Annotated in this window: 105 protein-coding genes, 1 tRNA gene, 5 pseudogenes and 1 riboswitch (1 of these 112 running past the window's edge); of the genes and pseudogenes, 61 read left to right on the top strand and 50 right to left on the bottom strand. The window is 66.8% G+C overall.

Translation table 11 applies throughout. The features are described 5' to 3' along the window. Together ACP694_RS02660 and ACP694_RS02655 are read right to left on the bottom strand one after the other, a co-directional pair. On the bottom strand, positions 1–712 hold the 5' portion of the coding sequence (locus ACP694_RS02660; protein WP_426010186.1) for a hypothetical protein. Its footprint begins 386 nt before the window's first position; only the first 712 of its 1,098 coding nucleotides appear in the window; the start codon lies at positions 710–712; its stop codon lies off the left edge, out of view. After that, on the bottom strand, positions 682–1,047 hold the full coding sequence (locus ACP694_RS02655) for a hypothetical protein (protein ID WP_426010184.1): 366 nt from the start codon (positions 1,045–1,047) through the stop codon (positions 682–684). The genes ACP694_RS02660 and ACP694_RS02655 overlap by 31 nt, the downstream gene beginning before the upstream one ends. A gap of 470 nt (positions 1,048–1,517) precedes the next feature. Between ACP694_RS02655 and ACP694_RS02650 the strand changes: the two genes are divergently transcribed. The 4 genes from ACP694_RS02650 (at position 1,518) to ACP694_RS02635 (ending at position 4,554) form a co-directional block, all read left to right on the top strand. Next, a complete protein-coding gene (locus ACP694_RS02650; RefSeq protein WP_426010182.1) occupies positions 1,518–2,435 on the top strand; it encodes a WecB/TagA/CpsF family glycosyltransferase in 918 nt (305 codons plus the stop codon). Continuing rightward, a complete protein-coding gene (locus ACP694_RS02645) occupies positions 2,432–2,629 on the top strand; it encodes a hypothetical protein (protein WP_426010180.1) in 198 nt (65 codons plus the stop codon). Before ACP694_RS02650 ends, ACP694_RS02645 begins: the two co-directional genes overlap by 4 nt. 108 nt (positions 2,630–2,737) lie before the next feature. Further along, positions 2,738–3,628, top strand: a complete 891-nt coding sequence (locus ACP694_RS02640) for an SDR family NAD(P)-dependent oxidoreductase (RefSeq protein WP_426010178.1) — start codon at positions 2,738–2,740, stop codon at positions 3,626–3,628. Further along, positions 3,625–4,554 carry a DMT family transporter gene (locus tag ACP694_RS02635; protein WP_426010177.1) on the top strand — a complete coding sequence of 310 codons (930 nt, stop codon included), beginning with the start codon at positions 3,625–3,627 and terminating at the stop codon, positions 4,552–4,554. The genes ACP694_RS02640 and ACP694_RS02635 overlap by 4 nt, the downstream gene beginning before the upstream one ends. Here ACP694_RS02635 and ACP694_RS02630 read toward each other — a convergent pair. Further along, positions 4,542–5,513: an NAD-dependent epimerase/dehydratase family protein gene (locus ACP694_RS02630; RefSeq protein WP_426010175.1), complete on the bottom strand. Its 972-nt coding sequence runs from the start codon at positions 5,511–5,513 to the stop codon at positions 4,542–4,544. The genes ACP694_RS02635 and ACP694_RS02630 overlap by 13 nt on opposite strands. A gap of 3 nt (positions 5,514–5,516) precedes the next feature. Continuing rightward, on the bottom strand, positions 5,517–6,824 hold the full coding sequence (locus ACP694_RS02625; RefSeq protein ID WP_426010174.1) for a UDP-glucose dehydrogenase family protein: 1,308 nt from the start codon (positions 6,822–6,824) through the stop codon (positions 5,517–5,519). A 181-nt stretch (positions 6,825–7,005) separates the two neighbouring features. Between ACP694_RS02625 and galE the strand changes: the two genes are divergently transcribed. The 3 genes from galE to ACP694_RS02610 all read left to right on the top strand — a co-directional run bounded on the left by galE (position 7,006) and on the right by ACP694_RS02610 (position 10,869). Then, positions 7,006–8,004 carry a UDP-glucose 4-epimerase GalE gene (gene galE, locus ACP694_RS02620; RefSeq protein ID WP_426010172.1) on the top strand — a complete coding sequence of 333 codons (999 nt, stop codon included), beginning with the start codon at positions 7,006–7,008 and terminating at the stop codon, positions 8,002–8,004. An 8-nt stretch (positions 8,005–8,012) separates the two neighbouring features. Continuing rightward, positions 8,013–8,147: a hypothetical protein gene (locus ACP694_RS02615; protein ID WP_426010171.1), complete on the top strand. Its 135-nt coding sequence runs from the start codon at positions 8,013–8,015 to the stop codon at positions 8,145–8,147. A gap of 265 nt (positions 8,148–8,412) precedes the next feature. After that, positions 8,413–10,869 carry an EAL domain-containing protein gene (locus ACP694_RS02610; protein WP_426011277.1) on the top strand — a complete coding sequence of 819 codons (2,457 nt, stop codon included), beginning with the start codon at positions 8,413–8,415 and terminating at the stop codon, positions 10,867–10,869. 18 nt (positions 10,870–10,887) lie between these two features. Here the strand turns inward: ACP694_RS02610 and ACP694_RS02605 are convergent, their stop codons facing one another. Beyond that, positions 10,888–12,417, bottom strand: a complete 1,530-nt coding sequence (locus ACP694_RS02605; protein WP_426010170.1) for a helicase HerA-like C-terminal domain-containing protein — start codon at positions 12,415–12,417, stop codon at positions 10,888–10,890. 116 nt (positions 12,418–12,533) lie between these two features. Here ACP694_RS02605 and ACP694_RS02600 point away from each other — a divergent pair, with 116 nt between their 5' ends. The 4 genes from ACP694_RS02600 to ACP694_RS02585 all read left to right on the top strand — a co-directional run bounded on the left by ACP694_RS02600 (position 12,534) and on the right by ACP694_RS02585 (position 21,500). Beyond that, the gene (locus tag ACP694_RS02600; protein WP_426010169.1) at positions 12,534–13,661 is read left to right on the top strand and encodes an AI-2E family transporter; all 1,128 of its coding nucleotides are present in this window, start codon (positions 12,534–12,536) and stop codon (positions 13,659–13,661) included. Between the two features lie 271 nt (positions 13,662–13,932). Beyond that, entirely contained in the window at positions 13,933–18,774 is a 4,842-nt protein-coding gene (locus tag ACP694_RS02595) for an NAD-glutamate dehydrogenase (RefSeq protein WP_426010167.1), read from the top strand. An 83-nt stretch (positions 18,775–18,857) separates the two neighbouring features. Then, on the top strand, positions 18,858–20,186 hold the full coding sequence (locus ACP694_RS02590) for an MFS transporter (RefSeq protein ID WP_426010165.1): 1,329 nt from the start codon (positions 18,858–18,860) through the stop codon (positions 20,184–20,186). Between the two features lie 66 nt (positions 20,187–20,252). Then, a complete protein-coding gene (locus tag ACP694_RS02585) occupies positions 20,253–21,500 on the top strand; it encodes a DUF418 domain-containing protein (RefSeq protein ID WP_426010163.1) in 1,248 nt (415 codons plus the stop codon). Between the two features lie 88 nt (positions 21,501–21,588). Here the strand turns inward: ACP694_RS02585 and ACP694_RS02580 are convergent, their stop codons facing one another. From ACP694_RS02580 to ACP694_RS02555, 6 genes are all read right to left on the bottom strand, one after another. After that, positions 21,589–22,338: a dienelactone hydrolase family protein gene (locus ACP694_RS02580; protein WP_426010161.1), complete on the bottom strand. Its 750-nt coding sequence runs from the start codon at positions 22,336–22,338 to the stop codon at positions 21,589–21,591. A 117-nt stretch (positions 22,339–22,455) separates the two neighbouring features. Then, positions 22,456–24,045, bottom strand: a complete 1,590-nt coding sequence (gene purH / locus ACP694_RS02575) for a bifunctional phosphoribosylaminoimidazolecarboxamide formyltransferase/IMP cyclohydrolase (protein WP_426010159.1) — start codon at positions 24,043–24,045, stop codon at positions 22,456–22,458. A gap of 28 nt (positions 24,046–24,073) precedes the next feature. After that, positions 24,074–24,154, bottom strand: a riboswitch (ZMP/ZTP riboswitch). A gap of 139 nt (positions 24,155–24,293) precedes the next feature. After that, the gene (locus ACP694_RS02570; protein WP_426010157.1) at positions 24,294–26,711 is read right to left on the bottom strand and encodes a TonB-dependent receptor plug domain-containing protein; all 2,418 of its coding nucleotides are present in this window, start codon (positions 26,709–26,711) and stop codon (positions 24,294–24,296) included. A gap of 266 nt (positions 26,712–26,977) precedes the next feature. Further along, complete coding sequence (locus ACP694_RS02565) at positions 26,978–28,750, bottom strand: heparinase II/III family protein (protein ID WP_426010155.1); 1,773 nt, start codon at positions 28,748–28,750, stop codon at positions 26,978–26,980. Between the two features lie 9 nt (positions 28,751–28,759). Continuing rightward, on the bottom strand, positions 28,760–29,419 hold the full coding sequence (gene rpe / locus ACP694_RS02560) for a ribulose-phosphate 3-epimerase (RefSeq protein ID WP_426010153.1): 660 nt from the start codon (positions 29,417–29,419) through the stop codon (positions 28,760–28,762). A 74-nt stretch (positions 29,420–29,493) separates the two neighbouring features. Then, on the bottom strand, positions 29,494–30,774 hold the full coding sequence (locus ACP694_RS02555) for an RsmB/NOP family class I SAM-dependent RNA methyltransferase (RefSeq protein ID WP_426010152.1): 1,281 nt from the start codon (positions 30,772–30,774) through the stop codon (positions 29,494–29,496). A gap of 68 nt (positions 30,775–30,842) precedes the next feature. On the opposite strand from ACP694_RS02555, the gene ACP694_RS02550 reads away from it, so the two are divergent. Then, the gene (locus tag ACP694_RS02550) at positions 30,843–31,043 is read left to right on the top strand and encodes a DUF1674 domain-containing protein (RefSeq protein ID WP_426010151.1); all 201 of its coding nucleotides are present in this window, start codon (positions 30,843–30,845) and stop codon (positions 31,041–31,043) included. Here the strand turns inward: ACP694_RS02550 and pyrF are convergent. Then, on the bottom strand, positions 31,040–31,729 hold the full coding sequence (gene pyrF / locus ACP694_RS02545; protein WP_426010150.1) for an orotidine-5'-phosphate decarboxylase: 690 nt from the start codon (positions 31,727–31,729) through the stop codon (positions 31,040–31,042). The genes ACP694_RS02550 and pyrF overlap by 4 nt on opposite strands. A gap of 87 nt (positions 31,730–31,816) precedes the next feature. Here pyrF and ACP694_RS02540 point away from each other — a divergent pair, with 87 nt between their 5' ends. After that, positions 31,817–32,512 carry a MarC family protein gene (locus tag ACP694_RS02540; RefSeq protein WP_426010149.1) on the top strand — a complete coding sequence of 232 codons (696 nt, stop codon included), beginning with the start codon at positions 31,817–31,819 and terminating at the stop codon, positions 32,510–32,512. A 240-nt stretch (positions 32,513–32,752) separates the two neighbouring features. Here ACP694_RS02540 and ACP694_RS02535 read toward each other — a convergent pair whose 3' ends face one another. After that, positions 32,753–34,717: a transglycosylase domain-containing protein gene (locus tag ACP694_RS02535; RefSeq protein WP_426010147.1), complete on the bottom strand. Its 1,965-nt coding sequence runs from the start codon at positions 34,715–34,717 to the stop codon at positions 32,753–32,755. 342 nt (positions 34,718–35,059) lie between these two features. On the opposite strand from ACP694_RS02535, the gene recQ reads away from it, so the two are divergent. Together recQ and ACP694_RS02525 are read left to right on the top strand one after the other, a co-directional pair. After that, positions 35,060–36,886: a DNA helicase RecQ gene (gene recQ / locus ACP694_RS02530; protein ID WP_426011276.1), complete on the top strand. Its 1,827-nt coding sequence runs from the start codon at positions 35,060–35,062 to the stop codon at positions 36,884–36,886. 78 nt (positions 36,887–36,964) lie between these two features. Beyond that, positions 36,965–37,249, top strand: a complete 285-nt coding sequence (locus tag ACP694_RS02525) for a hypothetical protein (protein ID WP_426010145.1) — start codon at positions 36,965–36,967, stop codon at positions 37,247–37,249. Positions 37,250–37,264: 15 nt separating this feature from the next. On the opposite strand, the gene mmcB is transcribed toward ACP694_RS02525, so the two are convergent. The 9 genes from mmcB to ACP694_RS02480 form a co-directional block, all read right to left on the bottom strand. Then, positions 37,265–37,723, bottom strand: coding sequence for a DNA repair putative endonuclease MmcB (gene mmcB, locus ACP694_RS02520; RefSeq protein WP_426010144.1), 459 nt, complete (start codon positions 37,721–37,723; stop codon positions 37,265–37,267). Positions 37,724–37,763: 40 nt separating this feature from the next. Next, positions 37,764–38,030, bottom strand: coding sequence for a Txe/YoeB family addiction module toxin (locus ACP694_RS02515; protein WP_426010142.1), 267 nt, complete (start codon positions 38,028–38,030; stop codon positions 37,764–37,766). Further along, the gene (locus ACP694_RS02510; RefSeq protein WP_426010141.1) at positions 38,027–38,281 is read right to left on the bottom strand and encodes a type II toxin-antitoxin system Phd/YefM family antitoxin; all 255 of its coding nucleotides are present in this window, start codon (positions 38,279–38,281) and stop codon (positions 38,027–38,029) included. Before ACP694_RS02510 ends, ACP694_RS02515 begins: the two co-directional genes overlap by 4 nt. Before the next feature lie 51 nt (positions 38,282–38,332). Beyond that, a complete protein-coding gene (locus tag ACP694_RS02505) occupies positions 38,333–38,878 on the bottom strand; it encodes a lipocalin family protein (RefSeq protein WP_426010139.1) in 546 nt (181 codons plus the stop codon). Between the two features lie 8 nt (positions 38,879–38,886). Continuing rightward, positions 38,887–39,426: a lipocalin family protein gene (locus ACP694_RS02500; protein ID WP_426010137.1), complete on the bottom strand. Its 540-nt coding sequence runs from the start codon at positions 39,424–39,426 to the stop codon at positions 38,887–38,889. Between the two features lie 87 nt (positions 39,427–39,513). Next, the gene (locus tag ACP694_RS02495; RefSeq protein WP_426010135.1) at positions 39,514–40,641 is read right to left on the bottom strand and encodes a ferritin-like domain-containing protein; all 1,128 of its coding nucleotides are present in this window, start codon (positions 40,639–40,641) and stop codon (positions 39,514–39,516) included. Positions 40,642–41,511: 870 nt separating this feature from the next. Then, entirely contained in the window at positions 41,512–42,231 is a 720-nt protein-coding gene (locus ACP694_RS02490) for a M48 family metallopeptidase (protein ID WP_426010133.1), read from the bottom strand. Between the two features lie 204 nt (positions 42,232–42,435). Then, the gene (locus ACP694_RS02485) at positions 42,436–43,692 is read right to left on the bottom strand and encodes a polyhydroxyalkanoate depolymerase (protein WP_426010131.1); all 1,257 of its coding nucleotides are present in this window, start codon (positions 43,690–43,692) and stop codon (positions 42,436–42,438) included. An 87-nt stretch (positions 43,693–43,779) separates the two neighbouring features. After that, a complete protein-coding gene (locus tag ACP694_RS02480; RefSeq protein WP_426010129.1) occupies positions 43,780–44,373 on the bottom strand; it encodes an SCO family protein in 594 nt (197 codons plus the stop codon). A 56-nt stretch (positions 44,374–44,429) separates the two neighbouring features. Here ACP694_RS02480 and ACP694_RS02475 point away from each other — a divergent pair, with 56 nt between their 5' ends. After that, positions 44,430–45,830: an ActS/PrrB/RegB family redox-sensitive histidine kinase gene (locus tag ACP694_RS02475; RefSeq protein WP_426010127.1), complete on the top strand. Its 1,401-nt coding sequence runs from the start codon at positions 44,430–44,432 to the stop codon at positions 45,828–45,830. A gap of 90 nt (positions 45,831–45,920) precedes the next feature. Then, positions 45,921–46,478, top strand: a complete 558-nt coding sequence (locus ACP694_RS02470) for an ActR/PrrA/RegA family redox response regulator transcription factor (protein WP_426010125.1) — start codon at positions 45,921–45,923, stop codon at positions 46,476–46,478. Between the two features lie 45 nt (positions 46,479–46,523). Here the strand turns inward: ACP694_RS02470 and ACP694_RS02465 are convergent, their stop codons facing one another. The 3 genes from ACP694_RS02465 to ACP694_RS02455 form a co-directional block, all read right to left on the bottom strand. Further along, a complete protein-coding gene (locus tag ACP694_RS02465; RefSeq protein WP_426010123.1) occupies positions 46,524–47,309 on the bottom strand; it encodes an SDR family oxidoreductase in 786 nt (261 codons plus the stop codon). 210 nt (positions 47,310–47,519) lie between these two features. Next, positions 47,520–47,807: a 4a-hydroxytetrahydrobiopterin dehydratase gene (locus tag ACP694_RS02460; protein WP_426010122.1), complete on the bottom strand. Its 288-nt coding sequence runs from the start codon at positions 47,805–47,807 to the stop codon at positions 47,520–47,522. Between the two features lie 28 nt (positions 47,808–47,835). Next, positions 47,836–48,477, bottom strand: coding sequence for an HAD-IA family hydrolase (locus ACP694_RS02455; protein WP_426011275.1), 642 nt, complete (start codon positions 48,475–48,477; stop codon positions 47,836–47,838). 128 nt (positions 48,478–48,605) lie between these two features. Here ACP694_RS02455 and ACP694_RS02450 point away from each other — a divergent pair, with 128 nt between their 5' ends. After that, complete coding sequence (locus ACP694_RS02450; RefSeq protein ID WP_426010120.1) at positions 48,606–48,998, top strand: hypothetical protein; 393 nt, start codon at positions 48,606–48,608, stop codon at positions 48,996–48,998. A gap of 348 nt (positions 48,999–49,346) precedes the next feature. Beyond that, positions 49,347–51,332 carry an AsmA family protein gene (locus ACP694_RS02445; RefSeq protein WP_426010118.1) on the top strand — a complete coding sequence of 662 codons (1,986 nt, stop codon included), beginning with the start codon at positions 49,347–49,349 and terminating at the stop codon, positions 51,330–51,332. Positions 51,333–51,387: 55 nt separating this feature from the next. On the opposite strand, the gene rsmD is transcribed toward ACP694_RS02445, so the two are convergent. Both rsmD and ACP694_RS02435 read right to left on the bottom strand, forming a co-directional pair. Further along, on the bottom strand, positions 51,388–51,951 hold the full coding sequence (gene rsmD, locus ACP694_RS02440) for a 16S rRNA (guanine(966)-N(2))-methyltransferase RsmD (protein WP_426010116.1): 564 nt from the start codon (positions 51,949–51,951) through the stop codon (positions 51,388–51,390). A gap of 2 nt (positions 51,952–51,953) precedes the next feature. Beyond that, positions 51,954–52,586 (bottom strand): TMEM175 family protein, encoded by a 633-nt coding sequence (locus ACP694_RS02435; protein ID WP_426010114.1) that lies wholly within the window; start codon positions 52,584–52,586, stop codon positions 51,954–51,956. A 119-nt stretch (positions 52,587–52,705) separates the two neighbouring features. Here ACP694_RS02435 and ACP694_RS02430 point away from each other — a divergent pair, with 119 nt between their 5' ends. Continuing rightward, positions 52,706–53,653 carry a CPBP family intramembrane glutamic endopeptidase gene (locus tag ACP694_RS02430; protein WP_426010112.1) on the top strand — a complete coding sequence of 316 codons (948 nt, stop codon included), beginning with the start codon at positions 52,706–52,708 and terminating at the stop codon, positions 53,651–53,653. 1 nt (position 53,654) lies between these two features. On the opposite strand, the gene ACP694_RS02425 is transcribed toward ACP694_RS02430, so the two are convergent. After that, positions 53,655–54,305, bottom strand: a complete 651-nt coding sequence (locus ACP694_RS02425; RefSeq protein WP_426010110.1) for a lysophospholipid acyltransferase family protein — start codon at positions 54,303–54,305, stop codon at positions 53,655–53,657. Between the two features lie 2 nt (positions 54,306–54,307). Further along, complete coding sequence (locus ACP694_RS02420) at positions 54,308–55,210, bottom strand: phosphatidate cytidylyltransferase (RefSeq protein WP_426010109.1); 903 nt, start codon at positions 55,208–55,210, stop codon at positions 54,308–54,310. A 138-nt stretch (positions 55,211–55,348) separates the two neighbouring features. Between ACP694_RS02420 and ACP694_RS02415 the strand changes: the two genes are divergently transcribed. Further along, on the top strand, positions 55,349–56,008 hold the full coding sequence (locus ACP694_RS02415; RefSeq protein ID WP_426010107.1) for a CDP-alcohol phosphatidyltransferase family protein: 660 nt from the start codon (positions 55,349–55,351) through the stop codon (positions 56,006–56,008). Positions 56,009–56,047: 39 nt separating this feature from the next. Here the strand turns inward: ACP694_RS02415 and ACP694_RS02410 are convergent, their stop codons facing one another. Next, positions 56,048–57,508, bottom strand: a complete 1,461-nt coding sequence (locus ACP694_RS02410; protein ID WP_426010105.1) for a pseudouridine synthase — start codon at positions 57,506–57,508, stop codon at positions 56,048–56,050. 133 nt (positions 57,509–57,641) lie between these two features. Between ACP694_RS02410 and ACP694_RS02405 the strand changes: the two genes are divergently transcribed. From ACP694_RS02405 to ACP694_RS02395, 3 genes are read left to right on the top strand one after another with little or no spacing between them, the layout of a single operon-like run. Further along, the gene (locus tag ACP694_RS02405) at positions 57,642–58,169 is read left to right on the top strand and encodes a DUF7662 domain-containing protein (RefSeq protein WP_426010103.1); all 528 of its coding nucleotides are present in this window, start codon (positions 57,642–57,644) and stop codon (positions 58,167–58,169) included. Then, positions 58,159–58,584: a type II toxin-antitoxin system VapC family toxin gene (locus ACP694_RS02400; RefSeq protein ID WP_426010101.1), complete on the top strand. Its 426-nt coding sequence runs from the start codon at positions 58,159–58,161 to the stop codon at positions 58,582–58,584. Before ACP694_RS02405 ends, ACP694_RS02400 begins: the two co-directional genes overlap by 11 nt. Continuing rightward, complete coding sequence (locus ACP694_RS02395) at positions 58,581–59,057, top strand: nucleoside deaminase (protein WP_426011274.1); 477 nt, start codon at positions 58,581–58,583, stop codon at positions 59,055–59,057. The genes ACP694_RS02400 and ACP694_RS02395 overlap by 4 nt, the downstream gene beginning before the upstream one ends. 11 nt (positions 59,058–59,068) lie before the next feature. Here ACP694_RS02395 and ACP694_RS02390 read toward each other — a convergent pair whose 3' ends face one another. Next, positions 59,069–59,476 carry a hypothetical protein gene (locus ACP694_RS02390; protein WP_426010100.1) on the bottom strand — a complete coding sequence of 136 codons (408 nt, stop codon included), beginning with the start codon at positions 59,474–59,476 and terminating at the stop codon, positions 59,069–59,071. Positions 59,477–59,593: 117 nt separating this feature from the next. On the opposite strand from ACP694_RS02390, the gene pseB reads away from it, so the two are divergent. The 3 genes from pseB (at position 59,594) to ACP694_RS02375 (ending at position 62,285) form a co-directional block, all read left to right on the top strand. Further along, entirely contained in the window at positions 59,594–60,628 is a 1,035-nt protein-coding gene (pseB, locus tag ACP694_RS02385; protein WP_426010098.1) for a UDP-N-acetylglucosamine 4,6-dehydratase (inverting), read from the top strand. A 19-nt stretch (positions 60,629–60,647) separates the two neighbouring features. Further along, on the top strand, positions 60,648–61,808 hold the full coding sequence (gene pseC / locus ACP694_RS02380) for a UDP-4-amino-4,6-dideoxy-N-acetyl-beta-L-altrosamine transaminase (RefSeq protein ID WP_426011273.1): 1,161 nt from the start codon (positions 60,648–60,650) through the stop codon (positions 61,806–61,808). 135 nt (positions 61,809–61,943) lie between these two features. Beyond that, positions 61,944–62,285 carry an endonuclease domain-containing protein gene (locus ACP694_RS02375; RefSeq protein ID WP_426010096.1) on the top strand — a complete coding sequence of 114 codons (342 nt, stop codon included), beginning with the start codon at positions 61,944–61,946 and terminating at the stop codon, positions 62,283–62,285. A gap of 434 nt (positions 62,286–62,719) precedes the next feature. Here the strand turns inward: ACP694_RS02375 and ACP694_RS02370 are convergent, their stop codons facing one another. Further along, complete coding sequence (locus ACP694_RS02370) at positions 62,720–64,429, bottom strand: hypothetical protein (RefSeq protein WP_426010094.1); 1,710 nt, start codon at positions 64,427–64,429, stop codon at positions 62,720–62,722. Between the two features lie 228 nt (positions 64,430–64,657). Here ACP694_RS02370 and ACP694_RS02365 point away from each other — a divergent pair, with 228 nt between their 5' ends. From ACP694_RS02365 to ACP694_RS02345, 5 genes are all read left to right on the top strand, one after another. Next, complete coding sequence (locus ACP694_RS02365) at positions 64,658–65,365, top strand: response regulator transcription factor (RefSeq protein WP_426010092.1); 708 nt, start codon at positions 64,658–64,660, stop codon at positions 65,363–65,365. A gap of 7 nt (positions 65,366–65,372) precedes the next feature. After that, positions 65,373–67,052: an ATP-binding protein gene (locus tag ACP694_RS02360; RefSeq protein WP_426010091.1), complete on the top strand. Its 1,680-nt coding sequence runs from the start codon at positions 65,373–65,375 to the stop codon at positions 67,050–67,052. Then, complete coding sequence (locus ACP694_RS02355) at positions 67,049–67,483, top strand: HPr kinase/phosphorylase (protein ID WP_426010090.1); 435 nt, start codon at positions 67,049–67,051, stop codon at positions 67,481–67,483. Before ACP694_RS02360 ends, ACP694_RS02355 begins: the two co-directional genes overlap by 4 nt. Before the next feature lie 75 nt (positions 67,484–67,558). Then, a complete protein-coding gene (locus ACP694_RS02350) occupies positions 67,559–67,963 on the top strand; it encodes a PTS sugar transporter subunit IIA (RefSeq protein WP_426010089.1) in 405 nt (134 codons plus the stop codon). Further along, positions 67,960–68,238: an HPr family phosphocarrier protein gene (locus tag ACP694_RS02345; protein WP_426010087.1), complete on the top strand. Its 279-nt coding sequence runs from the start codon at positions 67,960–67,962 to the stop codon at positions 68,236–68,238. Before ACP694_RS02350 ends, ACP694_RS02345 begins: the two co-directional genes overlap by 4 nt. 173 nt (positions 68,239–68,411) lie before the next feature. Here ACP694_RS02345 and bioB read toward each other — a convergent pair whose 3' ends face one another. Then, positions 68,412–69,431: a biotin synthase BioB gene (gene bioB / locus ACP694_RS02340; protein WP_426010086.1), complete on the bottom strand. Its 1,020-nt coding sequence runs from the start codon at positions 69,429–69,431 to the stop codon at positions 68,412–68,414. Positions 69,432–69,542: 111 nt separating this feature from the next. On the opposite strand from bioB, the gene ACP694_RS02335 reads away from it, so the two are divergent. The 5 genes from ACP694_RS02335 (at position 69,543) to ACP694_RS02315 (ending at position 75,699) form a co-directional block, all read left to right on the top strand. After that, a complete protein-coding gene (locus tag ACP694_RS02335) occupies positions 69,543–71,078 on the top strand; it encodes a CHAD domain-containing protein (RefSeq protein WP_426010084.1) in 1,536 nt (511 codons plus the stop codon). 108 nt (positions 71,079–71,186) lie between these two features. After that, a complete protein-coding gene (gene ahcY, locus ACP694_RS02330; RefSeq protein WP_426010082.1) occupies positions 71,187–72,578 on the top strand; it encodes an adenosylhomocysteinase in 1,392 nt (463 codons plus the stop codon). A gap of 168 nt (positions 72,579–72,746) precedes the next feature. Next, positions 72,747–73,607, top strand: a complete 861-nt coding sequence (locus ACP694_RS02325) for a bifunctional hydroxymethylpyrimidine kinase/phosphomethylpyrimidine kinase (RefSeq protein ID WP_426010081.1) — start codon at positions 72,747–72,749, stop codon at positions 73,605–73,607. A 131-nt stretch (positions 73,608–73,738) separates the two neighbouring features. Beyond that, complete coding sequence (locus ACP694_RS02320) at positions 73,739–74,866, top strand: serine hydrolase domain-containing protein (RefSeq protein ID WP_426010079.1); 1,128 nt, start codon at positions 73,739–73,741, stop codon at positions 74,864–74,866. A gap of 23 nt (positions 74,867–74,889) precedes the next feature. Next, a complete protein-coding gene (locus ACP694_RS02315; RefSeq protein WP_426010078.1) occupies positions 74,890–75,699 on the top strand; it encodes a transporter in 810 nt (269 codons plus the stop codon). A 142-nt stretch (positions 75,700–75,841) separates the two neighbouring features. Here ACP694_RS02315 and rarD read toward each other — a convergent pair whose 3' ends face one another. The 3 genes from rarD to ACP694_RS02300 form a co-directional block, all read right to left on the bottom strand. After that, positions 75,842–76,744 carry an EamA family transporter RarD gene (gene rarD, locus ACP694_RS02310; protein WP_426010077.1) on the bottom strand — a complete coding sequence of 301 codons (903 nt, stop codon included), beginning with the start codon at positions 76,742–76,744 and terminating at the stop codon, positions 75,842–75,844. Positions 76,745–76,839: 95 nt separating this feature from the next. Then, a complete protein-coding gene (locus tag ACP694_RS02305) occupies positions 76,840–77,868 on the bottom strand; it encodes an aspartate-semialdehyde dehydrogenase (protein WP_426010076.1) in 1,029 nt (342 codons plus the stop codon). Between the two features lie 170 nt (positions 77,869–78,038). Continuing rightward, positions 78,039–78,932, bottom strand: coding sequence for a LysR family transcriptional regulator (locus tag ACP694_RS02300; protein WP_426010075.1), 894 nt, complete (start codon positions 78,930–78,932; stop codon positions 78,039–78,041). Between the two features lie 96 nt (positions 78,933–79,028). Between ACP694_RS02300 and ACP694_RS02295 the strand changes: the two genes are divergently transcribed. Further along, positions 79,029–80,024 carry an aldo/keto reductase gene (locus ACP694_RS02295; protein WP_426010074.1) on the top strand — a complete coding sequence of 332 codons (996 nt, stop codon included), beginning with the start codon at positions 79,029–79,031 and terminating at the stop codon, positions 80,022–80,024. A 253-nt stretch (positions 80,025–80,277) separates the two neighbouring features. Beyond that, positions 80,278–81,471, top strand: a complete 1,194-nt coding sequence (locus ACP694_RS02290) for a class I SAM-dependent methyltransferase (protein ID WP_426010073.1) — start codon at positions 80,278–80,280, stop codon at positions 81,469–81,471. A 9-nt stretch (positions 81,472–81,480) separates the two neighbouring features. On the opposite strand, the gene ACP694_RS02285 is transcribed toward ACP694_RS02290, so the two are convergent. Beyond that, positions 81,481–81,942 carry an SAM-dependent methyltransferase gene (locus ACP694_RS02285; protein ID WP_426010071.1) on the bottom strand — a complete coding sequence of 154 codons (462 nt, stop codon included), beginning with the start codon at positions 81,940–81,942 and terminating at the stop codon, positions 81,481–81,483. 35 nt (positions 81,943–81,977) lie between these two features. Next, positions 81,978–83,798 carry a glutamine--fructose-6-phosphate transaminase (isomerizing) gene (gene glmS / locus ACP694_RS02280; RefSeq protein WP_426010070.1) on the bottom strand — a complete coding sequence of 607 codons (1,821 nt, stop codon included), beginning with the start codon at positions 83,796–83,798 and terminating at the stop codon, positions 81,978–81,980. Positions 83,799–83,957: 159 nt separating this feature from the next. On the opposite strand from glmS, the gene glmM reads away from it, so the two are divergent. Further along, on the top strand, positions 83,958–85,307 hold the full coding sequence (gene glmM / locus ACP694_RS02275) for a phosphoglucosamine mutase (RefSeq protein ID WP_426010068.1): 1,350 nt from the start codon (positions 83,958–83,960) through the stop codon (positions 85,305–85,307). Positions 85,308–85,441: 134 nt separating this feature from the next. Here the strand turns inward: glmM and ACP694_RS02270 are convergent, their stop codons facing one another. The 3 genes from ACP694_RS02270 to ACP694_RS02260 form a co-directional block, all read right to left on the bottom strand. Continuing rightward, positions 85,442–85,741 (bottom strand): winged helix-turn-helix domain-containing protein, encoded by a 300-nt coding sequence (locus tag ACP694_RS02270; protein ID WP_426010066.1) that lies wholly within the window; start codon positions 85,739–85,741, stop codon positions 85,442–85,444. A 2-nt stretch (positions 85,742–85,743) separates the two neighbouring features. Then, positions 85,744–86,298 carry a hypothetical protein gene (locus tag ACP694_RS02265; protein WP_426010064.1) on the bottom strand — a complete coding sequence of 185 codons (555 nt, stop codon included), beginning with the start codon at positions 86,296–86,298 and terminating at the stop codon, positions 85,744–85,746. A 248-nt stretch (positions 86,299–86,546) separates the two neighbouring features. After that, a complete protein-coding gene (locus ACP694_RS02260; protein WP_426010063.1) occupies positions 86,547–87,290 on the bottom strand; it encodes a DUF6065 family protein in 744 nt (247 codons plus the stop codon). 102 nt (positions 87,291–87,392) lie between these two features. On the opposite strand from ACP694_RS02260, the gene ACP694_RS02255 reads away from it, so the two are divergent. The 5 genes from ACP694_RS02255 (at position 87,393) to ACP694_RS02235 (ending at position 90,406) form a co-directional block, all read left to right on the top strand. After that, positions 87,393–87,959: an AAA family ATPase gene (locus ACP694_RS02255; RefSeq protein ID WP_426010061.1), complete on the top strand. Its 567-nt coding sequence runs from the start codon at positions 87,393–87,395 to the stop codon at positions 87,957–87,959. Beyond that, on the top strand, positions 87,956–88,462 hold the full coding sequence (locus ACP694_RS02250) for a prolyl-tRNA synthetase associated domain-containing protein (RefSeq protein ID WP_426010060.1): 507 nt from the start codon (positions 87,956–87,958) through the stop codon (positions 88,460–88,462). The genes ACP694_RS02255 and ACP694_RS02250 overlap by 4 nt, the downstream gene beginning before the upstream one ends. Positions 88,463–88,579: 117 nt before the next feature. Further along, positions 88,580–89,494 (top strand): tetratricopeptide repeat protein, encoded by a 915-nt coding sequence (locus tag ACP694_RS02245; RefSeq protein ID WP_426010058.1) that lies wholly within the window; start codon positions 88,580–88,582, stop codon positions 89,492–89,494. A gap of 9 nt (positions 89,495–89,503) precedes the next feature. Then, positions 89,504–90,169 carry an LON peptidase substrate-binding domain-containing protein gene (locus tag ACP694_RS02240; protein WP_426010057.1) on the top strand — a complete coding sequence of 222 codons (666 nt, stop codon included), beginning with the start codon at positions 89,504–89,506 and terminating at the stop codon, positions 90,167–90,169. A 36-nt stretch (positions 90,170–90,205) separates the two neighbouring features. Continuing rightward, entirely contained in the window at positions 90,206–90,406 is a 201-nt protein-coding gene (locus tag ACP694_RS02235; RefSeq protein ID WP_426010056.1) for a Trm112 family protein, read from the top strand. A gap of 152 nt (positions 90,407–90,558) precedes the next feature. On the opposite strand, the gene ACP694_RS02230 is transcribed toward ACP694_RS02235, so the two are convergent. Beyond that, a complete protein-coding gene (locus ACP694_RS02230; RefSeq protein ID WP_426010054.1) occupies positions 90,559–91,809 on the bottom strand; it encodes a UbiH/UbiF/VisC/COQ6 family ubiquinone biosynthesis hydroxylase in 1,251 nt (416 codons plus the stop codon). Between the two features lie 107 nt (positions 91,810–91,916). On the opposite strand from ACP694_RS02230, the gene ACP694_RS02225 reads away from it, so the two are divergent. Then, a complete protein-coding gene (locus tag ACP694_RS02225; protein ID WP_426010053.1) occupies positions 91,917–93,002 on the top strand; it encodes an AI-2E family transporter in 1,086 nt (361 codons plus the stop codon). A 375-nt stretch (positions 93,003–93,377) separates the two neighbouring features. Here the strand turns inward: ACP694_RS02225 and ACP694_RS02220 are convergent, their stop codons facing one another. After that, complete coding sequence (locus tag ACP694_RS02220; protein ID WP_426010051.1) at positions 93,378–93,836, bottom strand: acyl-CoA thioesterase; 459 nt, start codon at positions 93,834–93,836, stop codon at positions 93,378–93,380. After that, positions 93,814–94,083, bottom strand: coding sequence for a zinc-finger domain-containing protein (locus ACP694_RS02215; RefSeq protein WP_426011272.1), 270 nt, complete (start codon positions 94,081–94,083; stop codon positions 93,814–93,816). Before ACP694_RS02215 ends, ACP694_RS02220 begins: the two co-directional genes overlap by 23 nt. Before the next feature lie 198 nt (positions 94,084–94,281). Here ACP694_RS02215 and ACP694_RS02210 point away from each other — a divergent pair, with 198 nt between their 5' ends. Continuing rightward, positions 94,282–95,244, top strand: coding sequence for an ABC transporter ATP-binding protein (locus ACP694_RS02210; RefSeq protein ID WP_426010050.1), 963 nt, complete (start codon positions 94,282–94,284; stop codon positions 95,242–95,244). A 140-nt stretch (positions 95,245–95,384) separates the two neighbouring features. Here ACP694_RS02210 and ACP694_RS02205 read toward each other — a convergent pair whose 3' ends face one another. Beyond that, positions 95,385–96,296 carry a 5'-methylthioadenosine/S-adenosylhomocysteine nucleosidase gene (locus ACP694_RS02205; protein WP_426010048.1) on the bottom strand — a complete coding sequence of 304 codons (912 nt, stop codon included), beginning with the start codon at positions 96,294–96,296 and terminating at the stop codon, positions 95,385–95,387. Positions 96,297–96,525: 229 nt separating this feature from the next. On the opposite strand from ACP694_RS02205, the gene ACP694_RS02200 reads away from it, so the two are divergent. The 4 genes from ACP694_RS02200 to ACP694_RS02185 all read left to right on the top strand — a co-directional run bounded on the left by ACP694_RS02200 (position 96,526) and on the right by ACP694_RS02185 (position 99,478). Beyond that, entirely contained in the window at positions 96,526–97,581 is a 1,056-nt protein-coding gene (locus tag ACP694_RS02200; RefSeq protein ID WP_426010047.1) for a purine nucleoside permease, read from the top strand. Continuing rightward, positions 97,582–98,898, top strand: coding sequence for an NCS2 family permease (locus ACP694_RS02195; protein WP_426010045.1), 1,317 nt, complete (start codon positions 97,582–97,584; stop codon positions 98,896–98,898). Positions 98,899–98,958: 60 nt separating this feature from the next. Next, positions 98,959–99,035 (top strand) — tRNA-Arg (locus ACP694_RS02190). Positions 99,036–99,109: 74 nt separating this feature from the next. Further along, positions 99,110–99,478, top strand: a complete 369-nt coding sequence (locus ACP694_RS02185; protein WP_426010043.1) for a DUF6538 domain-containing protein — start codon at positions 99,110–99,112, stop codon at positions 99,476–99,478. Positions 99,479–99,786: 308 nt separating this feature from the next. On the opposite strand, the gene ACP694_RS02180 is transcribed toward ACP694_RS02185, so the two are convergent. Together ACP694_RS02180 and ACP694_RS02175 are read right to left on the bottom strand one after the other, a co-directional pair. Then, positions 99,787–100,080, bottom strand: a complete 294-nt coding sequence (locus ACP694_RS02180) for a DUF1971 domain-containing protein (protein WP_426010042.1) — start codon at positions 100,078–100,080, stop codon at positions 99,787–99,789. A 1-nt stretch (position 100,081) separates the two neighbouring features. Continuing rightward, positions 100,082–100,804 (bottom strand): alternative oxidase, encoded by a 723-nt coding sequence (locus ACP694_RS02175; protein ID WP_426010040.1) that lies wholly within the window; start codon positions 100,802–100,804, stop codon positions 100,082–100,084. Between the two features lie 182 nt (positions 100,805–100,986). On the opposite strand from ACP694_RS02175, the gene ACP694_RS02170 reads away from it, so the two are divergent. From ACP694_RS02170 to ACP694_RS02150, 5 genes and pseudogenes are all read left to right on the top strand, one after another. Next, the gene (locus tag ACP694_RS02170; RefSeq protein WP_426010038.1) at positions 100,987–101,373 is read left to right on the top strand and encodes a hypothetical protein; all 387 of its coding nucleotides are present in this window, start codon (positions 100,987–100,989) and stop codon (positions 101,371–101,373) included. Then, entirely contained in the window at positions 101,366–101,578 is a 213-nt protein-coding gene (locus ACP694_RS02165; protein ID WP_426010036.1) for a DUF2945 domain-containing protein, read from the top strand. Before ACP694_RS02170 ends, ACP694_RS02165 begins: the two co-directional genes overlap by 8 nt. Further along, a complete protein-coding gene (locus ACP694_RS02160; RefSeq protein ID WP_426010035.1) occupies positions 101,575–103,227 on the top strand; it encodes a molybdopterin-dependent oxidoreductase in 1,653 nt (550 codons plus the stop codon). The genes ACP694_RS02165 and ACP694_RS02160 overlap by 4 nt, the downstream gene beginning before the upstream one ends. A 69-nt stretch (positions 103,228–103,296) precedes the next feature. Continuing rightward, complete coding sequence (locus ACP694_RS02155) at positions 103,297–103,875, top strand: DUF488 family protein (protein ID WP_426010034.1); 579 nt, start codon at positions 103,297–103,299, stop codon at positions 103,873–103,875. Between the two features lie 133 nt (positions 103,876–104,008). After that, positions 104,009–104,122 (top strand): annotated as a pseudogene (locus tag ACP694_RS02150) (IS5/IS1182 family transposase); the annotation flags it as partial. Here ACP694_RS02150 and ACP694_RS02145 read toward each other — a convergent pair. Next, positions 104,118–105,083: pseudogene (locus tag ACP694_RS02145) on the bottom strand (IS481 family transposase). The pseudogenes ACP694_RS02150 and ACP694_RS02145 overlap by 5 nt on opposite strands. A gap of 104 nt (positions 105,084–105,187) precedes the next feature. Between ACP694_RS02145 and ACP694_RS02140 the strand changes: the two are divergent. The 5 genes and pseudogenes from ACP694_RS02140 to ACP694_RS02120 all read left to right on the top strand — a co-directional run bounded on the left by ACP694_RS02140 (position 105,188) and on the right by ACP694_RS02120 (position 108,479). After that, positions 105,188–105,454: an NAD-dependent epimerase/dehydratase family protein gene (locus ACP694_RS02140; RefSeq protein ID WP_426010032.1), complete on the top strand. Its 267-nt coding sequence runs from the start codon at positions 105,188–105,190 to the stop codon at positions 105,452–105,454. Positions 105,455–105,627: 173 nt separating this feature from the next. Beyond that, positions 105,628–106,209 carry a helix-turn-helix domain-containing protein gene (locus ACP694_RS02135; RefSeq protein WP_426010031.1) on the top strand — a complete coding sequence of 194 codons (582 nt, stop codon included), beginning with the start codon at positions 105,628–105,630 and terminating at the stop codon, positions 106,207–106,209. Between the two features lie 3 nt (positions 106,210–106,212). Continuing rightward, the gene (locus tag ACP694_RS02130) at positions 106,213–107,445 is read left to right on the top strand and encodes a type II toxin-antitoxin system HipA family toxin (protein WP_426010030.1); all 1,233 of its coding nucleotides are present in this window, start codon (positions 106,213–106,215) and stop codon (positions 107,443–107,445) included. Between the two features lie 299 nt (positions 107,446–107,744). Next, positions 107,745–107,996 (top strand): annotated as a pseudogene (locus ACP694_RS02125) (IS21 family transposase); the annotation flags it as partial. Continuing rightward, positions 107,983–108,479 (top strand): annotated as a pseudogene (locus ACP694_RS02120) (ATP-binding protein). The pseudogenes ACP694_RS02125 and ACP694_RS02120, both read left to right, overlap by 14 nt. Before the next feature lie 255 nt (positions 108,480–108,734). Here the strand turns inward: ACP694_RS02120 and ACP694_RS02115 are convergent. Together ACP694_RS02115 and ACP694_RS02110 are read right to left on the bottom strand one after the other, a co-directional pair. Continuing rightward, positions 108,735–109,670 carry an NAD(P)/FAD-dependent oxidoreductase gene (locus tag ACP694_RS02115; protein WP_426010028.1) on the bottom strand — a complete coding sequence of 312 codons (936 nt, stop codon included), beginning with the start codon at positions 109,668–109,670 and terminating at the stop codon, positions 108,735–108,737. A gap of 95 nt (positions 109,671–109,765) precedes the next feature. Continuing rightward, positions 109,766–110,406 (bottom strand): annotated as a pseudogene (locus tag ACP694_RS02110) (IS6 family transposase). Positions 110,407–110,799 lie beyond the last annotated feature (393 nt).

Genomic DNA, 110,799 nt, shown 5'->3' with positions numbered 1-110,799 from the left:
TCGCGCCGAACGCCGTGGCCGGGCAGAAGCTGAACAGCCGTCCAGCAGCCCCGTCGGCGATGTCATCGGCGGACGTCGAGCCCCCACGTATCCCGTATTGGCGCGTCGGCAGGCGGCAGGGCCGTGAGGAGAGCGGAAGAGGCTTGCTCAGGGCGTTGGCCGGCTTCGTGCCCATCAAATCAACGTCGAAATCCAGGCTCGCGAGCTCGGGACGCAAGCGAGCCAGCGCTTCGGGCGTGGGCTCATAGAATACGTCATAGACCGCCAGCGACGCATCGAGCCGGGCCAGCCGCCATTGGCGGGCTCGCGCCAGGTCCAGCGGGGTTTGATAGATGCTGACCACCCGTTTGGTATGGGCGCCTGAACGTGCCGTGTTGGTCGATAGGGAGGCGCGAGGGTAGACGAAATAGCGCCCCGTCTCGACCAAATACTTGATGTAATACTTCTTCCAGGAGGTGGGCTTCCAGGCCTGGAGTTGCCTGGGCAAGCCGCCCGCGGCGGAAAACGGGCGATCCTTGTCCTCGACGCACCACCGGCGGAAGGCGTTCCATTGGTCCGCTGTCCACGCCTGTCCCCAGGACGAGGCGACCTGCAGGAAATAGACGTCGGCGCCGTCGGCCACCGGCCGGAAATCCAGGTTATTGAATTCGTTGAGCCGATAGTTGTAGAGCGAAATCCCGCCTATCCGCGGATCCTTGGCATAGAACGCCATGGCCTGAAGCACATAGTCGTAGCCGCCAAGCGCCGCGAGAAGGTCGTCCTCGAACAGGATGGCCCGCCGTATTCGACGGCCAGGTCGCCGCACCGCAGGATGTGCTCGCGAAGCCCCAGACGAGCGGCGTGTCGAATCACCCGCTTGGGCCCGTGGGCCCAGGTGAAGGCATCGGTGACAGCGGCGGTGTCGTCCTGGTCGCAGTGATCCAGGCTAATGACCAGCGGTGTTTCCGGCGGGTAGGCGCCGGCCCCCAGCGACGCGAGCAGGCGCGCCAGAGCGTCGGGCCGGCTATGGCCGATCGCGACGACGACTGGACGAAAGGCCGTGCTCATGCCTGAACTCACGCACGAACCATGCTCCAGAAGACCCTAACGCTGACTAAGCTTGGGTCCGATAGGAAAACAAAACGGTAATTTGAGGTCTGCGAAATAAACCAGCGCCGCTATCGTACGTTACAATCCGAAGTCGAGAGATTTAAAGCTCGAAATGTCGCGCACAGCCTGTGGGCGACGCCTTTGCGCGTCCGTTGAGCGCCTATGCCGCGTTTCAACGCTTCTAGAGCGCGGTAAATGGTTTCGGTTATCTTAGACATCGAAATCAAATTCATAAGTACCGGACGATTATCAACAATACAGTCATGCATAAAAGGCATTGTGGTAAATGATATTTATACCAGATAGTAAAGCCAACGCTATTGCCCGGATCGTCATAATTACGGTTAAAATACGGTAAGTATCCTTGTTATCGAACTGATCAGGCTGATCACCTAAAACGAACCTTTGAGTAGTCGGAGGTCGCGTTGATGTTTCTGCCCGCGCGCGACGCCTTCCAGCCGGAGGTGCGTCGAAACTTCCGCCAGAGCCGTCGGCCCGAAGAGCGGGTGCAGGTGCTGGGCGGGTCGATGGACCTTGTCCGGCCCGAGGAGGTGTTTCACTTCGTGGCGGGCAAGATCGCAGCGCGCGAACACGCTGTGGTCGCCAACCACAACCTGCACAGCCTCTATCTGATCCGCGACAACGAGAAGATCGCCGAATTCTACCAAACTTCCGACCTGATCGAGGTCGACTCGGTGCCGCTGATCTTCTGGGCGCGAATCGTCGGCCGGGCCAGCCGGCGTTTCCATCGCTGCACCTACCTGGATTGGCGCGACGCCTTCTGGGGGCGGGCAGTCGCCGAGAACTGGAAAGTGTTCTTTGTGGGCGGCGCGCCCGGCGTGGGCGACAAGGCCACCGCCCGTATCCGGGCCGACTGGCCAGGGGCTCAGATCAAAAGTCATCACGGCTATTTCGATGTGACGCCAGGCTCGGTCGAGAATGAGTCCGTGATCGATGCGATCAACGCCTACCAACCCGACATCCTCCTGGTCGGCATGGGAATGCCGCGCCAGGAGCTTTGGGTGCTGGAGAATCAGGCGAAGCTGGCTCCGTGCGTCACCTTCACGATCGGCGGCGCCTTCGACTATGAGGCCGGCGTCCAGCGTCCTTCGCCCCGTTGGCTGGGTCAGGTGGGCATGGAGTGGCTGTTCCGGCTGATGGTCGATCCACAGCGCTTGTTCACCCGATACTGCGTGGAGCCGTGGCACCTGTTCGGGCCGGCGCTTCAGGACTTACGGAAAGCGCTTGTAAAACAAGCCTCTTCCCCCCAGGCTACGGATGCCGCTTGCGTGGAATACGCGCGGGCGTCGGATCTGGCGCGCTCTGATGGTCTGGGGGGACGATGAGCCTGAACATCTATTCGCCGTCGGCGGCCGAAGCGGCCGAGCGACCCCGCATCGCGCAACGCGTCGCGGCGATCTTCGGTCTGGCTGGCCTGGTGCTGGCCTGGGTCGTTGTCTTGCTGCCCTGCGCGGTGTGGCTACTGGGTAGCTTGGTGGTCAACCGGCTCCAGGGCTCTCCCGTTCGCCAACAAGCCTGAACGGCGTTCACTTAGCCCTGGCCATCGGCGCGCCATCGCGCCAGGATAGCCACGCCATGGCGTAGCGGTCCGACCCCAGAGACCGCCCGCCTCGCGAGGGAGCGGCGCATGACGGGACGTCTGGACGGCAAGGTCGCGGTGATCACCGGCGGATGCTCGGGCATTGGACTGGGAACGGTCGAGTTGTTCGTGGCTCAAGGCGCCTGCGTCGTGGCCGCCGACCTGCAGGTCGAAAAGGGCGCGATGCTTGAGCGGCGCTTTCCGGACAAGGTCCGTTTCTCACGCTGTGATGTCACCGACGAAGCCCAGATCGCCGCGACCGTGGCGGTGGCGAACGACGCCTTCGGCGGCCTGGACATCCTGTTCAACAATGCCGGTCACGGCGGCGCGCCCAATGGCGTGGCCGATATGACGGCCGAGGGCTGGGACGCGGTCTTCGCCCTGCTGGTCCGGGGTCCTGTCATGGGCATGAAGCACGCCTTGCCGCTCATGCTGGCGCGCGGCGGCGGCAGCGTGATCAACACGGCCTCGATCGCCGGCCTGCAGGCGGGGTTCGGCCCGCTGGCCTATTCCACCGCCAAGGCTGCGGTGATCCACATGAGCCGCTGCGCGGCCGCGGAGCTGTCGCCGCAGAAGATCCGCGTCAACGCCATCTGCCCTGGCCTGATCGCCACCTCGATCTTCGGCGCCTCGATGGGATTGCCACGCGAGGTCGCCGACCAGATGGCCGCCCAGATCGCCCAGGTCGGTCCGAAGATCCAGCCAATCCCCAAGGCAGGTTTGCCCGAGGACATCGCCCGCGCCGCGCTCTATCTGGCCAGCGACGATTCCGAGTTCGTCACCGGCACGCACATCGTGGTCGATGGCGGCATCACCATCGGCGGCCGCAGCAGTTGGGATCATAGCGCGCCTTCGCCGCTGCTGTCGGCCATGGGCATCACCCCCGAACAGGCCGAACAGATGCGGGCCGCCTTGGTCGCCTCGCAAGGCGGTTCATGAGCCTGGTCTCCGCAGGACGGGGCTGGAGCGCGCGTCTGACCCCCAACCTGCGCGGGGCGTTGTGGATGCTAGGCTCTGCCGTGCTGTTCACCGGCATGACCACGCTGATCAAATATCTTGGCCCCGGCTATCCGGCCGCCTTGCAGACCTTCTACCGCCAGCTTGCTGGGGTCATCATCCTGCTGCCGCTGGTGGCCAGAGACTGGCGCGGCGCCTTGCGGACCACCCGGCCGGGAATCCTGATCTTCCGCTCCAGCGCCGGCGTGCTGGCGATGATCCTGGCCTTCTACGCCTATCAGGAACTGCCGTTGGCCGACGCCAACGCCCTGTCCTTCACCCGAACCCTATGGCTGGTGCCGCTGGCGGCGCTGGTCCTGCGCGAGCCGACGGGCCCGGTGCGGATTGGCGCGGCCCTGGTCGGTTTCGTTGGGGTCTTGATCATGCTGCGGCCCAGCAGCGACGGCAGTCATTGGCTGGGCTGGCCGCAGATGGCCGCCTTGATCTCGGCCGCGCTGTTCGCCCTGACCATCACGGGCATGAAGGTGATGACCCGCGATCACTCGCCCTTCACCCTGCTGGTCTACGCGGCGGGTCTAGGCTTGGTGTTCTCGATACCGCCGGCCCTGTTCGTCTGGCGCTGGCCGACCTGGCCCGACCTTGGACTGCTGGCCCTGATGGGGGTGATCGGCACCCTGACCCAGGGCTGCTACATCAAGGGCATGGAGGCGGGCGAGGCGGCGGTGATGGCGCCGATCGACTATACCCGCCTGGTGTTCGCCGTGGCCGCCGGCTTCTTCCTGTTCCACGAAAGGCCCAGCCCCGCCGTGCTGAACGGGGCCGCGATCGTGGTCGCCTCGACGCTCTACATCAGCGTGCGCGAACACCGTCTTTCGAAGCGGGCGGTGATTGAGGATCAGCCCGGGTAGAAACCTCGGTACCAAGCGGCGAAGCGGTTCAGACCCTCCATCAGCTTGACCTTGGGCTTGTAGCCGGTAAGCGCGCTGAGCTTGGAGATGTCGGCAAAGGTGGCGGTGACGTCGCCCGGCTGCATGGGCCGCATGACCTTGACCGCCTCTTGGCCCAGCGCTTTTTCCAGAGTGGTGATCATCTCCATCAGGCCGACGGGATCGTTGTCGCCAATATTGTAGATCTCGTGGCCGCCCTGGGCCGGGGGATGGTCAAGCACGCCGACAATCCCATCGACGATATCGTCGATATAGGTGAAGTCGCGGGCCATCTTGCCATCGCCATAGACCTCGATCGGTTGGCCGGCGAGGATCTTCTGGGTGAAGCTGAAATAGGCCATGTCCGGCCGACCCCACGGTCCGTAAACGGTGAAGAACCGCAGGCCCGACATCGGAAAGCCGTAGAGCTTGGCGTAGCTGATGCTCATCAGCTCGTCGGCGCGCTTGGTGGCCGCGTAAAGCGATACCGGAGCATCGACCGGGTCGGTCTCCTTGAAGCCCGCGCCGTCGATGGGTCGATCGCCATAAACCGAGCTCGATGAGGCATAGACCAGGTGAGCGACGCCGTTGTGGCGGGCCGCCTCCAGGACCGACAGGTGGCCGGCGAGGTTGGAGCGTTCGTAGGCGAAGGGTTGGTCAATCGAATAGCGGACGCCCGCCTGAGCCGCCAGATGGACGATCCGCTGGGCGCCGCTCTGACGGACCAGGGTATCGAACGCTGGTGCGTCGGCGATGTCCATCCGCGCCATGGTGAAGCCAGGGTGGGCTTCCAGACGTGCGGCGCGCGTCGCCTTGAGAGCACGGTCGTAATAATCGTTGAAGTCATCGATCCCGATGACCGTCTCGCCGCGATCAAGCAACCGTTCGGCAAGATGCATGCCGATGAATCCCGCCGCCCCCGTGACGATCACCGCATCCATGGGTCAGCCACGTCCGATGCTGGCGTAGGTGAAGCCGTGGCGAACCATCTCCGCAGGCTTGTAGATGTTGCGTAGATCAACCACGACCGGGGTGTGCATCAGCAGCTTGAGACGGTCCAGGTCCAGGGCGCGAAACTGATCCCATTCGGTGATGATCAGCAGCACGTCGGCGCCGTCGGCCGCGTCGTAGGCGCTGGTCTTGAAAGTCACTCCCGGCAGCAGGCGCTCGGCCTCGTCGCGCCCTTCGGGGTCATAGGCTTGGACGGCGGCGCCCATGGCCTGCAGAGAGGGCAGGATATCCAGGCTGGGTGCGTCGCGCATGTCATCAGTATTCGGTTTGAAGGTGAGCCCCAGCACGCCGACAGTCTTGCCGGTTAGGTTCTCGATGCCCATGGCCTTGGCGACCTTGATGGCCATGGCCTTCTTGCGCGCTTCATTGACCGCCACCGTTGTCTCGATCAAACGTACGGGCGCGCCATAATCCTTCGCGGTGCGTACGAGGGCGACGGTGTCCTTTGGAAAACATGAGCCGCCGTAGCCTGGACCTGCATTGAGGAATTTGCCGCCGATCCTCTTGTCCAGACCAATGCCCTTGGCCACCTGTTGCACGTCGGCCCCAACCTTTTCGCATAGGTCAGCCATCTCGTTGATAAAGGTGATCTTCATCGCGAGGAAGGCGTTGGCCGCGTACTTGATTAGCTCGCTGGTTCGTCGAGTGGTGAAGACGATCGGTGTCTCGTTCAGCGACAGGGGGCGGTATAGTTCACGCATTACCGCTTGGGCGCGTTCATCGTCGGATCCGACCACGACCCGATCAGGGCGCTTGAAGTCCTCGATCGCCGCGCCTTCGCGCAAAAATTCAGGGTTGGAGACCACGGCGAACTGGACGTTGGGATTGGTCTTGCGGATGATCGCTTCGACCTCGTCGCCGGTGCCGACCGGTACGGTCGATTTTGTGACGACCACGGTGAAATGATCGATCAGGCCGGCGATCTCCTCGGCGGCGGCGTGAACATAGGACAGGTCGGCACGGCCATCGCCGCGACGGGTCGGGGTGCCCACGGCGATAAACACCGCGTCCGCCTCGCGGATCGCTCGGGCGCCGTCCAGGGTGAAGAACAACCGGCCCTCGCGCACGTTGCGGGCGACCAGGTCTTCCAAGCCAGGCTCGAAGATCGGGATCTCGCCGCGTTCCAGCCGCTCGATCTTGCCTGGGTCCTTGTCGATGCAGGTCACGACATGCCCGAAGTCGGCGAAACACGCCCCGGACACTAAGCCGACATAGCCAGTGCCTATCATCGCTACGCGCATCGTTGCTTTTCCTCGCCGCCTCGCGGCGGAGCCCTACACCAAGTTTAAGACAGTGCTCCAGACATTTAGGATCAAATCTGCCGCGTTAGTTGACGTGGGCAATGACGGGGTCCTTTTTCGGTGCGCGATTCAACCGAGTAATATACTGCCGGCACAGGTGCCGGTCTGAGTGGGGGTCTGAGTGACTCAGAAAGTTCTCGTCGCGGGCGGAGCGGGCTATATCGGCTCCCACACCTGCCTGAGGTTGGCCGAGGCGGGCTTTACGCCGGTGACCTACGACAATCTTTCCAACGGCTGGGCCGAGTTCGTGCAGTGGGGTCCGCTGGAAATCGGCGATATCCGCGACGCGGCCCGGCTGGACGAGGTGTTCGCCAAGCACCAACCGGTGGCGGTCATCCATTTCGCGGCCCTGATCGAGGTCGGCGAATCGGTGAAATATCCGGGTCGCTTCTATGAGAACAATGTGGGCGGGGCGATCACCCTGATCGAGGCCTCGCGTCGGGCGGCGGTCGAGGCCTTCGTCTTCTCATCGACCTGCGCCACCTATGGCGCGCCGGTGAAGGTGCCGATGGACGAGACCCATCCCCAGGCGCCGCTCAATCCCTATGGCCGCACCAAGCTGATGGTCGAACAGATCATGGCCGACCTCGATCAGCAGGTGGGGTTCAAACATACGGCGCTGCGCTATTTCAACGCCGCGGGCGCCGATCCCGAGGGCCGAGTGGGTGAGCGGCACGAGCCGGAGACCCATGCGATTCCGCTGGCCATCGCTGCGGCGCGCGGCGGCAACCGTGGTTTCAATCTGTTCGGCGTCGACTACGACACCCGCGATGGGACCTGCGTGCGCGACTACATCCACGTGCTGGACTTGGCCGACGCCCACGTGCTGGCGGTGCAGCGGCTGCTGCGCGGTGAGCCCAGCGAGGTCTTCAACCTGGGCACAGGCACCGGCACCACCGTCAAGGAATTGATCACGGCGATCGAGACCGTGTCGGGCCGGGCGTTCCCGGTCGAGATCGCCGAGCGCCGCCCCGGCGACGCGCCGATCCTGGTGGCCGACAACGCCAAGGCCAAGGCCATGCTGGGCTGGACGCCGCGCTACGCGCTCGAGGACATCATCCGGCATGCCTGGGCGTGGCACGCCGCAGGCGCGCTGCGGCTCGAACGCGAACCGGTTTAGGCATCGCCATGAGAGACAGCGCCATCTCGATCACCCGCCGAGCGCTCGCCGCGCTTTTCGCTCCGCCGGTCGCGGCCATCGGCGCTGGCGCCGCCGTGGCGGCGGATCGCGGCGCCCCACCCCCCGCCTGGATGCGCGACTGAGAGCGGGCCGCCTCGCAGCATGTGCTGTCCGGCCTGGGCGTCTCTCGGGTGGAAGGCCTGGAGAAATACGCCGAGCTTGGCGGGATCGTCCTGGGCGCGGGCGACGACCAGCCGGCCTTCGACGCGGCCGCCATGACGGCGGCCAGTGCGACCGGCGGTCTCTCTATGTCAAGGTGCCGCAATGACGGGACGCGGCAAAGTTTCCCAGGTTTGGCAACAGCAACGGTTTCTTTGCAACTTATGATGCAAAGAAGGCAGATTCGCCCTGGGGGACCTCTGTGTGTTGAAGGTTTTGACTTGCCTGACGAGGGAACATGACCTGCGACTAGTCGTCGTCGCTGGGCTGATCTGTTTCGCCGCCTGCTTCACGGCGTTCCGGCTCTATTCCCGCATGCGCGGAGCCAAGGGCGTGGTGCGGGCCGCGTGGCTCCTGCTGACCGGTCTGGTGTCGGGATCGGGCGTCTGGGCGACTCACTTCATCGCCATGGTCGCCTATACCCCTGGGCTGAAGACGGGCTACAGCCCCACGGGCACGCTGCTGTCCCTGATGATCTCGGTGATGTTCATGGCCTGCGGCTTCGCCGTGGCCTCGGCTCAGCGCACCAAGACCAACGACTTCGCTGGCGGCCTGGTGCTTGGCATGGGTGTCGCGGCCATGCACTACACCGGCATGTCGGCCTTCGTGACCCAGGGCGTCGTCCAGTGGGAGCAGGTCATGGTGGCCGTCTCCGTGCTGGTTGGCGTCTGTGGCGCGACCCTGTCCCTCCTGGCGGCAGGGCGAGCTCGCAGCCTGCTCAAGCAGGTCGGCGGCGGCGCCTTGCTGACGCTCGGCGTCTGCTCGCTCCACTTCGCCGGCATGGGCGCGATCACCATCGTCCCGGATTCGGCCATCATCGTTCCTGACCAACTGCTGTCGGGCGGTATACTGACGCTGGCTGTGATCTCGATCACCACCATGATCATCCTCGGCGGTCTGGGCGCCGTCGCCATCGAGTCCCAGACCAGCCGGTCGGCTCTGGACCGCATCCGCCGCATGGCCAACGCGGCCTATGAAGGCATCGTCGTGGTTCAGGACGGCAAGATCAACGACGCCAACGCCGCCTTTTGCGAGCTGATCGGCGCCGATCTGGACGCCATCATGGGCGCGCCGCTCGCGGCCATGCTGACCTTCGACGGCGAAGCGCCCACCCGCGAGGGCGTGCGCCGGGAAGGCGCACTGCAACCGATCGACGGCGAACGTCCGATCCCGGTCGAGGTGTTCTCGCGCCTGATGGACGACGGCGCGCGGACCGAGACGTCGGGCCTGACCGTGCTGGCGGTTCGCGACCTGCGCGAACGTCGCTCGGCCGAGGAAAAGATTCGCTACCTGGCCGAGCACGACGGCCTGACCGGCCTGCCCAACCGCAATTCGCTCCAGACCCGTCTGGCCGCCGCGCTCGAGCGCGTCGAGGCCTCGGGCGAGAGCCTGTCGCTGATCTGCATCGACCTGGATCACTTCAAGGAAGCCAACGACCTGCACGGCCACCATGCCGGTGACGCCCTGCTGGTCGAGACCGCGCGCCGTCTGCAGGACGCTTTGACCGCGCCGTCGTTCGCCGCGCGCCTCGGCGGCGACGAGTTCATCATCGTCCAGGTCGCGGCCGGCGACCAGCCTGTCGCCGCCGCCGAACTGGCCGGCCGTCTGCTCGAGGCCCTGGCGCTTCCCGCCAGCTACGAGGGCCAGGATCTGGTCATGGGCGCCAGCCTGGGCGTCAGCCTGTTTCCGGACGATGGCCGCACCGCCGAGGCCCTGCTGGCCAATGCCGACATGGCGCTCTACCGCGCCAAGGAAAGCGGTCGCGGCGCCTATCGCTTCTTCAAGCGCGAGATGGACGACTCGATCCGAGAGCGTCGCACCATGGCCCGCGAACTGCGCCAGGCGATCATCGACGAAGAGCTGGTGGTCTACTATCAACCGCTAGCCCGCGCCTCGAACGGCGAGGTGTGCGGCTTCGAGGCTCTGGTGCGCTGGAAGCATCCGGTGCGCGGCATGATCCCGCCGCTGGACTTCATTCCGGTCGCCGAGGAGAACGGCCTGATCGGCCAGCTTGGCGAGTGGGTGCTGCGCCGCGCCTGCGCCGACGCCGTGACCTGGGAGCGGCCGCTGCGCATCGCCGTGAACCTGTCGCCGTTGCAATTGAACCAGCCCGACCTGCCCAAGCTGGTGCACGAGATCTTGGTGCAAACCGGCCTGTCACCCAGGCGTCTCGAGCTTGAGATCACCGAAAGCGCTCTGTTCAAGGACTATCAGCGGGCGCTCGACAACCTGCGCCGCTTGAAGGCGCTGGGCGTGCGGATCGCCATGGACGACTTCGGCACGGGGTTCTCGTCGCTATCGACCCTGCAGTCCTTTCCGTTCGACAAGATCAAGATCGACAAGAGCTTTGTCGAGAACATCCATCGCGACGACCGCGCCACGGTCATCGTTCGGGCCGTTCTGGGTCTGGGCCGAAGCCTGGACATCCCGTGCGTGGCCGAGGGCGTTGAGACCCAGGAGCAGATCGATTTCCTGCGCGGGGAAGACTGCGCCGAACTCCAGGGCTACGCTATTGGCCGCCCCGCCCCGGTCGACACCCTGTCGGCCTGGACCCTGGCCAGCGTGGCCCCCGTGTCGCCAGGGCCGGAGATCGCAACGCCGCGAGAGCCCACGACCAAGAAGCCACGTCGCCGGAAGGCGGCCTGACGCGCGGTCGTCCGGTCCCTACCGTCGTCGCGACATGCCACCGAGCAGGCCCCGCATGATCTCGCGCCCGGCTTGGCTGGCGATAGTGCGCAGCAGGGATTTGGCGAAGGTCTCGCCCATCGATTGACGACTGGAGGCGCGGGGACGCGGGGTGGCGCGGGCTTCCTGCGTCTCTTCGCGTTGCCGAACCTTGTCTTGGGCGGCGCGCCGCCGGTCCAGTTCAACCTGGTCGGCGGCGGCGTCCGCCTGTTGCTGGACCTGGGCGGCCCGGCCCTGCAGGGTCTCATAGGCCGAGGCGCGGTCCAGGGTCGTGTCGTAAAGGCCGGCGACAGGACTCCTGGCGATCAGGGCCGCGCGTTCCTCGGGCGTCACCGGTCCGAGCCGCGACGCCGGCGGGCGGATGAGCGTCTTCTGCACCACGCAGGGCGCGCCCTTGGCGTCGAGCGTCGAGACCAGGGCCTCGCCCACGCCCAGGGCCTGGATGGTCTCGGCGGTGTCGAAGGCGGGATTGACCCGGAACGACTGGGCAGCGGCCCTCAGACCCTTCTGATCGGCGGGGGTGTAGGCGCGCAGGGCGTGCTGGACGCGCGCGCCCAGTTGGCCCAGCACCGCGTCGGGGATGTCGGACGGGTTCTGGGTGACGAAATAGATGCCAACGCCCTTGGAGCGGATCAGCCGCACGACCTGCTCGATCTTCTCCAGCAGCGGCTTTTCGGCGTCGTTGAACAGCAGGTGAGCCTCGTCGAAGAAGAACACCAGCCTGGGCTTTTCCGGGTCGCCCACTTCGGGCAGTTCCTCGAACAGCTCCGACAGCAACCACAGCAGGAAGGTCGAATAGAGCTTGGGCGACTGGATCAGCGTGTCGGCGGCCAGCAGGTTGACATAGCCGCGCCCGGCCACGTCGGTGCGCATGATGTCGGCCAGTTTCAGGGCCGGCTCGCCGAAGAAGTTCTCGGCCCCCTGGCTCTGCAGGGTCAGCAGCTTGCGCTGGATGGCCCCGATCGTGGCGGGCGCGACATTGCCGTACTGGGTGCCGATCTCGGCGGCGTGGTCAGCGACATATTTCAGCGCAGCCTGCAGGTCCTTCAGGTCCAGCAGCAGCAGCCCGTCCTTGTCGGCGACGTGGAAAACGACGGTCAGCACGCCCTCCTGCACATCGTTCAGCTCCAGCAGCCGTGACAGCAGCACCGGCCCCATCTCCGAGATGGTCGTGCGGATCGGGTGGCCCTTCAGGCCAAACAGGTCCCAGAACACGACCGGCGGCGCTGATGGGATCAGCGCCATGTCCATGGACGCGGCGCGGGCCAGCATCTTGTCGTTGGGGACGCCGGCCATGGCGATGCCCGACAGGTCGCCCTTCACGTCGGCGGCGAACACCGGGACGCCGGCGTCGGAGAAGGCCTGGGCCATGATCTGCAGGGTCACGGTCTTGCCGGTGCCCGTCGCGCCGGCCACGACGCCATGGCGATTGGAGCGGTCCAACCTCTGGGTCACGGGGCCTTCACCGAGACCGAGCAGGATTTCACCTTCGGCAATCACCAGGGTCATACGCAACGTCCTTCACATTGAGGGCTTAACCGTAGCCCCGGCCTTGCGCCGCGCCAATCGGCTCGCGCAATGTGGCGCCGGTCTTTTACAGACGCTTCGTTAGAGAGATTCCGCCGATGACCATTTCGCCTTCGATCACCGGCCGCAACGCCCTGGTGTTCCTGGCGGTCATCGCCGGGGCCGCCAGCCTCTATTGGATGCGGGGCATCCTCACCCCGCTGGCCCTGGCCGTGTTCTTGGCGATGATGATCGACAGCTTCGCCCGGGTGCTGACCGAACGCGTGCCGGCCTATCCCAGGAACCTGGCGCTCCCGACCGCGCTGATCCTGTCCATCCTGTTGTTCGGCCTGGCGGTCTGGGTGGTGACGGCCAATGGCGCGGGGTTCGTGCTGCAGATGCGCGAATACGCACCGCGCCTGAATGGGGTGATCGCCAAGCTGGCGTCGCTGGTGGGGATCAAGGTGGCGCCGACCATCGGTGAGCTGGTCAACCAGATCAATCCCTCGAAATACGCCGGCGCCGCCGCTCAGAGCTTGCAGAATTTCGCGTCGAGCGCGATCCTCGTCCTGATCTATCTGGGTTTCATCATCGCTTCCCGGCGGGGTTTTGGCCGCAAGATCGTGGCGCTTTATCCCCATCACGCCGAGCGCGACGGCGCGATGCAGCTTTTCCAGCGCATCCGCAACGGCGTCGAGCAATATCTGTGGATCCAGACCGTCACCGGCCTGATGATCGCTGCGGCCTCCTGGGCGGTGATGATGCTGATCGGCCTGGACAATGCGCTGTTCTGGGCCTTCCTGATCTTCATCGCCGCCTATATTCCGATCCTGGGCGGCGCGGTGGGCTGCATCCTGCCGCCGATTTTCGCCCTCGTGCAGTTTCCCGACACCTTCCTCCCCGCCTTGCTGCTGTTCGGCGCGCTGGAACTGATCTTTTTCATCGTTGGCAATGTCATCTATCCGCGCATGCAGGGCGAGAGCCTGAACATGGACCCTACGGTGGTGCTGCTGTCGCTGGCGGTCTGGGGCGCGCTGTGGGGCGTGACCGGCATGTTCCTGTCGACCCCGCTCACCGTGGCGGCGATGTTGATCCTGGCCCAGTTCGAGGGCACGCGCTGGATCGCCATCCTGTTGTCGGAAGACGGCGACCCCAGCGGCGATTCTCTCGACTCTCCACGGGCCGGCTCGCCGAAAAAACCGGGCCAAGCTTTAGGTTCACGACAGAACGCGACCAAGGGGCCTTAACATCCCAAATGGGCTTCCTATCTAGGCCTTGTCGGTGTCCCCCCACGCCGACCCCGCGCGACGCAGACCGCATTTCATGGCGCGTCGAACGCGGAACCGCCCGCCGCCCCCCCCCGGCGGGCCTGCGCCGCCGGTTTCCCCCCACCGGCGGCGCTTCCGTGTCCGGGCCACGGGTTTCTTACTGGCAAAATCTTGTTCCACTTTCCGAGGTTGCGGTTGAAACCGAGCCGGTAAAGGCTAGGTTGTCGCCAAAAATTCGCGAGGAAATCCTATGGTCGGTGCAAAACTTGACCCCAAGGCGACGGCAGCGCAATCGGACGGCTTGGTGGCCGCCTTCGGGGTGGCGCTCGGTCAGGGCGCGTTGACCGAGCCAGTTCGCCAGTTCGCCGCCCAAGCGCAGGAAGACTGGTCGGCGGAGGAACTGCCCGGCTTCACCGCCGCCGACATCGCCGCCGCCTTGATCGACTTCTGGCGCTTTGGAGAGGCCGCTTCCGATCCCGTCGCGATCCGGATCCGTGCCGCTGACGGCGGCGAGCTGAAGACCGACCTGCTGGAAATCGTCCAGCCCGACCGGCCGTTCCTGGTCGATAGCATCATGGGCGCCATCGCCGAGCAGGGCTTCTCTGTCCGCGCCATGTTCCACCCGGTGGTGGAGACCGCCGCCGGCCGTTGCTCGATGATCCAGGTCTATATGGCCCCGGTGGGCGAGGATCGCGAGGCCGCCCTGATCGGCGCCGTCCGCGAGACCCTGGCCGACGTCCAGTTGGCGGTCGACGACTTCGACGCCATGAAGGCGCTGATGCGCCGGACGATCGACGCCTTGCGCGACACGCCCCAGGCCATCCCCGAGGCCGAACGCGCCGAGAGCCTGGCCTTCCTCGACTGGCTGGAGGGCGACCACTTTGTGTTCCTGGGCGCGCGGGTCTACGAATATCCGCGCACCAGCGCCGGCGGCTATGCGGCCGAAGAGCCACTGTATCAGACCGAGGGCAGCCTAGGCGTGCTGCGCGACCAGACCCGCACGGTGCTGCGCCGCGAGAGCGAGCCGGCGATCCTCTCGCCCCAGGTCCGCGACCACCTGCTGCTGGGCGCGCCCCTGGTGGTGGCCAAGTCGAACCTGCGCTCCAAGGTCCATCGCCGCGGCTACATGGACTATGTCGGCGTCCGCCGTTATGGCCCCGACGGCAAGGCCTCGGGCGAGGTTCGCTTCGTGGGCCTGTTCACGGCCGAGGCCTACGAGACCCCCGCCCACGAGGTGCCGGTGATCCGCCGCAAGGTCGAGCACGTGCTCAGCGAAGCCGGCAAGGATCCCCACAGCCACAATGGCAAGCGGCTGCGCAACATCCTCGAGACCTGGCCGCGCGACGAGCTGTTCCAGACGCCCGAGGACGAGCTTCTGACCATGGCGCTGGGGGTGCTGCACCTCTACGATCGGCCGCGCGTGCGGCTGTTCGCTCGCCGCGACCCGTTCGACCGCTTCATCTCGGTGCTGATGTTCGTGCCGCGCGAGCGCTATGACAGCGGCGTGCGCGAGCGGGCCGGCAAGATCCTGGCCGACGCTTTCGGGGGCCGTGTCAGCGCCTACTATCCCAGCTTCTCCGACGCGCCCCTGGCTCGCGTGCACTACGTGCTCGGCGTCACGCCCGGCAGGCATGGCGATCCCGACCTCGCCGCTCTGGAAACCGAGATCGCCGAGACAGCGCGTACCTGGGAAGACCGCTTCGAAGCCGCCGTGCGCGATGGCGGCGCCCCCGGCCGCGTCGCCCAGACCCTGGCCCGCTATCAGACCGCCTTCCCGCCTGGATATCGCGACCAATACGACGCCGTCGAGGCCCTGGCCGACATCGCCGTCGTCGACGACCTGGACGCCGCAGAGGCCGTCCGCGTGCGCGCCTTCCACCTGGCCGATGATGACAAGCTGACCTTCCGCTTCAAGCTCTATCGCCCTGGCGCCGCCGCGCCCCTGGCCGATGTCCTGCCGATCCTCGAGCACATGGGCCTCAAGGCGCTGATCGAGAACGGCTTCAAGCTGTCGCCGGCAGACGGAACACACGCCAAGGTCTGGGTGCACGAGTTCACCCTCCGGGACGAGCAGGGCGAGCACCTGTCGTTCGGTGACGTCAAGGCGGCCTTCGAGGCGGCCTTCGTGGCCATCTGGACCGGGCGCGCCGAGAGCGACGGCTTCAACCGGCTGGTGTTGGAGCTCGGCGTGGGTTGGCGCGAGGCGGCCCTGGTTCGGGCCCTGGCCCGATATCGCCAGCAGACCGGGCTGGACCCCAGCCAGGGCGTGCAGGAGCAGGCCCTGTCGGACAATCCCGGCGTCACCCGCCTGATCCTCGACCTGTTCCGCATCAAGTTCGACCCGGCTGTCCACGCCGACCTCGCGGCCCGCAAGGAACAGGCCAAGGCCGTCGAGGCCAAGATCGGCGAGGCGCTGCAGGCCGTGGAAAGCCTGGACGCCGATCGCGTCCTGCGCCGCATCGCCGCCCTGGTCGGCGCGATCCAGCGGACCAACTTCTTTCAACTGGGCGAGGACGGCGAGGCCAAGCCCTATATCAGCTACAAGATCGCCTCGCGTGAGCTGGAGGACCTGCCGGCGCCCAAGCCCTATCGCGAGATCTATGTTTCGGCTCCGCACGTCGAAGGCGTGCATTTGCGCTTTGGCCCCGTGGCCCGGGGCGGCCTGCGGTGGAGCGATCGCCGCGACGACTTCCGGACCGAGGTGCTGGGCTTGGTGAAGGCTCAGCAGGTCAAGAACGCGGTGATCGTGCCGGTCGGCTCCAAGGGCGGCTTCTTCCCGAAGAACCTGCCGCGCGGCGGCGATCGCGACGCTATCCAGGCCGAGGCGATCCGCGCCTACAAGACCTTCCTGTCGGGCTTGCTGGACATCACCGACAACATCGATCCCGAAAACAAGGTGGTCCCGCCAGCCGGCGTCATCGTCTATGACGGTGAGGATCCCTATCTGGTTGTCGCCGCCGACAAGGGCACGGCCACCTTCTCCGACATCGCCAATGGCGTGGCCGAGGACTACGGCTTCTGGCTGGGCGACGCCTTCGCCTCGGGCGGCTCGGTCGGCTATGATCACAAGGTCATGGGCATCACCGCCAAGGGCGCGTGGGAGGCGGTCAAGCGCCACTTCCGCGAGTTGGGCAAGGACATCCAGACCCAGCCCTTCACCGTGGTCGGCGTCGGCGACATGAGCGGCGACGTGTTCGGCAACGGCATGCTGCTGTCCAAGCAGACCAAGCTCTTGGCCGCCTTCGATCACCGCCACATCTTCCTGGACCCCGATCCGGATCCCGCTACCTCCTGGGCCGAGCGCGAGCGGATGTTCAAGCTGCCGCGCTCGTCGTGGGAGGACTATGACAAGAGCCTGATCTCCAAGGGTGGCGGGGTCTTCGCCCGCTCGCTGAAGACCATCACCCTGACGCCTGAGGTCCAGGCGCTGTTCGAGCTCAAGGCGCAGGTGGTGTCGCCGGCCGAGCTGTTGACCGCGATCCTCAAGTCCAGGGCCGAGCTGCTCTATCTCGGCGGCATCGGCACCTATGTGAAGGCCAAGGGCGAGAGCCAGGCCGATGCGGGCGACAAGGCCAATGACGCCATCCGCGTCAACGGCGCGAACCTGCGGGTCAAGGTGGTGGGCGAGGGCGCCAATCTTGGTTTGACGCAAGCCGGTCGGATCGAGTTCGCGCAGATGGGCGCGGGAGGGGCGGGCGGCTACATCAACACCGACGCCATCGACAACTCGGCCGGGGTCGATAGCTCCGACCATGAGGTCAATATCAAGATCCTGACCGGGATTCTGGAGCGCGGCGGCAAGCTGACCCGCGAGGCCCGCAACCGGCTGTTGCCGACCATGACCGACGACGTCGCCAGCCACGTGCTGGCCGACAATTACGATCAGACCCTGGCCCTGTCGCTGATGGAGAGCGACGCGGTGTCGGAGATCGATTCCCACGCCAAGTTCATGACGGCGCTGGAAGCCAAGGGCCGCCTGGATCGTCGGGTCGAGGGCCTGCCCGAGGCGGCGGTCCTGACCGAGCGCGCCAAGGCCGGCAAGGGTCTGACCCGGCCCGAACTGGCGGTGCTGCTGGCCTATGGCAAGATCGACCTGTTCGACGACATCGTGGCGTCTGAAGCGCCCGACGATCCGTGGTTCGAGGCGACGCTGGAGGGCTATTTCCCGCCGGCGCTTGGTCAGTACGCCGACGAGATGCAACGCCATCGGCTGAAGCGCGAGATCATCGCCACGGTGCTCGACAACCGGATGATCAACATCTGTGGCCCAACCTTCCCGAGCCGCCTGCGGGCCGCGGCCGGCTGCGACACCAAGGCCCTGGTCATCGCCTTCGCCGCCTCCCGCGAAATCCTTGGCGTCGACGCGCTGTGGAACCGGGTGTCGGCTTTGGACGGCAAGGCCTCGGCCAGCGGCCAGCTGGCGCTCTACAAGGCCTTGGCCTACGCCCTGCGCAGCCTGACCTTCTGGCTGGCCCGCCGGGCTTTCCGCGACAAGTCCAGCGTCAAGACACTGGTCGAGGCCTATGGGCCGTCGGTCAAGACGCTAGCTGTTCTGGGCGCGAGCATCTTCTCGCCGTTCGAGCAGAAAACCGTCGCCAAGCGCGCCAAGGCCTATGTCGCCGACGGCGCGCCCGAGGCCCTGGCTCAGAGCGTGGCCGCCCTGCAGCCCCTGACGACGGCCGCCGACCTTGTCGATCTGGCCAATGCCTCCAGCTGGTCGGTGCAGAATGTCGCCCGGCTCTATCACCAGGTCGGCGCCGCCTTTGGCTTCGACCGCCTGCGCGGCGCGGCCGGCTCGTTCATCGGCGGCGACCCCTTCGAGCGGCTGGCCGTGCGCCGGCTGATCGAGGACATGCTGGCCGAGCAGACCGCCATCACCCAGGCGGTGCTGAAGTTCTCGGCCAACGCCCAGGCCGGCGACGACGAGCTCTCGGCCAAGGCGGCGACCACCTCGTGGGCCGCCATGCGCGCCGACACCGTCCGCGCCGCCAGGCGCACGGTGGAGGACATCGAGCAAGCCGGCGGCGGCTGGACCTTCGCCAAGCTGACCATCGCCAACGCGGCGCTCCGGGGACTGGCGAGCGCTTCCTAGATCTGATCGGGGACACGCACATGTGCGTGTCCCCAGCCGCTGAAGCTTCGCGTATAAGCGATGCTTCAGTTGGGGGAACGCTCATGGACAAGGGTGATCGGCGGCGGGCCGCCTGGGCGCTCTACGAGTGGGCGCAGCAACCCTATTGGGCGCTGATCGCGACTTTCATCTTCACCCCCTATTTCGCCGCCGGCTTCATCGGCGACGCCGCCAGGGGCCAGAGCCTGCTGGGCTATGCGGGCGCGGTCGCCGGCCTGATGATCGCGGTGTTCAGCCCGCTGGTCGGGGCATCGGTCGACGCCCGGCGCAATCCGCGTGCCTGGCTGATCGGCCTGGCCGTGCCCTTCGTCCTGGCCAGCGCCGCCCTTTGGCAGGCGGTTCCCGGCGATGCGAGCCGCATTCTGCCGGTCCTGGCCTGCCTGGTGGTGGCCAGTGTCTCCGCCGAGCTCAGCGGCTCGGTGATGAACGCCCTGCTGCCGTTGGTCGCCAAGCCGGGCGAGGTTGGGCGCCTGTCCGGCTCGGCCTGGGCCCTGGCCTATGTCGGGGCGCTCGTCACCCTGTTCATCGTGTTGCTGTGCTTCTCGTTGCCGGACGTCCCGATGCTGGGCCTGTCCAAGGCCCTGCACGAGCCCGACCGCATCGTCGGCCCGCTAGTGGCCGTGTGGTTCCTGATCTTCTCCTGGCCGCTGATGATCACCGCCCCGCGACCGCCCGCCACGACCACCGAGAAGAAGCCGCTGGTGGAGCTGTGGGCGACGTTGCGCTCTCTGCCCGGAAAGCCCTGGATGCTGCGTTTCCTGGTCGGCCGGATGCTGATCGGCGACGGCATTTCCAGCTTCATCGCCTTTGGCGGCGTCCTGGCCGCCGGGATGTTCGGCTGGACGACGACCCAGCTGGGTTTCTACGCCATCGCCCTGTCGATCACTGCGGGCATCGGCACCTTCATCGGCGGCCGGATCGATCAGAAGCTTGGCTCCAAGGCCACCGTGCTGATTGCCACCGGCGTGGTGCTGTTTGGTGCCTTCGGGGTCGGAATGGTCGGCCGCGACAGCCTGTTCTTCGTGCTGCACGTCGCCCCGCCGATCGCCGGTGGAGCCCTGTTCTCCAGCTTGCCCGAGCGGGTATTTCTGGGCTTCTCGCTATTCGTCGGCCTGACCTTCGGTCCGGCCCAGGCCAGCTTGCGGGCCTGGATGGCGCAGCTGGCGCCGGCCGGCGAGAGCGGACGGTGGTTTGGGCTCTATGCCCTGTCGGGCAAGGCCACGGCCTTCATGGCGCCTCTGGTCATCGCCGTGGGCACCCGCTGGATTGGCGACCAGCGCGTCGCCGTGGCGGTCTCGGCCCTGTTCATGATCACCGGCGCGGTGGTCCTGGCCTGCGTGCCGCGTCAGGGACCCGAGGCCTCGCCGATCTGAAAAACCCTGGGTTGTCGCAAGCCCGCGTCCGGTTCAGGATCGGGGCGTGGGTCGGGGACGTTTCGCATGGTCAAGGATCGTATTGTTCTGCTGGACTCCCTTCGGGGTCTGGCGATCCTGGGCATCCTGCTGTGCAACATCCCGCTGGCGGCGGTCCCTGAATCGGTCGCGACCAGCCTGACCCTGTGGCCGCACGGCATGGCGCCGGCCTCGGTGGCGGTCTGGTTCGTCACTCAGGTATTCTTCCAGCAGAAGTTCTATTCGCTGTTCGCCATGCTGTTTGGCGCCTCGATCATCCTGGTCGGCGGCGAGGGCGACGACAGGGATAGGCGGCGGATCCTGTTGCTGCGCCTGGTCAGTCTGCTGGCCATCGGCCTGATCCACGGCTTCCTGATCTGGCAGGGCGATGTGCTCAACACCTATGCGATCGTCGGCCTGGTGGCCCTTTGGGCCCGGTCCTGGTCGCCAAGGCGCCTGCTGCAAGCGGGGGTTGGCCTGCACGTCGGGCTTTCGGCCTGGGGCGGCTACAAGATGCTCGAGCATACGGCCAAGGGCGGCGGCGATCCGCCCGCCGGGGCGATGAGCCGGTTCCTGGCCGGCGTGCACGCCGATGCGTTGCAGTATGGCGGGACCTTCAGCCAGTCCCTCGTGCAGAACGCCAAGGACTATGGCGACTTCGTCCTTGGCTCGTTCACCCGCTGGCCGCCGATCTGGCCGCTGACGGTGCTGGCGCTGATGCTGATCGGCATGGGGCTCTACAAGCTTGGCGTCCTGAGCGGCAAGGCGTCGAGCGGCGCCTATCGCGGCTTGATCGCGGCGGGCCTGGGCGCGCTGGTGATCGTTGGCGTCGCCGAGGCCGTCTACACGGTCCTGCCCAGCCACGCCTGGCCGGTCCGCGCCATGGCCCGCTGGCTGCAGGGCGCCACCGCCCCGGTGGTCAGCCTGGGCTATGTGGGCCTTATGGTGATGGCGGCGCGCGTCAAGGCCTGGAAGACGATCCCGGCGATCCTGGCCCCGGTCGGTCAGATGGCCTTCACCAACTATCTGACCCAGTCGATCTTGATAACCGGCCTGCTCTATGGCGGGCGCGGTCCCAGCCTGTATGGCAAGGTCGATCGCCCGTTCCTGGCCGGCGCGGTGGTGGCGATCTGGGCGGCCCAGATCCTGTGGTCGCGCTGGTGGATGGCGCGCTTCACCCTGGGGCCGCTGGAGTGGCTGTGGCGGCTGGTCTATCGCGGACCGATGCCGCTGCGGCGCCCTGCTTCTTCACCGCTCATCCCGGCGAATGCCGGGACCCAGGTCCCGGAGCAGTAGAGCGTTTGGAAAAGCGCGGCGCCCCTGGAGTTCGCCTCGGCGGCCTCCATCTGGGTCTCGGCATTCGCCCCGATGAGCGGAATGGAGTCTAGATCGCGTTCAGGGCCCTGGCGAAATAGTCCTTGGTCTGGGCGAACAGATCGGGGCGGTACTTGGCGCGGGGATCGTTGGCGCGGTCGTCGTCGAAGGCGTGGGTGGCGTCGGGATAGAAGACCGTGTCCACCGACAGCCCGTCGCGCTTCAGCCGCTCCAGGGCCTTCCGCGGATATTTCCAGCCGACCACCTGATCTTTGCCGCCGACCACCGAGAACACCTTGGGGCCATAGGTTCCCCAGCCCCTGCTGGACGTCAGGGACGGGTAGCTGGCATAGGGATAGACCAATAGTGCGCCCTTCACCTGGGCCCGCAGGCGCATCGGGTCTGCGTCGGAGAGACCGGTGGCGCGGGCGGCGTTCAACCCGATGGCGTAGCCGTCCATGATCGCCCAGCCGCCATGGCTCCAGCCCGCCAGGAAAACTTTGCGATGGTCGGCCCAGGACTGGCCCTCCAGCCAGGCCAACATGGCGAAGATGTCGGCCGAGCGCTTCAGGCCCTGGACCGCCATGCCCGTGCAGACGAACAGCTTGGCGTCCATGGTCGACATGCCGCGCGGCTTGAACGAGTCGACCACCACCGCCGCGTAGCCGGCCTGGACCGCGACCTTGGCGTAGTCTTCCAAGAACGGCGTCTTGCCGCCGCAGCCGTGCAGGATCAAGGCAACCGGAAAGGGGCCACGCCCAACCGGCTTGAAGACCTTCGAGGCCTCGGCGACCTTGGCGCCCCACTCAGCGCTGTGCATGCGATCTCCCGTCCTAGAGCATTTCCCGACCTGACTGCGTCAGGCCGTGAGCTCTAGTCTTTTGTTTTAACGCATTTTTCTTCACGCGAACCGGAACCACTTCGCTCAAAAAATGCCCTAGTGCCTGAACACCCGCACGCCGGTGAAGGCCATGGTCAGGCCCAGCTTGTCGGCGGCCTCGATCACTTCGGGGTCGCGCATCGAGCCGCCCGGCTGGATGATCGCCGTGGCCCCGGCCTCGGCGGCCTGGATCAGGCCGTCGGCGAACGGGAAGAAGGCTTCCGAGGCGCAGGCGCAGCCCCTGAGGTCCAAGCCGAAGTCGGCGGCGCGCAGGGCGGCGATCCGGGCCGAGTCCTTGCGGTTCATTTGGCCAGCGCCAACGCCCAGGGTCTGGCCGGCGCGGGCATAGACGATGGCGTTGGACTTGACGTGCTTTCCCACGGTGAACGCGAACAGCATGTCGGCCACCTCCTCGGCGGTCGGCTGACGCTTCGTGACGATCTTCAGGTCGCTGGCGGTGATCCGGGCGTCGTCGCGAGACTGGACCAGGAAGCCCCCGGCCACCGACTTGAAAGTGTCGCCGGTCGACAGGGCGTCGGGCAGGCCGCCGGTGATCAGCAGACGCAGGTTCTTCTTGGCGGCGAACACGGCGACCGCGTCGTCATCCGCCTCGGGGGCGATCACTACCTCGGTGAAGATCTCGACCATCTGCAGGGCGGCTTCGCGGGTCAGGCGGCTGTTGACCGCGACGATGCCGCCGAAGGCCGAGGTGGGGTCGCAGGCCAAGGCGCGTTCGTAGGCCTCGCGCTGGCTGCCGCCCACCGCTACGCCGCAGGGGTTGACATGCTTGATGATCGCGACGGCTGGACCTTGGGCCGGGTCGAACTCGGCGATCAGCTCGAAGGCCGCGTCCGTGTCGTTGATGTTGTTGTAGCTGAGGTCCTTGCCCTGCAACTGGGTGGCGGTGGCCACGCCGACGCGGGGGCTGGGGAAGGCGTAGAAGGCGGCTTTCTGGTGCGGGTTCTCGCCGTAGCGCATCACCTGGCGCAGCGCGCCGGCGATGGTCTTGCGGCCCGGGAAGTCCTGACCAAGTCGCGCCGCGAACCAGGTGGAGATCGCCGCGTCATAGGCTGCGGTGCGGGCGTAGGCGCGGGCCGCCAGGGTCTGGCGCAGGGCCAGGGTCGTGCCACCGGCCTTCAGGGCCTCCAGCACTTCGGAGAGGTCCGACGGATCGGTGCAGACGGCGACATAGCCGTGGTTCTTGGCCGCCGAGCGGATCATGGCCGGGCCGCCGATGTCGATGTTCTCGACGCATTCGGCGTAGCTGCCGCCCTTGGCGACCGTGGCCTCGAACGGATAGAGGTTCACATACAGGATATCGATGCCGCCAATGCCGTGGTCGGCCATGGCCTGAGCGTGTTCGGGAGCGTCACGAACGCCCAATAGTCCGCCGTGCACCACTGGGTGCAGGGTCTTGACCCGGCCGTCCATCATCTCCGGGAAGCCCGTGAGGTCGGAGACGTCCTTGACGGGGATGCCGGCCGCCGCGATCGCCGCCTTGGTGCCGCCGGTCGAGACCAACTCCACCCCGGCCGCGTGCAGGATATGGGCGGCCTCGACCAGGCCGGTCTTGTCGGAAACCGACAGCAAGGCGCGCTTGGGGGCGACGAGATCGGGTGCGGACGGATAGTCAGGGGCGGCGGGCACGGCGGAGCTCCGGGTCTATGGAAAGACGAAAGGGAGCCCAGGCGCGCGGCTGATGAGGTTCGTGCTCCCCGATGGTTGCCCATCACTAGCGCCAGTCACGCGAACGGCGCGAAAATACGGAGGGAGGCGGGGGAGTCAACAACGGCCTGAAGATGCGAAGCATCGCCGTGACAACTCGGGCCGTAAGAGGCTTCAATTTCCGGCGTCAGCCGACGTCCGCCCGAAGGCGAACGCCGGCCGCCGTGTCCTTAGAACGTGTAGGCGAACTTGCCGTAGTAGTAGCCGCCGTTCAGGCCGTACGGCGAGAAGCTCGGATAGATGTCCTGAGCCCCGTTGCCGTTGTCGGCCTCGTCCTCGAGTTCGTCGGCGCTCTTCCTGTCCGGCTTCTTGTCGAACAGGTTGTTGGCGCCGGCCGAGACCTTGAACTGCGGCATGACTTTCCAGGAAACTTCAAGGTCGGTGATGAAAGCGGAATCGACCTTTTCCAGCCAGTACTTGCCGCCATCATAGGTGGCGTATTCGGTGGACTTTCCGTACAGCGTCTCATGCAGGTTCACGCTGATCGGGCCGTGCGAGAAGAGCGCGCCGCCCGAGACCTTGTACTTCGGCGAGGCGGTCTCGAGGTCCGAGATCGCGGCCTTGTCATAGAGCGACGCGCCCGCCAGTTGGGTTGGCGCGGGCGCGATCTTGGTGACCTCGGTCTTGTTGTAGTTGCCCGCCAGGCTCCATTCGACGTGGCCGTAGTCTTCGAAGTCGCTGGAATAGCTCACCACTGCCTCGACGCCGCGAGTCCGGGTGTCCAGGCCGTTGGTGAAGATGTTGATGCCGATGTCGGTGGCGTCGTCGGAGATCGAATTGCCGTTGGCGGCGATGGCGGCGGATACGGCCGCGTAGTTGTGCGCCCCGCCGGCCCCGTACAGCGAGCCGCTGCCGGCGATGCGATCTTTGATCTCGATCTGATAGGCGTCAATCGTAGCGGTCATGCGCGAGATCGGGTGGGCCACGAAACCGACGCTGTAGTTGGTCGATTTCTCGGGCTTGAGGCCAGTGACGCCCACCAGCTTGGCGCCGATGGAGTTCGGCGCCAGCTGCACGAAGGCCGAGGTCGGGCCGACATTGGTGGCCGAGTAGTTCTCTTCGGCCAGGGTCGGGGCGCGGAAGCCCGTGCTGGCCGTGCCGCGCAGGGCGAAGGCGTCGGTGAAATCGTAGCGGCCGGTCAGCTTGCCGACCGTGGTGTCGCCGAAGTCGCTGAAGTGTTCGTAGCGGGCGGCGGCGTCCAACTGGAGGGCCTCGACCGGCTTCAGCGCGAAATCGACATAGACCGCCTCGTTGTCGCGTTCGTGTTCGCCGGCGTCGGTCAGCGAGAAGCCCGGATAGGACTGCGAACCGCCGTTATAGCGCGAGGAATACTCCCCGGCCTTGATCTTGTAGGTCTCGTGCCGCTGCTCGGCGCCAAAGGCGACGTTCAGCGGACCGGCCATGCCGATGTCGAACCCTCGGCTCAGATCCAGGGTGGTGGTCCACTGGGTGGAGAGGAAGGCGCCGGCGTGGAAGGCCGACTGGGTCGAGCCATGGCCCGGCACCGTGGCGGCCGCCAGATAGAGGTCCTTGTTGACAGAGTTGGTGACGTTGATGGCGGCGAAGTCGCGGCCGTAGGTGGTGGACAGGTCCCAGTTCCAATCGCCGAACAGCTTGCCCTCCGCGCCAACCGTCAAGGCGTAGTCTTCCTCCTTGATGGTCTCCATCGGGTTGAAGCCCAGCGGATAGAGTTGTGGCAGGCGGCTAGGCTTGCGGAAGTTCTCATAGGCGCCGGCGTATTTGTGGCCGTAGGTGCCGAACGAATAGAGGTTCACGTCGCCGATCTCGACGCCGCTGTTGAAGGCGAAGGTCGTCAGCTGATAGCGGGCGTCGCCCGAGATCTTGTTGGTGTGCGGATATCCCGCCAAGCTGGCGGCCCAGCCGTTGGCGGCGGTGGCGCCGCGGATCACCCGCTGGTCGTCGCCGCCCCAGTCGCTGAGACCGTGATACCGGGTCTCGGCCGTTATGTTCAGATAGGCGTCGGAGAACGGCGCCAGGCCGATATTGGCCGAGACATTGCCCGTCTCCCCGTCGCCCGCGCTGTACTTGCCACCCGTGACGTCGAGCGAGCCGCCCGAAGCGCTCTTCTTAAGTATGATGTTGACCACCCCGGCGATGGCGTCGGTGCCGTACTGGGCGGCGGCCCCGTCCTGCAGCACTTCGATGTGGTCGATGGCCGACAGCGGGATGAAGTTCAGGTCGGCCGCGGCGCCGCCCTGGTAGGGTCCGCCGAGAACCGCGAGGTTGGCCGTACCGTGCCGACGCTTGCCGTTGATCAGCACCAGGGTGTGATTGGAGCTCAGGCCGCGCAGACGGGCCGACAGCGTCAGGGCCGCAGTGTCGCCGCCAAAGGCCTGGGCGTTGAACGATGGGATCGCCTGGGCCAGGGCCGACATCAGGTCGGGCTTGCCGGCGCCCTTCAGGGCGAGGGAGTCCAGCACCTGGATCGGCGCGGCGCTGTCGACGGCCTTCAGGCCGGAAACCCGGGTGCCGGTGACGATGACGGCCTCGACGGTGTCATTGTCGGGCGTGGGCGGGCTTTCGGCCGCCATGGCGACCTGCGCGACGCCGAAGGATAGCGCGGCCATAGACAAGCTGGCGAGCAAAGCTCGTTTGGTGCGAAACATTGTTGAGTGCCCCTCAAGTTTTCTTGATGACTTGCAGGGTTGGGCCACGCCGCCGACTCTTCGAACCATCATGCGGCTTCGAAGCGCCATAAAAATGAATTGCTGATCTTCTCGGCTAAGTGCCGCCTAACGCTGCCGCTTAATAGAACACTCGAAGTTTTCGTGGATGACGGTGAGTGCGGTCTCGTGCGTCTATTGCAAAGTCGCGTCGTGCGGGTTGGGCGCGATCAGTGGTCCGCCGCTCGAGCCAACTTCCAACGGATCTTGGCGCCCTTTTCGGGCCGGACCTGGCTCTTGAGGACGATCGTCCCGGCCCGTCGGGCGTGGCCATGATCGAAATGGGCGGACGGCGCGATGGCCACGTCCACCGCGTCGTTGCGCAGCCACCAGCCCACATTGGACTGACCCTTGATCAGCACGCTCTTGCCGTCACGGGCCAGGGAGGCGCGGGCGTCGGGATGGAGGTGGAAGCTGATCATGAACGGCAGATAGCGGCGCGGGCCGTCCTCGCCGCCTGAGACGATCGGCAGCAGGCTGTCCTCGCCGCGCAGTTCGTCGGCCTTGAGGTCAAGGAACAGGCGGCGGGCATGGGTCAGGCCCAGGCGTTTCCAACCATCGTGGACGATGTCCAGCCAGACGCCGGTGTCGGCCACGTCGTGGCGCTTGACCTCGACGTCGGCCGCGCCGTCGATCAGCCAGGGGCCCAGCCCGCCAGCCCGCCAGCCCGCCAGGGGGCGTCCGGCCGAGCCGTCGCCCACCGACAGGGTCGAGGCCGCGTCCGAGAGGCGAAAGGCGTTGGCGCCGGCGGCCTCCGGGCTCCAGCCGCAGCTGGTGATCAGCCGGTCCTTGCCGCAGACGATCTCTATGGCGGCCGGCTGGGCGCAGGCCGCGACGCTGAGCACGCCCTTGGCCGGCGGTCCGGCGTCGGCCATCACCTGGATGCTGCCGCCCTGCATCTTCTGATAGCCGACATGCGGCGCGCTCTGCGGCGGGCGTGGCCCTTGGTCGTCATGGGCCAGGGCTGCGGCGACCCGGCGCGAACCGACGGCCTCGCCGCCCTGAAAGGCGGCCAGATGGCCATCCGCCAGTACGAAGAACCGCACCGAGGAGCTCAGGCGGTCGATGGCCCGCCCCAGACTTTCGGGTGCGGGCCGTCCGCGCTGGTTCAAGGCGTCGTCCAGGGTGAGCAGGTCGAACAGCAGCTCCAACCCCGCCTCGGGCGAACGGCTGGCATGACCGCCATCTGGCAGGACGATGAGCTCCATCAGCGCGATGACCCGCTTGAGGCCCGTCGCGATCAGCCGGTCGCTGGCCTTGCCCGACAGGGCGCAGCCGGCGATGGTGACCACGACCGCCCGCTCCAGGGCGCGATGGGGTGCGTCGCAAGCCTTGAGCAGCTGGCGCGCGCCCCGGGCGATGTCGAGCGCTATGGCCGAGATCTCGGCGTCCGACGCTTCCGGCGCCAGGGCCCGGGCCGCGCAGGCCAGGTGGAAGGTGCGCCGCTCCAGCCGCTCGCCGCTCCACGAGAAGGCGTTCCAGACGCCGAACACCCTTCGCCAATCCTGCAGCAGGCGCAGGGCCAGGCGCGACGAGCCGGGTCCGGCCGACATCAAGTGCGGCAGCCAGTCGAAGCCGTGCAGAGCGATGGCGAACTGCCGGGTGGGGCTGGGCTGATCGAAGGGGTCGCCCGTCTCGCCCAGGCGCAGGGCGCCGCCGTCCAGCGCCATGACCCCGTCCAGCAATTGCCGACCCCGCTCCAGGTCCACTGGACGCGGGTCATGCGGATGGGCGGCCAGACCCACCGGGTGGGGGCGACTGATCAGGGCGCGGTGCGGTGGTGAGCCGAACCACTCGCGCTCGACATTGGCCCGCGTCGCCGCGCCCAGGGCTTTCAGGAACACGCCCTTGGTGCGACCCGCGCGGGATCTGCCACGCCCGGAAGGTCCGCCAAGCAAGGCGGAGGACTTACGGACCGACGGTGTCGCGGGAGCCCCCTCCATGTCGCTGGATCAGCCGCCCTTCAAGGCGCGGATATTGTCGGCATAGAAGGCGGGTCCGCCCTTGAACACCGCCGAGCCGGCGACCAGAGCCGTGGCCCCCGCCGCCACGCACTGCGGCGCGGTGGCCGGGGTAACCCCGCCATCGACCTCGATGATGACATCCAGCCCGCGGGCCTCGACCATCCTGCGCAGGGCCTCCACCTTGCGCAACTGACCGGGAATGAAGCTCTGGCCGCCAAAGCCGGGATTGACGCTCATAACCAGCAGCAGGTCGACGTCTTCCAGGATCCATTCGACATGGTCGATCGCCGTCGAGGGGTTGAACACCACCCCGGCCTTGGCCCCCAGTTCGCGGATGCGCTTGAGCGAGCGGTGCAGGTGCGGGCCGGCTTCGGGATGGATGCTGATCAGGTCGGCGCCGGCGGCGCGGAAGGCTTCCAGATAGGGGTCGGCCGGGCTGATCATTAGGTGCACGTCGAACGGGATCGTGGCGTGCGGGCGGATGGCTTTGACGATATCGGGACCCAGCGTGATGTTGGGCACGAAGTGGCCGTCCATCACATCCACATGCACCCAGTCCGCGCCGGCCGCCTCGATGGCGGCGACCTCTTCGCCCAGCTTGGCGAAGTCCGAGGCGAGAATGGACGGGGCGATCAGTGGCGCGGTCATGACCTTGGCTTAGCGGGCTTGGCCTCGCGCGACAAGCGAGCCCGTTGTCGCGCGCGGGTTTGGCGCGGCATCGACTATTTCTTGACGAACCGCGCCGCGAAGAACCCGTCCAGGCCACCTTCGCGGTGGTGTGGCAGGATGCGCAGGGTGCCGCGCGGCGTCAGGCTGGCGGCGGGCGCGCCGCCTTCCTCAGGGACGATCGGGTCCAGCGCCATGTCCGGCCGGCGGGCCAGGAAGGCCTCGACCTGGGCCTCGCCCTCCTCGGGCTCCAGCGAGCAGACGCAATAGACCAAGCGACCGCCAGGCTTAAGACGCCCGGCGGCGCTGTCGAGCAGCTTGCTCTGCACGCCGGCCAGGCTGGCCACGTCGCCCGGACGCGCGGCCCACAGCACGTCGGGGTGGCGGCGGAAGGTGCCGGTGGCCGAGCAGGGGGCGTCGAGCAGCACGGCGTCGAAGGTTCGCGCGTCGTCCCAGGCCCCGGCGTCGGCGGCGATCACCTCGGCGGTCAGATGCGTGCGGGCCAGGTTCTCGGTCACCCGGCCCAGGCGGGCAGGCGAGCGGTCGATGGCTACGACCTGGGCGCCGGCGGCGACCATCTGCATCGTCTTGCCGCCGGGCGCGGCGCAGAGGTCGAGCGCGGTCTCGCCGGGCGTGAGGTTCAGCAGGCGGGCGGGCACGGCGGCGGCGGCGTCCTGGATCCACCAGACGCCGTCCTCGAAGGCCGGCCAAGCCGAGACGTCGCCGCGCCGCTCGGTGCGCAGCGTGCCGCCGGGCAGGATCTCGCCATCCAGCTCGATCGCCAGGGCGGTCGGGTCGAAGTCGGGTTTCAGCGACAGGTCGGTGGCGGGTTCGAAGCCGATCTGGGCGGCGATCGCGTCGGCGGTGTCGCGGCCATAGGCGCTGACCCATCGGGCGTAGAGCCAGGGCGGGGCCAGGTGTTCGGAGGCGTCCGACAGGCCGCCGTCGCGCAGCAGGCCGCGCAACACGGCGTTGACCAGGCCCTTGAACGGTCGGCTGGTCTTGCTGGCCCCGGCCAGTTCGACGCTGGTGGCGACGGCGGCGAAGGCTGGCACCTCCAGGAAAAAGGCTTGGGTCGCGCCCAGCCGCAGCAGGTTGCGCACGCGTGGCGGCGGCTCCTTGGCCAGCTTGCCGGCCAAGGCGCGGTCGATGGGGCCAAGGTGGCGCAGTGCCGCCATGGCCAGGGCGCGCGCGAAGGCGCGCTCCCGCGGTTCGAGAAAGCGGAAAGCGTTGGCCGAAGCGGCCTCGTCGAGGCCCCCGCGTCGCGACAAGGCCGCTTCGATGAGGGCGAGAGCGCCTTCCCGTGCGGGGAGGCCGTCATTGAGTTCCTGAGTCACCGCCTCGCCGTGCCCCGAGGCGACGGCGAGCGCAAGCTTTTTGGCGTGAAGGGTGTTAAGAAGCGCCGATGTCCGAGACCGATCTGCCGCCTGGCGCGGCCCCCGACAAGCCCCTGACCCCGGCCGCCCGCCGCGCCCTCGAAGAGGCCGCCGCCCGCCGCGCCGGCGCTCAGGTCGCCGCCCTGCCCACCGAGGAAGGCGGTCGAGACGGCCCCGAGCCGACGCGGTTCGGCGACTGGGAGCGCAAGGGCGTCGCGGTGGATTTCTAAACCCCCTCCATTTCCGCCACCACCTTCAGCGCCGCTTCGCGCGGGTCGTTGGCCGCCGTGATCGGGCGGCCGCAGACCAGGTGACTGGCGCCGGCCTTCAGGGCGTCGGCGGGGGTGGCGGCGCGGGCCTGGTCGTTCTTGGCGGCCCAGAAAGGGCGCACGCCGGGCGTCACCACCAGGAAGTCGGGTCCGGCGATCTCGCGGGCCAGGGCGGCCTCCTGGGGCGAGGAGACGATGCCGTCGACGCCGCAGTCCACCGCCTGGCGAATGCGCCGGGCCACGAGGTCGCGGGTTCCGAAGGCGTATCCCATCTCGATGAGGTCGGCGTCGGTCAGGCTGGTCAGCACGGTGACGGCCAGGATCTTCAGGCTCGAGCCGCCCTTGGCCTTCACGGCAGCGGCCATCACCTGCGGTTCGGCATGGACCGTCAGCAGGTCGCAGCCCGCGCCGGCCAGCACCCGGGCCGAGCGCTCCACCGTCGCGCCGATGTCGTGCAGCTTCCAGTCCAGGAAAACCTGCTTGCCCTGGCGCTTCAGGTCGCCGGCGAAGGCCATGCCGTCGGTGGCCAGCAGCTCCAGCCCGATCTTGTAGAACGACACGGCGTCATCCAGCGCCTCAACCATCTGGCGGGCCTCAGCGACGCTGGGAAGATCGAGCGGGACGATCAGGCGCGGATCGGCGGTCATGGGCGAGGTCCCCGGGTGTGGCGCGCGGCGACGCTTCACCCTAAGAAGGGCGAGCACCAAACGCGGATTGAAGGCTAAGCAGGTCGAATGAGCCAGGCAGAACTCGCCGTCAACTTCTTCGTCGCGCTGTTCGCCCTGATCGACCCGATCGGCAACGTGCCGCTGTTCGCCGCCGCCACCCTGGGCGCGGCCGGAGCCGGCCGGCGAATGGTGGCGCTCTATATCGGCCTGTTCGTCGCCGCTTTCCTGATATTCTTTTATTTCACCGGGGTGTCCTTGCTGGAGTTCTTCGGCATCTCGATGCCGGCCTTCCGCATCGCCGGCGGCATCATCCTGTTCATCCTCGGGCTCGACATGGTGCGCGACGACTTCACCACCATGTTCGCCGACGCGGCCGAGGGCATCGAGGGCCAGTCGGCGCGGGTCTATGCCAAGCAGCGGTTCGAGCGGTTGATCGTGCCCTTCGCCATGCCGCTGCTGATCGGGCCGGGCGCGATCTCGACGGTGATCATCTATGCCAGCGAGGCCAAGAGCTTTGGCCTGGCGGGCATGGCGATCGGCTGCGCGGTGATCGCGGCGGTGTCGGTGGTGCTGGTCGCCGTCTTCTGGGCCTCGCCGATCATCAGCCGGGTGCTGGGCCGGATCGGCATGAGCATCGTGGTGCGGGTGCTGGGCCTGATCCTCTGCGCCCTGGCGGTGCAGTTCGTGCTGATTGGTGTCGGCGACGCGACCAAGGGCCTGATCCGGGCCGACGCGAAGGCGCCGTACCTGGAGCACAGGTAGCTCAACATTCCTCCATCCCCCTCGTGCAACCCTGTGATCGGGCGCGACGAAGCCAAGGCTGCTGGCGCATCAAAATGAGGCTTGCGACGTCATAGCCTTCGTGTGGCGGCGACGAATGCGCGCTAGCCGCGCTAGCCGCGCTAGCCGCGCTAGCCGCGCTAGCCGCGCTAGCCGCGCTAGCCGCGCTAGCCGCGCTAGCCGCGCTAGCCGGGGCCATGGCCCCGGCTAACCTGGCTAGCCTCAATAAGGCAGCTGCTCCGGCGGGGGCGTGCCGGGAGCCGGGGTCTCGGCCGCCGGACCCTGCGGCGTCCCCGGACCCGTCAGTATGTCTCCGATCGGGTCGTCGGTGACTGGGGCCGGGGGCTCGACGACGCCGCCGGGGATCGGGGTGGCCTTCAGGCGCGGCAGGGCGGCGCTCATGAAGGTCTTCCAGATCTCGGCCGGCGCGCCGCCGCCGGTGACCTTCTTCATCGGGGTATTGTCGTCCTTGCCGGTCCATACCGCAGTGACGAAGCCGCCGGTATAGCCGACGAACCAGGCGTCCTTGTAGTCGCTGGTGGTGCCGGTCTTGCCGGCGATGTCGTAGCTGGCGACCTTGGCCCGCGCCCCGGTGCCCGAGGCCACGACCTGGCGCATCATCTGGTTCATATATTGCAGTGACGGCGAGCCGATGACCGCCGGGCGCTGGCCCTTGTCGACACTGTGGTCGTACAGAACCTTGCCGCTGGTGGTGCGGATGCGCTCGATGCCGTAGCCCTTGGCCAGGAAGCCGCCGTTCGAGAACGGGGCGTAGGCCTGGGCCATCTCCATCGGGCTGACCTCAACCGCGCCCAAGGCCATGGACGGGTCGAGCTGGATCTTGCTGGTGATCCCCAGGCGGCGGGCGGTGGCGGCGACGTTGCTGGTGCCGACCTCATTGGCCAGGCGCGCGGCGACGGTGTTGATCGACTGGGCCAGGGCCGTCTGCAGGGTCATCTGGCCCAGATACTTGTTGGTGTAGTTCTTGGGCTCCCACGTGCCGATCTTCACCGGCTCGTCATTGACCACGACGCTGGGATTGCGGCCCTGGTCCATGGCGGTGAGATAGACGAACGGCTTGAAGGCCGAGCCGGCCTGGCGGCGGGCGCTGGTCGCGCGATCGAACTGGCTCTCGCTGTAGTCGACGCCGCCGACATAGGCCCGGATGCGTCCCTCGCCGTCGATGGCCACAAGGGCCGCCTGCTGCACACCCTGAGCCTTATGACCCTCGACGCCCAGTTGCACCGAACGCTCGGCCGCCACCTGGATCGGCAGGTCCAGGGTGGTCTCGACGACCAGGTCCTCGGTCGGTTCGCCGACCAGCGAGCGGACCTGGGCGTCGACATAGTCGGTGAAATATTGGGCGCGCTGATTGGCCAGGGTCGCCGAGACCCGCACGGGTTCGGCGAAGGCCTGGTCGCGCTGTTCGGCGGTGATCGCCCGCATCCGCACCATCTCGTCGAGCACTATGGTGGCGCGGCGAGCCGCGCGGTCGCTGGCCGAGACCGGCGAATAGCGGGCGGGCGCCTTCATCAGTCCGGCCAGCAAGGCGGCCTCGCCCACGGTCAGCTGTGAGGCGGGCTTGTTGAAATAGCGCTGCGAGGCGGCCTCGATGCCATAGGCCCCGGCCCCGAAATAGACCCGGTTCATGTAGAGTGCCAGGATCTGCTTCTTGCTGAACTTCAGCTCCAGCCAGACGGCCAGGATCAACTCCTGGGCCTTGCGGCGATAGTTCTGGGCGGGGCTGAGGAACAGGTTCTTGGCCAGCTGCTGGGTGATGGTCGAGCCGCCGCGCTGCGGGCCGCCACGATGGCTGATGTTCCAGATGATCGAGCGGCCGATGCCCCAGGGATTGAAGCCGATGTGGTGGTAGAACTGGCGGTCCTCGATCGCTACGAAAGCGGCCGGCACATAGGGCGGTAGGGCGTCCAGATCGACGGGCGGCGCATATTGGCTGCCGCGAACGGCCAGCAGGGCGCCGGAGCGATCCAGATAGTTGATCGAAGGCTGGCGTTTGACGTCGTAAAGCTTGGAGGTGTCGGGCAGGTCGCTGGCGAATACCGCGAAAAAGGCGACCACGAAGATCAGGCCCCAGACGCCGAGCACGATCGTCCAATACAGCAGCGCCTGCAGAGGCGTGCGCTGCGGCTTCGCCGGCCTGTTCCCGCCGAAGGTACCGTTGGCCATGTCGTCCTGTTCCCGAAAGGCGCGGGTGTCCCGAGGTCGCGCCGAAATCCGTTTAACCGAAGCTCACAGAACGCGCGACAAGATTGACGAGGCATGAACGCCGCCTTCCCCATCTTGCGGCGCAAGCGTGTTCATGTCTCGTTTCAGCTTCCGATCGCGCTGAAACCAGGGTGATGAGCCGCTTTGCAGGGCCGTTGAAGCCGATGTCGGCTTTTGAGCCAATTTCCGGGGCTAGATCGTGGCGCCGCGCTTGGCCTTGTGGCCGGGCGCTGTCAGAACACGCTCGTGCACGATCAGCCTGACTCAAGTTTCGACCGCTATTCCCCTGGGCCGCCGCCCTCGATCGAGGCGGCTCGCGAGGTCTTGCGCCGCACCTTCGGCCATGCCGAGTTCCGCGGCCTGCAAGCCGGGGTGATCACCGAACTGCTGGAGGGCCGCAGCGCCTTGGCCGTGCTGCCAACCGGCGGCGGCAAGAGCCTGTGCTACCAGATCCCCGCCCTGATCCGTCCGGGCCTGGGCCTGGTGGTCTCGCCGCTGATCGCCCTGATGGCCGACCAGGTAGCCGGGCTGCAACAGGCCGGGGTCGCCGCCGAGCGGCTGGACAGCAACACCTTGCCGGCCGAGCGAACCGAAATCTGGCGGCGGATTGACGCCGGCGGGCTGGACTTGCTGTATCTGTCGCCCGAAGGCCTGATGCAGCCGTCGATGCTGGAGCGGCTGTCACGCCTGGCCCTGTCGCTGGTCGCCGTCGACGAGGCCCACTGCGTCAGCCAGTGGGGTCACGACTTCCGGCCCGAATACCGCATGCTGGGTCGCCTGGCCGAGGTCTTCCCCCATGCCCCGCGCCTGGCGGTCACCGCCACCGCCGACGCCCGGACCCGCGACGATATCCGCAGCGAACTACGCCTGCAGGGCGCGGCCGAGTTCGTCGACAGCTTCGCCCGCCACGAACTGGCCCTCAATGCTGAACGCAAGAAGGGCAAGGGCCACGAGCGGGTCATCGAACTGGTCACCGAGCGGCCCAACCGGGCCGGCGTGGTCTATGCCGGCAGCCGCGACTCCACCGAGAAGCTGGCCGAGAAGCTGATCGCCGAGGGCATTCCAGCCCTGGCCTACCATGCCGGCCTCGACAGGACCGTCCGGGCTCGCCGGCTGGAGGAGTTCCTGGAGGCCGACGAGGCGGTGATGGTCGCGACCATCGCCTTTGGCATGGGCGTCGACAAGCCGGACGTCCGCTTCGTGATCCACGCCGATCCGCCGGCCGCCATAGAGGCCTATTGGCAGGAGATCGGCCGGGCCGGCCGCGACCGCCAGCCGGCCGAGGGCATTACCCTCTATAGCTCCGCAGACCTGGCCTGGGCCGTGCGCCGCATCGACGGCCAGAGCGCGCCCGACGAGGTCAAGGCGGTGCAACTGCGCAAGCTGCGGCAGTTCTACGCCATGCTTGAGGGCGTCACCTGCCGCGCCGCCGCCGTTCGCCGCTATTTCGGCGAGGAGGGGGTCGAGCGTTGCGGCGTCTGCGACATCTGCGTTTCGCCCCCCACTGGCGTGGATGCGACCCAGGCCGCCCAGAAGGCCTTGTCGGCGGCCCACCGCATGGGCGGCCGGTTCGGGCGCGGCCGGTTGATCGACCACCTGCTGGGCAAGACCAAGGACGTCACCCAGGCCGAGGCCCAGATGTCGACCTTCGGCATCGGCAAGGAATTCAGCCCGCAAGGCTGGCGCGAGCTGCTCGACACCTTGGTGTTCGAGGGCCTGCTGCGCGAGGATCCCAATGACGGCCGGCCGTTGATCGGTCTGGGCGACGGCGAGGGGGTGCGCCAGGTCTATCGTGGCGAACGGCTGGTCTCCCTGCGCCAGCAGCCTGCCACCGCCGAGGCGCCTGGCCGCGCCGGCGGCGCGGCGGCGGGCAAGACGGCCCGCAAACGCCAGGCCCTGACCGTGCCGCTCGAGGACCAGGCTGTGTTCGAGGCCCTGCGATCCTGGCGTCGCGAGGCGGCCCAATTGCAGCACGTGCCGCCCTATGTGATCTTCCACGACGCCACCCTGGCCGAGATCGCCGCCGCCCGCCCCGGCACGCTAGGCGCCCTGGCCAAGGCCGGCGGCGTTGGCCAGGGCAAGCTGGACCGTTATGGCGATAGCGTGCTCAAGGTGGTGCGCGACAACTAGGCTGGCGGGTTGCCTGGCCGAAACGATTTGCCTTCCGGCGCGTTACGTCTTTCAGCTCTCCTCCCCGTGGGATTTCGTATGACCGACTTCACGATCAAGGCTCCAGCCCCGAAGACCACGGCCAAGACCGGCGCCAAGCGCGCCAAGGCCGCCGTGGACAAGGCCGTCGAGACCGTCACCGAGAAGGCCCATGTCGCCGCCGAGTTCGTCGGCGAGAAGGCCGAGATCGGCAAGACCTGGACTCTTGAAAAAGCCCAGGCGGCCCATGTGGTCGCCGAAGAGCGCCCTGTCGCCCTGGCTGTGGGGACCTTCGTCGCCGGCCTGGTGTTTGGGTTCCTGCTCGCCCGTAATTTCGACCGTTAGGCCGGGAGCGCCAAGTTAGAGGGCGAGGCGCTCGGCATTGACACCGGCGGCACGCAGCGCCGCCATCCTTGCGAAGGCCAGGGTGAGCGCCTTGCGGCGCGGCGGTGCCAGCGGCGTGACCGGAGCCTCGCGCACCACGGCCCCACCAAAGCCGTCGGCGACGATCAGACCTGGATCGTCGGGCAGAATTCCTTCAGGAAAATTCGGCGCGACCGCAAAATAGAAGGCGTCGCAATAGGGCGCGTATTCCGGCCATTTGCGGTCGATGCGGAAGTCCTCCAGCCCGGACTTCACCTCGATGATCAGCACGTCGCCCTTGCGGCCCAGCGCCATCAGGTCGGCCCGCCGGCCATTGGGCAGGGTCACCTCGGCCAGGGGCGCATAGCCCAGCGACACCAGGAACCGCGCCGCGCCCCGCGTCACCAGGTCGGTGGTCTGAGGCCGTGAAGGCCGAAGGTCGATGACGACGTCCATGCCGGAACCATGTTCCAGCTTTGTTCGGGTTTCAAGGGGGTCAATAGTGGTAACGGCATTGGGCGATTTCCAGCCTCTGGTCTTCGCCTGAACCGGCCACGCGATAAACCAGCCTGTCCTCTAGCGTGATGCGCCGCGACCACCAGCCCTTCAGGTCGCCCTTGAGCGGCTCAGGCTTGCCCGTGCCCTTGAACGGCATGCGGGAACATTCCTTGATTAGGGCGTTCACACGATCCACCACAGCCTGATCAGTGGCCTGCCAATGCAGATAGTCTTCCCAGGCATCCTGCGAAAAGACGAGCTTCACAGCTCGATCAGCGTCCGCTCAGATCCTTGCCCACTCTCCAGCTGGGCGATCGACCTACGCAGGCGTTCGGCATTGGTCGACGACGAGAAGAGGTGGATCGTTTCTTCCATCGCGTGCCAGTCCGACAGCGAAACCATGACGACGGACTCGGCCTTCTGGCGGGTGACCACGACTGGAGCGCGGTCATCGACGACACGGTCCATGACCTCTTTGAGATTGGCGCGGGTGTCGGAGTAGCTGAGCACGTCCATCGCGATCCTCCATGATCGACGATGACCAATATGTACAAAATTCCGTACAAATCAAGATGTGTGCTGCGTCACGCGTAGCATCGTCGTGTCGTAGCCCATTGCGCGAGCCCGGTTGGTCAGGGTCTTGAGCTCCGTCGGTGTCGGCGGCTTGCGCGTCAACAGCCACAGATACTTGCCGGAGCCCTCGCCGACGATCGACCAGCTGTAGTCTTCGGCGTGATCGAGCACCCAGTAGTCGCCGACATAGAACGGGCCGAAGAACGAGACCTTCAGCTTGGCTTGGCGAGTCGCGTCGACGACCTTGGCCTTGCCCTCGCTGACCTTGACCGGTCCGGTCGGCCCGCCCTGGTGGCAGGTGTTGACCACCCGGATCAGGCCGTCGGGGCGTTTGGAATAGTCGGCCGTGACCCCGTCGCAGCCCTTCTCGAATCGCATGTCGTAGCGGGCCGCCTCATACCAGCGGCCGGCATAGCGATCGAGATCCACGGCCTTGGCGGGCTGGGGCGGGTTCCTGTTACCGCTGGGGCCGGCCACGCAGGCGACGAGACCGATCGCGGTCAAGAGAACGGCGGCGAAGCCGAGGAGGCGGCGGGTCATCAGCGACCTCAGGCCGGCGGCTGCTTGGGGAATTCCAGCTTGGCGTAGCCCAGGGCCTTGACCCTCGCCAAGGCGGTGGCCCTGGCGGCTGGGCTCATCACGGCGTCGCGCGACAGAAGCCAGACGAAGTTGCCGCCCGGCGTGGCCATGATCGCCCAGGACTGGTCGCCGGCCCGGTCCAGAACCCAGTATTCCTGCTTCTTCAGCCCTCCCAGGAAGCTCATCCTGAACTTGGCGTTCTGGCTTCCGGCGGCGATCTTGCCCGTGGTGTTGAAGGTCTTAGGCGGCCCGGAAGCGCTGCCCTTATGGCAGATCTGGACGACCGTGAAGCCCTCGGCGCCCTTGTCAGTGAACTGGGTGGTGGCGGCCTGGCAATCGCGCTGGCCCGCATTGGGCGTGCGGGCGACCTCGTACCATTTTCCGGTGTAGAAGGCCGCCGAAACCGGCTTGGAAGGTGGCTGGGCGGCCGCGAGCGCCAGGCTGGGCGCCAGACTCGGGGCGAGTGTCGCGACCAGGGTCGCGGCCAGAACGAACGATCGGATGCGCATGTCGCCACCTTGCCTCACAAGACGCCATAAACGCAAAGCGCCTCGCCGGGGTTCCCCGTCGAGGCGCTGAGAAACAAACCGAGGACCCTATTCGGCGGCGATGGTCACAGGGGCAGAGGGCCGATCCCGGAAGTTGATGGCCTGCAGGTGGCGGATGCCCTCCTCGGCGATGTCGTCGCCGACCATCCGGTCGCCTTCGGACTTCAGCTCATCGATATCGACATACATCGCGTAGAACGCCTTGGTGCGTTCGGTGATGATGCCGGCGTTCAACAGCGTCTTGACCAGCACCCGGAAGATGTTGGTCTGCTCCTTCATGGCCTCGCGACGGACATCGTCGGTCATGATCTTCCCGTACTCCTCGACCACCTTGTCGGGATCAAGCCCGAACTCGGCGTAGAGATCGAGCTGCTGGTGCGGCGAGACCAGGTTGAACAGCAGGGTCTGGAAGCAGTGCGCCGCCCAGTCCTCGATGATCGCGTGCTCCTCGGGGCTCAGCTTGGGGACGGTGCGGTCAGCCCAGATCTTGCCGAACTTGTGGTGGAAGGCCTCGTCGGTCATCACCAGCTGCAACATCTTCTTGCCGACCGGATCGTTAATCTGGTTGTAGAAGGTGGCGAAGGCGCCCATGGCCAGGCCCTCGACCAGCATCTGCATGCCGATGATCTTCTTGTAGACCTCCGGCGCGCCGATGATCTCGATCAGCAGGGTCTTCAGGGCCGGGCCGCACTCGACCGGCTTGCCCCAGCGGGCCTTGATGTACTTGGCGAAGGCCGTGACGTGACGGGCCTCTTCGCGGGTCTGGTTGGCGGCGTATTCCTGGGCGCCCTGGTCCTTCAGCACGTGGCACAGCGAGGCCGACAGGTTCAGAGCGCCCTGCTCACCATGCAGGATCGAAGAGAAGCTGCGCAGCACCGACTGGTTGATGAAGCGGATGCGCTGCTTGGGATCGGACAGGTGGTTGGAGACGTAGTCGGTGGACAGGGCGATGACCAGCTCCTCGGGAACCAGGGCCTGGTTCTCCATGTCGAACGGCTCGTCGAAATCGATATAGGCCTTGTCCAGCGGGTCCCAGAAGTGGTCGTGGGTCGCGGAGATGATCTTGTCGAAGGCCGTGGAGCGGTTGTTGTAGCGGTCCAGCTCGAGCATCGACTCGAAGTCGTCCGGCGCCACCGCGTCGTACATGGCGTCCTTGGTGATGTTCTTGTCCGTCATGGGGGGCTCCTCGCCTAAGGGGCTGGACAGGGCCCGTCTGACGCGGGTCTCTGGCCTATCTGAACACTGTCAACTCAAAGGGCGGGCGGGGTCAAATTAAAAGTGACGACCGCGTCAAGTTTGAAACGCGCCGGGGCTTGGTGACAAGTGTGTGGTCCCACGCCAATCTGGCTGTGAGCGGTTGAAAAGTGTCGCGGAGCGCCGGACGACGTCCGGAGTGTTTTGAACAGTGTGCCGTTTCGACGAAGGCGATCGCTCCGCGCCATCGTTATCCGTCCGCGTCCGGTGGGCAGCCCTGTTGAGACTTAGCCGAATCCGGTGTGAACCGTTTCCGGTCCAAACGGGTGACGAGGGCGCGGATCAATGGACACGCACGCTTGTTCCCCGTCGACGCCGACGGCGGGCGGGGCCTACAACGCCAGGCTCCCCGGACACGCTGGAGTAACTCCCTCCAGCCCAGTCCCGCTCGATCGCCCCCCGCCGCCGCATCGGTCGCTGGCCATGCGCCCTTCCCCCGCGACGAGGTGAGATCAGCATACGGGAGGTTTGAGTGCGCCAGCGGTTGTGACGCTGGTTATTTTTTTGGGCGTTGAAGTTGCCGGAGTTTGAGGTTGCGATTGTGGGGATGGCGCGACGGCGATCCCCGCCGGGGACATTCACTCATTCCACGACCTGTCAAAACCTGTCGGGACGGTGGGGTGAGTGCGTGTCCTCACCGTCATCCCGGACGCTTAAAGACTATCCCTGCTTCAACCACCAACGCAGCGGGCGAAGATGGGGACACGCACTCACGGCCAAGCCACTGCAACCCGGCCAAGGCCGGGGCATGAGTGCATGTCCCCAGCTGCGCGCGCCCAAGCCCCTCGCGCCCTAAGCCGAGATCGCGTGAAGCTCCGCCGCATGAGCTCGCAGCCAGGCCCGGTGGGGGGCCGGATCGCCGGCCAGTTGACCGCACAGGGCCCAGAACCGAGGCCCGTGATTGGCTTCGATCAGGTGAGCGCATTCATGGGCGACGACGTAATCGGCCACGTCGAACGGCGCTAGCACCAGCCGCCAGCTATAGCGGATCGCGGCCGGGGTTCCGGGCCTGGCCGGCCGGCAGGACCCCCAGCGAGCCTTGGGGTCGGCGACGGCCACCGAGGGCATGGGGCGGTTCAGGGCGGCGGCGTGGTGGGCGGTGCGTTCGGTCAGCCGGGTCAGGGCCTCGCGCTTGGCCAAGCGGAGAATGCGCAGCGACCATGTGCTGTCGTCAGGGGCGATCAGGGCGTCGTCGGTCATTTTCGGCCGGCCAGAGCCGACCTCAAGTCGGTAGGGCCGGTCCAATAGGCGCAACACGCCGCCCGGCGCGACCACCTGGCGGGTGGGCAGGGCGGCCAGCTGGCCGGCGATCCACTCGGCCTTCTCGTGGGCGAAGGCCACGGCCTCGGTCAGGCGGCGCGGGGTGGGAGCCAGGGCCACCACCTCGGACTTGGCGCGATCGACCCGCAGCGACACCCGCCGGGCCCGGCCATCAACCTTAAGCCGCACCGCGCAGCCGCGCACGTCCAGCCGGTCACCGTCGGCATAGCGCTGCGGGCGGAAGAGATTCATGTCCTCTAGATCGCCCGTCGCGGTACGTCACGCAAGGCTGGCGACAAGCTGGGACTACACATTGGGAAGCGCCAAGCGCACTCGAATCCGTCTTCCCGGCGAAGGCCGGAACCCAGATTCATCCAGAGCGGCTCGTGGGTTTCATCTGGGCCCCGGCCTTCGCCGGGAAGGCGGGGGAGGGGCGGCGCCGGAGACAAAGACGCCTCAAATGTTGAAATTCGGGTCGCTCTTGCGGATGAAGTCGCGGACGCGGGGATAGATTTCCTCGCGGAACCGCCGGCCGTTGAACACGCCGTAATGGCCGACATTGGGCTGGACGTAGTCTTCCTTCTGATCGTCCGACAGCCCCGAGCACAGGCCGTGGGCCGCCTGGGTCTGACCGATGCCGGAAATGTCGTCGTTCTCGCCCTCGACGGTCATCAGGCCGATGTCGGTGATCGCCTCGGGCTTCACCAAGCGGCCGCGATGCATCAGCTCGCCCTTGGGCAGCAGGTGCTGCTGGAAGACGATGTCGATGGTCTGCAGGTAGAATTCCTCGGTCAGGTCCAGCACCGACAGATATTCGTCGTAGAATTCCAGGTGCTTGTCGGCGCTGTCGCCGTCGCCCTTCACCAGGTCCTGGAAATAGCGCTGGTGGGCTTCCTGGTGCTTGGCCTTATTCATGCTCATGAAGCTGGCCAGCTGTACGAAGCCCGGATAGACGCGCCGGCCCATGCCCGGATAGGGCGGCGGCACGGTGTAGATCATGTTGGACTGGAACCAGGCGAAGGGCTTTTCCTCGGCGAGATTGTTCGTCACCGTGGGAGAGAGTCGCGCGTCGATCGGCGAGCCCATGAAGGTCATGCTGGCCGGGCGCGAAGGGTCGTTGTCCTCGGCCATCAGGGCCGCGGCGGCCAGGACGGCTGGACCGGGCTGGCAGACGGCCACCACATTGGGGCGCGGACCCAGCACCGCCAGCATCTGGCGGATGTGGTCGATATAGTCGTGGAAGTCGAACCTGCCCTCGAGCACCGAGACCTCGCGGGCGTTGATCCAGTCGACGACGAATACCGCGTGGTCGGGCAGGAAAGCCTCGACCGTACCCCGCAACAGGGTCGCGTAGTGACCGGAGAGGGGCGCGACGATCAGCACGGCGGGATCGAGGCTGAACTTGCCGGCCCGGCGCATGTCGGACATGTCGCGGTCGAACTGGATCAGCCGCGCCCAGGGGCTCTCCCAGACCACGGTGGGCCGCACCCGCACATCGACCTGGCCGACCTTGATGCTGTCGATGTTCCAGGCCGGCTTGCCATAGCGACGGGTGACGTTGGAAAACAGGTCGGCTCCGGCGTGGAGACGCCGGCCGACATCGCTATTCGCCGCCGGGTTCAGCGGCGAGCCCCAGAAATCGCGGGCGGCGCGAGCCGCCATACGGAGGGGCGTGGAGGCGTAAAAATTTGCCTCGTGCAGGGCGTACAGCATGGCGCATCCAATATGTTGCAACGCAACATAACACGCCGCACCCTAAGAAAGTACAGCCTTCCGGTAGCGCTGCAGGGCCGCGGCGTTTTATCTGCCCGCCATGGCGTCCTTGATCTGCCGGGCGATCTCCTCGGGGGGCAGCCCATAGGCCAGCGGCTTGACGAAGCGGCCCTTGGGATCGACCAGATAAATCACCGTCGTGTGATCGACCGTGTAGTCCGGCCCGTCGCCGACCTTCTTGGAATAGACGCGGTAGGCCTTGGCGGCGGCGGCGGTCTGCTCCGGCGTGCCGGTTAGGCCCAGGGTGTTCCTGGGCAGGTAGTCGGCCGACAGATAGGCCTTCATCTGCTGGGGTGTGTCGCGCGCCGGGTCCACCGAGACGAAGACGATCCTCAGGTCCTTGGCCTTGGGACCCAACTGGTCGCTGGCCGTCGCCAGGGCCTGCAGCGTGCCGGGGCAGACGTCGGGGCAGTAGGTAAAGCCGAAGAACACCGCGTTCCACTGGCCGTTCAGCACCTTCTCGGTGACCGGTTGGCCGTCTTGGTCGACCAATTGGAACGGGCCGCCGATCAGCGCCGGTTGAGGCTGGCGCTTGAACATCCCGGCGCCGACGATCAGCGTTCCGGCGATCAGGACAGCGGCCATGGCGGCCAGAATGGCGACTACGCGATGACGCGGCATCGGCTCTCGAACCTTTCGTTCTCGCCAGACGGGAAAGTCTGGCCCTATGGTGCGACATGGCAGACGCTTCGTTCAGGAACGCGCCGCACAGTTCGCCGCGGACGGGGCTCGATAGGCCCGACGGGGAGACGGCGCAAGACGAGGACTGGTCCTGGGCGGGACCGGGGCTGCGTCGTGGGCGCCTGAGGGTTCGCACCCTGATCGCCCAACGCTGGCTGATGGTGGCGGGCCAGACGATCGCCGTGTTGGTGGCGGGGCCGGGTCTGGACCTGAAGATTCCCTACACCCTGTGCTTCTCGCTGATCGCCTTGTCGGCCTGGCTTAACGTGCTGATCGGCTTGGCGTTCGGGGGGCAACGGATGGCCCGCGAGGGCGAGGCGACGGCCCAGATCGCCTTCGACATCCTGCAACTGACGGGCATGCTCTATCTGACCGGCGGGATCATCAATCCATTCTCCCTGCTGCTGATCGCCCCCGTGACCCTGGCGGCCGCCACCCTGCCGGCCCGGTTCGCCGCGGCGATGGGGGCGCTGGCGGTGGCGGCCTGTCTGGTGCTGGCCGTCGTCCATCTGCCCCTGCCCTATCGTTCGGCAGCGGGTCCCGGCCCCATGCCCGGCATGCTGACCATGATGACCATCGTGCTGTCGCGGGTGCTCGGCATCGCCCTGACCGGCGCCTATGCCTGGCAGGCGGCGACGGAATCAGCGCGGATGGAACTGGCGCTCAATGTCACCGAGACGGTGTTGGCCCGCGAGCAGCGGCTGTCGGCCCTGGGCGCCCTGGCCGCCGCCGCCGCCCACGAGCTCGGCACGCCGCTAGCCACCATCTCGGTCGTCGCCCGCGAGATGGTCCGCAACGCCCCCGACGAGCAGACCCGCGAGGACGCCGAGCTGATGATCGGCCAGGCCGCCCGCTGCCGCGAAATCCTGCAGCGCCTGACCGAGATGCCCGAGGCCAAGGACGCCGTGCACGAGCGGATGAGCCTGGTCCAGTTGGTCCAAGAGACCATCGAGCCGCACATGATCCACGGCGTCCGCGTCGAGGCCGTGGTCAATGGCCCGTCCGGCGAGGCGGCGCCCGACATTTGGCGGCGGGCCGAGGTGATCCATGCCCTGACCTCGATCGTCGAGAACGCCGTCGACTTCGCCCGCGCGGAGGTGATCGTCATCGCGCGTTTCGACGCCCGCGCCGTGGTCATCGAGGTGCGTGACGACGGTCCCGGCTTCTCGCCCGAGGTGCTGGCCAAGCTGGGCGAACCCTATGTGACCTCGCGCCCCGGAGCGGAGGGCTCGCGCACCGGCCATATAGGCATGGGACTGGGCTTCTTCATCGCCAAGACCCTGCTGGAACGAACCGGCGCCACCGTGGATTTCAGGAATGGACGGCGTGGCGGCGCGGTTGTGGCGGCGCGCTGGCCGCGATCGGCGCTGGAAGCGCCGGGCTTCGTGGGCGTATGAGCATGAAACGCTTGCGGTCCAATGGAATCGGGCGACATGATGACCCCCGGGGGTTCAGGTTAAGTATTGGCGCGGGGAGGCGCTGAGTTCATGGCGGATATCGTAGAACTGGTTGCGGCCTTGCCGGACAAGTCCCTGCTCCTGCTCGACGACGACGCGCCTCTCCGGACGCGTTTAGGCCGGGCGCTGGAGCAACGCGGATTTTCGGTGACACTCTGTGCTTCGGTCGCCGAAGCCATGAGTTCTCTACGAAGTCATGCTCCCGCCCACGCGGTTCTCGACATGCGTCTTGAGGACGGCACCGGTTTGAAAGTCGTGGAAGCCGTGCGCGATGCGCGTCCCGACGCCAAGGTCATCATGCTGACGGGCTATGGCAACATCGCAACCGCCGTGGCGGCGGTGAAGGCCGGGGTGATCGACTACCTTTCCAAGCCCGCCGACGCCGACGACGTGGCCCGCGCCCTGCTGGCCGCCAAGGGTGACGCCCCAACCCCGCCGGAAAACCCGATGAGCGCCGACCGCGTCCGTTGGGAGCACATCCAGCGCGTCTACGAGATGTGCGGCCACAATGTCTCCGAGACCGCCCGCCGCCTCAACATGCACCGCCGGACCCTGCAGCGCATCCTGGCCAAGCGCGCGCCGCGGTGACTGCTGATGGGGACATGCGCATGCGCATGTCCCCAATCGTATGGCTCACATCGCCGAAATGCCGCCGTCGACCTTGATCTCCGCGCCGGTCATGAACTTGCTCTCGTCGCTCGCCAAATAGAGCACGGCGTTGGCGATATCCAGCGGCTCGCCGATGCGGCCCAGCGGCACCTGCCGCGCCAGCTTGGCATGGGCCTCCTCCTTGCCGAACCGCGCTGTGAAGCCATCCAGGATCGGCGTGTCGATGAAGGTCGGGTGGATCGAGTTGGATCGAATGTTCAGCCCCTGCTTGGCGCAGTAGAGGGCGATGTTCTTGCTGAGCAGCCAAACCGCCGCCTTGGAAGCGTTGTAGGCCGGCGAATTGCCGTTGGCGATCAGGCCGGCGATCGATGAGAGGTTGATGATCGAGCCCGGCTGGTGGGCCCGCATGTGGGTCAGGGCGTGCTTGGCGCCCAGGAACACCGAGTCGACATTGACCGACATCACCTTTTTCCAGAGCCCGAAATCAAGGCTCTCGATGGGGCCATCGCCGCCGATGCCGGCGTTGTTGACCAGCACCGACAGGCCACCCATCGCCTCGGCCGCCTGTGCCAGAACCTCGATCCACTGGTCTTCCTGGGTGACGTCCAGCTCATAGGCGAAGGCCGTGCCCGCGCCGTGGGCGGCGTTCAACTCGTCGGCCACGGCCTGGACGCCGGAGAAATTGATGTCGGCCACGGCCACCTTGGCCCCGTGCTCGGCCAGCAGACGCGCCGCCGCTGCGCCCAGGCCTTGGGCGCCGCCCGTGATGAAGGCCTTCTTGCCAGCGACCCGGCCCATGCTCTGCGCCATTCGGCGTCCTCCCAATTATAATTCAAACGATAGTTTGAACCGGATGGGCGGCTGGAGGAAGGGGGAAACGCAAGTCCTTCCCCTGTGAGGCAGGTGTCGGCGCAGCCGACGGAGGGGGAAGCGATTGGCAGGCCGCAAGGCCCACGAGCTTCGATCCCAGAACTCCCCCACCGATCGCTTCGCGATCACCTCCCCCACAGAGGGAGGAACTCAGCCGGCGATCTCGTCCATGAACCGGGCCATCGTCACGTCCAGGTCGCTGACCCCGTCGGCGTCGTGGGTGGTGAGCACCACCTCGACCCGGTTGTAGACATTGAACCATTCGGGATGGTGGTCGAGCTTGTCGGCCAGCAGGGCCACGCGGGTCATGAAGCCGAAGGCGGCGTTGAAGTCCGCGAACCGGAAGGTCTTGCTGATCGCATCCTTGTCGGACACGGTGGCCCAGCCCTCCAGCTGGGCGAGGGCGGCGGGCGCGCCGATCTTGGCGGGGCGGGACATGGCGGCTCCTGCGGAAGGCTTTCCCCAGTCAGAACGCCAAACCGGTCGCCGCCGCAAGGTCCGCCAACGCCTGGTCTTCCGTAGCGACCTTGATCGCGGTCATGCCCAAGGCTGCCGCGGGCTTGCAGTTGACCCCCAGGTCGTCGAGATAGACGCAGTTTTCCGGCGCGACGCCGAGCGCCTCGCACATCATCTGGTAGATGCGCGGATCGGGCTTGCGCACCCCGACCTTCGAGCTTTCCAGCACCACCTCGAATTCAGCGATGATCCGCGCCACCGCCGCCGCCTTGTCGGCCGAGCCCGACATGCCCGCGCCATGGCCGGTGACCACGTTGTTGGTGATGCAACCGACCCTGAAGCACGCCTTGCAGGTCTTCAGCGCCGCCACCACGCGTGGACGGATGTCGCCCGACAGCAGCGGCAACACCTCGGCGCCGGCCAGTGGGTGGCCCAGGCGCGCGGATTCTTCCAGGAACCGGGCGTCGAAGGCGGGGGCGTCGATTTCGGAACGCTCGAACAGCGCCCAGGCGTTGGTGTCGGGGTTGGTGGCGTTGACCCGGCGGATGAAGTTCTCGGGCAGGCCGCGCTGAGCCTCGAACCGCGCGAAGGCCTCGAAGGGCGACGTGGTGAACACGCCCCCGAAATCCCAGATCACCGCCTCGATCGCCATATCGTCCTCAAACAACTGTTTAATCGCACGCTAGGCCGGGAGAAATCTCATGGCAACGCTCGCGTCGCGGATGAAATCCTGAGCGCGCCCCTTACGCTTCTGATTTGTTAACTTTCTGGAGTTTCCGCATGTCGCGCCGCCTCGTCCTTTCGCTGTTGCTGCTCGCCGCGCCGGCTTTCGGCGCCGGCGTCGCGACGGCTCAGGACCGGCCGGGCCTCTACCTTGATCCCCAGCAATTGCCGCCCGACACGCGCTCGGGCGAATGCGTCACCCGCCGGGTCACCGGTCCGGGCGGCGCCTATCGTTGGGATCGGGTGGAATGCGAAGGCGACGGCGGTTGGAGCGATTTCGATCGTTGGGGGCATGGACGTCCGCTGAACGTCGAGAATCGGACGGAACGCGGCGGCCGCCACGGTTATGAATATCGGCCCGGGTGGGGATCCGGGCCGAACGATCGTCGCTACCGCGTGGCGGGCCGCGACGGCGACGGCTTCCTGGTCTGGCCAGGCAAGCAGCCATAGGAACACGATTTTTTGGCCCGAGGATTGCGTCCGGGGGACTGGACGCATCAATTCGGGACGGGGGGACTACCATCATGCGATCGCCTAACGGGCCGCTCTTCAAGCGATATGAGATCATCGCCATCGTCGCTTTCGTGTTGGCGGCTGTCGCCGTCAGCAGCTTGAGGCTGGTCTACTAAGCCAGCTTTTGAGCGGGTTCGGAACACAAGGCCCCCGTCTGCGCGTTGTGGGCGGGTACCGGAGGTTCCCGCCCTGTCCACGCCGTCGATCACGTCCGCTCAAAACCCCGCCTGGCATCACAGGGCGGTGAAGCATTGGCGCGGCCTGCCGCCTGGCGCGCGGCGCGGCATGCTCGCCGCGACCCTGGTGTTCGCGGCCATCATCGTCTTCCTGATCCTCTTCGATTGGAACTGGTTTCGAGGCCCGGTGGGCCGATTGGCTTCGGCCCAGCTGAACCGCGAAGTGGTCATCCAAGGCGACCTGCGGGTCCACCCCTGGTCGTTCTCGCCCAAGGTCGAGGCCTATGGCGTGCGCGTGGCCCAGCCCGATTGGGCGCCGAAGACAGGGGATCAGGCCGGGCGGCCCATGGCCAAGGTCGACCGCATCGCGGTGCAGATCAAGATCCTGCCCCTGCTGAAGGGCGAGGTGATCCTGCCGCTTCTGGCCGTCGATCGACCCGACGTGCGCCTGCTGCGCGAGGCCACGGGCCGCGCCAACTGGGTGTTCGGCAATCCCAACGCCCCGAAAAGGCCGCTGAAGCTGCCGGCCATCCAGCACTTCATCATCAATGACGGCCAACTTCGCTACGAGGACAAGCAGCGCGACATCTTCTTCAACGGCATGGTCAGCTCCAACGAACAGGCGACTGGCGACGGGCGGGGCAAGTTTGTGCTGGAGGGCAAGGGCCAACTGAACCGCTCGCCGTTCACCGCCATGGTCACCGGCGGCCCGCTGCTCAACATCTCGCCGCGCAAGCCCTATCCGTTCGACGCCACGGTCGATGCGGGTCCGACCCATGTCACCGCCAAGGGTGACATCACCAAGCCCTTCGACCTGGGACGGTTCGAAACCCAGGTCAGCGTTTCGGGTCCGGACCTCAACCGGCTGTACGCGCTCACCGGCCTGACCCTGCCCAACACCCCGCCCTACAAGATCAGCGGCCACCTCAGCCGCAAGGATGAGCGCTTCGATTTCCAAAAGCTTGTCGGGCGCATCGGCGACAGCGACGTCTCGGGCGACCTGTTCGTGCTGATGGGCAAGGAACGCCCCTATCTCGAGGCTGACCTGCAGTCCAAGCGGCTGGACTTCGATGACCTGGGCAGCCTGGTCGGCGCCGCGCCGGCCACGGGCAGGGGCGAGACCGCCTCGGCCGGCCAGAAGGTCGAGGCCGGACAGCGCGACGCCACCCAACGCCTTCTGCCCGACGCCACCCTGCAAGTGGATCGCGTCAAGGCCATGGACGCCAAGGTCAAGTACCGCGCCCTGGCCGTGAACGCGCCCAACCTGCCGCTGAAGAAGGTTCGCCTGGACCTGACGCTGGACAAAGGCGTGCTGACCCTGGACCCGATCGCCTTCAGCTTCTCGCGCGGCGATCTGGCCGGCAAGATCCGGCTCGACGCCAATCCCAAGGTGCCACGCACCGATCTCGACCTGCGGCTGACCAACGCCAAGCTCGAGGACTTCATTCCGATCAAGAGCGGTGGGCAGCCGGCGATCGAGGGCGGGGTGATGGCCCGCGCCAAGCTGACCGGCTACGGCAATTCGGTGCACCGCGCCGCGTCCAGCGCCAATGGTCAGGTGACGGTTGTGTCGCCCAAGGGCGAGATGCGCCAGGCCTTCGCCGAGCTGCTGGGCGTCAACGCCTCCAAGGGCCTGATCCTGCTGCTGTCGGGCGACAACCGCCAGACCAGCGTGCGCTGCGCCGTCGCCGACTTCACGGTCAAGGACGGGATCATGCGCTCCAACCAGATCGTCGCCGACACCGGCGTGGTGCTGGCCAAGGGCACGGGCACGATCGACCTACAGAACGAGAAGCTGGACCTGCGCATCGAGGGCCAGAGCAAGAAGCCCCGCTTGGTGCGGCTGTTCATTCCGATCAACATCAAGGGCCCGTTCATGGCGCCCAAGGTCGGGCTCGACACCAGCGGCGCGGTGACCCAAGGCGGTATCGCCGCCGTGCTGGGAACGCTGGTCAACCCGCTGGCCGCGATCATCCCCTTCGTCACTGGCGGCGGCGCCAAGGACGCCGACTGCGCCAGCCTGGTCGCCGGGGCCCGCAGCGACGGCGCCCCGGTGAGGGTGACCCAGACCACGCCGGCCAAGGTCAAGAAGTAGGGTTGGGCCGGGGTGCGGCCGGGGACATGCCCATGGCCATGTCCCCGGCGGTTCTTTAGGCCAGTCGGAAGAAGAACACCCGCGCCGCGCCGTAATCGCGCGCGTCTAGCCGCTCGAAGCCTTGCGGCGCCGGGTCGAGTTCGTCGCGGCCGCGTTCGAACATCACGATGGCGCCAGGCGCCAGCCAGTCGCCGGCGATCAGTTCGGCCAAGGCCTTCTCGCCCAGGCCCTTGGCATACGGCGGATCCAGAAAGGCGATCGTGAACGGCGCGCCGACGCTGGCGGGGCGCAGGCCCAGATCGGCGGCGTCGCGGCGGTGGACCTTGGTCTGGCCGAACAGGCCGAAGGCGTCGATGTTCTCGCGGATCGCGCCGCGCGCCGCGTCGTCGGTCTCGACGAACACGCAGAAGGCCGCGCCGCGCGAGATCGCCTCCAGGCCCAGGGCTCCGGAGCCTGCGAACAGGTCGATCACCCGCGCGCCGTGCAACTCGGGAGCCCAGGCGGCGTGCTCCAGGATGTTGAACACCGCCTGGCGGGCTCGATCGGAGGTGGGGCGCGTGGCAGCGCCGGGCGGCGTGGCGATGGCCTTGCCGCGATACTGGCCGGAGACGATGCGCATGCCTAGGCCTCGGAAGGCAGGGGCGCCGGCTTGGGCTGCAGGCGGCGGCCGATCAGGGCCAGGGCCAAGCTGATCGCCCCAATGCCCAGGAACCCCCAGGGGGTGTGCGTGCCGAGGCTGAGGAACGACAGGCCGCAAAACAGGCCCGGCAGCAGCGTCACGCGCAGCAGGATGAACAGCCGCACGCCCAGGCCTAACGGCTCTGCCAGCTTGCCGATGAAGGCCGCATGGGTCCAGATGAGGCCCTGGGTCAGGCCGATGACAGCCACCAGGCTGACATAGAGGATCAGCGGCCCAGCCGTGTGCACGCCCCACAGCAGCTGCGTCGCCAGGGGCAGCAGCGCCACCAGCCCCAGCATCAGAAAGTTCAGCACGTCCAGCAGGGCGTCGGCGCGCCGCAGACGGGAGAAGGTTCGCCGGTGGCTGATCCACAGCACGCCGATGGTCGCGAAACTAACGGCATAAGACTGCAGCTTGGCGGCCATTAGATGGAAGAAGGATCCGACCTCGCCATCCCAGCCTTCGGGTGGGTGGATCTCGATAGCCAGCAGGGTGATGGCGATGGCGAACACCGCGTCCGAGAACAGGATCAGACGGTGGAGGTGCTGCTCTTCCTTGTCTGCGATGTTGGTCATGGGGCGCCCCGTCTTTGAACCGATGTGTGCCGCGCTCCGGCCATCGCGGCAAGTCGCCTGTTGGGCGCCTTGCGTCCCGCGCGGCGAACGCCTAGCGGTGAACCAGGATTTGAACGGGAATGACGGTGCTAGCAAAGCTTCAACGGTCACCGTTCCTGGACGACCTGACCCCCGACGACCGGCGCGTGAGCCGCGTCTTGCTGACCTTGCCGCTGGGCGTCGTGGCCGCCTTGCTGAACGCCGTGATCGCCGGACTCTTGGTCTTCCTGGTTTTCCTGTTCGGCGCGGGCCTGGGCGAGGCGCGGTTGATGGACGCCCTGCGCGGTCGGGTTCCGCTGGGCGGCGACGTCATGCTGGTGATGTTCGTCCTGGCCCTGCTGGCGGCCACCAATGGCGGCATGGCGGCCGCCTTCACCGCCGTCGCGGCGCGCTTGCATCATCGGCGGCTTCGCTCCTACGTCACCGCCGCGCCCCGCTTCCGCTGGCGGTTGACGCTGCTAGGCCTGGCCCTGTTCGCGGCGGGCATCGGTCCGCTGCTGCTGCTGTCGGTGGCGCTGGATCCCAAGACCGCGACCATCACCGCGCCGATCCTGACCATCAGTCCCAGCCTGGAGGGCCGCGCGGCCTATGCGGTCGGCGCGGTCGTCCTGCTGCTGCTGGCGGCGGCGGCCGAGGAACTGGTGTTCCGCGGCTGGATGGTGAAGGTGCTCGGCGCCTATACACGCTCGCCATGGGTGCTGATGATCGTCAGCGCGGCGGCGTTCTCGGCCGTGCATTTCGATCCCAATCTCGACGCCAACCTGATCCGCGCAGCGATGGGCGTGGGCCTGGCCTGGAGCGTTCTGCGCCTGGGCGGCATCGAGTTCGCCATCGGCGCCCACGCCGCCAACAACATTCTCATCCTGCTGTTCCTGCAGCCGATGTCGCTGAAGCCCGAGCCGCCGCACGCCTTTCCGCTGGAAGTACTGATCCTCGCGCCGCTGATCCTGGCCGGCTACGTCGCCATGGCCGAGATCGCCGCCCGCTGGACGCCGCTGCGGCGGTGGAGCCAGGTGGCTGTCGCCTAGGCTAAGACCAGCGAAGGGGCGGCGCTTCGGCCCTCAGGGCCAGCAGCGACGAGCGCAGCTTGGTCATGAAGGCGTGGCGGTCACCCTCCCAGGCCAGGGGCTCGCCGACCAGCACCGCGCAGTTCAGCGGCACGGGGATGGTCTCGCCCTTGGGCAGCACGCGGCCGGCGCCCTGGATCCAGACCGGCGTCACCGGCGCGTCGGGAAAGGCCTCGGCCAGACGCGCCACGCCGCTCTTCAACTGACCCATGCCCTCGTCGCCCTCGCCGTCGCCCCGCGTGCCTTCCGGAAACACCACGACGATGTCGCCGGCCGCCAGGGCCGCGCGGGCGGGCGCGAGAACGTCCTCGTCGCGCCCGAACTTGCGCCGCGCCACGGGCACGATGCCGATCACGTGGCGCGAGAACCAGCCGATCACCGGGTCCCTGAGGAAATAGTCGGCCGCCGCCGCTGGCCGCACCCGCGCCAGGGCTCGGGAGGGAAAGATCGCCAGCAGCAGTAGGGTGTCGACATGGCTGGAATGGTTGGCCGCGACGATCGCCGGTCCCTTCAGCGGCAAGCGCTCGCGCCCCGAAACATCGGCCCCCGTCATGAACAGCGCCAGGGGGCGGGCCACCAGGATCAGCAACAGGAAGCGCAACCAGCCCTTCATGGTCAGAACTTCACCAGGGCGAACAGCGCCAGCAGATGGAAATAGAGCGGGGCGGTGAAGGTCAGGCTGTCGGCGCGGTCCAGCACCCCGCCGTGGCCGGGGATGGCGTGGGAGGTGTCCTTGACGCCGATGTCCCGCTTGACCGCGCTCATGGTCACATCGCCCGCGAAGCCCGCCACCGGCAGGGTCACGGCGACGACCAGCAGGCCCAACCCGGCCAGCGGGGTGAACACCGGCCCGACGAACCAGATCAGCAGGACTGTCGCCAGCCAGCCGCCGAGGAAGCCTTCCAAGGTCTTGTTGGGGCTGACGGTGGGGGCGATCTTGTGGCGGCCCAGCAGCTTGCCGAACACATATTGCGCCACGTCGTTGAACTCGGTGACCAGCAGCAGGAAGAACACCAACCCAGCCGCCCCGGCCGGCAGGGGTTCGCTGGCCGGCGTGCGCATCAGGAAGGCGGCGAAACCCAGGTTGTAGACGCAGGTCACCAGGCCCCAGTGAAAGGTCGCGGCAGTGGTGAGAAAGCCGCGCGTCTGCCCCAGCATGGCCATCAGGAAAGGCAGACCCAGGAAGGTCCAGACCGGGATGAACACCAGATAGAACATGTACTGGTCGGCGGCGACGAAACCGTAGGCGGCGATCAGGATCAGATAGGCCGCCAGGATCGCCGGACGGTCCTCCTTGCGGATCGGGGCCAGGGACAGGAACTCGCGCAGGGCCATGAACGAGATCAGGGCGAAGACTACGACCGTGGCTTGCCACCCCACCAGCAGCGCCCCGGCTAGCAGGGCCACCATCACCCACCAGCTGGCGATGCGCTGGCGCAGTTCGAGATAGGACTTGTCCGGCCGCAGCGCCGTGAGCACTGCGGCGACGATCCCGGCCACCCCCAACAGGATCACCACGCCGACCAGGCCCGCGAGCAGGGCGGGCGGTTGGGCGGCGATGAGGGCGCGGATGGTCGGAAGAATGGTCCTGCGTCTCCTGGCGGCGATCGGGTTTAGCTATAGCCTAGTTCGTGTTCGCGACCACCGGAGCGCCGCATGACCGACGACCTCGACAACCGCCGACCGCTGAAGGTGCGCCAGGCCGCCTTCGCCCGGCGCCTGGCCCAGCGTCTGGCCGACGCCAAGATCACCCCCGACGCCATCTCGGCGATGAGCGTGGCCTTCGCCTTGCTGGGCGGGGCGCTGCTGGCGGTGTCCGGCGCGTTCGACGGGTTCATTCGGGGCGCGTGCCTGGTCCTGGGTGCGGCGTGCATCCAGGGCCGGCTGCTGTGCAACCTGCTGGACGGCATGGTCGCGGTCGAGCACGGCCGGGCCAGCAAGGCCGGGCCGGTGTGGAACGAACTGCCCGACCGTGTCGCCGACATCTTCCTGCTGGCAGGAGCGGGTTACGGCGCCCAGACGGCCGGGCTTGTCGGGGCAGACGCCCTGGGTTGGATCGCCGCCGTGCTGGCGGTGCTGACCGCCTATGTCCGCGAACTGGGCCGAGGCCTGGGCTTGCCCGCCGATTTCTCGGGCCCGATGGCCAAGCAGCATCGCATGGCCGCTCTGACGGTGACCTGCGGGATCTCGGCGTTTGAGCCCCTTTGGGGCGGCCAGGCGCAGGTGCTCGTCGTGGGGCTGGCGGCCATCGCGATCGGGACGCTGGTCACTGTGGTCCGGCGGACACGGAACCTGGTGCGGGGACTCAAGGGCTAGCCCGCAGCGCCGGGGAGCGGACGGTCCCCGTCCTATCCGCTAACGCTTGCCGCGTGGTCCGCCGGCGCCGCTGGACTTGCCGCCCGGACGAGGGGCCGACTTGGCCATCCCAGGCTTGGACCACACCTTGCCCGCTTCGCCGGGCCTGGTCGCGCCGGTCGCCTTGACCGTGCTGGGCTTACTCCCCGGACGCGCGCCGGGGCTGCTGGCCGGCTTGCCCGAACCCTTGGCGTCCAGCGGCTTATAGCCATTGGCCCGCAGCGCGCCCAGCTTCGGCTTCGACGGCGGCCTGGAAGACGGAGCGCTCTCGGCCTTGGCGGGCCGCTCGGTCTTGCCGCTGGCCGCGCGCTTGTCGGCGGCGTTCTTGCTGGCCATGCCCTTTTCGCGCACGCGCTTGGCGGCGGCGTCGCGGTAGGACAGCGGCTTGGGGCCGATCATCTTGCTGTCGAGCGACTTCTTGGCCGCCCTCACGGGCTCGCGGCCAGCGATCACCGGCTTCTTCTTGGGCTTGGCCCAGCCCGGCTTACGGACGAACTTCGCCTCTTCCACCGGTTCCTCTTCGGTGATGATCGACACCTGGGTCAGCCTGTTGCTGCGCGGCACGCCGCGCCGCTGCATCTCGCCGCCGCCCGTCGTGCCCACGGCCTTGATCGGATCGGCCACGCCCATGAACTGCGGCTTGTCGCCCTTGGGCATGTTCTCCTCGGAGACGATGCCGTCCAGCAGTTCCCGGATCACCCGGGGGCCGACCTCCTCGACCTGGCCCGGCATCAGCGTGCCCAGGGCGAACGGGCCGTAGGACAAGCGGATCAGGCGATTGACCTTCAGGCCGAGCGACTCCAGCACGCGCCGCACTTCGCGGTTCTTGCCTTCGCTCAGAGTGAGGGTGATCCAGATGTTCTTGCCGCCGCCGACCTTTTCCTGGGCCTTGTCGAGGCGGGCCTCGATCGGGCCGTAGCGGACGCCCTCGACCGTGCAGCCGTCCTTCAGCCTGCCCAGCTTGGCCTGGGTGGTGTCGCCGAACGCTCTGGCGCGATAGCGCCGCACCCAGGCGTTGTTGGGCATTTCCAGGGCGCGTGACAGGGCGCCATCATTGGTCAGCAGCAGCAGGCCCTCGGAATTGAGGTCCAGCCGGCCGACCGAGATCAGCCGGGGCAGGTCGCGCGGCAGGGCCTGGAACACCGTCGGGCGTTCCTTGGGATCGTTGTGGGTGGTCATCAGCCCGGTGGGCTTGTGATAGCGGAAGACGCGCGTCGCCTCGGGCGCGTCGATCATCTTGCCGTCGACCGTGAGGATGTCGTCGGCGCGAACCTTGACGACGGGACTGGTCAGAACCTCGCCGTTCAGCGCCACGCGCCCGGCTTCGATCAGCCGCTCGACCTCGCGCCGCGAGGCCACGCCAGCCCGAGCCAGCATCTTGGCGATCCGCGAACCGCCCTCGCCGTCGTCTTGACCGGGGACGGCGTTGTCATGCAGGTGGGGCTGGTATTTCTCGGTCATGGCGTCGGTCCTTCAAGGGGAGAGGCGCATCTCACGATGGGCAGCTTTCTAATGCGCACTGAATGCGGCCCGGATCAAGTTTGACCGCGTTCAGAAATAGTATATACTAAGTATAATATCTGGAGTTAGCGCAGTGAAGTACGGGCCTCTGAAGCACCATCTGGAAGGGCTGTTCCCAGCGGTCGAGACCCGGCTCGATTTCGCGGACATCGAACGCATCCTGGGCTTTGGCCTGCCACGCTCGGCCTATGAGCACCCGGCTTGGTGGTCGAACACCCGCGCCGGACACTCGCACGCGGCGGCATGGCTCGACGCGGGCTGGAAGACGGCCGCCCTCGATCGCGCGGCGCGAACCGTCGGCTTCGTCAAGGCTGAAGCGGCGCCCGCCGGCGTGGCCGAGGAGCAGGCGGCGTTCCTGCAAGACGCCCCCGCTATGGTGACCTTTCCGCTCGCCGCCCTGGGCGAACGCGCCCTGCGGATGATCGACGAGCACGCCAAGGAGCACGGCGGCGACCGGGCCGGCGCCTGCGTCACCCTGCTGAACCAATTGGCCAATGATCGGCTCGTGGCGATGGTCGAGTGGTTCCAGAACGCGTCAACGCCGTCCACGATCTCCGGCGCCGACTTGATCCGGGAGGATCGAGACAGCGATGAGCGATGAGGTCGTGCTGGACGCCTCGGTCGCTGTTGACTGGCTGCTTCCAGGGCCAGGATCGGCGGCGGCGCTGACCTTTATGCGATTGGGTGCGAGACGAATTGCGCCAGACCTGATCTTCGCCGAATTTGCTTCGGCCGCGACGAAGTTCGTTCGGCGTGGCCTGACCTCGAAAGCGGATGCGCGCGCGGCTGTCGAGCGGCTGCCCCGATTGATTGACCAAGTCGCGTCCTTGGGTGATCTGGCGGGACCTGCCTATGATTTGGCGACCAGCCGCGGCTTTTCCGCCTATGACAGCCTCTACTTGGCCCTGGCGCTACGACGGGGCCTCCGTCTGGTCACCGCCGACGCGAAGCTGGCCAGACGGGCGGCGGATGTCGGGTTTTCCGCCCATGTCCATCTCCTGACCCCGGAGTCCTGACCATCGCCGCCCCGCTCACCGACGAAGCCGCCATGGCCCTGGCCCTCGACGCGGCGCGCGACGCCGCCGCGCGCGGCGAGACGCCGGTGGGGGCGGTGATCCTCGATCCGGCGACGGGCGAGGTCGTGGCGACGGCCGGCAACGGGCCGATCGGCGCGCATGACCCCACGGCCCACGCCGAGATCACCGCGATCCGGCTGGCCGCCGCGCGCTTGGGCAATTACCGCCTGACCGGCCTGACCCTGGTGGTCACTCTGGAGCCCTGCGCCATGTGCGCCGGGGCGATCAGCCACGCACGGATCGGCCGGGTGGTGTTCGGGGCCGAGGATCCCAAGGGCGGGGCGGTGGTGCACGGCCCGAAATTCTTCGCCCAGCCCACCTGCCACTGGCGGCCCGAGGTGACCGGCGGGGTCATGGCGCAGGAGAGCGCTGACCTGCTGCGAGGCTTCTTCAAGGCGCGGCGAAAGAAGTAGGGCTCTGCGCCCTAATTCACCATCGCCGAGCCCAGAAGCACCTTGGCGCCCTTGCGGCCCAACACCTTGTCGGCGGCGTCCTGCATCCGCGAGCCCAGATAATCGAGGTTCGGCGCCGCGCCGCGGGGCATGCCGGCGGTGTAGGTCATCAGCACTTGGGCGAAGGCGGCGCGCAGGCGGGGTTCGGACTGCTTGGCGCGCTCCATCACCTTGGGATCAAGGGCCTCGATGCCGCTCTCCAGGGTCATGACCCCGCGCCGGCCATCGCGACGGATGGTGGTGGCGGTGATCGTTTCGAGGGCGAAATAGGCCACGGGCGCCCCCTTCTCCTCCTTGCCGTGGCCGGCGAAGGCGGGCGTGGCGGCGAGGCTGGCGGCGGCCAGCAGCGACAGGACGGGGATCAGGAGGGCGCGGCGCATGACGCCTTGTGACACGACGGGGTTGACGTCCTCTTTACGTCTGGCGCGCACAAAGGGGCGTTAACCATGAAACGCCCCGCTCCACGATCCTCGCGGCGGGCGCGCAGGAGATTGAAATTGGGGCGCTTTTCTCCGAAAAACCTCGATCTGGACGGCAAGGTCATCCTGGTGACCGGCGGCACCGGGTCGTTTGGCCGCCGCTTCATCGAGACCGTGCTGCGGCTGTCGGACCCGCGGAAGGTCATCATCTATTCCCGCGACGAATTGAAGCAGAGCGACATGCAGCAGGAGCTGCGCGAGCAGTTCGATGACGCCACCTATGGCAAGCTGCGGTTCTTCATCGGCGACGTGCGCGACCGCCAGCGCCTGACCCTGGCCCTGCGCGGCGTTGACATCGTCATCCACGCCGCCGCCCTGAAACAGGTGCCCGCCGCCGAATATAATCCGTCCGAATGCATCCACACCAATATCATGGGCGCCGAGAACGTGGTCTGGGCCAGCCTGACCAACCAGGTGAAACAGGTGGTCGCCCTGTCGACCGACAAGGCCTGCAACCCGATCAACCTCTATGGCGCGACCAAGCTGGCCTCGGACAAGACCTTCGTAGCCGCCAACAACCTGTCGGGCGACATCGGCACGCGCTTCGCGGTCGTTCGCTATGGCAACGTCGTGGGGTCGCGCGGCAGTGTGGTGCCGCTCTACAAGCGCCTGCTGAGCCAAGGCGCGACCGAGCTGCCGGTCACCGACCCGCGGATGACCCGGTTCTGGATCACCCTGAACGAGGGCGTGGCCTTCGTGCTGTCGTCGTTGGAGCTGATGCGCGGCGGCGAGATCTTCGTGCCCAAGATCCCGTCGATGACCATGCCCGACCTCGTCAAGGCCATGTCGCCCCAGGCCGGCGTCAAGATCGTCGGCATCCGGCCGGGCGAGAAGCTGCACGAGATGATGATCAGCGCCGACGACGCCCGCGCCACGGTCGAGCTGGAAGACCGTTACGTGATCGAGCCGACCTTCGTGGAATATCCTCGCGACCGTTTCGGCCCGGCCGATGGCGCCAAGCCGGTGGACGAAGGCTTCAGCTACAGCAGCGACAACAATGACGATTGGCTGAGCGAGACCGGCCTCAACGCCATGCTGGCCGAGAAGGCCTGAGGTGTCGGACCTGCCGCTCCTGCCCCCCTTTCTCCCTTATGGCCGTCAGACCATCGAGGATGACGACGTGGCGGCGGTGGCGGCGGCCCTGCGCGCCGACTTTCTGACCACGGGCCCGACCGTCGAGGCGTTCGAGACCGCGTTCAAGACCAAGGTCGGGGCCGAGCACGCCGTCGCCGTGGCCAATGGCACCGCCACCCTGCACCTGGCCATGCTGGCCCTGGGGGTCGGCGAGGGCGACGTCTGTATCGCGCCGTCGGTCACCTTCCTGGCCACCGCCAACTGCGCCCGCTATGTCGGGGCCGAGGTGGTCTTCGCCGATGTCGATCCCGATAGCGGCCTAATGACGCCCGAGACCCTGGCCGACGCGCTGAAGCGCGCGGGCGACCGTCGCGTCAAAGCCGTGCTGCCGGTGCACTTGCGCGGCGACATTTGCGATCTGCCGGGCCTGAAGGCCTTGGCTGACGGCGTTGGCGCGGTGCTGGTCGAGGATGCGCCCCATGCACTGGGCACGGTGGGGACCTTCGACGGGGTGGCCCATCCGGTCGGCGATGGCGCCTTTTCGGCCTTCGCCAGCTTCTCGTTCCATCCGGTCAAGACCCTGGCCACCGGCGAGGGCGGCATGCTGACCACCAACGACGCGGCCCTGGCGGCGCGGGCTCGCTCCCTGCGCGGCCACGGCATGGTGCGGCCCGAGGGCGCCGCGCCGTGGGTCTATGAGATGCCGGAGCTGGGCTTCAACTATCGCATCCCCGACGTGCTCTGCGCTCTGGGGATCTCGCAGCTTTCCAAGCTCGACCGCTTCGTGGCCCGGCGGCGGGCGTTGACGGCGCTCTATGCCGAAAAACTGGCGGTCCTGGTCCCGCACGTGCGCCTGGCTGAGAGCCCCGCCTGGTCCGACCCGGCCCTGCACCTGCTGACCGTGCTGATCGACTTCGAAGCCGTGGGCGCCACCCGCCGCGCGGTGGTCGAGGCCCTGAAGGCGGCGGGGATCGGCAGCCAGGTTCACTACATCCCGGTCCACACCCAGCCCTATTACCGGGCCCGCTACGGCGCCCTGGAGCTGCCCGGAGCGGATGCCTGGTACGCCCGCTGCCTGACCTTGCCGCTGTATCCGACGATGGCGGATGAGGATGTGGAGCGGGTGGTGGAGGCGTTGTCGAGAGCGTTGGGGCGGTAGTGCGCTAAAACCCTCTCTCTTCGAGAGAGGGAGGGGCCCGCCGCGAAGCGGTGGGAGGGTGAGAGGTTACACCGCTTCCGGAAAATCCCGATTCCTCCCGTTGATCGGCCCCCGGGCGTCAGGCCAAGTTCGGCCATGGACAAGACCGCCAACGCCCGTCGCCTGCGCCGCGACCAGACTCTGGCCGAGAGGACGCTCTGGGCGCTCGTGCGCAATCGTCGTCTGGGCGGATTCAAGTTCCTGCGACAGGTGGCGATCGACCGCTACTTCGCCGATTTCGTCTGCGAGGCGGCCAAGGTGATCGTCGAACTGGATGGCCCGGCCCATGATGGGCGGGAGGAGTACGACGCTGGCCGCACGGAGACCTTGGAGTTGTTTGGATACATCGTGGTGCGGTTCCGTAACGAAAAGGTCTTGGCCGACATCGGTGCGGTCGCCGACGATCTGCTCGCCGTGCTCCGATCGGCGAGAGTGTAACCTCTCACCCTCCCACCGCTTCGCGGCGGGCCCCTCCCTCTCTCAAAGAGAGAAGGAAACTAAGGGGGCGACCTCCGCCCGCAGCGGCCGCATCCGAGGCGGCGGACTTCAAAACCAATGGCTATTCATTGCCCGCAAGAAGCCGGGATCGTCCACGGGAAGGCCTGATGCCGATCCCAGGACCGAGTCAATTTGGTAGTGCGGGCAAATAGCTGTGCCTGAGCCCTCGTTCAGCCAACGCTCGACCTCGGCTGGCTTGAACGTTTCAAGGCAATAGAAGCAGCCGCAAATACGGCTGCCCTCAATGGCCTTTCGATGCCCGGACGAGTGCCGGTGCGCTGCTCTTAAAGTGTCCGCAGAATAGGTCATACGGTAAGGGTGGATGAAGGTGCCAGCGTCTGCAACGGGCGGAAAGCAGACCTTGCCTCAACCCCCTAAGCTGCCGCCTTGTGCATCACCATGCCCTTGAGCAAATCCATCGTCTCCGGCGAGGCGGCCAGCGCCTCGCGGGCCTCCGGGGCGCGGGCCAGTTTCATGGCCTCGAGCTTGGCCTTGTCAGCCACCGGACCTGTCGGGCCGGCTTCGCCCATGGCCAGCTTGATCAGCAAGGCCAGCCTCTGCGGCAGGGGAGCGGGCGCGCGGGCCAGCATGGCGATCAGGCGGGTGTCGGCCTCGATCATGCCGCCCACCTCGCCGATCTTGGCGCACAGCGGCTCATAGTCCTCGATCACCAGGCCCGAGCGGACCAGCGACCGTTGCAGGGCGCCCAGGGCGGCCAGCTTGGAGGCGGCGCTGTCCGGTCCCTGGCGCAGCTCGCGCTCGAAGCGCAGGGCCTGGATATTGGCCAACAGCCAGCGGGCGGCCATGCGCTTGTTGACCGCGCCCATGACGTTCTCGGCCAGGCGGATCAGCATCTGAATCTCTTCACGCGACGAGCGCTCGCGGCCGAGCAGGGCCTCGATGAACTCGCCATTCAGCAGGGTCTTGGAACGGGTGGTGAAGGCGCTGGTGATGTCCTCGGCCGGCAGGATGCGGCCGGCGGCGGCGGTCAAGCTCATGGCCAGGGCGCGCAGGTGCTCGATCTCGGATTCGGCGTCAGTGGGCTTGAGGCGGCGCACGCCGTTCAGCTCCTTGAGCACCCGATGGGCGATAGACGAGCGGACGGCGGGGAAGTCGTCGCCGGTCAGCCACTCGCTCAGGCGCTTGGCGGTGCCCGACAGGGTCGGCATGCAGTTGCGCACGCCTGCCTCGACACGGATCAGGGCCTCGACCTGGGCGCCGCCCGCCAGGCGGGTCATGCCGGCCAGGGTGGTGCCGAGGTCGGCGTTGTCGGCGCCCAGCAGGTCGGCCATGCCAGCCTTCGAGCCAATGATCTCGGCCAGGGGCTGTTCGAGGGCGGCCAGGGCTGCGGCCCTGGCGCGAGGCTCGGTGGGCGCGGCGTCGGCCAGGTCGAGCAGGCGGGCGATCTTCTCAGACCAGTTCTTGCCGGGCGCGATCGAGGCGGCGACGCCGGCCCCCAGCAGGAAGGCGCGGTCGGGATCGCTGACCAGACGCTCGGCGGCGCGGGCGAAGCCTTCCTTGTCGAGATCGGGCAGGGCGCCCTTCTTGAAGGCCTTCATCAGGTTAGCGACGGTGCGCTCGACCAGGCCCTGGAAGGTGCGGATCAGCTCGTGGACCGACATGCCCCGGGCCTCGGCCTCGGGAATGGCGATCTTTTGCAGGGCGTGCTGCAGGTCGGTGCCCGAGGCTTCCAGCTTCTCGACCAGGTCGGGACGGTGCAGCAGCTCGAACGGGGTGGCGTTGTGCCGCGCCAGCCAGGCCTCCAGCAGCCGGCCGATCCGGTCGCGCGCGTGGGTGGTGTAGAGGTCGGACGGCTGGACACACAGCGGGTCCAGGTCTTCCTGGACCTTCTTGGGCTTGCCGCCATCGACCTGGCCCTTGGTGAAGATCGAGATCGACTTGTACTCACGGGAGTCGTTGTCGAGGGTTTCCTTGGTCACCCTCACGGCGATCGCACGGCCCTGCTGCAAGGTCTCCTCGGCGACGGCCAGGGCGTGGGTGCGGATCTCGGTCGCCATGTCGAGCGTCCACTGCGCGCCGGGCTTGCGGCGCACAAACAGCTCATAATGGACCTGATCACTCATGGGCTAAAGGGCTCCCCGGGGCTCCGTTATGGGATACGAGACCTTAAGGCGAAGTTGCCGGGATACCGCGCCTGAAGCGCTTGGCCGCATTGGCGCCACGCTGGAGCCGCAAAAGATCGCGAAAGCTTGGCCGCCTCCCAAGGCGCCATGGGCGTTGCAGGCGCGTTGTACGGGGGCTCGTCGCCCGATAGTATCGGCGGGAAGACTCGAAAGGACCGATAAGGCTCGATGGCCGATATTACTCTCATCGACGACGACGAGAACATCGTCGCCTCGGTTTCGCTGGCCCTGGAAAGCCATGGCCATGTGGTGAAGGCGTATTATGACGGCGCCTCCGGCCTCGACGCGGTCGAGAGCCAGGCGCCCGATCTGGTGATCCTCGACGTCAAGATGCCCCGCATGGACGGCATGGAGGTGCTGCGCCGCCTGCGCGCCACCACCGAGATTCCGGTGATCATGCTGACCTCCAAGGACGACGAGATCGACGAAATCCTGGGCTTCAACCTTGGGGCCGACGACTATATCCACAAGCCGTTCAGCCAGCGCCTGCTGCTGGAGCGGGTCAAGGCCGTGCTGCGCCGGGCCCGCCCAGAGGAAGACGAGCCGGGTGTCGCGCCGGGCTCGCCCAATTCCAAGATCATGAAGCGAGGCAAGCTGACCCTCGACTCGGCGCGCCACGACAGCCTGTGGGACGGCAAGCCGGTGCGCCTGACGGTCACCGAGTTCCTGCTGCTGCAGTCCCTCGCCCAGCGCCCCGGCTTTGTGAAGAGCCGCGACAACCTGATGGACGCCGCCTACGACGATCAGGTGTATGTCGACGACCGCACCATCGACAGCCACATCAAGCGGATGCGCAAGAAGTTCCGCCAGGTCGATCCGGAGTTCGACTCCATCGAGACCCTCTACGGCGTCGGCTACCGCTATCGCGAATCCTGATCCCGCCGTGGGATCGGAGTCCGCACAGCGGCCAAAGCGCCGATTGAGCTGGCCCAAGCTGGTTTGGCCCAATTTAGCCTGGCCCAATTTAGCCTGGCCCAGGGGTTCGCGCCTGGGCCGGCTGATCATCGGGCTCAACGTCCTGGCCCTGGCGATCCTGCTGGGCGGGGCGCTGGTGCTCAACGAGCTGCGCAGCGGGCTGATCAAGGCTCGCATCGACAGCCTGACCACCCAGGGCGAGCTGATCGCCAATGTCATCGACCTGGCCGCCACGGTCGGCGATCCCGAGCCACGGCTTGAGGCCGATCGGGCCAGCGACATCCTGCAGGGGTTGTTCATCCCTCGCTCGCAGCGCGCCCGGCTGTTCGACGCCCGGGGCAATCAACTGGCCGACAGCTATGTCGTCGCCGATCGGGTGGAGTCGCAGGCGCTGCCGCCGGCCCGCAAGCCCGGCCAGCCCGAGTTCCGCCTGCCCACCCACGATGCCGACACCAAGCCCAAGGCCGTCGCGGAGGCCCGCGCGGCCCTGATCGCCGAGATTTCCCGGGCCCGCGAGGGCGGCCCGGTGGCAGGCATGCGCCGGGCCGAGAATGGCGAGCGGGTGGTGTCGGTGTCGATCCCCATCCAGCACGTGCGGGCGGTCCTGGGGGTGCTGACACTGGAGGCCGGCGATGTCGACGAGATCATCGCTGGCGAGCGCAAGGCTTTGCTGCCCTTCGCCCTGATCGCGGTGTTCACCACTCTGATCTCGTCGTTCCTGCTCAACCGGCTGATCGCCCAGCCGGTGCTGCGCATGGCGCGCGCCGCCGACCGCGTGCGCCTGGACGGCGCGCGAGCGATCACCCTGCCCGAGATTTCTGGCCGCAAGGACGAGCTGGGCGACCTGTCGCGGGCCCTGGAAGAGATGACCGACTCGATGTCGGAGCGGATGGACGCCATCGAGCGCTTCGCCGCCGACGTGGCCCATGAGATCAAGAACCCCCTGACCTCGATCCGCTCGGCGATCGAGACCCTGGACCTGGTGTCCGACCCCGCCGCCCGGGCCCGGCTGCTGGGCATTTTGCAGCAGGACGTCACGCGCCTGGATCGGCTTGTGACCGACATCTCCAACGCCTCGCGCCTGGACGCCGAGCTGTCGCGCGAGGCGCCCAAGGCCTTCGCGCTGAATCTGCTGCTGCTGGAGGTGATCCACCTCTACGAGGCTCAGCTTCGGCCTGGCGACGCGCCGGGCAGCGTGCGGGTGACCTTCGACGACAAGGCCGCGCCGCAGCATGTCTGGGTCATGGCGCGCGAGACTCCGATCGGCCAGGTGTTCCGCAACCTGATCGACAACGCCCGCTCGTTCAGCGCCGCCGATGGCGAGGTGCGGGTGGCCCTGGCCCGCGAGCATGGCCTGCGTGACCACCACAACCGATTGATCGTCACGGTCGATGACGACGGACCAGGCATCCCGCCCGACAATCTCGAGACCATTTTCGAGCGCTTCTACACCTCCCGGCCCAAGGGTCGGGCGTTCGGCGGCAATTCGGGCCTGGGCCTGTCGATCGCCCGCCAGATCGTCGAGGCCCATGGCGGCCAGATGATCGCCCAGAACCGCAAGGACGGGGACGGCAGGGTGGTGGGGGCGCGGTTCCGCGTCGATCTGCCCGAGGCCGGCGCCAGCCACCACGGCGGCCAGCGCGAATGATCCGCCATGCCGGCCTGATCGCCTGCCGGGTGGCCGGCGCCTGGCGCGGGGCGCTGATCGAAGGGGCGTCCGGCGTCGGCAAGAGCGACCTGGCGCTGCGGGCGCTGGACCAGGGGTTCGCCCTGGTCGCCGACGACCGCACCCTGGTCTTCGTCTCGAACGGTCGGCTCTTTGGACGCGCGCCCGACGCCCTGGCCGGGTTGATCGAGACGCGGGGGGTCGGAATCCTGTCCAGGCCTTATCGGCCGTTCTGTCCGGTGAACCTGCTGGTGCGCTGCGTGGATCGGCCGCAGGCGGTCGAACGGCTGCCCGATCCGATGTTCGAGACCTTCGAAGGCGTTGTCACGCCGGTGCTTGAGCTGTGGCCTCTGGAACCCGGCGCGCCCGGGAAAATCCGCCGCATGTTTGAGCATCTTGGAGTCGCCGAATAACAAGCGTATCAAGGCGACCCGCGCGGCCCTCCCTGGTCGTCACGGGTTATGGGGATCCCGTTTGAGAGATCAGGCATGATCGGGCTCGTGATAGTCACGCACGGGCGGCTGGCGGAGGAGTTTGTCTCCGCCATGGAGCACGTGGTCGGGCCGCAAAGCGCGGTCAAGGCCATCTGCATTGGCCCGGAGGACGACATGGAGCGTCGCCGGTCCGACATTTTGAAGGCGTGCGCGGCGGTCGATAGCGGCGGCGGCGTCATCCTGCTGACCGACATGTTCGGCGGCACGCCCAGCAATCTGGCCATCTCAGTGATGGAGCAGACCAAGGCCGAGGTGATCGCCGGACTGAACCTGCCGATGCTGATCAAGCTGGCCAGCGTGCGCCAGCGTGAGACCCTGCAGACCTGCGTCGCCCACGCCCAAGAGGCTGGACGCAAATATATCTCCGTGGCCTCCTATGTGCTCGCGGGAGAAAAATGAGTCGCATGGCGACGCGCACGGTCGAGATCGTCAATGAGCGGGGGCTTCACGCCCGCGCCTCGGCTAAGTTCGTCAAGCTGGCCTCGGGCTTCGACGCCGAGGTTACCGTGGCCCGCGACGGAACCAGCGTCGACGCCCGCTCGATCATGGGCCTGATGATGCTGGCCGCCGGCATCGGCTCGACAATCGACATCGAAGCCGATGGACCTGAAGCAGAGGCGGCGCTTGAGGCGCTGACCGAGCTGGTGGCCAATCGGTTCGACGAGGAGCGATAGCCTCTTCCCTCTCCCCTTGTGGGAGAGGGTAGCCCCGCAGAGCGGGGTCGGGAGAGGGGTCGAAGGCCAAAAAAGCCGCGAAAGCCGAAAGGCCGGTCGCGGCTTCTGTCGTTCGAGAGACCCCTCATCCAGCGGCTACGCCGCCACCTTATCCCGCAAGGGGAGAAGGAAAATTACGCCGCCGCCACCGCTTCCGGGGCCACGGCCGTGGCGACGCCCATCGGGCGCAGGTCCAGGTCCTGGAACAGCGCGCTATCCTCGTCCTGGCCGGGCAAGGGGGTGGTCAGCAGCTTGCCGCCGACGAAGATCGAGTTGGCGCCGGCCAGGAAACACAAAGCCTGCAGCTCGCGGCTCATGTCGTCACGGCCGGCCGACAGGCGAACCATCGATTTCGGGCACACGATCCGGGCCACGGCGACGGTTCGGACGAACTCGATCGAGTCGATCTGGCCTGCCTTCAACACCTTGTCGCCCAGTGGCGTGCCGCTGACCGGCACCAGGCCATTGATCGGCAGGCTGTCGGGGTGGCTCGGCAGGTTGGCCAATTGGCGCAGCAGGCTGGCGCGGTCGCGGCGGGTCTCGCCCATGCCGACGATGCCGCCGCAGCAGGTGCTCATGCCGGCGTCGCGCACATGGGCCAGGGTGTCGAGGCGGTCCTGGTAGGTGCGGGTGGTGACCACGTCGCCGTAGTACTCAGGGCCCGTGTCGAGGTTGTGGTTGTAATAGTCGAGCCCGGCGTCCTTCAGCTGTCGCGCCTGGTCCGGGGTCAGCATGCCAAGGGTGGCGCAGGTCTCCAGGCCCAGGGCCTTCACCCCGCCGATCATCGCCGCCAGCCGGGGCAGGTCGCGGTCCTTCAGCTCGCGCCAGGCGGCGCCCATGCAGAAGCGCTGGGCCCCGCCGTCGCGGGCCTCGCGGGCCTTGGCGATCACGACGTCGGCGTCCATCAGCTTCTCGGCCTTCAGGCCGGTCTTGAAATGGGCGCTCTGGCTGCAATATCCGCAGTTCTCTGCGCAGCCGCCGGTCTTGACCGACAGCAACTGCGACAGCTGCACCTCGGACGGGTCGAAACCGGCCGCCCGATGCACCGAGGCGGCGTCGAACACCAGTTCCATGAAGGGCAGGTCGAACAGGGCTTCCACCTGGGGAAGCGTCCAGTCGTGGCGAGGTTCGGCGGCGAAATTGATCTGCGTCATGGCGCGCAGGTTTGGACTCGGCGATGCCGATTGGCAAGCGCGCGAAGCGCGTTCGCCCCTCGCGGCGACCCGCTTGCAGCCAAAACCCGCCGCTCCGGTTATAGTCAGGCCATGGATCACGAAATCGAGCTGAAGTTCCTGATCGCCCCGGAGGCTGCGACCGCGATCCTGGCCCGTCTCGAGGGACGGGAAGCGGTCAAGCAGCTCGACGCCACCTATTTCGACACCGCCGACCACGCCCTGCGCAAGGCGGGCTTCGGCCTGCGGATCCGCGACGGCGAGAACGGCCGCAAACAGACCCTGAAATCAGCCTCGGCCGGCGGGGTGTTCGCGCGCGGCGAATGGGAGAGCGCGGTGGTCGGCCCCGAGCCGGACCGCGACCTGCTGGCCAAGACCCCCGCCGCCCAGACCGTCAACGGCGCCGCTCTGATCCCCGTGTTCGCCACCAATGTACGCCGGGTGACCCGCATGATCGAGCGCGAGGGGGCGACCATCGAAGCGGCGCTAGACCAGGGCGAGCTGCTGGCCGACGCCCGCCGCGCCGGAGTCAGCGAACTGGAGCTGGAGCTGAAGTCCGGGCCGGCCAGCGCGCTGTTCGACCTGGCCCGCGACGTCGCCGCCCACGCGTCCCTGCGCCTGTCGCTGGTCAGCAAGGCCGAGCGCGGTTACGCCCTCGCCCTGGACGAGGCGGACGGCCCGCGTCCCGCGACGCCGCTGGCCCTCAAGGCCACCACCAGCGAGGCGTTGCAGGCGCTGGGCCGGGCAGCGCTGTGCCGTCTCTGCTCCGCCGCCGAGGCCCAGCGCACGCGCCCTGGCCCTGAGCGGGTGCACAAGCTGCGGGTGGCGGCGCGGCGCTTCCGCGCCCTTCTGTCGACCTTCAAGCCGCTGGCCGGTGACTCCGCCGCGCGCCACGTTCGGGCCGAGCTCAAATGGTTGGCCGACCAACTGGGCGCGGCGCGGGGCCTAGATGTGTTCATCGCCGACGTCTGGCGTCCGGCCGCCGAGAGCCAGGCCGCCGAAACGCCGGCCGAGGCGGCTGTCGACGCCGCCGCCGAGGACGAGGCCCGCACCCTGGCCGCCTTCGGCAAGGCGCTGCTGAGCGCCCAGACCCAGGCCTATGCCCAGGCCGAGGCCGCGGTCGATTCGGCTCGCTTCCGCGCCTTGGCTCTGGAAGCCGCCGCCTGGCTCGAGGCAGGCTCCTGGACCACCGACAAGCGCCTGAAGACGGTCCGCGACCGCCCCGCCGCCGCCTTTGCCGCCGACACCCTGGCCAAGGCTCGCCGCCGCATCCGCAAGGACGGCGCCGACCTGGCGGCCCTGAGTCCGGGAGACCGTCACCACCTGAGGATCCGCGGCAAGAAGCTGCGCTATGCGACGGAGGATCTCGGCGCCCTGTTTCCTGACCATCCGAAGCGGCTGGCTCGGTTCGTCGAGGCCACCAAAGTGTTGCAGGACAGCCTGGGTCTTCTGAACGACCTGGCGGTGCGCGAGGCCTTGGCCCGCGAGGTCGCCCTATCCAGCGAAGACCCTGAAGTTGCTTTCGCCGCCGGCCGCCTGACGGCGGGCGGACCTGAACGCGAAGCCGAACTTCTCGCCGACGCCCAGGGCGCCTATGTCACCTTCGCCGAGGCTAAACGGTTCTGGTGACCCGTATATTTTCGGGCATATAAAGAAATCCTTATGCCTTAATTGCGAGAAGGGCGCGGGCGGGGTATAGACCCCGCAAGACCTTCCCCCGACTGCAGGAGCCCGACCGTGGCCGACTACATCGTCAAGGACATCTCGCTCGCCGATTTCGGCCGCAAGGAAATCGACATCGCCGAGACCGAAATGCCCGGTCTGATGGCTACCCGCGCCGAATATGGCCCGGGCCAGGTGCTGAAGGGCGCCCGCATCGCCGGCAGCCTGCACATGACCATCCAGACCGCCGTGCTGATCGAGACGCTCACCGCGCTCGGCGCCGACGTCCGCTGGGCCTCGTGCAACATCTTCTCGACCCAGGACCACGCCGCCGCGGCCATCGCCGCCTCGGGCGTGCCGGTCTTCGCCTTTAAAGGCGAGAACCTGGTCGAGTACTGGGAATACGCCCACAAGATCTTCGAATGGTCGGACGGCGGCTATCCGAACCTGATCCTCGACGACGGCGGCGACGCCACCCTGCTCTGCGTGCTGGGCCCCAAGGCTGAGAAGGACCCGACCCTTCTCAACAATCCGCAGAACGAGGAAGAAGAAGCCCTCTACACCGTGATGAAGCGCTATCTGGCCGAGAAGCCGGGCTTCTACACCGCGATCCGCGACGCTATCGGCGGCGTGTCGGAGGAAACCACCACGGGCGTCCACCGCCTGTACCAGATGGCCGCCAAGGGCGACCTGCCGTTCCCGGCCATCAACGTCAATGACAGCGTCACCAAGAGCAAGTTCGACAACCTCTACGGCTGCCGCGAATCGCTGGTCGACGCCATCCGTCGCGGCACCGACGTCATGCTGTCGGGCAAGGTCGCCGTGGTCTGCGGCTATGGCGACGTGGGCAAGGGTTCGGCCGCCAGCTTGCGCCAAGGCGGCGCCCGCGTGATCGTCACCGAGATCGACCCGATCTGCGCCCTGCAGGCGGCGATGGAAGGCTATGAGGTCCAGACCCTGGACGACGTGGCCGGCCGCGCCGACATCTTCGTCACCGCCACGGGCAACAAGGATGTCATCACCGTCGACCACATGCGGGCGATGCGTAACAACGCCATCGTCTGCAATATCGGTCACTTCGACTCGGAAATTCAGGTCTCCGGCCTGAAGAACTTCAAGTGGGATGAGATCAAGCCGCAGGTCCACCACATCGAGTTCCCGGACGGCAAGAAGATCATCCTGCTGTCGGAAGGCCGCCTGGTGAACCTGGGCAACGCGACGGGCCACCCCTCGTTCGTGATGTCGGCCAGCTTCACCAACCAGACCCTGGCCCAGATCGAACTGTGGACCAACAGGTCGGCCTACAAGAACGACGTCTACACCCTGCCCAAGCACCTTGACGAGAAGGTCGCCCTTCTCCACCTGGCCAAGCTGGGCGCCAAGCTCTCCAAGCTGCGCCCCGACCAGGCTGAATATATTAACGTCCCGGAAAACGGCCCGTTCAAGCCGGACCACTACCGCTACTAGACTTCGCCTCCGGGTGAAGTCTGAAAGGCCCGCTGCGGAAACGCTGCGGGCCTATATTCGTGGCGAGTGTTCAACCATGATCAATTGATACCGACGTTCTCTCACCTAAGCGTCACCATTGCACGATCGCCCTATTCAACGTCGCATTGCTCGGCTAAGCGCTTGAGTATGCCGCTAGCCTTGATCATCTCCAGCCATGTCGCCGGCAGCCGGGTCGGCGCGTCGGCCCAGGCCTCCGCTCTCGTACAGTTCCGCATCGATTCGATGATCGTGCCGACCGTGCTGTATGGCCGCCATCCCGGCTGGGGCATTCCGGGCGGGGCGCCCGTGCCGATCGAACTGGTCGAGAGCATGCTCGACGGCATCGAGGCCAATGGGCTGTTTGGCCAGACCGACATGGTCATTACCGGCTATTTCGCCAGCGCCGCCCAGGTCCGCGCTGCGGCCCGAACCATTGACGCCGTGCGCGCTGCGCCGCGCGACAACGCGCCCCAGGGCGGCGTTGTCCGCAAGCCAACCGTCATCGTCGATCCCACCCTGGGCGACGCCGGCAAGGGGCTGTATGTGCCCGCCGAGGTGGCCGAGGCCGTCGCGGCCGAGCTGATCCCGCGCGCCGATGTCGTGGCCTGCAACGCCTGGGAGCTGCAGCACTTGACCGGAACCGACGCCCGCGAGCCCCAGGCCGCCGTGCGCGCCGCGCGTCTGCTGAACAAGCCGACCCTGGTGTCGTCTGTACACAGAGGAAGCGAGATCGGCGTGGTCTATGCCGACCGCAAAGAGGCCTGGTTGGCCGCCCACGCCAAGGCCGAACGCTCGCCCAGCGGCACCGGCGACCTGCTCACCGCTCTCTACGCCGCCTCCATCCTCGAAGGTCAGACTCTCTCCTACGGCCTGGCCCGCGCCGTGGGCGGCGTGGCCGAGACGGTGACGGCGGCCAATATCTGGAACGCCTCGGAACTGCCGATCGTGGCCATGGCGGCGCGCATCAAGCAGACTTCGCCGACCGTCCGGATTGAACGGCTGGCCTAGTCCCCACCCCTCTCCCTTTGGGGGAGCAGTCGCGAAGCGACTGAGGGCTGTGGATCGCTTCCGAGCTCACTCCCCCCTCCGGCCCTTCGGGTCACCTCCCCGACGGGGGGAGGACCTGCTAAACCCTCCCCATGACCGTCGACATCACCGGCTTCTGCCCCGACCGCTTTTCCGCCGTCCGCGACGCGTTCGCGGCCAATTTCGAGAACCATGGCGAACTCGGCGCGCGCTTCAGCCTGGCGATCCAGGGCGAGGTGGTCGTCGACCTGATGGGCGGCCACGCCGACCGCAAGCACCAGGTCGCCTTTGGCCCGGACACCCTGACGCCGCTGTTTTCCACCACCAAGGCCGTGGCGGCCCTGCTGATCGCCCGCCTCGTCGACCAGGGCCGGCTGACCTACGATCAGACCGTGGCCTCGGTCTGGCCGGAGTTCGCCCAGGCCGGCAAGCAGGACGTCACCGTCGGCCAGGCGATGTCGCACCAGGACGGGCTGTCGGGCTTTCTGGACGAGCAGGATCCCGCCCTCTGGTACGACTGGGACGCCACCTGCGCCAAGCTGGCGGCCATGGCGCCGCTGTGGCCGATCGGCTCGGCCAGCGGCTATCACCCCGTGACCTTCGGTTTCACGGCCGGCGAGATCTTCCGCCGGGTCGATGGTCGGACCATGGGAACGGCGCTGCGCGAGGACCTCGCCGAGCCCTTGGGCCTGGACCTGTGGATCGGCCTGCCCGACAGCGAGCACGCCCGCTGCGCCGAGCTGATGCGGCCCACGGGCCTGCCACGGTTCGGGGCGATGAACGATGCGGTGAAAGCCGCCTTCATGACCAAGTGGGCGGCCCCCGGCGGACGTGGCACGGCCGACTGGCGACGGGCCGAGATCCCCTCGGCCAACGGCCATGCTACCGCGCCAGCGCTCGCCCGGCTGATGGGCGCCCTGGCGTCGGGAGGCGAACTGGACGGCGTGCGGGTGCTGTCGCCCGAGGCGGTCGCCATGGCCAGCGCCGAGCGCATCGTCGGCCAGGACCTCGTCCTGCCGTTCGTGATCAGCTGGGGCGCGGGGTTCATGCGCAATACGCCCAACTTCTTCTATGGCCCGACGCCGGAAGCCTTCGGCCACAGTGGCTGGGGCGGCTCCTGCGCCTTCGCCGACCCGTCGCGCGGGGTGTCGGGGGCCTATGTGATGAACAAGCAGGGCACGGAACTGATTGGCGACCCGCGAGCTGTTCGGCTGATCCAGGCGGCCTATTCGGCGCTTTGAACGGCTTTCAGGGGATCGACCCGATGCGACGACTTTTTACGGCCACGACCCTGTCTCTGCTGGCGATGGCCGGCGGCGCTCGCGCTCAAGACGCCACCCGCGATTTCTGCGCCGACCGGCCCGGCAAGGGCTCGCCGCCCTGCGTTCTTGATGTCGGGCGCTTCCAGGCCGAGCTGGGCGTGGCCGACGGCGCCTGGAGCCGGGGCGGCGGGACCTCCACCGTCGACACCGCCTTTGGAGATTTGGAGCTGCGCCTGGGCCTGACCCCGACGGTCGAGGGACAGGTCAGCTGGACGGCGCATGAGCGCATCCGCGACGAGGATCGGACCAGCGGCGCGGTCTCGACCGTCTCGGGCGCCGGCGACCTGAACCTCGGCCTACGGTGGTCGCTGAAGAACCCCGGCGGTGACGGCGTCTCGATCGCCTTGCAGCCGTTCGTCACCGCGCCCGTCGGGTCCGACGGGATCGGCGACGGCGCGTGGCAGGGGGGCCTGATCGCTCCGATGTCGCTGCCGCTGAACGCCGACTGGTCATTGGCCCTGTCACCCGAGGTTGACGCCCGGGCTGATGGGGACGGTAGCGGCCGCCATCTCGGCTATGCGGCATCCGTGGGCGTCGGGCGCTCGATCGGCCCGTTCGGCCTGGGCGTCGAACTGTGGGCCGATCGCGATGAGGACCTGTCCGGTCACGTCACCGAGGCCAGCTTTGACCTGACTGCGGCCTGGACGCCGAAGGCGGTTTCCGACCTGCAGCTGGACGCCTCGGCCTATGTGGGGCTGAACCACGATACGCCGGACCTGGAGCTGGCGTTCGGGGTGGCCAAGAGGTTCTAGAGCAGTTTTCGAGCGAAGTGGTTCCGGTTCGCGTGAAGAAAAATGCGTCAAAACAAAAGATTAGAGCTCAAGGCCTGACGCAGTCAGGTCGGGAAATGTTCTAGGCGCGGACGGGGACAGGCGCATGCGCCTGTCCCCAAACCTAAACTCCGCGCGTCCGCTTCCACGCTCCATAGGCGAACACCGCGACGCCCAGCCAGATGAAAGCGAAGGACAAGGCCCGCATCGGGGTGAAGGCCTCGCCCAGGGCCACGCCGATCGCGAACTGGATGGTCGGGGCGATGAACTGCAGGAAGCCCATGGCGCTGAGCGGCATGCGGCGCGCCGACCAGGCGAACAGGGCCAGGGGCACGACGGTGGCCGGGCCGGCCAGCATCAGCAGCGTCGTGACCTTGGCCGTCGCCCCAAAATGCCCCAGGCCGGCGGCTTGCAGATGCAGAACGTACAGCAGGCCGGGGAGGGCCAGATAGGCGCACTCGATGAACAGGCCGGTCTGGGCGTCGGCCTTCACCTGCTTGCGGAGGATGGCGTAGAGGCAAAAGCTGAAGGCCACGCCCAGCGAGATGATCGGCAGATGGCCCAGGGCCACCGTCTGGATCGCCACGCCGATCACCGCCAGGCCGATGGCGATCGCCCCCTCGCGGCTGATCCGCTCGCGAAACAGCAGGGCGCCGGCCGCCATGTTCATCAGCGGGTTGATGTAATAGCCCAGGCTGGCCTCGATCACGTGGCTGGCGTTGATCGCGAACACATAGATCGACCAGTTGATGAAGATGGCGGTTGTCGACAGCGCCAGGATCGCCAGGGTGCGCGGCTGGCGCAGCACGTCCATCACCTGCCGGCCTTGCCGCGCCAGCAACACGGCGAGGAAAGCCCAGGGCGCGGCCCATAGGGTACGGTGAGCGATCATCTCCCACGACCCGACGCCGAGCAGCGCCAGCAGGTGGAAGTACAGCGGCAGGAAGCCCCACATCAGGTAGCAACCCACCCCGGCGATCAGCGCCGTCCGACCCTCGTCCGGGCTTTTGCTCAAATCCGCCGTCATGGCGTCGTGTCCTGTCATTGGCATGAAAAAGGGCTCCCGGGACTTAAGTCCCGGGAACCCTTGAAATCGTCCACCCGCTTGTTGCGGAGGGCGGCTTAGGCCGGGAGTTTCTGCTTGATCAGGCCGCGCTCATGGAGGAGCTGGGCGATCTGCACCGCGTTCAGCGCCGCGCCCTTGCGCAGATTGTCGGCGACGCACCACAGCACGATGCCGTTCTCGACCGTGGGGTCGGTGCGGATGCGCGACACATAGACCGGGAACTCGCCGGCGCTTTCCTTGGGCGTCATGTAGCCGCCATCCTCGCGCTTATCGACGACCGACACGCCGTCGGCGTCGCGCAGAATCTCGCGGACGTCATCCTCGTCCAGCGGGGTCTCGAACTCGATGTTCACGGCCTCGGCGTGGCCCACCATCACCGGCACCCGCACGCAGGTGGCGACCAGCTTGATGGACGGATCCAGGATCTTCTTGGTCTCCATCATCATCTTCCACTCTTCCTTCGTGAAGCCGTCCTCCATGAAGCTGTCGATATGGGGGATGACGTTGAAGGCGATCTGTTTGGTGAACTTCTTGGGCGGCGGGGCGCCGAGGACGAACACGCCCTTGGTCTGCTCCCACAGCTCATCCATGCCTTCCTTGCCCGCGCCTGACACCGACTGGTAGGTCGAGACGACCACCCGCTTGATCTTGGCTTCGGCATGCAGCGGCGCCAGCACCACCACCAGCTGCGCCGTGGAGCAGTTGGGGTTGGCGATGATGTTCTTGGGCATCTTCAGCACGGCGTCGGGATTAACTTCGGGCACCACCAGCGGCACGTCCGGATCCATCCGGAAGTGGCTGCTGTTGTCGATGACGATCGGACCGGCCGCGCCGATCTTCTCGCCCCATTCCTTGGAAATGGCGCCGCCGGCGCTCATCAGGACGATATCGACCGTGCTGAAGTCGAACTGAGCCAGGTCCTCGCAGTGCAGGATTTTGTTGCCGAACGAGACTTCCACGCCGATGGATTTGCGCGAGGCTATGGCATGCATTTTCTCGACGGGGAACTTCAGTTCCTCGAGGATATTGAACATCTCACGGCCCACATTGCCCGTGGCGCCGACCACGGCGACCCGGTAACCCATCGCAGCCTCCAATTCGATTGTTTCCACGCCTGCAGTGGCGAGAGCGGACCCGTTACGCCCGGGAGGGCCGGGAAGCAAGAACAGGCTTTCTAAGGCGACGCTTAGCGCAGAGCGTTGGGGGAAGATTTCATCTGGTGTGGACGGGTTCTGCATCTGACGCGTCGCGGCGGCTAACGTTTCTCCGCCTTCACGAAATCCACGAAGGCCCGTAGCGGCGCGGGCATGTGCCGGCGGCTCGGATAGTAGAGATAAGGCCCGCTGAACGGCGCCAGCCAGTCGTCCAGCACCGTCTCCAGCTTTCCGGCCGCGACGAGGTCGGCGACGAAGTCCTCGAAGGTGGCCAACAGGCCCACGCCGGCCACGGCTGCGGCCTGTTCCAAGTCGATGCTCGTGGTGATCAGCGGTCCGTCGGGCGAGACGCGGATCACCTCGCCGTCCTTCTCGAACTCCCAGGCATAGCTGGTCCCGCTGGCGAAGCGGTGGCGGATGCAGGGATGGTTGAGCACCTCGCGGGGGTGAACCGGCCGGCCGTGCGCCGCGAAATAGGCCGGAGAGCCAACCACCACGAAGCGCTGCGGGCCGGCCAGGGGGACGGCGATCATGTCCTTTTCCAGCCGCTCGTCGTAGCGCACGCCGGCGTCGAAGCCGGCCGCCAGCACATCGACGAAGCTGTCCTCGACCGTGACCTCGACCCGGACGCCCGGGTGGGCGGCCAGGAAGCGCGGGATCAGGTCCGGAAAGACGATCCGCGACACCGCGCCGGGCACGTTGAGCTTCAACACCCCCGTGGGGCTGTCGCGGAAGGCGTTGACCTCGTCCAGCGCCAGGGTCACCTCGGCCAGGGCCGGGGTCAGCCGGGCCAGCAACCGCCCGCCGGCCTCGGTGGGGGTGACGCTGCGGGTGGTGCGGTTCAGCAGGCGGACGCCAAGATCGGCCTCCAGTCGGCGCAGCGCCTCGGACAGCGACGAGGCCGACACCCCGCGCAAGGCCGCCGCGCCGCGGAAGCTTCGCGCCCGGGCCACGGCGGTGAACGCGTCGAGATCGGCAAGGTCGGGCTTGGCCATTGTGCGGATTTCCAAACAGCTCGTGCAGCGGTGAATGGATTATCGCACGCGAGACGCCGAGGCATAGTCCCCTCGTCGCATTCAAGGAGACATCCCATGCAGCAGCGCAAACTCGGAAATACCGGCCCCACCGTCTCGGCCCTGGGCCTGGGCGCCATGGGCATGTCGGGCATGTACGGCCCCTCGGACCGCGCCGAGAGCCTGGCGACGATCGATGCCGCCTTGGAGGCCGGGATCACCTTGATCGACACCGGCGACTTCTACGGCATGGGCCATAACGAGATGCTGATCGGCGAGGCCTTGAAGGGCTCCAAGCGCGACCAGGCGATCCTCAGCGTCAAGTTCGGCGCCCAGCGCGATCCGGCCGGCGGCTGGATCGGCTTTGACGGCCGTCCGGCGGCGGTGAAGACCTCGCTGGCCTACACGCTGCAGCGCCTGGGCGTCGACCATATCGACATCTACCGCCCGGCCCGCCTGGACCCCTTCGTGCCGATTGAGGACACGGTCGGAGCCATCGCCGAGATGGTCCAGGCCGGATACGTGCGCCACATCGGCCTGTCGGAGGTCGGGGCTGCAATCATCCGCAAGGCCCATGCCGTCCATCCGATCGTTGACCTGCAGATCGAATATTCGCTGATCTCGCGGAGCCTCGAGGACAGGATCCTGCCGGTGCTGCGCGAGCTGGGCATCGGCATGACCGCCTATGGGGTGCTGTCGCGCGGCCTGATCAGCGGCCATTGGGACAGGAATCAGGGGCAGGAGAAGGGCGACTTTCGAAGCGTCTCGCCACGCTTCCAGGGCGATAATGTCGACAAGAACCTGGCCCTGGTCGAGGCCCTGCGGACAATCGCGGCAGCCAAGGGCGTCAGCGTCGCCCAGATCGCCATCGCCTGGGTCGCCGCCCAGGGCGACGACATCGTGCCGCTGGTTGGGGCCCGCACCCGCGCCCGGCTGGCCGAGTCGCTGGGATCGCTGGACGTGATCCTGTCGGCCGACGACCTGGCGGCTATCGAGCATGCGGTTCCCAAGGACGCGGCGGCCGGCACGCGCTATGCCGAGGCCCAGATGGCCCACCTCGACAGCGAGCACTAGCCGGGCGTTTGGCTTACACAGAAACAGCACTCCAAGTTCCGTTTTCCCGGAGAAGGTCGGGACCCAGTTTCATCCAGAGCCTCTCGCGGGTTTCACCTGGGCCTCGGCCTTCGCCGGGAAAACGGAAATTTGGATGGCGATTGAATCTGAGCCCAACCCGCAACAGCCGTTTCGTGAGCGCCGTTCCGCAAGGGAAGACGGACGAAAATTTCGGTCTGTTCCTGGCGGCGGCGCTCGCGCTACGGTTGGCGCCATGATCGAAGCTCTGCTCAAAAAGATGATCAAGGTCGGCGACCTGACGATCCACATGCCGAACGGTTCGGTGGTCAAGGCCGGCGACGGCGCGGGTCCGCCGGTGACGATGCGCGTCACGGCCAAGGGCCTGCGGCGGCTGGTGACCAATCCGAGCCTCGGCCTGGGCGAGGCCTATATGGACAGCGACCTGACGATCGAGCAGGGAACGCTGTGGGACCTGCTGGAGATCGTCGGCAAGAGCGGCGGGCGCACGCCCAAGCGCGGCTCGGCCCTGAAGCGGGCCCGCAAAGCGCTGAAGCGTACGGTGCAGTCGGTCAATAACCGCCTGGCCTCGCGCCGCAACGTCGCCCACCACTACGACGTGTCGAACGCCCTCTATGAGCGGTTCCTCGATGCGGACATGCAGTACAGCTGCGCCTATTTCGCGCGGCCCGACATGACACTGGAAGAAGCCCAGGTCGCCAAGAAGGCCCATATCGGCGCCAAGCTGAACATCACGCCGGGCATGAAGGTGCTGGACATCGGCTCGGGCTGGGGCGGCCTTTCCATGACCCTGGCCGCCGACCACGGGGCGAAGATGACCGGGGTCACCCTGTCCACCGAGCAACTGGCCCTGGCTACCGAGCGCGCCACGAAGGCGGGCCTGTCCGATCAGGTCAAGTTCCGCCTCACCGACTATCGCGACCTAGACGAGACTTTCGACCGCATCGTCTCGGTTGGCATGCTGGAGCATGTCGGCGCGCCGAACTTCCGGACCTATTTCGACACCGTCAAACGCCTGCTGGCCGACGACGGCAGCGCCGTGATCCACGCCATCGGGCGGATGAGCGGCCCCGGCGCCACCAACGCCTTCACCCAGAAATACATCTTCCCCGGCGGCTACATCCCGGGCCTGTCGGAGATCGTCAAGGCGGTCGAGGCGGCCGGCCTGTGGATCACCGATATCGAGATCCTGCGCCTGCACTATGCCGACACCCTGCGCGAATGGCGCAAGCGCTTCCTGGCCGATCCCGAGATCCCGACGATGTTCGACGCCCGCTTCCTGCGGCTCTGGGAGTTCTACCTGTGCGGGGCCGAGCTGGGCTTCCGCTATGGCGGCCACATGGTCTTCCAGATCCAGGTCGCCAAGAAGGTCGGCGCCCTGCCGATGACGCGGGACTACATGTTCGAGGGCGAGCGGACGCCTGGATAGGTCCTCCCCCTACCAGTAGTCCTTCATGATCTCGCCGGCCCAATCCGGCTCGCGATGTTCGCCGCGCGGGGCGAAGCCGGCCATCACCGGCTTGAGGTCGAGCACCGGCGTGCCGTCGATGGCGTCCAGGCCCCGCACCTCCAGCGACAGGCCCTCGACCGAGACGATGTCGCAGACCGTCACCCCGATGCGGTTGGGCCGGTTCTTGCCGCGCTGGGCGAAGATGCCGACCTTGGGCCAGGCCTTGTTGCCGCGCGGGTGACGGGCCCCGGTGACGATCTGGTCGTCGGTCACCTTGTCGAAGACATAGATCACCTCGACGTGGCTGAAGGCCTCCAGCCCCAGCAGCGCCTCGGCGTCGAACCGCGCGGGGTCGAGATCAATGCGCGCCCGGCTCGGGCCCCAGTCATCGTCCTCGGGCACGTCGCGACCGCCGTGGACGACGCCGATGGGTGTCATGGTGATCGACATGGCTTCTCCTTGTTTGCGCAGGGCCGGCGTCGCGCCTATTCCACCGTCACCGACTTGGCCAAGTTCCGCGGCTGGTCGACGTCCGCGCCCTTGATGACCGCCACATGATAGGCCAGCAGCTGGATCGGAGCCGACATCACCAGCGCCGAGACCAGGGGGTCGCAGGCCGGGGCGGTGACCACCACCCGCGCGCCCGCCGGGGCGTGGCGCGCGCCTTCGGGGTCGGTGATGAACACCACTTGGCCGCCGCGCGCCATGACCTCGCTCATGTTCGAGGCCGACTTCTCGAACCATGAGTCGTAGGGCGCCAGGATGATGATCGGGGTCTGGTCGTCGACCAGGGCGATCGGCCCGTGCTTCAGCTCGCCGGCGGCGTAGCCCTCGGCGTGGATATAGCTGATCTCCTTGAGCTTCAGCGCGCCCTCCAGAGCCAGGGCCGACATCGGGCCGCGGCCGAGGTAAAGCACGTCGCGAGCCTTGGCGATCTCGCCGGCGATCTCCTTCAGCGAGTCCTCCAGCCCTATGGCCTCGGCGATCAGGCGTGGGGCTTCCAGCATCACCTTGACCAGGCGCTGCTCCTCGGCGTCGTCGATCGTCCCGCGCGCCTTGGCGGCGGCGACGGCCAGGGCGATCATCACGCTGACCTGAGCGGTGAAGGCCTTGGTCGAGGCGACGCCGATCTCCGGCCCGCAATGGATCGGCCAGACCACGTCGACCTCGCGGGCCATGGTCGATTCCTGGGCGTTGACCACCACGGCGCTCTTCATGCCCTTGGCCTTGCAGTAGCGCAGGGCCGCCAGGGTGTCGGCGGTCTCGCCCGACTGCGACATGGCGATGACCAGCGAGCCTGGACGCAGGGCCGGGGTGCGGTAACGGAACTCCGAGGCGATCTCGACATCGACCGGCAGGTCGGCCAACTGCTCGATCAGGTACTTGCCGATGACGCCGGCGATGTAGCTTGTGCCACAGGCGACGATCTGGATGCGCTCCAGGGCCGCCAGGTCCAGGCCGCCGGGCATGGCCGTGCGGGCGGTCAGGGCGTCCACATAGGCGGCGATGGTGCGCTGGCAGCCCTCCGGCTGGTCATGGATTTCCTTCTCCATGAAGTGCCGGTAATTGCCCTTCTCCATCATCACCGCCGAAGCCGGGACGATCTTGACGGGGCGGGTCACGGCCGCGCCGCTGACGTCGAAGATCCGCGCGCTGTCATGGTCGAGAGCCACATAGTCGCCCTCCTCCAGATAGATCACGCGGTTGGTGAAGGGGCCGACCGCCAGGGCGTCGGAGCCCAGGAACATCTCGCCCTGGCCCTTGCCCACCACCAGCGGGCTGCCGCGACGCGCGCCGAGGATCAGGTTGTCGGCGCCCTCGATCAGCACCGCCAGGGCATAGGCGCCGGTCAGCCGGTCCAGCGTGGTCTTAAAGGCCTCCAGCGGCGCCAGGCCCGTGGCCAGTTCGGCGTCGATCAACTGGGCTATGACCTCGGTGTCGGTGTCGCTCTCGAAGGTGCGACCGGCTGCGGCCAGCTCGGCCTTCAGCTCGGCGAAGTTCTCGATGATGCCGTTGTGCACCAGGGTGACGCGGCCGGCGGTGTGGGGGTGGGCGTTCTTGAGATTGGGCGCGCCATGGGTGGCCCAGCGGACGTGACCGATGCCGTTCTGCCCAGCCAGCGGCTGCTCGGCGAGCAAGGCCTCCAGGTTCCTGATCTTGCCCTGGGCGCGCCGGCGCTCGACCTTGCCATCGGCGACGGCGGCGACGCCGGCCGAGTCATAGCCGCGATATTCCAGCCGCTTGAGGCTGTCGATCAGCCGGTCCGAGACGGGCTTGACGCCGACGATGCCGATGATGCCGCACATGGGCCATGATCCTTTGTAGAACGCAGCGACCAGACTAATGCTGTCGCAGCGGATATTTCACGGCCGGGCTTTAGCATTCGTGCAGGACCTGCCCTCATAAATCTGCATTTCGGATCGTTTCGCGGTTCGACGATGGCCTAACGAGACCGGAAGACGACCATGAGCAAGCGCGCCTATTTCGGCACCGACGGCATCCGCGGCCAGGCCAACCTGCACCCGATGACCGCCGAGGTCGCGCTGCGCGTCGGCTTGGCTGCGGGAAAGCTGTTCCGCTCGCAGGACGACCGCCGCCACCTGGTGGTGATCGGCAAGGACACCCGGTTGTCGGGCTACATGATCGAGCCGGCCCTGGTCGCTGGTTTCGCCAGCGTCGGCATGGACGTGCGGCTGTTTGGCCCGCTGCCGACCCCGGCCGTGGCGATGATGACCCGCTCGATGCGCGCCGACCTGGGCGTGATGATCTCCGCCAGCCACAACGACTTCGCCGACAACGGCATCAAGCTGTTTGGCCCCGACGGCTACAAGCTTTCGGACGCCCAGGAGCTGAAGATCGAGGCCCTGATGGACGAGGGCCTGCAGGAGGGCCTGGCGCCGCCGCGCGGCCTGGGCCGGGTGCAGCGCGTCGATGACGCCCAGGCCCGCTATATCGAGATCGTCAAGGCGACCTTCCCGCGCAACATGAGCTTGGCTGGCCTTCGCATCGTCATCGATTGCGCCCATGGCGCCGCCTACAAGGTGGCTCCCCAGGCCCTGTATGAGCTGGGCGCCGAGGTGTTCCCGCTCGGGGTCGCCCCCAACGGGACCAATATCAACGCCGAGTGCGGCTCGACCCATCCCGAGGCCATGGCCAAGCTGGTGCGGGAATATCGCGCCGACATCGGCATCGCCCTGGACGGCGACGCCGACCGCCTGGTGATCTGCGACGAGAAGGGCTTGGTGGTCGATGGCGACCAGATCATGGCGATCATCGCCCTGGCCTATGCCAAGGCCGGCAAGCTGAAGGCCGGCGGCGTGGTGGCCACGGTGATGTCCAATCTTGGCCTTGAGCGGCTGATGGCCGACAACGGGCTGAAGCTGGAGCGCACCGGCGTCGGCGACCGCTATGTGATGGCCCGCATGCGCGACGGCGGCTTCAACCTGGGCGGCGAGCAGTCGGGCCACGTGATCCTGTCGGACTTCTCGACCACGGGCGATGGCCTGATCGCCGCCCTGCAGGTGCTGGCGGTGATGATCCAGTCCGGCCGGCCGATGAGCGCCCTGGGTCGCCAGTTCGAACCGGTGCCGCAACTGCTGGAGAACGTCCGCTTCGCCGGGGGCAAACCGCTGGAGGCCAAGACGGTGATGGAGGCCATCGCCGACGGCGAGAGCCAGCTGAACGGCTCGGGCCGCATCGTGGTGCGGCCCTCGGGCACCGAGCCCCTGATCCGCATCATGGCTGAGGGCGACGATCCGGCCCTGGTCAAGAAGGTGGTCAAGTCGATCGTCTCGGCGGTGAAGGCGGTTTCCTAAATCCGCTCATCCCGGCGAATGCCGGGACCCAGATGGAAGACTCAGACTGGGTTCCTCAAGCGCTGAGCTCTCCCAATCAGCCTCGACGCCATACGATCTGGGTCCCGGCATCCGCCGGGATGAGCGGTCGTTGTCTACTCCCCGCCAACCCCCTCCACCACCTCCCGCAGATACTCCACATGCCGGCGGAAGGCCTTGCGGCCGGCCGGGGTCATGGCCACGCGGGTGCGGGGCTTCCTGCCAACGAAGTCCTTGGCGATCTCGACATAGCCGGCCTTTTCCAGGGTGGTCAGGTGGCTGCCCAGATTGCCGTCGGTGGCCTGGGTGATGGCCTTGAGGCGCGCGAACTCCAGCGGCTCGGCGCCTTGGGCGTGCAGGGCCGCCATGATCTTCAGCCGCAGCGGCTGATGGATCAGCTCGTCCAGCTCCGCCACGCTCACGCCCTCCGCAGCCATAGGCCGCCCAGGATCAGCCCGCCGCCGCCGACCGCGGCCATCCAGAAGGCCAGCCATGGCTGGAAGAAGAAAAACCCGACCAGGGTGGCGACGAACACTCCCGCGCCGATCCACAGGAAGCGCGGCGCGAAGGCGATGCCGACACCGCCATAGACCAGGCCGGTCATCAGCCCCGGATAGACGATGGCGGGCTCTAAAGAGGTCGGCTGGAAGACCAGATAGGTGGCCGTCATGAACGCCATGATCGTCAGGGCGCTGGCCGCGATCTTCCAGCCCGACCCTGCCCGCGCGGCGTTCTTGCCGCGCCGCGACATCAGGATGGTCGCCAGGATGCCCAGCGCGTCCAGCGGCAGCCAGGTCATGCCCCATTGCTCCGGCGGCAGCAGGCCCATGCCGGTATAGCCCAGGATCCAGACCACGCCCCAGACCATCAGGATCGGCCCGGCGATCTGGTAACCCTTCAATTCGCGGCTGCGGCCGGCGGTGCGTTCGATGTCGGTCAGGGCCGACGCCGCCTCGGTTCTCGAAATGCCCATTGGGGCCTCCATTGCTGAGCGTCCAGAGCGCTCTGTCAAACAGAGTGACATGATTTAGTGCTCTGTCAATCAGAGTTCTCTAAAATTGTGGCGATGACGCTGCGATGGGTAGACCCAACACTGGGAGGGCTGCGAGTCACGGCCCACGGAGACCCCGATCGGCGCCCCTGTGATCGCGCACGCGCTGAAGTCGCGCCGTGCAATCGGGGACACGCCGCAAGGGCATGTCCCCGGCCGTGGTCACCCCATCATCCCACCTTCGGCGCCTTCAACCGCCGCTTGTTGACGTGGCTCGCCGGGGCCGGGGCCTCGACCTCCTCGGGATATTCCCCTTTGAAGTAGAACCGCTGCCAGGCCTCCTTCATCGCCTCGGGGTCGCGCTTGAAGATGCGGGTGTTGAACTCGCCGCGCTTGGCGGCCCAGGCGTCGTACTGGCCACGCAGGTCGGGGTTGGAGTTCATCGAGCGGATCACCGGCTGCACCTGCTCCAGGGGCTTGTCCTGGATCATCATGAAGAAGCAGAATGGCTCGCCCTTTTCGAAGCGCACCGTGCCCGGGCGGGTGAAGATCCAGTTCATCGTGAAGGGGAAGGGCAGCCAGTCGGTCTCGACCAGCCCCGCCAGCGGTTGGACGCCATCCTTGATGTGATTGGGCGGGCCCATGGTCCAGATCGACCAGCCGGGCGGGGTGCGAAACAGATAGCCGGTGTGGAAGGTGATGGTGCCGCGCGAGAAGTGTGACTTGACGAAATCGTCAAACCCCGGATGCGGATGGTCGGCCTTGAAAGTGATGCAGTTCTGATGCGCCCCGCCGTCCCAGGTGGCGGAAAAGCCGACCGGGCAGAGGATTTCCCAGCCGGTGGTGTTGGCCATGGTCAGCGGCAGGCAGCGATAGGGATGGCGGTCGGCGAAATGGTCCATCCAGGCCCGCTGCGGCCGGCCCGGCACGATCTCGGGCGGGCGATTTTCGGTGGGGTAGCACTCCAGTTCCATGCCGCTCTCTTCTTCCTGCGTTCGCCATTCCCTATCCTGCTCTAGCGCCCGAAGGGCGAGCCCGTCCAGCGCACCGACCCGCACCGATCGAAAGGGGCCTTGATGAAACCCATGCTCACGCGCCGCTTTGTCGTCACCGGAGGACCGGGGGCGGGCAAGACCAGCCTGATCGACGCCCTGGAGGCGCGGGGCCTTCCGTGCGTCTTCGAGAGCGGCCGGGCGATCATCCGGGGCCAGGTCGAGGCCGGCGGCACGGCCCTGCCGTGGGCGGACCGCGAGGCCTATGCCCGCTGGATGCTGGTCATGGACAGTCGTGCGCATGCCCTCGTAGAGCTGCTCAGCGGGCCTGTGTTCTTCGATCGCGGCGTGCCGGACATTGTCGGCTATCTGCGGCTGTGCGGCCTGCCGATCCCGGAGGACCTCGCCGCAGCGGCCTTGACGCTGCACTACGAGCCGCTGGTGTTCATCGCCCCGCCGTGGCCGGAGGTCTTCACCAACGACGCCGAGCGCCGCCAGGATTTCGCCGAGGCCGTACGCACCCACGCCATGATGGCGCAGGTCTATACCGAGCTCGGCTACACCTTGGTGGATCTGCCGCAGGCCCCAGTCGAGGACCGCGTCGCTTTCGTGCTGGAACAGGTCCTCGCCCGCCTTAGAACGTCCGGATGAAAACCCGCGCCGACCTCTTCGCCTTCCTCGACGCCCACGGCGTCGCCCATTCCACCCTGGATCATCCGCCGGTGTTCCGGGTGGAGGAGGGGCTGGAGATCAAGGCGACCCTGCCCGGCGGGCACACCAAGAACCTGTTCCTGAAGGACGCGAAAGGTCAGCTATGGCTGATCTCGGCTCTGGGCGAGACGGTGATCGACCTGAAGCGCCTGCACACGGTGATTGGCTCGGGCCGGCTGTCGTTCGGTTCTCCCGACCTGATGCTGGAGACCCTGGGGGTGACGCCGGGCTCGGTCACGGCGTTCGGCCTGATAAACGACACCGACCACCGCGTGCGCTTCGTGCTCGACGCGGGCTTGGCCAAGTCCGATCCGGTCAATTTCCATCCGTTGGCCAACAACGCGACCACGGCGATCTCTCAGGACGGCTTGCGACGGTTCCTGGCGGCGCTGGGCTTCACGCCGATGATCGTCGATTTCCCGGCCATGGCGGTGGTCGGATAACCGGCATCCCCCGATTGCGAACCCCGGCGCGAGAGACCATCTTGGCCCCCTAGACCGGCGCCCGCCCGATCCAATCGGCGCGCCATGCGTTGAAGACCCTGCGTGAAGAGAGACCCGATGGCCCTGATTGGCGAAAAACCCGCTCCCATCCTTGCTGGCGGAGCGAGCAAGAGCGAGCACATCAAGGACGGCACGGACGCCAGCTTCCTGGCCGACGTCATCGAGGCCTCCAAGATCCAACCGGTGATCGTCGACTTCTGGGCGACCTGGTGCGGTCCGTGCCGCCAGCTGACCCCGGCCCTGGAAAAGGCGGTCAACGCCGCCGGAGGCGCGGTCAAGCTGGTCAAGATCGATGTCGACAAGAACCCCGGCTATTCGGGCCAGTTGCGCGTGCAGTCGATCCCGACCGTCTACGCCTTTGTCGACGGCCAGCCGGTCGACGGCTTCCAGGGCGCCCAGCCCGAAAGCGAGATCAAGGCCTTCATCGACCGCATTTCCGGCCCGCCGGCCCAGAGCGACGCCGACGCCCTGCTGGCCATGGCCACGGAATCGATGGAGCTCGGCGACATCGGCGGCGCCGCCCAGGCCTTCGCACAGCTGCTGCAATTGGACCCGGCCAGCCTCAAGGCCATCGGCGGCCTGGCCCGCTGCTATCTGATCGGTGGCGACCTGGAGGGCGCGGCCGAAGTCGCCGCCACCGCCCCGGCCGACGCCAAGGACCCCGACCTCGAGATCGTCCGCGCCGCCTTGGTCCTGGCCCAGGACGCGCCGTCCGAGACCGCGCCGTTCGAGCAGCGCCTGGCGTCCGACGCCGACGACCACGAAGCCCGGTTCGAACTGGCCAAGGCCCTGGCCGGCGCCGGCCAGCTTCAAGCCTCTTCCGACCATCTTCTGACCATCATCGAACGCGACCGCACCTGGAACGACGAGGCGGCGCGCAAGCAACTGCTGACCGTGTTCGAGGCGGCCGGCTATACGTCGGAAGTGGCCAAGGCCGGCCGCAAGCGGCTGTCGGCCATTCTGTTCAGCTAGGAGAACCCGATGCCGGGCGTCTATCGAAGGGCCGACGACCTGCCGCTGGTGATCCCGGTGTTTCCGCTGGACGGCTGCCTGCTGCTGCCCGGCGGCCAGTTGCCGCTCAACATCTTCGAGCCGCGTTATCTCAACATGTTCGACGACGCCATGTCGGGTGAGCGGATCATCGGCATGGTCCAGACCCGGCCCGGCGGCGACGACGAGCGGCCCAGCCTCGCTTCCGTCGGCTGCGCGGGCCGGGTGACCAGCTTCGCCGAGGCCAGCGACGGGCGTTATCTGGTGACTCTGACCGGCGTCTGCCGCTTTCGGCTGGGCGCGGAGTTGCCCAGCCGCGCGCCCTACCGCCAGGCGCGCGTCGATTTCTCGACCTTCGAAGCCGACCTGCGCGAGGCCGCCGAAGGGGCCACCTCGGGCGGCGAGGCCGAAGCCCTGTTGGCGGCCCTGCGCCGTTATCTCGACCATCGTGGTCTCGACATCGACTGGACCAGCGCCGAGGCCGCGCCCTCCGACGCCTTGATCAACAGCCTGGCCATGGCCCTGCCGTTCGAGCCGGTCGAGAAACAGGCCCTGCTCGAGGCCCCCACCCTGACCGACCGCCGCGAGACCCTGGTGGCGTTGCTGGAGATCGACGCGGCGCTGGGGGACGACGAGGAACCGGGGATGCTGCAGTAGTTTGCGCCGCTGCCAAAACCGCCTACAACGCCGCCCATGACCGCCGCTTCTCCCCCTCCGCCCGCCGATCTCGACCCGCGCCTGCTGGAGGTGCTGGTCTGTCCCGTCACCCGCGCGCCACTGTTCTATGACCGCGCCCGGGGCGAGCTGATCAGCAACGCCGCCAAGCTGGCCTATCCGATCCGAGACGGCGTGCCGATCATGCTGCCCGAGGAAGCCCGCAGCCTGGAAGACTAGACACGGCCAAGTCCTCCTCCTGTGGGGAAGGTGTCGGCGAAGCCGACGGAGGGGGGGCGTGGTCGGCCACCGGCCATGCTCCGGACCGCCGATTTCAAAAACTCCCCCCCACCGATCGCTGCGCGATCGCCTCCCCCACAGGGGGAGGACCGCTAGATGGCCATGCCCCTGAGCAGTTTCGGCAGATCCCCGACCCCGCCGCCGGCCTCGTGCATGAAGAACCGCCGCGCTGGCGCGATGCGGTTGACCGCCGCCATGCCCACGCCGCGCGCCAGGCGTAGCAGTGGATTGTCGTTGGAGAACAGGCGCACGAAGCCGTCGAAGGCCAGGGCGTTGGTGATATTGTCGAACCGTCGCCAGCGGGCGTAGCGCTCCAACACGGCCTCGGCCCCGATGTCCTCGCCATTGCGCAACGCCTCGACCACTACCTGCGCCAAGGCGGCGGCGTCCTTGAGGCCGAGGTTGAGGCCCTGGCCGGCGATCGGGTGCACGCCGTGGGCGGCGTCGCCGATCAGGGCCAGGCGCGGCGCGACCAGCCGTTCGGCCAGCGACAGCGACAGCGGATAGACGAAGGTTGGGCCAGCCATCTCGACCGTGCCCAGAAACTCGCCGAACCGTCGCATCAGGTGGCTGTGGAAGGCTTCTGGCGAAGCGTCGCGCAGGGCCTCGGCGCGCAAAGTGCTTTCGGTCCACACCAGGCTGGCGCGATTGTCCGTCAGCGGAAGAATGGCGAATGGGCCGCTAGGCAGGAAATATTCGTGGGCCACGCCCTGGTGCGGGTGCTGCAGACGCACAGTGGCCACCACGCCGCTCTGGCCGTAGCGCCAGCCGATGTCGCCGATGCCCGCGGCCTTGCGCAGCACGCCATTGCGGCCCTCGGCGGACACCACCAGCGGCGCCGAGAGGGTTCGGCCGTCGGTGAGGGTCAAGGTGGCGCCAGCGGGGGTGACGTCCAGCGCCTTGGCGCCGGCCGGCGCCAGCACCTCTATGCCCTTGTCGATCACGGTCTGGGCCAGGGCGGCGCGGATCTGGCGGTTCTCGATCAGATAGCCCAGGGGCTCGCCGTTGGAGCGGTCGGCGATCTCGCCGCTGTCGAAGCGCAGGAAGAACGGCGAGGGGCCGCCCGAGGCCGGACCCGGGGTCTTGCCGTCGGTGACCAGGATCTGCTCGATCCGCTGAGCGTGGGGCGCCAGGGCCTCGCCGGCCCCGATCGTCCGCCATTGGCGAAACGACGAATAGGCGACGGCCGAGGAGCGCCCATCGAAGCTCGGCGCCAGCTGGGTGTCGAACGGCTGGGGATCGACCAGCAGGGCCTTGACCCCGGCCGAGGCCAGGGCGAGCGCCAGGGTGGTTCCGGCCATGCCGGCTCCGGCGATGATGACGTCGGCGTCGTGGTCGTGCATGGACGGATATGGCGCTGGAGGGGGCGGGGTGTCCAGACGGGAATGGCGGACGGGGCCAGACCGGGGCATAGCTGGAACCTTCAGACGCTCCCTAGGCCGACCTGACCATGACCGATTCCGCGCCGAACCCCCCGTCTGTCAATCTGCTGGGCCACGTCACCGCCCTGAAGGTGGCCGCAGTGATCACCGCCACGATCCTGACGGGCTTTGCGCTGTGGGCCTTGCGGGGAATCCTGGAGCCGTTCGTTCTGGCGGTGTTCCTGCTGATCATCATCGACGGCCTGGCCCGCCTGCTGACGGTCCGACTGCCCAAGGCGCTGCGCCGGCTGGCCCTGCCGGTCGCCATCGCCGCCATCGTCGCGGTGCTGGTGGTGACGATCTGGGTGACGGCCGACAACGCCAGCGACTTCGCCGCCCAGTCCGCCAGCTACACAGCGCGGATCAACGACCTGCTGGGCCTGGTGGCGCAGCATCTGGGGCTGCGCGTCACGCCGACCCTGTCCAGCCTGATCCAAACGCTCAACCCGGCCCAATATGTGGGCGTGGTCGCCGGCTCGTTCAGCCATTTCGCCGAGGCGACAATCTTCGTGCTGATCTATCTGGGCTTCCTGCTGGCCTCGCGCCGGGGCTTCAAGGCCAAGGCCCAGGGCATGTTCCAGAACGCGGAGCGTCGCGTCGAGGCCCAGCGGGTGTTCAACCAGATCCGCGACGGCCTGCAGAACTATATCTGGGTGCAGACCGTGGTCGGGCTGATCATCACTGCGGCCTCGGCGGCCTTGATGGCGGCGGTGGGTCTGTCGCACATCCCTTTCTGGTGCCTGATCATCTTCCTGACCAACTACATTCCGGCCATCGGCGCCGCCGTCGGCGTACTGTTCCCGGCGGTGTTCGGCCTGGTGGAGGTGCAGGACATCTGGCGCGGGGTGATCCTGCTGGTCGGCCTGGAAGCCATCCACTTCGCCGTTAGCCACGTGGTCCAGCCGCGCATGCAGGGCCGCAGCCTCAACCTCGACCCGATCGTGGTGCTGCTGGCCCTGGCCTTCTGGGGCTTCCTGTGGGGCGTGACCGGGGCCTTCCTGTCGACCCCGCTGGCGGTGATGACCATGGCGATCCTGGCCGAGTTCAGCGGCACGCGGCCTTTGGCGGTGCTGATGTCGAGTGATGGAAAGCCGTATGAGGATTTGGCGGGGTAGGGGTTCTGCTTTCGACCCAAATCGGACTTCCAGGCGGCCGCTTCGGGCGCTTTTCAGGTGAGATCACGCGCCCTTGCCCCCACCTGACGGCTTCGCCGTCTGTCCGCCCCCACCTGACGGCTTCGCCGTCTGTCCGCCCCCATCGGGGGCGGAGCTCTCGCGTTTTAGGCTCTTCCCCCTATGGGCGAAGACGATCGCGAAGCGATCCGTAGGGGGCAGGTGAGACGCTGAATAGGTCCTCCCCTCGTGGGGGAGGTGTCGGCGAAGCCGACGGCGGGGGAGGGATCGGATGACGGTCGAACCTACGATCAACGATCCCAAAACACCCCCCACCGGTTGCTGCGCGACCGCCTCCCCCACAGGGGGAGGACCTTGCTACCGCGGCAGCGGCCTCGGCTTGCGATCCTCGCCAATGGCCACGAACGTGAACACGCCCTGGGTCACCTTGTGGGCCTGCTCGCCGTCGCGGCGGCGGCGCCAGGCCTCGACCTCGACCTTCAGCGAGGTGCGGCCCACGTGGACGACCTTGGCGAACAGACTGACCTCGTCGCCGACGAACACCGGGCTGATGAAGGTCATGCCGTCGATGGCGATGGTGGCGCAGCGGCCGGCGGCGCGGTGGAAGGCGATCGAGGCCGCCGCCAGGTCCATCTGCGACAGCAGCCAGCCACCGAAGATGTCGCCCTCGGGATTGGTGTCGGACGGCATGGCGATGGCCCGCAGCACCGGCGCCTCGTGCGGCCATTCGGCAGCCGCCCAGGCCTGGGCCAGGGTCTCGGCGCGGCGCAGGGACGCGGACTCGTCGGTCACCTCAGTGGCCGCCGGAGCCTTCATAGACGCCAGGGGCCAGTTGCTCGTCCTCGTCATGACCCGGGGCGGTGGCGGCGATGAAGCGGCGGTCGCAATAGGAGCAGTCGACGAAGCCGGCCGCGCCCATCTCCAGCCAGACGCGTGGATGGCCCAGGGCGCCGCCGACGCCGTCGCAGGCGATGCGGTGCGAGCGGACCATGATGGTTTCGGGGGCGGAGCCAGGATGGGCCAAGGTGTCCATGCCGGTCGGGGCCGTGGCGGGCCCCGACATCGCCGATCCGGGCAGGGCGTCGAGAGCGGAGGTGGACTTGGCCTTGCGCGCCATCTTGGTAAAACCCTTGAAATCCAGACGCGGCCTTGGCGTGGCGGCGATGCAGGCATACCTATGCGACCTGTCGCGCCGCCGTCAATTCGCACGCACGCGTTCGTTTTTCTTCAAGCGCCCCAAAGCGCCGCATCTGGACGTTTCATGGACCTGCCCGCCTACGCGATCGAAGCCGAAGGCCTGTTCAAGACCTATCCCGCCAGCAAGACATCACCCGAAAAACGGGCTTTGAACGGCATCGACCTCAAGGTGCCGCGTGGCTCGATCTTCGGGCTCCTGGGACCGAACGGGGCTGGAAAGTCGACCTTCATCAACATCCTGGCCGGCCTGACCCGCAAGACCAGCGGCACGGTGCGGATCTGGGGCCGCGACATCGACGAGCGCCCGCGCGACGCCCGCGCCGCCATCGGTGTGGTGCCCCAGGAACTGGCGGCCGACGTATTCTTCACCCCGCGCGAATCGCTGGAGGTCCAGGCCGGCATGTACGGCGTGCCCAAGAGCGAGCGTCGCACCGATGAACTGCTCAACGCCCTGGGCCTGGGCGACAAGGCCGACGCCTATGTCCGCCAGCTGTCGGGCGGCATGAAGCGCCGGCTGATGGTGGCGAAAGCCATGGTCCACCAGCCGCCGGTGCTGATCCTCGACGAGCCGACCGCAGGCGTCGATGTCGAGCTGCGTCGCCAGCTGTGGAGCTATGTCACCGGGCTGAACAAGCTGGGCGTGACTATCGTGCTGACCACCCACTATCTGGAAGAGGCCCAGGAGCTGTGCGACCAGATCGCCATCGTCAATCGCGGCGAGGTGGTGGTCAACGAGCCGACGGCCAAGCTGCTGAGCCGAATGGACATCCGCAACGTGGTGGTGACGCCCGAAGAGCCGGTGACCGCAGCGCCGCTGCTGGCGGGCTTCGAGACCAAGCTGCGCGGGGCCGGGGCGTTCTCGGTCTCCTACCGCACGGGTCAGTCCAGCGTCGAACAGGTGCTGGCCGCGGTGCGGGCCGAGGGTCTGAAGATCAAGGACATCGCCACCGAGGATCCGGATCTGGAGGACGTGTTCGTGTCGCTGACCTATGGCGATCCGAACGCCAAGGATCCGCTGCGGGCCTGAGTTCCTCCCCCTGTGGGGGGAGGTGGCGGCGAAGCCGACGGAGGGGGGAGTGATCGGGAGCTGGCCATTTCCACACGATCGACGATCCTAAAACGCCCCCCACCGATCGCTTCGCGATCGCCTCCCCCAAAGGAGGAGGACTAGGGCAGCGCCTTGACGAACGCTCTCACGACGGTGGCGCTGTTGGCCGCAGCGAACTTCAAAAACACCGGGAACTGGTTGCCGGCCGGGTCGCCACCGGCCAGGTCCGACAGGCTGCGGAAGGCGATGAACGGCGTCTTGTTGACATAGGCCACCTGGGCGACGGCGGCGCTTTCCATGTCCAGCACGCGTGCCCCGAACGTCGTGTGGGCATATTGACGGAAGGCGGCATTGTCGACGAACACCGGCCCTGAACCGCCCACCCCGCCGACCACCACCTTGGGCGCCTTGGTCAGGCACTGGTCGGCGGCGCAGCGTTGCAGGGTGACGCGCTCGGCGACCCGCCGGGCGACCTTCAGCAAGGCCGGATCGGCCGGGAAGTTCAGCCGCTCCTCCGGCGCCTCGCCCGGATCGCGCTGAGCGCGGACCGGGCGCGGATACATCATGCCGAAGGCCGGCAGCCCGGCGGTCAGACCTTGGGGCGGAGCAAAGCCGCCGGGAACCTCGCGGGCATAGGCCATTTCCGACGACTGCACCCAGCTGTCGGGGGCCACCACGTCGCCGACCTCAAGGTCGGGATCGGCCCCGCCGGCTACGCCGGAGAACACGATCCGCTCGATCTTGAAATGGTCCAAGCCTAGCTGTGTGATCATCGCTGCGTTGACCATGCTGACCCCGCTGAGGAACAGCACCACCGGCTTGCCCTCCAGTGTGCCGGTGACGAAGCGCGTGCCGGCCGCGGCATGGTCGTGCTTGTCGGTGGTCGCGGCTTCCAAGGCCATCAGTTCGGGCGGGAAGGCGCTGATCACCGCCGTGCGCGGCGTGGCGTCCAGCAGGTCGGCGGCCTGGGCGGCCAGCGGGGCCGAGAGCGGCGCGCAGGTCAGGAACAGAAGCGTCAGGGCAAGGCGCATGGATAGGCTTTCGGGGCGTTGGTGAGTCGGTCCACCTTACCGCCTTGCCGGCGGGAGAGGCGAGCCTGGCGAGTGTCGCTCGGTCAGCTTGAACGTGGAAGCCCCCGATCGGGCGCCGTCGCCCAGACGACGCGCAAACGGGCGCGCTCTTGCCGCCAGCCAATTTCTCCGATTGCATCGCGCGGCGGAGCGGATGATTTTCGCCGCCAGTTTGGGGCGTGAGGACGGTATGCGGCGATTTCTGTTTCGGGTCTTGATGACCTTCGTGCTGGCGACCGGCCTTGGCGGCGTGGCGCTCGCCAAGCCGATGCCGATCAAGGTCGTCATCGTCACCACCTTCGAGGTCGGGGCCGACACCGGCGACTTCGCCGGCGAGTTCCAGCCCTGGGTCGAGGGCTGGCCGCTGACCCACGAGATCAAGATACCCGGCGTGCGTCACATGGCGCGCTATTCCGACGACGGCGTGCTGGCCATCGCCAGCGACATGCGCGGCCGAGCCCGCGAAAGCGTCGCCGCCCTGATCCTCTCCAAGCAGTTCGACCTGTCCAAGGCCTATTGGATCGTCAGCGGCATCGCCGGGGTCGATCCCCAGGTCGCCTCGGTCGGCAGCGCCGCCTGGGCCAATTTCGTGGTCGACGCCGACCCGATCTACGAGGTCGATGATCGCGAAATCCCCGCCGACTGGCCCTATGGCCTCTATGCGCTGCAGACCGACCGTCCCCAGGTCAAGGGCGACGCCAACGGCTCCAGCGGCATGGTCTGGAAACTCGACGCCGGCTTGGTCGACTGGGCCTATGGCCTGAGCAAGGACGTCGCCTTGCCGGATTCGGAGAAGCTCAAGGCGCTGCGTAGTGGCTATGCGGGCCAGCCCCTGGCCCAGAAGCCGCCCTTCGTGCTCGAAGGCGACGTGCTGGGCGCCACCCGCTTCTGGCACGGCGACCGCCGGACACAGTGGGCCCGAGACTGGGTCCAGCTTTGGACCGACAAGGCCGGCGTCTTCGCGATGAGCGACTGCGAGGACCAGGGCATACTCGACGTGCTGCACCTCTATGGCGACGCCGGCCAGATCGACGCGCGCCGGGTGCTGGTGCTGCGCACGGCGAGTAACTATACGCGACCGCCCCTCGACCAGCCGACCTTCCCGCGGGTGTTCAACCATGACGGCGCGGCCGCCGCCTTCGCCGCCACCTTCAAGGTCGCCGGTCCGGTGGTTCGCGAACTGACCCATCACTGGAACGCCTACGCCACGACCCTCCCGGTCGGCGCGCCCACCGGGAGCCGCTGAATGCTTGAGAAGCTCTTCGGCCTGAAGGTCAACGGCACGAACGTTCGCACCGAGGTGCTGGCCGGTTTCACCACCTTCATGACCATGGCCTATATCGTCGTGGTCAATCCGACGATCCTCGGCGAGGCCGGCATGCCGGTGGCCGCCGTCGCCGTCGCCACCTGTCTGGCGGCCGGCTTCGGCTCGATCCTGATGGGGCTGATCGCCAACTATCCTCTGGCCCTGGCCCCCGGCATGGGGCTGAACGCCTATTTCACCTACACCGTGGTCAAGGGCATGGGCGTGCCGTGGGAGGTGGCCCTGGGCTGCGTCTTCCTGTCGGGCGTGGCCTTCCTGATCCTGACCCTGGTGGGCGTTCGGCAGATGATCGTCGCGGCCATCCCCAAGCCGCTGTTCTCGGCGGTTGCGGCCGGGGTCGGCCTGTTCATCGCCTTCATCGGCCTGAAGGAGGCGGGGATCATCGTCGCCAGCCCCGCCACCACCGTGGCCCTGGGCGACCTCACGACCCCCAGCGCGGCCCTGGCGATCATCGGCCTGCTGGTCATCGCCGTGCTGCAGGCCTGGCGGGTCAAGGGCGCGATCCTGATCGGCATCCTGCTGGCCACCGCCGCCGGCTGGGTCCTGGGCCTTGCCAAGGTCATCCCCGCCACCTCCAGCCTCGCCGACCTGACCGCCACGGCCTTCAAGCTCGACATCCTCGGCGCCTTCCACCTGAAGGGCGGCCTGGCGCTCGCCATGCTTGAGATCGTCTTCGTCTTCCTGTTCGTCGACCTGTTCGACAATGTCGGCACCCTGGTGGCGGTGACCAAGAAGGCCGGCCTGCAAGCGCCGGACGGCTCGATCCCCCGCCTCAACCGCATCCTGTTGGCCGACTCGGCGGCCACCATGGTCGGCGCTGTGGCCGGCACCAGCACGGTGACCAGCTATATCGAGAGCGCCGCCGGCGTCACGGCTGGCGGCCGCACCGGCCTGACGGCGGTGGTCGTGGGCCTGCTCTTTTTGCTGACCATGTTCTTCGCGCCGCTGGTCCAGGCCATACCGGCCGCCGCCACCGCGCCGGCCTTGATCCTGGTCGGCGCCCTGATGGTCGGGTCGCTGGTCGACATCGACTGGGCCGACCCGACCGTGGCGATCCCGGCCTTCCTGACCCTGATCACCATTCCGCTGACCTTCTCGATCGCCAACGGCCTGGCCTTCGGCATCACCAGCTACGCCTTGCTGCGCCTGTTGACCGGCAAGATCACCAAGGCCGACTGGCTGCTGCTGGTGCTGGCGGCCCTGTTCATTCTGCGCTTCGTCTATCTGGCCAAGGGATAGGAAAGACCCGTTTGCGCCGGCGCGGCCTTTCCGCTAAGACCGCGCTTCCGCAAGGCGGAAGCACCCGTAGCTCAGCTGGATAGAGCGTTGCCCTCCGAAGGCAAAGGTCACACGTTCGAATCGTGTCGGGTGCGCCAACTTCCAAAACATCGCTGAAAACGTTGAGGATTCACCGTCTGGGGAACCGTCTCTCGACGTTTGCTACACACCCTTGCTACACAATCCTGACCACGATCCTGGCCTAAGTGTCCGAGAACGTTCAGCTAAACACTTGCGGGGCTGCTACACAAACGCGCTACACATTCGAACGCATTTCGTATGCCGGGGCGGTCGTTACTACTACCGGCGCCGTGTCCCCGGATCGTTGCGGGCGATTGACGGCAAGAGGGAAATCTGGCGTTCGTTAGAGACGGACAGCCCCACGGTCGCCCTGCGCCGTTCGTATCAGATCGCGGCTTCAATCGAGCGGGACTTCGAACTGGCCCGCGTCCGGTCAGGATTGCCAGTCGATCAAACGATCACTGGTGGGCGGGTTGAGCCAGTCGCAGCACTCCGGGTTCCGGCCTTGGCCTCGCGTTGATAGCTGCGATCGCTGAGCTCCATGGCGCCGAACTCAGGCTGTCGGACAACAGTCCCGGCTTGGTGGTGGAGGTTCACTTCGCGAACGCCGGAAAACCTTGAGGTCGATAGTCGGCAACCTTGCTGTAAGGCCGCCGTGCGTAGCCCTGCTTCGCGCCACCTAGCCGGCGTGTCAGCTTCTCGCGTGCTTGCTTCCAATCGATCGCGGCGGCTGAAAAAACCGCGACCCAGGGAAAGGCCAACGGTGGTCAAGACGCCGAGGAGCGCCCTGCAATCATCGCTTGTTCTCGCCGCCACCGCCGGAATTTTCTACAAATCCGCCAAGTCAGGCCGATGGTCATAGAACTCAACCTGCATCCGCATCGGGCCGGCAGGCGTCACGAAGTGAGGTTGCTCCGGAAGGACGAGGCCCAACCGCTCGGGCGTCAGGCGCTGCTCGTCTGGTGGATCGAGGATCGTGAAGACAACCTCGCCCTCAAGGACCCGGATCACGCCCCAGACGCCGACCTTAGTGCGGTGATCGCGGCGCAATGCAGCCGGCAGACTGGTTTCATCAAATACGGACGTGGTGCGGTAGGGCTGCGAGACCTGTGCGGGTTCCATGTCACGCAGTCAGTCGGATGTCGTGGGCATGGGGCGGATAAGGCGCCGCGGCGTGGTCGATGGGTAGGCCGGCAAGCGTGCTGGCGAACCCGTGATTGACGTCACGATGATGAGCTTCGTCCGCGCGAACGACAAGCACGACATCTCGTAGGGTCGCGGTGTCGGGCAGCTTCCAATAGTGCTTGGCGATGGCGGGGGCCTCGACGTTGGGCGAACGGCCCTCGTCGATCTCCTTCAGATAGAGGGTGTAGCTGATCACCGCCTCTTCCTCGAAATATCCGACGACGCGGTGGGCGGTGCGGCTGGAGACCAGGTAGAGCAGGAAGAAGGCGATATAGAAGATCCACTGGACGAGGATGATCACCAGGCGCTCGAAGAGGTTGGGCTGGGCGATCTGCACGAAGGTCATCAGGTGCATGCGCTCGTTCTCAGCCTCCTCCATGAGGGTGCGGATCCAGCCGTCGTCGTCCTTCATGCGGCGCAGGGCGGTCAGGTGGTTGATCGTCGCCCCGACCATACCGGGGACAGCCGCGACCGTTTCCAGCACGATGGCGCGGTGCCCGTAGCGCTTGGCGAAGAAGGTGTCGGCGGCGAAGCGCAGCAGCTTGGTGAAACCCAGGGCGAACCGATCCGAAAAGCCGACCGGCTTGTGATGAACCACGGGCTCCGCGACCGCCTCCTCGGCCAGGGCTCGTGGGTCGGGTGCGAGAATCTTGTTGACCACGATGTACCCCTTTTGGGCTTGGGCCGCAGCGGGAGCACTGCGCGGCTGACAGAAAAAACAATGCAGGCCAGCTTCCCGACGCCCTGGGTTGGGAACGTGTGTCAGGGCCGCCTGTTCCGTAAGCTGGGGAGTTCCGGCGTCGCTCGGGAACCCCACCTGCCGGCGTTCAGAATGGGGTCTTCATGGCTGATGAAATTCCCGGCGCCTCAGACCGCGCGAGGCTACGCGAGAAGGCGCTCTCGAGGTGGGATAACGAAGGCGGCGCGAGCCGCCAGGGACCACAAGAAGGCTCACCCGCGGAGGAAGCGGGCCCCGACCGCGAGCCTCAAATAACCAACACCGAACTGGTGCAGCTTCGGGTTCGCGTGATCGCGCTTGAGAACCTGATGATCGCCTTGCTGGCCGAAGGCTCTGACAGGCAGGCGGAGGTTGTCCGCGATATGGCAGCCTACATCTCGCCGAGGCCAGGTTTCACACATCACCCCCTAACGATCCACGCCGCCGCCCACATGATCGACCTCGTCCAGCGAGCTGCTCATTTCAGCTCTCGGGCAGATCCCGATGGCTAAGCAATTCAATGTCGGTGATCGCGTCAGCTGGAACTCCGAGGCCGGCCGCGTCAGCGGGACGATCATCCGCGTCCATACTCGGGACGTCGACTACAAGGGCCATACCCATCACGCGAGCCCTGCGATCCCGCAGTACGAGATCAAGAGCAGCAAGACCGATCACATCGCCATGCACCTGGGCGCAGCGCTCAGCCGGCTGACATGAGCAACAAGCCCACGACCCCGGAGCCGCTGGAGGCGGCCATTACCCAGGCCGACGATCGCCTGCTGGCGGATCACTGGATGCCGCCGCAGGCCGGCATCGTCCCGAGGGTGCGCGTCGGCCGGCGCTGGATCAGCGTGCTCTGGGCGCTCCCCATCGGGACTGCCGCGCTCATGGTGTTGATCGCCGTCGCCCAAGCCGCGCCACCGGTGGATTCCGGCTTTCCCTGGTGGCTGCAGGTTCAGCACTTCCTGAACATGTTCTTCATGCTGTTCATCATCCGGGCCGGCCTGCAGATCCTGGCCGACCATCCGCGGCTCTACTGGCGGCGCGATTGCACGCCGGGGACGGACTGGTTTCGTTTCCAGCGCCCCGTGCCGAAGGGTCGGGTTTGGACTGCCAAGGATGACTCCGTCACGCTTCCGACATGGCTGGGCATTCCCGGTCTGCGCCATACCTTGGGCCTGGCTCGCTGGTGGCACTTCTCGGTCAACCTGCTGTGGGTGATCAGCGGCGTCCTGTTCTACGGGCTGCTGTTCGCCACCGACCAATGGCGGCGGCTGGTGCCGCTGACCTGGGAGGTATTTCCGGCCGCGCTCTCCACCGCCATCCAGTACGCCTCGCTGAACTTCCCGGTGGACCACAGCTGGACGCGCTACAACGGCCTGCAACAGCTCAGCTATTTCGTCACCGTGTTCGTCGCCGCGCCGGTGTCGATCGTCACTGGCCTGATGCAAAGCCCGGCGATCGCCAACTCCCTGGGCTGGATCGGCAGGCTGCTCAATCGCCAGGCGATGCGGTCGATACACTTCCTCTCGTTCGCCTGGTTCGTGACCTTCATCGCGATGCACGGCGTCATGGTGTTCATCACCGGGCTGCGGCAGAACACCAACCACATGTTCGCCGGCGTCGAGAACGACTCTTGGGCGGGCCTGCCGCTGTTCCTGCTGGCAATGGCTGTCTTGACGGCGGCCTGGCTCTTGGCCTCGCCGTTCACGAGACGGCACGCACGGCTGGTGCAGCGCACCGGAAGGTTCATGATCGGCTGGCTGAAGACCTTGGCCACGCGGATGGACCCAAAGACGCAATTCGAAGAGAGCGACATATCGCCGTTCTTCTGGCCAAACGGCACGATGCCGAACTCGCAGGCCTACGACGCCCTGGCCGCGAACGCCTTCGCCGACTACCGGCTGCGGGTCAACGGCCTGATCGAAGCGCCGCAAGAGCTATCGTTGGCCGACCTACAGGCCATGGCGAAGCAGGCGCAGATCACAGACCACTTCTGCATCCAGGGCTGGTCTGGCGTCGCCAAATGGGGCGGCGTGCCCATGCGCGATATCCTCGACCTCGTCCGCCCCCTGCCTCAGGCCCGCTATGTCGTCTTCTATTCGCTCGCGGATGGAGCTGATGGCGGGCGCTACTATGACGTCCACGATCTCGCGAACATGCGTCACGACCTCACCCTCCTGGCCTACGAGATGAACGGCGAGCCGCTCAACATCCTCCATGGCGCGCCGCTCAGGCTGCGGTGTGAAAACCAGCTTGGTTACAAGATGGTCAAGTGGATCGCGGCCATAGGGTTCGTCGAGTCCTTCGCCCACCTGGGCGCCGGGCAAGGTGGCTACAACGAAGACCATGAATTCTACGGCTGAGCTCTCTCCCAAGGCTGCGGCGCCCAAGCGTCACTCGACGACGGGCATCCGCAGCGCTGGAGCACCGTCATGACGGCCACGGTTCCCAATACGCAGCGACCCTTCTTCACGATTGGTCATTCCACCCGGTCTGTCGAAGAGGTCGCCGATCTCCTTCAAGCGGTCGGAGCCGACATGATCGTCGATGTGCGTAAGATGCCGCGGTCTCGCACCAATCCCCAGTTCAACAGCGAGGCCCTTCCCGCCGCGCTCGCCGAACGGCAGATCGGCTATCGCCACATAGCGACCTTGGGTGGATTGCGCGGACGCCAGGCTAGCCGCGAGACCTCACCGAACACCTTCTGGCGGAACAAGAGTTTCCGGAACTACGCCGACTACGCGCTGACGCCGCCTTTCAAAGAAGGGCTCGCCGAATTGATCGCCCAAGGCCGCGAGCGCACCTGCGCGATCATGTGCGCGGAAGTCCTCTGGTGGCGATGCCACCGGCGGATCATCGCCGACTACCTGCTCGCGGACGGTGCGACCGTCTTTCACATCCTGGGTCTCCACGACGTAAAGCCGGCCGGCCTTACGTCCGGTGTCGAACCGATTCCCCAAGGCCTACTTTATCGAGAGCGGCTCCGCGCCGACCCTGACGAGCCGGCTTAAGCGCCAAGCGTGGATGCTGATTTCCAGTCAACCGCGATCGGCGCCTAATATTAGAGGCTGACCCGAAATGAAGTTGTTTGATTTCAGGCCCTTGTGATTCTGTTGGAGATGCGAACCAACAACGGAATTCGACATGTGGACCGAAACCACCCGGAGCAAGCATGCCCGAAAGGGCCTACGGTATTCAAGCGATCTAACGGACCAGGAATGGGCGGTTCTGGAGAAGCTGTTCCCGGCGCTGTCTAGGTGTTTGGTCCCGGGCTTTGATGGATCGGATTGATCTTGAATCTTGCAGGCTCTTTTGTCCACATTTTGCAGATGAAGTCGTAGGGGGTCAGGCCCTTGAGCTTCTTAAGGCGCCGACCATAATTTTAGGCGTCGATGAACACGGCGAGGTGAGCCTCGAGCTGCTGGTGGCTGTCGTAGTGGCAGCGCTTGACGGTAGCGTCCTTGATGGTCCGGTGCATCCGTTCGACCTGGCCGTTGGTCCAGGGATGCTTCACTTTGGTAAGCCGATGCTCGATGCCGTTCTCTCGGCAGCGCATGTCGAACATGTGCGTCATGTAGCGAGCGGTTGGGCCGTCGGCGTAGCGCGGCGGGAAGGCGAACTGGATACCGTTGTCCGTCAGGACGGTGTGGATCTTGTAGGGGAACGCCTCGACCACTCTTTCCAGGAACGCGGACGCCGAAGTCCGCCCGGTTTTCTTGACCAGTTGCACGACGGTGAATTTGCTTGTGCGATCAATGGCGACATAGAGATAGAGCTTGCCTTCGGCGGTCTGGACCTCGGCGATATCGATGTGGAGATAACCGATCGGATAGACCTTGAACCGCTTCTTGGCGGGCTTGTCGCCCTCGACCTCCGGCAGTCGCGAGATGCCGTGACGGGCCAGGCAGCGATGCAGTGACGACCGTGTCAGCTGCGGGATCGTCGGTTGCAGTGCATAGAGGCAATCGTCCAGCGGCAGCAGTGTATGCCGGCGAAAGGCGACGATGACCGCCTCATCCTCCACCGATAGCACCGTCGATCTTGGCTCCCTGGGGCCCGTCGGGAGATCGCTCACAGAGGTCCGGCTTTTCCACTTCGCGACCGTCTTCTGGTTGATCCCGTGCCGCCCGGCCAGAGCCCTCAGGCTCTCTTGACTATGCTGTATCGCTCGACGGACCGCCTCAGTCGTGCGGGCGCTTCCGTGCAGTATCTGGCCCATAGTGCTTCCTTCCACTCGGCGGAAAAGATTGCACCATCAAAGCCCGGGACCAAACACCTAGACTCCGCGTAGATTTACCGAACCCCATCGCGAGAACCTCTACGATGAAATCCGAGCATCCGGATGGAAATACGCCTGCTTCATCTTGGACAAATGGTGTCACGAGCGCCACGCCGAGTGGGCGGCGGGTGTTGGTCACTGGAGGTGCCGGATTTCTGGGCTCGCATCTCTGTGAAAAGTTGCTAGTGGAGAGAACGCGACGTTTGAGTCCCCCTGGAAATCGCTCGATCCCTTTCCCGAGAAGGATTTGGGCGGGTTCCAAGCGACTGAATCTCACCACTAGCTCGCGGCGACGAGGTGCTATGCGTTGAAAATTACTACACGGGGAGGCGTGTGCGACCGCGTTGGCGAGTGTCTGACGAGACGATGTCTTTTGCTGCATGAAGCCGCAATCTGATGCAGCCAAGCGCATCATTGCGCTAACTATCAAAAACCGATATCTTCCGCTGCATCGCTTATGCGCAATGATGCATTGGATTACATCGTGAGCTACCAGGCAGAAGCCTTCGCCCAGAGCCTCCGCGAGGCGCGCCTGCAGAAAGGCTGGTCCCAGAGGGACCTCAGCGGGAAAGCTGGTATCCCACAGGCCCATATCTCGCGGATCGAAAGCGGGGCGGTCGACGTGAAGGTCTCCACCTTGGTGGAACTCGCGCGGCTGCTGGACCTCGAACTTGTTCTCGCGCCGCGCGCCTCCCTTCCGGCGGTCAAGGCTTTGATCCGAGAGGCTGAGGCGAGCCATGATCTGCGCTCTGCGCGCGGCTTGGCAAATTCTCTTCAGCCCGTGCTACGTCGCCTCCGGATCGAACACCCCAGGAGCAGCACGACTGAGCGCCTGGCCACCCTGATCCTCGACGTGATCGCCATTGCGCCTCTGTTTCAGACGCCTGGCGCCTTGGGGCAGTTGGAAGATGCTGTCGCAGGCATCCGACGCGCTGCCGACAGTGCCGGCGATGATCTGAAGGGTCTCGATGCAGCCATCAATGGCCTAGCCAAGATCCGCAGCGGGCTTGTCCATGTCAGAACGCCAGCGCAGACCCCCGCCTACAGTCTCGACGAGGAGGATTAGGCGATGGCCGCTGATATCCTCGACATCTTTCTAGGCGACCGCAAGGTGGGCGCGATAACCGGGCTGGGCGGCGACAGGAGCGTCTTCACCTTCGATGACGCCTACGCGGACGACCCAGGGCGCCCAACCCTGAGCCTGTCCTTTAAGGACGCCATGGGCGATCTGATCCGGGATCAAAAGCGCACGCAGACGCGGCTTTTACCCTTCTTCTCGAACCTTCTGCCGGAAGGACCTCTGCGCGATTACCTAGCCGAGAGGGCCGGGGTAAACGTGGTCCGGGAATTCTATCTCCTGTGGGCGCTTGGGCGCGACTTGCCCGGCGCCATCGTCGCCCGCGGACCAGATGGAGAAGAGCCGGCGCCGGAACCGCAGGATGATGCTCTCTCCACGCCTGGGGAGGCTACAGAGGCCCCCCTGCGGTTCTCTCTGGCCGGCGTTCAGCTCAAATTCTCCGCGCTCGAAAAGGCAAAGGGAGGCTTGACCGTTCCGGCCACCGGCGTTGGCGGCTCCTGGATCGTAAAACTGCCATCGACCCGCTTTCCCCGCGTCTCCGAGAATGAATTTTCCATGATGACCATGGCCCGGTCCGTGGGCATCGATGTGCCCGACATTCAGCTTCTCGATCTGGACCAGATCGCCGGCCTACCGGAGGGGATTGGCCGGCTGGAGGGCGCGGCCTACGCGATCCGCCGTTTCGATCGAACAGCCGATGGCGAGCGCATCCATATGGAGGATTTCGCTCAGGTCTTCGGCGTGTACCCCGACCACAAGTACAAGCACGCGACCTATCGGGCGATCGCCAAGGTGTTGTGGCTGGAGACGGGGGAGGCGGGGATCACCGAGTTCATCCGCCGCTTGGTGTTCAACGCCCTGATCGGCAACGCCGACATGCACCTCAAAAACTGGTCGCTCCTCTACGCAGACGGCGTCACGCCCTCCTTGTCGCCCGCCTACGACTTCGTCTCCACCTTGGCCTACATCCCGGATGATAAAGCGGCCCTCAAGTTTAGCCGCACAGCCCGCTGGGACGGCTTCAACGAGGACGAACTCTCCTACCTCGCGGCCAAAGCCGGTCTTCCCGAAAGGCTGGTCGTCAGTATCGCCCGCGAGACTGTAGCGCGTTTTCGGGAAGCCTGGGCCAAGGAGCGCGGTCATCTTCCTCTCCATTCGGAAATCGCGGGCGTCATCGACCGCCAACTTGAGATCGTCCCTCTTGCAGGTGATCGAAAGGAGTAGCGTGCGGATCATTTCAAACCGAGGAACCGATCGCGCAATCGATCAGATCAAGAGCGTCGCCGCGACGGCTGACGCCAGCGCGATCAGTTCCAGCGTTTCGATCTTCGGCCTCTCGGCGCTGCAAGGCGCGTTGACGCGCGACCTACCCCTGCGGCTGCTGCTGTCCGCCGAAACCGTACTGTCTGAAAGCCTGATAGGCGGCGCGTCTGATCGCTTCTTACGGAACGGACTCATCGCCCGTCGACTCGCCGCCGACGCCTCGGCTGTGCAGCGGCGTGGAAGAAGGACCCCCTTAGCGGGCCGACCGCCGCTTCGTTCGCGTGCTGGCGGCGGTGCTGATCGATGGCCTGGATGTGGTCGATGACGCCGTCCGCGAGGCCCTGGACGCCGGCGCCGCCAGCGACGAGGTCATCCTCAACATCCTGGCCCGGCGGCGCGAGCCGCCAGCGCCCCAGCCGATCAACACCTGCGAGGCGCTGGTCCTGCGCCATCCGCCCATCGCCGACTGCGCCCGCTACGACCTGCTGCGAGGTCCCCGTGCAGCGGCATGAGATGATCCAAGCCTTCGCCCAATTGGGCCTGAAGGGCATGGCCGGGGCCTTCGATGAGACCGTCACCACAGGCCTTCAGCGCAACCGCACGGCCATGGAGATCCTGGCCGACCTGCTCAAGGCCGAGACCAACCATCGCCAGGCCGCCTCCATCCGCTATCGCCTGACCGCCGCCAAGCTGCCGAAGCCCGGCGCGGCAAGGCCGGCGCCCTGGCGGCCCAGCTCTCGCGCCTCGATCTCGTGGTGCTCGACGAGCTGGGCTACCTGCCGTTCGCCCAGTCCGGCGGGCAGCGCCTGTTCCATCTGGTCAGCAAGCTCTACGAGCGCACCTCGGTGATCATCACCACCAACCTGACCTTCGGAGCGTGGCCCGCCGTCTTCGGCGACGCCAAGATGACCACGGCGCTGCTCGACCGCCTGACCCACCACTGCGACATCGTCGAGACCGGCAACGACAGCTGGCGACTCAGAAACCGCGCCTAACCGGCACGCCCCGCTTCATCCACAACCTGTTCAACCTCCCCCCAGACCCCCTCCCGGGCAGCTGATCAATCAGTGGCTCACCCCGCGGCGATGCTCTGCGCTGGCTGAGAGCTACGCGCATCGCCGCTCGGAAGCCGAATAGGGGGTCCCGATTGCGCGCCGTTTGACGCCCAATAGTTCATATCATCAAAAAGTGCAATAAAAACAGCAAGTTATAATGTAGCGCATTGAACATTATCGGAAATGATGTCCGTCCTACGTGGCGATCTGCTCAGCCAGCATCGTTCCCGACATCCACGCCGCCTCGACCCGTGCGCCGATAAACCAGTCCCCGCATAGGCCAAGTCGACGGTCCGCGTCCCAAAGGGCGCCGGAGCCCTCAACGCCTGAGCGGGCATACCGCCATAGATGCGCACTGCAAGCGATCGGGGGCGGCAGCGTCTTTTCGAGCCGCGCAGAAAGAGCCGCCGACAACTCACCGGCAACCCAGTCGGCGTCCGCATTGAGATGCTGCCTTGACCAGTCCGGGCTGGCCTGAAGTACCCACGCCTCGGGTCCGGTCCGACCGGGCTTGGAACCGTTGCGCGCCGCCCAGCCGAGCGCGTCAGCCGCCCTCCCCCTGAGGCAGTTCACCGGCGTCGGCAAGGTGTCCCCAAACGCCAGCATCACGGTCCAGCACGGCGCAGTGGGCGTGGCCCGGGCAAGCGCCGCCAGGTCTGGCCTTGCCGGCCGAATGAGCTCTGCCGCCTGCTCGGCGGGCAGCGCCACGACCACGGCATCCGCCTCGAACGACCCGGTTTGCGTGACAAGGCGCCAGCCCTCGGCGAGTGGGGTCAGCGCCGTCACCTTGGCGCCCCATTGCACGTCAAAAGGTTTCGCCATTTCACGGATGGGCGCGTTCATCCCAGGAACACCGACCAAGGCGTCCGCGCCCGCTGCTAGCCAAGGCGCAACACATCCCGCAGCGATCATGTCGTCCACCAAGGTTCGAAAACCCGGATCTCGAACAGTGAAATACTGGGCTCCGTGATCGAATGTCGCCTCGCCTGCGCTGGTGGCGACCCGGCGGGTCGACATGCGACCACCAGGACCGCGGGCTTTGTCCAGCATAGTGAGGACGTGACCCCGCCCGGCCAGTCCCCTGGCGCACGCCAAGCCGGCCATACCGGCGCCCACAATCGTGATCCGCATACGTCCCCCTTCGCCGCCAATAGGGCGACCGGTGCTGTCAGTCCAACGGCAACTTGTCTCCGCCAGGGCGCAATGCCCCCAACCCGCGCCTGGCTCTAGCCCATGACCTGCCGCCATTCAGCCAAGGCGGCTGAGCGTCGTTCGCGGTAGAGGTCTCTGCTGATGAGGTGACGTTCCTGATTGAAGTGGTTGTGGATCGTGCCTAGCACGGCGGCGAATTTCTGGAGTGTCTTCATCCTCCGAAATCGCTCCATCGCCCGTTCTCGTCGTCGGAACGGCTGGTGTGAGTTCTCGGCCCTGTTGTTGAGCCAGCGGCCCACCTCTTGGCGATCGGCGTTGCCGATCACTTTCATGGCGGCGCCGTAGGACCGCAGGCCGTCCGTGACGACGGCTTGAGGCCGGCCGTGGCGCTTCATCGCCTTCTTGATGAGGCCTGAGCCGCGGCCTTGTCGCGGGTGGTGGTGACGTAGGATTCCAGCACCTCGCCCTCGTGATCGACGGCGCGCCAGAGGTAGCGCATCTCGCCGTTGATCTTCACGTAGACCTCGTCCAAGTGCCAACGCCAGTGAGTGTGCGCCCGCATGTTCTGGACCCGCTTGCGGCGGATCTCCGCGGCGAACATCGGGCCGAACCGGTTCCACCAAAGCCGCACCGTCTCATGGCAAATGTCGATGCCGCGCTCGTAGAGCAGGTCCTCCACGTTGCGGAGCGACAGGGGGTACTTCACGTACATCATCACCACTCGGCGGATCACCTCGGGTGATGAATCAAACCAGCGAAACGGGTCGTAAGTCTTTTTCGGACGGACCTTTTCGCCCGCCGAAGCCCTACCTCTTACTGGCCGGTGCATGTCAACTGACAGAGCCGCTTCGGCCCATGAAGTTGAGCAACACAAAGCCGAAAAACGCTGAGACGATGGAGACGTTGGGGCCAAAGCCGAGCTTCAACACGATGTAAGGATAAGAGGTGCCCATGATGCCGGCGACGATGATGGCAGCAATCAGGGCGCGTGCTGAGGATCACTTACCTACTATTTGTGGGCCTCGCCAAGTTGACGAGACCATGGGTGCTGTCGGTGTTGTGAGGCCAAAAGTATTTGGCCGCGCTCCGCCCCCCCCCCCCCCGCCCG

The sequence above is a fragment of the Caulobacter sp. DWR2-3-1b2 genome (assembly GCF_049896345.1).
Lineage (GTDB): Bacteria > Pseudomonadota > Alphaproteobacteria > Caulobacterales > Caulobacteraceae > Caulobacter.
This window is presented reverse-complemented; position numbering and strand designations above follow the sequence as displayed.

Excerpts from the sequence above, each read along its gene's own strand:
- ACP694_RS02655 (WP_426010184.1), bottom strand. The coding sequence starts at position 1,047 with ATGAGCACGGCCTTTCGTCCAGTCGTCGTCGCGATCGGCCATAGCCGG.
- ACP694_RS02650 (WP_426010182.1), top strand. The coding sequence starts at position 1,518 with ATGTTTCTGCCCGCGCGCGACGCCTTCCAGCCGGAGGTGCGTCGAAAC.
- ACP694_RS02645 (WP_426010180.1), top strand. The coding sequence starts at position 2,432 with ATGAGCCTGAACATCTATTCGCCGTCGGCGGCCGAAGCGGCCGAGCGA.
- ACP694_RS02640 (WP_426010178.1), top strand. The coding sequence starts at position 2,738 with ATGACGGGACGTCTGGACGGCAAGGTCGCGGTGATCACCGGCGGATGC.
- ACP694_RS02635 (WP_426010177.1), top strand. The coding sequence starts at position 3,625 with ATGAGCCTGGTCTCCGCAGGACGGGGCTGGAGCGCGCGTCTGACCCCC.
- ACP694_RS02630 (WP_426010175.1), bottom strand. The coding sequence starts at position 5,513 with ATGGATGCGGTGATCGTCACGGGGGCGGCGGGATTCATCGGCATGCAT.
- ACP694_RS02625 (WP_426010174.1), bottom strand. The coding sequence starts at position 6,824 with ATGCGCGTAGCGATGATAGGCACTGGCTATGTCGGCTTAGTGTCCGGG.
- ACP694_RS02615 (WP_426010171.1), top strand. The coding sequence starts at position 8,013 with ATGAGAGACAGCGCCATCTCGATCACCCGCCGAGCGCTCGCCGCGCTT.
- ACP694_RS02605 (WP_426010170.1), bottom strand. The coding sequence starts at position 12,417 with ATGACCCTGGTGATTGCCGAAGGTGAAATCCTGCTCGGTCTCGGTGAA.
- ACP694_RS02600 (WP_426010169.1), top strand. The coding sequence starts at position 12,534 with ATGACCATTTCGCCTTCGATCACCGGCCGCAACGCCCTGGTGTTCCTG.
- ACP694_RS02595 (WP_426010167.1), top strand. The coding sequence starts at position 13,933 with ATGGTCGGTGCAAAACTTGACCCCAAGGCGACGGCAGCGCAATCGGAC.
- ACP694_RS02590 (WP_426010165.1), top strand. The coding sequence starts at position 18,858 with ATGGACAAGGGTGATCGGCGGCGGGCCGCCTGGGCGCTCTACGAGTGG.
- ACP694_RS02585 (WP_426010163.1), top strand. The coding sequence starts at position 20,253 with ATGGTCAAGGATCGTATTGTTCTGCTGGACTCCCTTCGGGGTCTGGCG.
- ACP694_RS02580 (WP_426010161.1), bottom strand. The coding sequence starts at position 22,338 with ATGCACAGCGCTGAGTGGGGCGCCAAGGTCGCCGAGGCCTCGAAGGTC.
- ACP694_RS02570 (WP_426010157.1), bottom strand. The coding sequence starts at position 26,711 with ATGGCCGCGCTATCCTTCGGCGTCGCGCAGGTCGCCATGGCGGCCGAA.
- ACP694_RS02565 (WP_426010155.1), bottom strand. The coding sequence starts at position 28,750 with ATGGAGGGGGCTCCCGCGACACCGTCGGTCCGTAAGTCCTCCGCCTTG.
- rpe (WP_426010153.1), bottom strand. The coding sequence starts at position 29,419 with ATGACCGCGCCACTGATCGCCCCGTCCATTCTCGCCTCGGACTTCGCC.
- ACP694_RS02550 (WP_426010151.1), top strand. The coding sequence starts at position 30,843 with ATGTCCGAGACCGATCTGCCGCCTGGCGCGGCCCCCGACAAGCCCCTG.
- pyrF (WP_426010150.1), bottom strand. The coding sequence starts at position 31,729 with ATGACCGCCGATCCGCGCCTGATCGTCCCGCTCGATCTTCCCAGCGTC.
- ACP694_RS02540 (WP_426010149.1), top strand. The coding sequence starts at position 31,817 with ATGAGCCAGGCAGAACTCGCCGTCAACTTCTTCGTCGCGCTGTTCGCC.
- ACP694_RS02535 (WP_426010147.1), bottom strand. The coding sequence starts at position 34,717 with ATGGCCAACGGTACCTTCGGCGGGAACAGGCCGGCGAAGCCGCAGCGC.
- ACP694_RS02525 (WP_426010145.1), top strand. The coding sequence starts at position 36,965 with ATGACCGACTTCACGATCAAGGCTCCAGCCCCGAAGACCACGGCCAAG.
- mmcB (WP_426010144.1), bottom strand. The coding sequence starts at position 37,723 with ATGGACGTCGTCATCGACCTTCGGCCTTCACGGCCTCAGACCACCGAC.
- ACP694_RS02510 (WP_426010141.1), bottom strand. The coding sequence starts at position 38,281 with ATGGACGTGCTCAGCTACTCCGACACCCGCGCCAATCTCAAAGAGGTC.
- ACP694_RS02505 (WP_426010139.1), bottom strand. The coding sequence starts at position 38,878 with ATGACCCGCCGCCTCCTCGGCTTCGCCGCCGTTCTCTTGACCGCGATC.
- ACP694_RS02500 (WP_426010137.1), bottom strand. The coding sequence starts at position 39,426 with ATGCGCATCCGATCGTTCGTTCTGGCCGCGACCCTGGTCGCGACACTC.
- ACP694_RS02495 (WP_426010135.1), bottom strand. The coding sequence starts at position 40,641 with ATGACGGACAAGAACATCACCAAGGACGCCATGTACGACGCGGTGGCG.
- ACP694_RS02490 (WP_426010133.1), bottom strand. The coding sequence starts at position 42,231 with ATGAATCTCTTCCGCCCGCAGCGCTATGCCGACGGTGACCGGCTGGAC.
- ACP694_RS02485 (WP_426010131.1), bottom strand. The coding sequence starts at position 43,692 with ATGCTGTACGCCCTGCACGAGGCAAATTTTTACGCCTCCACGCCCCTC.
- ACP694_RS02480 (WP_426010129.1), bottom strand. The coding sequence starts at position 44,373 with ATGCCGCGTCATCGCGTAGTCGCCATTCTGGCCGCCATGGCCGCTGTC.
- ACP694_RS02475 (WP_426010127.1), top strand. The coding sequence starts at position 44,430 with ATGGCAGACGCTTCGTTCAGGAACGCGCCGCACAGTTCGCCGCGGACG.
- ACP694_RS02470 (WP_426010125.1), top strand. The coding sequence starts at position 45,921 with ATGGCGGATATCGTAGAACTGGTTGCGGCCTTGCCGGACAAGTCCCTG.
- ACP694_RS02465 (WP_426010123.1), bottom strand. The coding sequence starts at position 47,309 with ATGGCGCAGAGCATGGGCCGGGTCGCTGGCAAGAAGGCCTTCATCACG.
- ACP694_RS02460 (WP_426010122.1), bottom strand. The coding sequence starts at position 47,807 with ATGTCCCGCCCCGCCAAGATCGGCGCGCCCGCCGCCCTCGCCCAGCTG.
- ACP694_RS02455 (WP_426011275.1), bottom strand. The coding sequence starts at position 48,477 with ATGGCGATCGAGGCGGTGATCTGGGATTTCGGGGGCGTGTTCACCACG.
- ACP694_RS02450 (WP_426010120.1), top strand. The coding sequence starts at position 48,606 with ATGTCGCGCCGCCTCGTCCTTTCGCTGTTGCTGCTCGCCGCGCCGGCT.
- ACP694_RS02445 (WP_426010118.1), top strand. The coding sequence starts at position 49,347 with ATGCTCGCCGCGACCCTGGTGTTCGCGGCCATCATCGTCTTCCTGATC.
- rsmD (WP_426010116.1), bottom strand. The coding sequence starts at position 51,951 with ATGCGCATCGTCTCCGGCCAGTATCGCGGCAAGGCCATCGCCACGCCG.
- ACP694_RS02435 (WP_426010114.1), bottom strand. The coding sequence starts at position 52,586 with ATGACCAACATCGCAGACAAGGAAGAGCAGCACCTCCACCGTCTGATC.
- ACP694_RS02430 (WP_426010112.1), top strand. The coding sequence starts at position 52,706 with ATGACGGTGCTAGCAAAGCTTCAACGGTCACCGTTCCTGGACGACCTG.
- ACP694_RS02425 (WP_426010110.1), bottom strand. The coding sequence starts at position 54,305 with ATGAAGGGCTGGTTGCGCTTCCTGTTGCTGATCCTGGTGGCCCGCCCC.
- ACP694_RS02415 (WP_426010107.1), top strand. The coding sequence starts at position 55,349 with ATGACCGACGACCTCGACAACCGCCGACCGCTGAAGGTGCGCCAGGCC.
- ACP694_RS02410 (WP_426010105.1), bottom strand. The coding sequence starts at position 57,508 with ATGACCGAGAAATACCAGCCCCACCTGCATGACAACGCCGTCCCCGGT.
- ACP694_RS02400 (WP_426010101.1), top strand. The coding sequence starts at position 58,159 with ATGAGCGATGAGGTCGTGCTGGACGCCTCGGTCGCTGTTGACTGGCTG.
- ACP694_RS02390 (WP_426010100.1), bottom strand. The coding sequence starts at position 59,476 with ATGCGCCGCGCCCTCCTGATCCCCGTCCTGTCGCTGCTGGCCGCCGCC.
- ACP694_RS02375 (WP_426010096.1), top strand. The coding sequence starts at position 61,944 with ATGGACAAGACCGCCAACGCCCGTCGCCTGCGCCGCGACCAGACTCTG.
- ACP694_RS02370 (WP_426010094.1), bottom strand. The coding sequence starts at position 64,429 with ATGAGTGATCAGGTCCATTATGAGCTGTTTGTGCGCCGCAAGCCCGGC.
- ACP694_RS02365 (WP_426010092.1), top strand. The coding sequence starts at position 64,658 with ATGGCCGATATTACTCTCATCGACGACGACGAGAACATCGTCGCCTCG.
- ACP694_RS02355 (WP_426010090.1), top strand. The coding sequence starts at position 67,049 with ATGATCCGCCATGCCGGCCTGATCGCCTGCCGGGTGGCCGGCGCCTGG.
- ACP694_RS02350 (WP_426010089.1), top strand. The coding sequence starts at position 67,559 with ATGATCGGGCTCGTGATAGTCACGCACGGGCGGCTGGCGGAGGAGTTT.
- ACP694_RS02345 (WP_426010087.1), top strand. The coding sequence starts at position 67,960 with ATGAGTCGCATGGCGACGCGCACGGTCGAGATCGTCAATGAGCGGGGG.
- bioB (WP_426010086.1), bottom strand. The coding sequence starts at position 69,431 with ATGACGCAGATCAATTTCGCCGCCGAACCTCGCCACGACTGGACGCTT.
- ACP694_RS02335 (WP_426010084.1), top strand. The coding sequence starts at position 69,543 with ATGGATCACGAAATCGAGCTGAAGTTCCTGATCGCCCCGGAGGCTGCG.
- ACP694_RS02325 (WP_426010081.1), top strand. The coding sequence starts at position 72,747 with ATGCCGCTAGCCTTGATCATCTCCAGCCATGTCGCCGGCAGCCGGGTC.
- ACP694_RS02320 (WP_426010079.1), top strand. The coding sequence starts at position 73,739 with ATGACCGTCGACATCACCGGCTTCTGCCCCGACCGCTTTTCCGCCGTC.
- ACP694_RS02315 (WP_426010078.1), top strand. The coding sequence starts at position 74,890 with ATGCGACGACTTTTTACGGCCACGACCCTGTCTCTGCTGGCGATGGCC.
- rarD (WP_426010077.1), bottom strand. The coding sequence starts at position 76,744 with ATGACGGCGGATTTGAGCAAAAGCCCGGACGAGGGTCGGACGGCGCTG.
- ACP694_RS02305 (WP_426010076.1), bottom strand. The coding sequence starts at position 77,868 with ATGGGTTACCGGGTCGCCGTGGTCGGCGCCACGGGCAATGTGGGCCGT.
- ACP694_RS02300 (WP_426010075.1), bottom strand. The coding sequence starts at position 78,932 with ATGGCCAAGCCCGACCTTGCCGATCTCGACGCGTTCACCGCCGTGGCC.
- ACP694_RS02295 (WP_426010074.1), top strand. The coding sequence starts at position 79,029 with ATGCAGCAGCGCAAACTCGGAAATACCGGCCCCACCGTCTCGGCCCTG.
- ACP694_RS02290 (WP_426010073.1), top strand. The coding sequence starts at position 80,278 with ATGATCGAAGCTCTGCTCAAAAAGATGATCAAGGTCGGCGACCTGACG.
- ACP694_RS02285 (WP_426010071.1), bottom strand. The coding sequence starts at position 81,942 with ATGTCGATCACCATGACACCCATCGGCGTCGTCCACGGCGGTCGCGAC.
- glmS (WP_426010070.1), bottom strand. The coding sequence starts at position 83,798 with ATGTGCGGCATCATCGGCATCGTCGGCGTCAAGCCCGTCTCGGACCGG.
- glmM (WP_426010068.1), top strand. The coding sequence starts at position 83,958 with ATGAGCAAGCGCGCCTATTTCGGCACCGACGGCATCCGCGGCCAGGCC.
- ACP694_RS02265 (WP_426010064.1), bottom strand. The coding sequence starts at position 86,298 with ATGGGCATTTCGAGAACCGAGGCGGCGTCGGCCCTGACCGACATCGAA.
- ACP694_RS02260 (WP_426010063.1), bottom strand. The coding sequence starts at position 87,290 with ATGGAACTGGAGTGCTACCCCACCGAAAATCGCCCGCCCGAGATCGTG.
- ACP694_RS02255 (WP_426010061.1), top strand. The coding sequence starts at position 87,393 with ATGAAACCCATGCTCACGCGCCGCTTTGTCGTCACCGGAGGACCGGGG.
- ACP694_RS02250 (WP_426010060.1), top strand. The coding sequence starts at position 87,956 with ATGAAAACCCGCGCCGACCTCTTCGCCTTCCTCGACGCCCACGGCGTC.
- ACP694_RS02245 (WP_426010058.1), top strand. The coding sequence starts at position 88,580 with ATGGCCCTGATTGGCGAAAAACCCGCTCCCATCCTTGCTGGCGGAGCG.
- ACP694_RS02240 (WP_426010057.1), top strand. The coding sequence starts at position 89,504 with ATGCCGGGCGTCTATCGAAGGGCCGACGACCTGCCGCTGGTGATCCCG.
- ACP694_RS02235 (WP_426010056.1), top strand. The coding sequence starts at position 90,206 with ATGACCGCCGCTTCTCCCCCTCCGCCCGCCGATCTCGACCCGCGCCTG.
- ACP694_RS02230 (WP_426010054.1), bottom strand. The coding sequence starts at position 91,809 with ATGCACGACCACGACGCCGACGTCATCATCGCCGGAGCCGGCATGGCC.
- ACP694_RS02225 (WP_426010053.1), top strand. The coding sequence starts at position 91,917 with ATGACCGATTCCGCGCCGAACCCCCCGTCTGTCAATCTGCTGGGCCAC.
- ACP694_RS02220 (WP_426010051.1), bottom strand. The coding sequence starts at position 93,836 with ATGAAGGCTCCGGCGGCCACTGAGGTGACCGACGAGTCCGCGTCCCTG.
- ACP694_RS02215 (WP_426011272.1), bottom strand. The coding sequence starts at position 94,083 with ATGTCGGGGCCCGCCACGGCCCCGACCGGCATGGACACCTTGGCCCAT.
- ACP694_RS02210 (WP_426010050.1), top strand. The coding sequence starts at position 94,282 with ATGGACCTGCCCGCCTACGCGATCGAAGCCGAAGGCCTGTTCAAGACC.
- ACP694_RS02205 (WP_426010048.1), bottom strand. The coding sequence starts at position 96,296 with ATGCGCCTTGCCCTGACGCTTCTGTTCCTGACCTGCGCGCCGCTCTCG.
- ACP694_RS02200 (WP_426010047.1), top strand. The coding sequence starts at position 96,526 with ATGCGGCGATTTCTGTTTCGGGTCTTGATGACCTTCGTGCTGGCGACC.
- ACP694_RS02195 (WP_426010045.1), top strand. The coding sequence starts at position 97,582 with ATGCTTGAGAAGCTCTTCGGCCTGAAGGTCAACGGCACGAACGTTCGC.
- ACP694_RS02180 (WP_426010042.1), bottom strand. The coding sequence starts at position 100,080 with ATGGAACCCGCACAGGTCTCGCAGCCCTACCGCACCACGTCCGTATTT.
- ACP694_RS02170 (WP_426010038.1), top strand. The coding sequence starts at position 100,987 with ATGGCTGATGAAATTCCCGGCGCCTCAGACCGCGCGAGGCTACGCGAG.
- ACP694_RS02165 (WP_426010036.1), top strand. The coding sequence starts at position 101,366 with ATGGCTAAGCAATTCAATGTCGGTGATCGCGTCAGCTGGAACTCCGAG.
- ACP694_RS02160 (WP_426010035.1), top strand. The coding sequence starts at position 101,575 with ATGAGCAACAAGCCCACGACCCCGGAGCCGCTGGAGGCGGCCATTACC.
- ACP694_RS02155 (WP_426010034.1), top strand. The coding sequence starts at position 103,297 with ATGACGGCCACGGTTCCCAATACGCAGCGACCCTTCTTCACGATTGGT.
- ACP694_RS02140 (WP_426010032.1), top strand. The coding sequence starts at position 105,188 with ATGAAATCCGAGCATCCGGATGGAAATACGCCTGCTTCATCTTGGACA.
- ACP694_RS02130 (WP_426010030.1), top strand. The coding sequence starts at position 106,213 with ATGGCCGCTGATATCCTCGACATCTTTCTAGGCGACCGCAAGGTGGGC.
- ACP694_RS02115 (WP_426010028.1), bottom strand. The coding sequence starts at position 109,670 with ATGCGGATCACGATTGTGGGCGCCGGTATGGCCGGCTTGGCGTGCGCC.